Raw genomic sequence first — 106,340 nt, forward strand, 5'->3', positions numbered from 1 at the left:
CGATGATCAAGCGCCTCGCGGAATGCCAGCCGGTTGGTCAGCCCGGTCAGCGCGTCGGTATAGGCCATGCGCCGCACTTCGCGGTCATGGCGTGCGATCGCATCGCGCATCCGGGCGAAACCGCGGACCAGTTCGCCGACCTCGTCGTCGCGGGTGTTCTCGGCCAAGGGTGTCTGGTAGTCACCGGCCTCGATGCGGCGGGCGGCGACGGCAAGATCACGGATCGGCGCGACCAGGGTGCGCTGCACGTACAGGATCACCACCACGCCGATCACCACCAGCAGGCCCAGCATCAGCAGCAGCCAGCCCAGGTGACGGCTGCCAACCTGCTGCAGGCGCTCGCCCAGGGTGGCGTTGGCCGCCTGCTCGCGCTGCTGCACCTCATCCAGCGCCATGCCGACCCGGACGCCGCCAATGCGCTGGTTGCCGATCATGATCGGCATGGCGTTGTCGAGCACCTTCGGCGATTCCTGCACGACCAGCATCTGCGCGGCCGCGGCCTTGGGTGCCAGTGGATCGGCCATCGGCTGACCGAATCCAGACACCTCGACCGAGCCATCGTGTACCAGCCGGCCGCGTTCATCGAACACCAGTACATAGCGCACCACGGGCTGGCGCGCGGTACTGCGCACCAGTACGCCCACCTGGTCCAGGTCACGGTAGTACAACGGGTTGGCCAGCGCGTCGGACAGCTCACGCGCCATCGCCTCGCCGCGACTGCGCACGCTGCGGTCGAACAATTCATGGATGACGCCGCCGCTGAGGTTGCGCACCTCGCCCTGCATCGCGGCCTGCCGCCCCAACAACACCGCAAGGATCGCGATCACCACGACCATCGCCCCGCCCATCGCGAGCAGGAACCGGGCCTGCATCCCCGAGCCAAGCCACTTCATTCCACTTCCATCCGCACGCGCGTCAATCCTTGTTTCAATTCATCCAACCGCTGCTGCGCATGCGCATCGACGCGGTGGAACCCGGAAGTGCCAAAAAATCGATGCAGCGCCCCCTGTGCCTGCGGGTCGCTGGCTGCCTGCAGCAGTACTTCCTGCAGGCGATCGCGCACGCGTGGATCAAGGTCGGCGCGGACCATCTCCACCGCACGCGGGTAGGGCTCGGTGCGCAGCAGCTCGCGGAAGTCGCGCCGGAACGCTGCCGGCATCCGCCGCTCGTCGTTCCAGTCCACGCTGCTCACCGCCCCCACGTCAACCACCCCCTTGTGCACGAACGTCGCGATGTTCAGCTCGCTGCGTGCAAATACGTAACCCACACTGTCCCGGCCCGGCATGTCCCATGCTCCGGCCAGGATCTGGGGCGACAGGCCCTCCTGCAGCAACGTCATCACCGGCACCAGATAGGCACTGGTGGACGCCGTGTTCTGCAGGGCCAGGCGATGGCCCCGCAGATCCTGCACGCGCTGGATCGGGCTGTCGCGGCGCACGAAGAACACCGTCTGGTAATCCCGCACGCCGTTGCGCTCGGTCAGCAGCAGTGGACGGGCGCCACTGCGCTGGCCCAGCGCCACCGCCGTACCGGAGGTTTCCGTGACCCAGTCGACCCTGCCCCGCCGCAGATAGCTGGCCATCTGCTGCGGGTCGCGTGCCATCAGGATCCTCCCCTCCTTGATGCCAACGTCGTGCATGCGCGCCACCACGTAGTCCAGCAATGGTTGCAGCTGCTCGTAATGGGCCTTGGGATCATCGCTGATCCGGCCCAACACCAGCACCGGGTCCGGTGCTGCACGCACCGTCCCGGCCAGCAGGACCATGGCCAGGCTCAGCAGTCCCCCCTGCATTGCCTTTCGCAGACCCGACACAGGCTTCATCCCCCCTGGGTATCCGGACAGACTACCCGAAAAAATGAGAACGTCGTCAGCTGTCCTTGCCGCCTGCCTGGGCCAGTCGCGCCATGCGCTGGGTGTCGGCGAGGATGCCGCGCAGCAGGCGCACTTCCTGCTCGCTCGGCTCACTGCGCAGGAACAGGCGGCGCAGCTTGCGCATCGCCGATTCCGGGGCGCGGCCCTTGTGGAAATCGATCTCGTCCAGTGTGTCAGCCAGCTGGGCGAAGAAGCTCTCCATCTGCTCGTGGCTGGCCGCCTGTTCGCGGAAGCCGGGCTCGGCATCGGTGGCCGGCTGCGCGCCCAGCAGCTGCATGCGCGTTTCATAGGCCAGCACCTGCACGGCGGCAGCCAGGTTGAGCGAGCTGAACTCAGGGTCGGACGGGATGTGCACCGCTGCATGGCAGAGCTGCAGTTCCTCGTTGGTCAGGCCGGTGCGCTCACGGCCGAACACCAGCGCCACCTCGGCGCCCTCGCCGGCCTTGGCCACCGCGCGGGCAGCGGCATCGGCGGGCAGGTATTCCTCCAGCTGGACGCGGCGGGCACGTGCAGTGCAGCCCAGCACCAAGCGGCAGTCGGCCACGGCTTCGGCCAGGGTGGCCACCACCGGGGCGTCACCGAGTACGTCTTCGGCACCGGCCGAGCGGCGGAAGGCCTCCTCGTCCAGTGGCTTTTCGGGGGCAACCAGCACCAGGCGGGCCAGGCCCATGGTCTTCAGGGCGCGGGCGGCGGCGCCCATGTTGCCGGGGTGCTGGGTACCGACCAGGACGAATCGGAGGCGGGTGGCGGCAGGAAACTGGGACATGAACAGGGAAAAGGTCGAGCTGGACGATGACCAATGGTAAACTGTGCGGCCGGCCACTGCGCCGGACCCGCTCTTTTCCCCCGCCAGTCCATCTCTTCTGCCTTTCCGGGAGCCCACGCCATGCAGAAACCCGCCGTAACCGTCATGGTCAAGGCCGCCCGCCTCGCCGGCAACGTCCTGTTGCGCAACATCAACAAGCTCGAGGCACTGAACGTGGTGCAGAAGGGCCGGATGGACTACGCCAGCGAAGTGGATGCGGACGCGGAAAAGGTCATCGTCAAGGAACTCAAGCGCGCCTACCCCGAATACGGTGTATTCGGCGAGGAAGGCGGCGTGCAGGGCGAGCGTCGCCACATGTGGGTCATCGACCCGCTGGACGGCACCAGCAACTACCTGCGCGGCGTGCCGCACTACTGCGTGTCGATCGCCCTGGTCGAGAATGGCGAGCCGACCGATGCGGTCATCTTCGACCCGCTGCGCAATGAACTGTTCACCGCCAGCCGTGGCGCCGGCGCCGTGCTGAACGACCGCCGCATCCGCGTGGCCGAACGCAAGGATCTGGAAGGCACCATGATCCACACCGGCTTCGCGCCGCGTGAGCGCAACCGCGCCAGCGCCCAGCTGAAGGCGGTCGACGCCCTGCTGGTACACGGCGAAGACATCCGCCGCACCGGCTCGGCGGCACTGGACCTGGCCTACGTGGCCTGCGGCCGCGCCGACGCCTACTTCGAAGCTGGCGTGAAGGCGTGGGACATCGCTGCCGGCCTGCTGCTGGTCCGCGAGGCCGGTGGCAAGGTCTGCGACTTCAAGGGCGCCACCTTGGGCCGCATGGACAACCGCGGTCCGGAGACCCACCAGATCGTGGCCGGCAACCTGAAGGTGGCCGAGTCGCTGCAGAAGGTACTGGTCAACACCGGTTACGCGGCGGAGTTCGACGCGAAGTTCTGATCTGCGCGTAGACGCGGTTCATGGAGACGGCACCTGCGAAGGTGCCGTTTTCGTATCCGCGGTGATCGTGCTTGTCACTTTCTTTGCTCGTGCACCACGCTGCAGGAGCAGCGTGGAACGGCGTAGCCGGCCCGTAGGGTGGCGCACACGGATGTGCGCCATCAAGAAAGTAACCAAAGAAACGCGCCGCCAGGTCGCGAGCCGATGCTGTGCATCGGTACCCTGCGCTCCTCGGTCCGTCGAGGGACGGTGCGGGAACTCGCTGCGCTCAGACACCCGCACCTCTTCGCCCTCGCCGGACCTGCGGTGCTCGGCTCGCTCAAGGCGGACCCAAGGTCAAATGCCACAGCTGCACCCAGTAGATCCACGCCATGCGTGGATGCTGTTGCCGTTGATCTTGACTTTCCAGTCCGCCTTGAGCGAGCCGAGCATCGCAGGGGAATCAGGGGCGAAGAGGTGCCGATGTCTGAGCGCAGCGAGTTCGGCACCGCCCCCTGATTCACCGAGAAGCGCAGGGGACCGGCGCGTAGCGACGGCTCGCGGCTAGCGGAGCGTTTCTTTGGTTACTTTCTTTGCGCGCAAAGAAAGTGACACCTCCCCGCAGGCGCGGAAACGATCCGGTGCCACCCATGCGTGCGCGCGCAAACAAAAACGCCCGGCGCGAGGCCAGGCGTTCCTGCACTGCCTTGGAAGCGGAGGCTTACGCCACCGTCGACGCCCGCAGCGCGGCGATGCGCTCTTCCAGCGGCGGGTGGCTCATGAACAGCTTCTTCGCGGTCGAACCGGCAATACCGAACGCCGCGATCTGCGTCGGCAGCGTGCTCTGGCCGTGGTTGAGCTGCAGGCGCTCCAGCGCGGCGATCATCTTCTGGCGGCCGGCCAGCGAGGCACCGCCTGCGTCGGCGCGGAACTCGCGATGGCGCGAGAACCACATCGAGATCATGGTGGCGAACAGGCCGAACACCATCTCCAGCACGAACACGATGATGTAGTAGGCGAAGCCGCGGCCGCCACCTTCGCGGTTGCCCGACAGTGCGCTGTCGATGATGCCGCCGACCACGCGGGCCAGCACGATCACGAAGGTGTTCAGCACACCCTGCAGCAGGGCCATGGTGATCATGTCACCGTTAGCGACGTGGGCGATCTCGTGGCCCAGCACCGCTTCGGCCTCGTCTTCGCTCATGTTGTGCAGCAGGCCGGTGGACACCGCGACCAGCGCGTTGTTGCGGTTGGCACCGGTGGCGAAGGCATTGATCTCCGGACCTTCATACACGGCCACTTCGGGCATGCCGATGCCGGCCGCCTTGGCCTGGCGCTCGACGGTAGCCAGCAGCCAGCGCTCGGTCTGGTTGCGCGGCTCGGTGATGACCACCGCACCGGTGGAGCGCTTGGCCATCCACTTGGACAGCAGCAGCGAGATGAAGGAGCCACCGAAACCGAAGATGCCGGCCATGATCAGCAGGCCGCTCATCTTGCTGGGGTCGGTTCCCAACAGCGACATCACGATGCTGGCCAGGATCAGCACGGCAAAGTTCGTGGCCAGGAAGAGGGCAATACGGGTGAACATGGGAAATTCCGGCTCGGAAGGGGTCGATATCGATCAATTTGCGGTGCGGTCAGCTTGAATTCAAGCGCCAACCTGACCGACGATTCAGCCAGCATGACCTCCCACATTCCCTGCGGCCGTTTCGCCCCTTCGCCGACCGGCCTGCTCCACCCCGGATCCCTGCTCGCCGCCTTCGGCAGCTGGCTGCTCGCCCGCCATCACGGCGGCCTGTGGCGGCTGCGCGTCGAAGACGTCGACCCGCCGCGCACCGTGCCCGGTGCGGCGGAATCACAGCTGCAGGCGCTGGCCGCGTTCGGCCTGGTCCACGATGGCCCGGTACTCTGGCAGAGCACGCGCGGCGAGGCCTACCAGGCCGCGCTGGATGAACTGCTCGCCAGCGACCAGGCCTTTGTCTGCCACTGCAGCCGCAGCGACCTTGCCGCCGGCGGCGGCATCCATCATCGCTGCGTCGCCCGGCAACCACGACCGGACCCGGCCGTCCGCTTCCGCGTGCCGCCCGGCAGCCTTGTGCACTTCGACGATGGCCTGCGCGGCCCGCAGCAGCAGGACGTGCATGCCGAGGTCGGCGACTTCGTGCTGCGCCGCGCCGATGGCTGCTGGGCCTACCAGCTGGCGGTGGTGGTCGATGACGCCGCGCAGGGGGTGACCGAAGTGGCGCGCGGGGCCGACCTGCTCGACTCCACCGCACGGCAGATCCTGCTGCAGCAGGCGTTGGGCCTGGCGGTGCCGCGCTACTGGCACCTGCCGCTGCTGCTGGATACACCGGGCCACAAGCTGTCCAAGTCACTGGCGGCGCTGCCGGTGGACAGCGCACGTCCGCTGCCGGTGCTGCGCCAGCTCTGGCAGCTGCTCGGCCAAGCCCCTGAGGCGCTGGCGCAGGCACACGATCTGGACGCGCTGCTGGCCACCGCTCGACAGGCCTTCGACCCGGCGCGGTTGCCGCGTAGCGACATCCTGTTGCCGGCCGGCGCACTTTCCGCGCCGATGTTGCAGAATCACCCTTCCCCCACCTGATACCCGGACAGCATTCCATGACATCTCGCGTCGCACTGGTCACCGGCGGAACCGGCGGCATCGGTACCGCCATCTGCCAACGCCTGGCCGACCAGGGCCACCGGGTCGCCACCAATTACCGCGACGAAGCCAAGGCCCGGGCCTGGCTGCAGGCGATGACCGAACGCGGCTACAACGTGTCGATCTTCCCGGGTGATGTCTCCGATCCGGACAGCGCCGAGGCAATGGTGCGCGCGGTCGAGGCCGAGCTCGGCCCGGTCGAGATCCTGGTCAACAACGCCGGCATCACCCGCGACACCACCTTCCACCGAATGCGCGCGGACCAGTGGCACGATGTGATCAACACCAATCTCAATTCGGTGTTCAACGTCACCCGTCCGGTCATCGAGGGCATGCGCCGCCGCGGCTGGGGCCGGGTCATCCAGATCAGCTCGATCAACGGCCTGAAGGGCCAGTACGGTCAGGCCAACTACGCGGCGGCCAAGGCCGGCATGCACGGCTTCACCATCTCGCTGGCCCGCGAGAACGCCGGTTTTGGCATCACCGTCAACACGATTTCGCCCGGCTACGTCGCTACCGACATGGTGATGGCGGTGCCGGAGGAGGTGCGTGCCAAGATCATCGCCGACATCCCCACCGGACGCCTGGGCAAGCCGGAGGAAATCGCCTACGGCGTCTCGTTCCTGGTCGCCGATGAAGCCTCGTGGATCACCGGTAGCAACCTGGACATCAACGGCGGCCACCATATGGGTTGGTAAGCCGCGCAGCGGGCCATCGCGGCGAACGCCGCCGGCCCCTGCCAAGAGTCATGCTGCGCAGCACGCAAACCCTTGTTGCGCAACATGATCGCCGCCGAAAGCCAAGCCTGGCGGGGGCTGAGGCGGTTGCAACGGCTGCTGCACTGCGCCATGCTGCGCGTCTACTGTGACGAGTACCGCTTCATGGCTGCGACCCGCATCATCAAGAAGTATCCGAACCGCCGTCTCTACGACACCGAGATCTCCAGCTACATCACCATCGAGGACGTGCGCCAGCTGATCCTGGACGGTGAAGACTTCGAAGTCCGCGACGCCAAGAGCGGCGACGACCTCACGCGATCGGTCCTGCTGCAGATCATCGCCGACCAGGAACAGGACGGCGAACCGATGCTGTCCACCCAGCTGCTGAGCCAGCTGATCCGCTTCTACGGCGACTCCCTGCAGGGCTTCATGGGCAACTACCTGGAGCGCAGCATGCAGGTCTTCCTCGACCAGCAGCAGCAGTTCCGCCAGCAGATGGGCAACCTGCTGGGGCAGACCCCGTGGGCGATGATGAACCAGCTGACCGAGCGCAACCTGGAGCTGTGGCAGGAATTCCAGCGCAACATGGGCACGGGCTTCGGTGGCCCGCGTCCGGGCGGCACCGGAACGGGAACCGGCGCAGGTACCGGCAACAAGCCGAACGAACCGGGCACCGGCACCGGCGGCAAGACCCGCCGCTGAGCTGCTGCAACGGCTGATACGAAAACGGCGCGCCCCTGGCGCGCCGTTTTGTTTGGCATCGCGCCAACGATACGTCAGCGTTTCGCCTTGCACCCCGTGCATACGCGCTCGACCTTGTAACCCTTCGCCTTCAGCTTCTCGACCACGCCGTCGTTGCCCAGCAGGTGCAGCGTGCCCACCACCACCAGCGTACCGCCCTGCCCGGCCTGCAGGTACGGCAGCAGCTTCGGCACCCAGGCGTCATTGCGGCCGGTATTGATGCGCTGATACAGCTGCGGATACTGCTGGCGCATTTCCGCCGCCATCCGGGTCCACAGCACGCGCTCGTCACCGCGGCGCCAGGCGTCGTGCAGCTGGCGTGCCTGCTCGTCGGCCTTGCCGGCCTGGTCCAGCGCTTCGGCCAGCATCTGCCGCTGTTCCTGCAGCGTCATTCCGTCGAGCATGCCGATCTGGGTGTCGATGTCTTCCAGTCCCGCAGTCTTGCGCCCGGTCTTCTGCGCACGCTCCATGAAGTGACGGTCCAGGCCCAGTGCCGGGTCCAGGCCCAGCTTCTGCATCTGCCCGACCGAAATGCTCAGGCCGACAAACCACGGCTTCATCCCCTGCATCTGCGCCAGCGGCAGCTTGTTTTCGGTGGCGAACACCTGCAGCTTCTGCCAGGTCGCAGCATCCAGATCGCGCTTGAGCTCGCTGCCATCGGTGCGCACCGCCGCCTGCACCATGCGGCTGGCCAGCTGTGGTGACTGCATGTCTTCCGGCGACAGTTCGAACACGACCCGCTGCGAGGCCTCGAACGCCTGTTCAACATCGGGCGACAACGGGTAATCCTGCGGCTTCAGCAGATGGAAGGAACCGAGCAGGTAGAGGCGCGAGTCACCCGGGCCGGTCACTTTCCACAGCAACGGCACCGGCGGCTTGGCCGCCGCTGCGCCAGCGGTATCGGCTTGCACGGTACGCGCGGCAACCAGCGGTGCCAGCGCACAGGCCGCCAACAGAACGGTGGCACGCAACAGGGATCTGATCGGCATATCAGCCTTCTCCTTCAGGCAGGTGGTAGGCCTTCTCGCCCGCTTCCACGCGCAGGTCCAACCGGTTTTCCGGCGGCGCCAGCGGACAGGTCGCATAGGCGGTGAATGCACACGGCGGGTTGTAGGCATGGTTGAAATCGATGCGCACGGTGCCATCGGCAGCGGGTGCATCGGTATCCAGATAGCGACCGGCCGGATAGCTGCCGCGGCCGCTGGTGCGATCGGCAAAGATCAGGAACAGCGGCTGCCCCGGCGCACCGATCGCCTCCAACCGCCAGCTGCGGCCATCGCGCTGGAACTCGACCGCGCCGGCATTGGGCATTTCGGTGGTCAGGCCGGTGATGTCGACGATGGGCAGGGTCTTGCCCGGCGGGTGCGCGATGAAGCGCGCCTGCACCTGCCAGTCCGGGCCGCCCGGCCAGTACTCCAGGCCACCGAAATCGCGACGTGCCGGCGCATCGGCGTGCTTGACCCGCAGCGCATCGCGCGGACCGCGGCGGATGATGCTGAGCTGGCCTTTGCCGCCATCGAAAGCCAGCAGCGTCGGCTGCGCATCCTTGTCGGTGTCGATGCGGATGCGGCCGCGCACCGGCTGGCCATCATGGCTGACATCCACACCGGCTTCGGGCGTGAACCACCATTGGCTGCCTTCACGGCGCAGCAGGCCCAGCTTGTCCGGCCCAACCGCCAGGCGGATGCCATTGGTCGCGCCGCTGCCGACGAAGTGGGATTTGTTCTGCAGCCAGTGCAGGCCGACCAGCGCGGTCCAGCCATCGGGCCGGGTCAGGCCCTGATAGCGTGCCACCCGCCACTGCTGCTGCTCGGCGGCATAGGACGGATCCTCCGCGGCCGAGGCCGGTGCCGGCGGCGTCGCCGGGCTGCAGGCGGCCAACACCAAAGCGGCCAGCAGGCCGCCCATTCCCCGATAACGCATCGATGCTCCCCTCAACGTCCGCGCAGGAACCAGCGGTCGATCTCCGCCAGCGAAAAACGGGCCCAGGTCGGTCGGCCGTGGTTGCACTGGCCGGACCGCTCGGTGATTTCCATGTCGCGCAGCAGCGCGTTCATTTCCGGCACGGTCAGGCGCCGGTTGGCGCGCACCGCCCCATGGCAGGCCATGGTCGACAGCAGTTCGTCGCGTGCACTGGCCACGCGCCGGCTCTGGCCGTGTTCGCGCAGGTCGGTCAGCACATCGCGCAGCAGGCCTTCCGGTTCGGCATGCGCCAGCAGCGCCGGAATGCTGCGCACGTGCAGCGCACCGGGACCGGCACGGGTCACTTCGAAGCCGAGTGCGGCCAGGGTTTCACTTTCATTCTCGGCGGTGTCGGCTTCGCGCTCGCCCACTGCGAGCGTGATCGGCACCAGCAGCGGCTGCGACTGCAGGCCGATGCCATCGTGCGCGTTCTTCAGCCGCTCGTAACCGATGCGTTCGTGTGCCGCATGCATGTCGACCACGATCAGGCCTTCGGCGTTCTCGGCCAGGATGTAGATGCCATGCAGCTGCGCGATCGCGTAGCCCAGCGGTGGCACGCCAGCGTCGGCACTGGTGACCGGCAGCCCGTTCTCGGTCGGCATCGGCGGCAGCGCAGCACCGCGTTCGGCGCCGGCCGGTGCGGCATACAGCGCGGCATAGGCCGCCGGTGCATCGGCCACCTGCAATCCCAGCGGTTGCTGCGGGCGCCAACCCGAGAATCCACCACCGCCACCACTCGAACCGGCACCCGGTGCGGCACCGCGTACCAGACCGAAACCGGAGGCACCTGCACTGGAGAGCATCGGTGCCGCGCCTGCATCCACCGGATGCGCGGAGCCGGCGCCGATGTCCTGCACCGACATGCCGGCGCGGGTATCGGCCAGCGCATCCTTCAGCGTGCGGTAGACAAAATCATGCACCAGCCGCGAGTCGCGGAAGCGCACCTCGTGCTTGGCCGGGTGCACGTTGACGTCGACGCGGGTCGGGTCAAGCTCCAGGAACAGCACGTAGGCCGGTTGGCGGCCGTGATACAGCACATCACCATAGGCCATCTTCACCGCATGGGCGACGCTGCGGTCGCGCACCGAGCGGCCGTTGACGTACAGGTACTGCTGGTCGGCGCTGGCGCGCGAATAATGCGGCTGCGCGATCCAGCCGTGCAGGCGCAGGCCGGCACCGCTGTGGTCGACGCGAACGGCCTGGTTGGCGAAATCCTCGCCCAGCGTTTCGGCCAATCGCGCATCGGAATACAGATCGCCCGGCTTGTAGCGACGCGAGGCCTTGCCGTTGTGCGAGACGCGCAGTTCGACATCCGGCCGCGCCAGCGCCAGCGAACGCAGCCATTCTTCGATATGGCCCAGCTCGGTGCGCTCGGCGCGCAGGAACTTGCGCCGCGCCGGTACGTTGTAGAACAGCTCGCGCACTTCCACCGTGGTGCCCGGCGCATGCGCGCGCGGCGTCACTTCGCCGATCTTGCCGCCTTCGATCTGCAGCGCCGAACCGTGTTCGTCATGTGCGCGACGCGAGGACAGGGTGAAGCGGCTGACCGAGGCGATCGACGGCAGCGCTTCACCCCGGAAACCGAGCGTGGCCACCGATTCAAGATCGTCCAGATCGGCGATCTTGCTGGTGGCGTGGCGCGATACCGCCAGCGGCAGCTGTTCCGGCGCGATGCCACTGCCGTTGTCGCGGATGCGGATCAGGCGGACACCGCCCTCCTCAAGATCGATATCAACGCGGCTGGCGCCGGCATCGATCGCGTTCTCGACCAGCTCCTTGACCACCGACGCGGGACGTTCGACCACTTCGCCAGCGGCGATCTGGTTGATGAGGATCTCCGGCAACGGCCGGATCGGGCGCGGATGGGTAGCAGACGTCATGCGGGGATGATAACGGAGCGGCCGAGGGTAGAGTCGAGCCATGCTCGACTGACGGGCTACCGGGAAGGCCCAGTCGAGCGCCGCTCGACTCTACAGAAAGCAGTAACCCGCCTTCGGCGGGTTACTTGCTGCCGCCGGCCATGGTGCCGGCGGCGTCGATCTCGGCCTGGGCCCGGGCGGCATACAACGTGCCCGGCGGCGGCTGACGGCTGAAGAACGTGTGCACACCGTCCAGTACCGCACCGGCGATCTTGCGCTGGTAGGCTGGGTCGATCAGGCGGCGTTCTTCATCCGGATTGGAAATGAACGCGGTTTCCACCAGCATCGCCGGCATGTCCGAAGTACGCAGCACCGCGAAGTTGGCGCGCTCGATGTTCGGCTTGTGGTTGTTGCCGATCCGCTTCAGGCCGCCCAGCACATGGCCGGCCGCGTCCTCGGACGCCTTCATGTAGCCGCTCTGGGCCAGATCCAGCAGCACGTTGGCGAGCGTGCCTTCGGTCTGCTGCAGGCGCACGCCACCGACCAGGTCGGCCGCGTTTTCCTTGTCCGCCAGCCAGCGGGCGCGCTGCGAAGAGGCTCCCTTGGTCGACAGCACGTACACCGACGAGCCCGTGGCCGAACGGTTTTCCGCCGCGTCGGCATGGATCGAAATGAAGATGTCGGCCTTGTTCGCACGCGCCTTCTGCGCGCGCATCGGCAGCGGAATGAACACGTCGCTGTCGCGGGTCAGGTAGGCCTTCAGGCCCGGCGTCGCGTTGACCTGGCGGGCCAGCTCACGCGCTACGGCCAGGGTCACATCCTTCTCGCGCTTGCCGGTCGGGCCGATCGCACCGGGGTCCTGGCCGCCGTGGCCCGGATCGATGGCCACCACCAGGTGGCGCATGCCAGCCTGCATGCGGATGCGCGAGGCATCGCTGGGCATGGCCGGACGCGGTGGCACCACCGTGGTCGGAACCGGTGCAGGCGCTGTGGCCGGCGGCGTGGTTACCACGGCGGCGGTACGCTGGCCGGCAAGGATCGCAGCCGGCGATGCGGACGGCGTACTGCTGGCAGCCGTGCCCGCTGCCGCGACCTGGGCCGGTGCAGTGGACGGGGCCGGGGTCGGAGTAGCCGGTGTGGCAGCGGCGGCGCTGGCCTGCTGCTGTACCTGCGCGGTCAACAGCGCGGTGGCGCGCGCGGCGTCGTTGCGCGACTGCGCGCTCTCGGCCGGCGTCGGTGCGGGCGTGTTGACCGGTGCCTGCGGCTGCACCGCCGGCGTCGCTGGCGGGCGGCTGGCGGCCACGGCCGGGCCATCGCCCGGCCATTCGATCACCAGCTTGGATTCATTGCCTTCGCGCTGCATCTGTGGGCGGAACGGCGCCACCGATTCAGCAAGGTCGAAAACGACACGGAAGGTCCCCGGCACCGGCTGTCCGGTACGCACCGCCGTGACCACGCCCTGCGCGGCCGGCATTTTCAGGTTGCGTATGGCGCTGGAGTCCGGGAAATCGACCACCAGGCGGTTCGGTCCGGCCAGCGACAAGGTCTTGTAACCGCCACTGCCGACCAGCGAGATCTCGGCACGGGTGCCGGTGGCGCCGGTATTCAGCAGGACCTGACGGACTTCACCGGCCCACGCACTGACGCTCGCCAGACTCAGTCCGACGGCGGCACAGATGGCAATGAGACGGTTCCCCGGGCGCATGGCTCAGGATTCAATCACCGCGCTGAACGGAATGCAACACCTTTTTCCTTAATAATCCGTAACCTGCCGGTGTTTGTTCTCGTCAGCCGACAGAAATGGCCTGCAAGTCGCCCCCTTGGGGGAGCCGTTCCAGCCATTCATGTCCGACGTCGCTGGCTCCAGTGAGACGGACGCGACGCCCCTGCCCCTCGATCTCCAGCGCCACCACCAGGTCGGTCGGCGGCAGCGCGCCAGCGCCGCGTTCCGGCCATTCCACCAGCCACAACACCGCGCTGCCCTCGTCCAGCCCGAGAAAATCGAGCTCGCCGGCCTGGCCGATCCGGTACAGATCCAGATGCCAGGCCTCGCCACCGCTGGCCAGCGGATAGCGCTCGACCAGGGTGTAGGTCGGGCTGCGGATCGCCCCCTGCACGCCCAGTGCGCGCAGCAGTGCGCGGGCGGTGGTGGATTTGCCGGCGCCCAGGTCGCCGCGCAGTTCGACCAGCGCCTGCGGCGGTCGGGTGGCGGCCAGCCACTGCCCGAGCAGTTCAGTGGCAGCGCTGTCGGCAAGGAAGAAATCGATCATCGGGAAAGTTCCGGGTTGGCCAGTCGCCGCAGCGGCGACAGCAGATCAGTTGGAAGCAGGCCGCGCGCGCCGTCGGCGGCAGCGACGTCGCCGGCAAGCGCATGCAGCAGCGCACCAGCGGCGGCGGCATCGAAGGCGGCCAGGCCTTGCCCACGCAGGCTGGCGATGATGCCTGTCAGCAGGTCTCCCATGCCACCCACGGCCATGCCGGGATTGCCAGCCGCGATCAGTCGTGGCCGTTGCCCCGGCGCTGCGACGATGCTGCCGGCGCCCTTTAGCACCACCACGGCGTGGAAGCGCTCGGCCAGTGCCTGCGCGCAGGTGAAGCGATCGGCCTGGATGTCAGACGTGCTGCAACCCAGCAGGCGCGCGGCCTCGCCCGGGTGTGGCGTAAGGATGGCGTCGGGCAGCGCGCGCGGATCCTGCGCCAGCAGGTTCAGTGCATCGGCATCGACCACCAGTGGCCTGGCGCTGGCCAGCACCCGCGCAAACAGTGCGCGCGCCCATTCGTCCTGGCCCAGACCGGGGCCGATCGCCACCACCCTGGCCTTGTCCAGCAGTGCCGGCAGCGCGTCACCATCTTCCAGTGCATGGGTCATGGCCTCGGGCAGCCGAGCCAGCAACGGGCCAACGTGGTCGCGGCGGGTGCCCAGGCTCAGCAATCCAGCACCCGCGCGCAACGCCGCTTCAGCCGCCATGGCGATGGCGCCGCCGCTGCCATGGTTGCCGCCGACGCACAGCACGTGCCCGGATTCGCCCTTGTGGGTATTGGTGCGGCGCGGCGGCAGCAGGGCTGGCAGGCGCACCTGCGTCCAGAGCTGCGCAGCGGGTGACACGCCCTGCCATGCGGCCGCGGGTAGCTGCAGCGGCGCCAGCGCCTTCCGCCCGCAATGGTCCAGCGCATCGCCGGTGTACAGCCCGCGATGCGGCACGATGAACTGCACGGTCAGCGCCGCCCTCACCGCCTCGCCCGGTACGGCGCCGCGGTCGGCATCCACGCCACTGGGGACGTCCAGCGCCAGAACCGGTGCCGCCTGCGCGTTGAGCGCGGCAATCAGCGTCCGCGCCACGCCCTCCGGCACGCGATCGAAGCCCAGCCCGAACAGGGCATCGACCCAGATATCGGCCTCGGGAAGCGCGCCGTCGAAATCGGTGATGGTGCCGCCGTCGGATGTGAATTCCGATGCTGCACGCTGTGCCAGCGCGGTTGACGGTGGCTTACCCGGCAAGGCGATCACCGTCACCTCACGTCCGGCCTGCAGCGCATGGCGGGCCAGCACATGGCCGTCGCCGCCGTTGTTGCCCGCACCAACCACCACGCCGATCCGCTGCGCCTGCGGCCAATGCTGCAGCAGGCACTGCCAGGCGGCTTGGCCGGCCTGCTCCATCAGGCCCCAACCACCCTCGGCGGCCAGCGCCGAGGCCTGCGCATCAAGCGCACGCGCGGCAGCGGAATCGAAAAGATCGGCAAGGTTGGCCATGCAGGGATTTTATACTGGTGCACATGTCCCCCGCCCCCATCCCTGTCGATCCGGCCCAGGCCGTGCAGCGCATCCGTGAACTCGCCCGTGCGCATGGCTTCCAGCGCTGCGGTATCGCCGGCATCGAGCTGGGCGAGGATGAGGCGCACCTGGCCGACTGGCTGGGCCAGGGCCTGTACGGCACGATGGACTGGATGGCGCGCCACGGCACCCTGCGCGCGCGCCCGGCCGAGCTGCTGCCCGGCACCGTACGGGTGATCTCGGTAGGCATGGACTACAGCCACAAGGACGACACCGAAGCCTGGGCAACCTTGGCCGACCCGGGCCGCGCCTACGTGGCCCGTTACGCCTTGGGCCGCGACTACCACAAGCTGATGCGCAACCGCCTGCAGAAGCTGGCCACGCAGATCAACGATGAAGTGGCACCGCTGGGCTACCGCGTGTTCGTCGATTCGGCGCCCGTGCTGGAACGCGCACTGGCGCGCAATGCCGGCCTGGGCTGGATCGGCAAGCACACCTGCCTGATCGATCGCCATGGCGGCTCCTGGTTCTTCATCGGCGAGATCTACATCGATATCCCGCTGCCGATCGATGCACCGGCCACGGCACACTGTGGCACCTGCACGCGCTGCATCGATGTCTGCCCGACCCAGGCCATCACCGGCCCGCAGCGGCTGGACGCGCGGCGCTGTATCTCCTACCTGACCATCGAGCACGACGGCGCCATTCCCGAAGAGATGCGGCCGTTGATCGGCAACCGCATCTACGGCTGTGATGACTGCCAGCTGGTCTGCCCCTGGAACAAGTTCGCCAAGCGTACCGACGAAGCCGATTTCCGCGCGCGCAACAACCTCGATACCGCGCGGCTGGACCAGCTGTTCGCCTGGGATGAAGCCGAGTTCCTGCGCCGTACCGAAGGCAGCCCGATCCGGCGCAGTGGCCATGAACGCTGGCTGCGCAACATCGCCGTGGCCCTGGGCAACGCACCGTCCTCTGCCGAAGCGCTCGCCGCATTGCATACCCGCATCGATGATCCCTCGCCGCTGGTGCGTGAACACGTGCAGTGGGCGCTGGGCCAGCACACGGTGCGCTGACGTGCGATCCTGAGCCCCCGTTCCGCCCGCAGCACGCCGTTCCCATGCAGCCACGCAACAACGACATCCTCACCCCCAGCCAGCTCAACACCCTGGCCCGCGACCTGCTGGAAGGCAGCTTCCCGGCGATCTGGGTCGAGGCCGAACTGGGCAGCGTTGCACGGCCGGCTTCCGGGCACCTCTACTTCACCCTGAAGGACGCTCGTGCGCAGCTGCGCGCGGCGATGTTCCGGATGAAGGCGCAGTACCTGAAGTTCGTGCCGCGCGAAGGCATGCGCGTGCTGGTGCGCGGCAAGGTGACGCTGTACGACGCCCGTGGCGAGTACCAGATGGTGCTGGACCACATGGAAGAAGCCGGCGAAGGCGCACTGCGCCGCGCCTTCGAGGAGTTGAAGGCACGCCTGGAGGCCGAGGGCCTGTTCGACCCCGCACGCAAGCGGCCGCTGCCGGCGCACGTGCAGCGCCTGGCAGTGATCACCTCGCCCACCGGTGCCGCCGTACGCGACGTGCTGAGCGTGCTCGGCCGCCGCTTCCCGCTGCTGGAAGTGGACCTGCTGCCGACCCTGGTCCAGGGCAGCAGCGCCGCCGCGCAGATCACCCGCCTGCTGCAGGCCGCCGACGCCAGTGGCCGCTACGACGTGATCCTGCTGACCCGCGGCGGCGGCTCGCTGGAAGACCTGTGGGCCTTCAACGATGAAGCGCTGGCCCGAGCGATCGCCGCCAGCCGCACCCCGGTGGTGTCGGCGGTGGGACACGAAACCGACTTCAGCCTCAGCGATTTTGCCGCCGACCTGCGCGCACCGACGCCGTCGGTGGCGGCCGAGCTGCTGGTACCCGACCAGCGCGAACTGGCCCTGCGCCTGCGCCGCACGGCCGCCCGCATGGTGCAGTTGCAACGGCATGCGATGCAGCAGGCGATGCAGCGCGCCGATCGTGCCCTGCTGCGCCTGAACGCACAGAGCCCGCAGGCGCGGCTGGACCTGCTGCGCCGCCGCCAACTGGATCTGGGTCGGCGCCTGCATGCCGCCTTCAACCAGCAACAGGAACGCCGTGCCGCGCGCCTGCGCCATGCGGCGGCAGTGCTGCGCGGGCACCATCCGCAACGCCAGCTCGACGCGATGCAGCGCCGCCTGGCAGCCCTGCGCGGGCGCCCGCAGATTGCGATGCAGCGTCTGCTGGAACGCGATGCACTGCGCCTGCGCGGGCTGGCGCGTTCGCTGGAAGCCGTCAGCCCGCTGGCGACCGTGGCGCGTGGCTACAGCATCCTGACCCGCAGTGACGATGGTGCCCTGGTGCGGCACGTCGACCAGGTGCAGCCGGGTGACGCCCTGCAGGCCCGCGTTGGCGACGGCGTGATCGAGGTGCAGGTCAAGTAAAGGGGTGTTCGGCAGGGCTGCGCCCTGCACCCACGGTAGTGCCGGCCGCTGGCCGGCAACCTCAACAGCAACAGCAAAAGCGGCTCTGGATTGCTGATGGCTTGGCGGGGCGGTGTGGCTGTGCAGGACACGCCGTAAACCCATCCATGGGGGCTCGATGGCGACATCCATGGCGCCAACGGTCCTGCACAACCACACCGCCCCGCCTCTGACAGATTCCGGAGGCTGTTGGTAGTTGTCGACCTTGGTCGACACGGTAGATCCACGCATACGTGGATGAATCTCCATCGGAATCGAATATTTCGATATCGGAACGATTTGAGCCGAGCATGGCTCGGCTCTACAGAAGAGCGAACAGATTGCGAGAATCTGTCGAAGGCGGGGTAGGTCCGGTTGCGGGGGCGTGAGCCGCATGGATGCGGCGACCGAGCTTACATGGACGTACTTGCAGCGGCCCCCGCAACCGGACCCACCCCGCCATCCCACGGAATGCACGCTGTTGCTGTTGCTTCGGCAGGTGCAGGGCGCAGCCCTGCCGAACACCCCTCTACTTTGCCTGCTCGCAGAACTTCTGCCGGTACTCGAGTGCCTTCGGCATCAGCGCCTGCAGGTTCTGGATGCGGGTACCCGGGTTGGGATGGGTCGAGGAGAACTCCGGTGGTGCCTGGCCACCGCTGGCCTGGCCCATGCGCTGCCACAGCGGCACCGCCTCGCGTGGATCGAAGCACGCCGCTGCGGCCAGCATCAGCCCCACTTCATCGGCCTGCGTCTCGTGGCTGCGCGCATACGGCAGCAGATACCCATAACCCATCGCCGACATCATCATCTGTTGCTGCTGCGCATCCATGCCGCTGGCAGCGCCAGCCACCTGCCCGATCTGGGTCAGCTTCTGCTGGGCCATCCGCTGTGCACCGTGGCGCAGCAGCGCATGGGCAATCTCATGGCCCATCACCACCGCCATCGCATCACGGGTGCGCGCCACCGGCACCAGCCCGGTGTAGACCGCCATCTTGCCGCCCGGCAGGCAGAACGCGTTGGCCTGCTCGGATGGGATCACATTCACTTCCCACTGGAAATCCCGCGCGAAATGCGCCGGCTGCACGCCGTGCTCCTGGGCCAGCGCGGTCTCCACCACATCGACCTTGGCAATCAACCGCTGGGCGATGTCGCGCACATCGCGCGCGATCGGCGCATTGGGATCCATCGGCCGTTCCTGCGACAGGATCTGCTGGTAGGCCTGCAGCCCCAAAGCGGTCTCCTGCCGCGCATCCAGGCTGCTGTCGATCATCACCTTCTCGCCGGTATACGGATCCACCGTGCGGTTGGAAAACCAGTAGAAGACCGCATAGCCAGCGGCCAGCAACAGCACCCACCAGCGGATGTTGCCGAACAGGCCGCGCCGTTGTGGGCCTTGCGGCGAGCGGGAGAAGGGATCATTGCGCATCGGGTCGGCTTCCAGCGGGCCCCGCCGGCCGGCGGGCACGGCGCAATCTTAGTGCGCCGATGCCAGCAACGGGTGAAGCCGGCCGCCGATCAGATGCCGCGTACCAGGCGGAAGCCGATGCGCGCGTTGGTGGTATCCGAGTCCTGGGATTGTCGCCAGGCGGCACGGGTCTGCTCCGGCGCATTGGCCCAGTTGCCGCCCCGGATCACCCGTGCGCGGCAGCCCGGGTTGAACCAGGCGGCGCCATCGGAGGGCGCGCGCCGGTAGCTGGCATGCCAGCAATCGGCCACCCATTCGCTGAGATTGCCGCCCATGTCGTGCAGGCCGAAGGCATTGGCCTGGAAACTCCCTACCGGTGCCGGCCCCCACCAGCCATCGCCATAGCCGATGAAGGCGTTGTGCCAATGCCGCCCGGACGGCGACACGTCCTTGCTGCCGGTGAAATTGCCGCTGCCCGGCGGCGGCGTGCCGGCATCGCCCCAGGGGTAGCGACCACTGCTGCCACCGCGCAGCGCGTACTCGAACTCTGCTTCACTGGGCAACCGGTAGCTGCGCCCGGTCTGCTCGGACAACCATGCCGCATAGTTTTCGGCATCGCGGATGCTGACGTGCATCACCGGCGAATTGGCCATCGCGCGGCCACCGTCGTAATCCGAGCGCCAGTCCACGCCGCTGCGGCGGATGAAGTTGCCGCTGCGTTCGTCATAGACCACCGAATGGCCGCGCCGCGTCGCCCGTGGGCGCGCATTGGTCGCCTTCACGTAGCGCTGGAAATCGCTGACCGTGACCTCGGTGATCGCCATCGCAAAGCCTCGATCAAAGCGCACATAGTGCGATGGTCGCTCGGCATCGCTCGAGCCCGGCTCGGCATCGCCGGCGCCCATCTGGAAACCGCCATGCGGCACCACCACCATCTGCGGCCCGCGTCCGCCATCGCGCATGGCGTCGCTGAACACCTGGCCCGGGCGGAAGCTGCCGTAGTGGGTGGCCAGGTCGATACGCTCACGCAGCTGGGCCACCACCGCGTCTCCCGGCAGGGCGATGCGCAGGGCCTCGGCCAGTTTCTCGCGCGCCGGCTTCAGGCCCTGCGGCGTGGACAGGTCGCGCAGGCCGTCATCGCGCAGCTGCAGCAATGCCGCCGCACGGATCTGCTCGATGCGCTCGAACGCGTCGGCGATGGTGGGCGACGAGTCGCGCACCTTGCTCGCTTCGGCCAGCCAGGTGCCGGCGCTGGCGAAATCACGCGTGCGTGCCGCGTCTTCGGCGCGGCGGATCAGTCCACTTTCGGCCGCGGCCAGTCCCTGCCGTGCGCGGCTGTTGTCCTCATCCAGTGCCAGTGCCTCACGGAAGTTGCCGATGGCCCCGTCCCCGTCCTCGCCGATCCGGTCCGAGCGCAGGTCCTCTTCGCCGGCGCGGTTGTAAGCCACCACACGCTGGGCAAGCTCCACCCGTCCCTGCAGCGCACGCACCTTCTCGTCCTTCGGCGCCAGCGTCAGCAGCACCAGCGCCTGGCGGCTGGCCTCGGCCAGCGCCTCGCGCTGCTTCAGCGGCCGCACCAGCAACGCATCCGCCTGCTGCTGCAGGCGCTGGCGGGCGCGCTGCAGGCCTTGGCGGGCCTGGCGGTCATCCGGATCCTCTTCCTGTACCGCCAGCCACAGCGGGATGGCGGCATCGGCATCCTCATAGAGCCGTCCTTCGGCGAACGCCTGCTCGGCGGCGCGGCGCAACTGGGCCAGGCTGCGGCCCTGGCGGTCCACCCGCGGCGGCGTCCACTGCTGTACATCCTCGGCGGCATCCTCACCGGCGATGGTCACGCTGCCCTGCCCGGCCTGCGGGCGCTCGTCGCTGTCTGCGTCCGCGGACGGGCGCGCCTGTTCCCCGGCACTCCGGTCCGTTGCCGTGGGGGGCGACGGCGTGCAGCCGGCCAGGGCCAAGGCCAGGGCGGTGCACAGCACGGGCGACAACGAAAAACGCAAGCAGAGCCTCCTTCGGCACGGACGCGCACCGACGTTAGGCTATTCTCCCCTGCCTGAGCAAACCCGAGTAGTAGGCCCTGACCCGTGGCAACCTGGATCACCACCCCCGCCGAGCTGGATGCGTACTTCCAGCAGCGCCCGACCCGCATCGGCCTGGATACCGAATTCATCCGTGAGCGCACCTTCTGGCCGCAGCTGGCCCTGGTGCAGATGGCGGTCGGGCAGGACATCCTGCTGATCGACCCGCTGATTCCCGGCATGACCGAGGCGCTGGCGCCGTGGCTGGCCGATGAATCCATCACCAAGGTGATGCACAGCGCCAGCGAAGACCTGGTCGCCTTCAAGTGGGCGTGCGGCGTGCTGCCGCGACCACTGTTCGACACCCAGATCGGTGCTGCGCTGGCCGGCATCGGTGGCGGCATGGGTTACCAGAAGCTGGTGGCGGAAATCACCGGCGTCGCCCTGGCCAAGGGCGAAACCCGTTCGGACTGGATGCGCCGCCCGCTTTCGGAGTCGCAGCTGCAGTATGCCGCCGACGACGTCGAGCACCTGTTCGCGCTGCATGACGCCATTGATGCCAAGCTGCAGGCACTCGGCCGCCAGCAGTGGCTGCATGACGATGGCGAGCGCCTGCTGGCCAGCGTCGCCAATGACGAAGACCGCTGGCCGCATCTGGCGATGCGCTCGGCGCAGTTCCTCGACGCGGCCGCACAGCACCGCCTGCTGCGCCTGCTGCGCTGGCGTGATGTGCAGGCACGCAACAGCGACCGCCCGCGAAGCTGGATCCTGGACAACGAACTGGCCGCCACCCTGGCGCGCACGCCACCGGCCGACGAGGCTGCATTGGGCAAGCTGTTCGAGCAGTTCCCGAAGGCACCGCGCAAGCTGGCCGGCGCGGTCTGGCAGGCGCTGTCCACACCGCTGGCCGATGAGGCCGGGGCACCGCTGGCGCTACCCGCCAACGACAGCAACAAGCAGGCGGTGAAGAAGCTTCAAGACGCGGTGGCCGAGCGCAGCCGCGAGCTGGGCCTGCCGGATGGCGTGCTGGCCTCCCGCAAGCATCTGGAAAGCTATCTGGAACGCCGCCAATGGCCGGCAGCACTGGCCGGCTGGCGCCAGCAGGAACTGGAGTCGCGGCTGCAGGCACTGCTGCCGGCACGTTGATGGCACAAGGCGCCGGACCACGCCGGCGCCGTGCACCTCAGGCCTGCAGGGGCCGTGCTAGGGTTTGCCGGTACTGACAAGGAGACGTCGATGCAGACCCTCAAGATCGCGACCGCCTGCGCACTGCTGCTAACCCCGTTGGTCCTGGCATGCGCTGGGCAGGCCGCACCGCTTTCCTATGCACAGGAAAAGGAGAACACAGCCAAGCTGGTGGACATCATTGACGGTGCCACCCGCGATGGTCTGGTTGCCGTGCTGGTGCCGGCCCCGTATGTCGTGCACAACGGCGGGCCAGGCGTCGGCTCTCCGGTCCCCGGCTTTCATCTGGGCAACCGCTCGACCGACCTGCCCGGGTTCTCGACGCGGGTGTCCTTCCAGCACAAGGACATTCCCTCCCAGGGCTATGTGCAGCTGTTCAACACCAACGAACTGGAAACCGGCCCGCAGCGGACGGTGTTGATGGACGTGTTCGAGGTGCATCTGATTCCGCCGGGCACCTATCTGCTGAACGGTGCGGAGAACTACCGCCTGAACACCCGCGTGGCCAAGCTGAAGCCGCTGGGGACCATGGACGAAGTATCGAAGGACATCGGCGCCACCCGCCTTGCCGACGTCGACTACCGTTTCTATTCCTGGAAGAAGGTCTGGGTACCACCGGGCGTCCTGACCGATCAGCACTCCCAGCAGGTCTGCATCTCGGTGCACGTGGCTTCCGGCAACTGCGTGGCATGGGGCACCCAGAACTATGAAACCTCGCGCCCCACCGAAGGCTACTGGGATGACAGGATCGTCCCTGAAGACATCCCTGCCGTACGCATCCAGGCGGTCATCGCCAAGGCCCACGCGCCACTGGCCTTCACTGCCCACGAAGGGCAGATCCTGCTCAGCCCCTTCATTGTTGCCGCCGACGGCGATATCGATTTCAACGCGAACGACTGCGCACCGGTCGACAAGCTGACGGGCTGCGCCCTGCGCCGCTTCAGGGTGCACTACCAACCCGCGCCGTTGGACGCTGCACGCAAGCACATCGCAATCACCTCGCGCGGCCTCAACGGCAAGCAGCGCAAGGTACTGGAGCGGATGGAGGCGATGCAGCTGCAGGTGCTGGGCCCCAGTGCGCCGTCCGATGCAGCGCTGGGCAAGGGCGTCAGCGCCACGCCTTGAGCACGGATGATGCCTGGCCAGCAACGAAAAACGGCGCTCGATGAGCGCCGTTTCCGTTACACGACGGGGTGGGCTTACCAGTTCATGTTCAGCGAGACACCGACGGTGCGCGGCTCGTTGTAGACCGCGGCCATGTAGTTCTCGATCACACCCTTGAGGTTCTTCTCGTTGGTGATGTTGCGCGCGAACAGCGCCACTTCGTAGGCACCGTAGTTACCCGAGTAGCCGATCTTCAGGCCACCCTCGAAGTCACCCTTGGAGTTGAACTCCTTGCTGTCGTACAGCACGAAGCTGGTGTAACCCTGCTTGTTCCAGTCGGTGGAGACGAACATGGTGCCGGCGTCGCTCACCGGGAAGTCGTAGCGGGCCGCCAGGTTGACGTTGTACTTCGGCGCGTTCGGCAGCGGGTTGCCGTCGATCTGCGCGAAGGTGTTGGCACCGACCTTGATGGTCGGGTCGCCGACGGTGCAGACCACCTGGCCATTGAGGCCGCAGACCTGCGCGTACACGCGCTTGTCCTTGATCTCGCTGTGCAGCAGGCTCAGGCCGGCGCTCAGGGTCAGGTTCGGGATCGGACGCAGCTCCATGTCCGCTTCGAAACCGTAGGCCTTGGCCTTGTCGGCGTTGAACAGCACGCCGTTGCCGTCCGAATCGTTGCCGTTGAGCTGGATGTCGTTGACGGTGTAGGTGAACGCGGTGGCGTTCAGGCGCAGGCGGTTGTCCCACAGGCTGCTCTTCACGCCCGCTTCCCAGGACAGGATGGTCTCGGAATCAGCGGTGGTGAAGTCGGCATTGAACACCGCCGAACGGCCCTGGATGGTCGGGCCGCGGAAGCCGCGTGCGACCTTGGCGTAGACGCTCACGTCCGGCGTGATCTGATACATCGCGCTCAGATCCCAGCTCGGGGTGGTGTCGGACATCTTGACGTCGGTGCGGCCCTTGTAGGTGACCACGCCAGCGGCAGTGTCAGCCGTCTTCAGCAGGCGGGTGTGCTTCTCGTCCTTGGTCTGGCGCAGGCCGGCAGTGACGGTGAACTTGTCGGTGAAGGCGTAGCTGATCTGGCCGAACCCGGCCCACGAGGTGTTCTTGTTGCGCAGGCGCACCCAGTTGTTCGGGTTGCGGGCCGCGCCCTGCAGGAACCATGCACGCTGGTAGAAGTCGGTGGTGTCGCTGCCGTTGAAGTAGAACGCACCGGCCTGCCACTGCAGGGCGCTGTCGTCATGGCTGGCCAGGCGGAATTCCTGGGTCCACTGGTCCAGGTCACGGATGCGGCCCATCGACTGGCCGTAGCCGTTCGGCACGCCGTTGACCGGGAAGTTCACCGCGGCACCGCCGTCGGTGTCGCCACGGCTGTAACCGGAGGTGGTTTCGTAGGCGGTGATCGAAGTGAAGTCGATCGCGCCGAAGTCATAACGCGCCTTCACCGAACCGCCATAGGTCTTGTACGCCTGCGGGTTGTTGCCGGCTTCGTCGTAGGCGACCTTGTCGCGCGGCACGTCGGTCTTGTTCGAGCCCTTGGTCAGCGCACCGCGCAGGAACAGGGTTGAGGTGCCTTCGTAATCACGGGCGTGGGCCGAGGCCAGGATCGAGAACTGGTCGCTCGGGGTCAGCAGCAGCTGGGCGCGCACGTTGCGGTCATCGAAGCCGCCCATGGCGTTCTTCTTCGGGCTGACCGTGCCGTCGGCGCTCGGGCCCTTGTAGGTGTTGTCGACGTAATCGTCGCGGTGCTGGTACAGGGCCGACACACGGAACGAGGCGATGTCGTTGATCGGGCCACCGAAGCCGCCGTCGATCGACACGCTGTTGTAGGACGCGTAGCTGGCGCTGACACGGCCGGTGTAGTCCTGGGTCGGCTTCAGGGTGTCGAACTTGATGATGCCGGCGGTGGTGTTGCGGCCGAACAGCGAGCCCTGCGGGCCGCGCAGCACTTCCACCTGGTCCACGTCATAGACCGGGTTGGACTTCAGCACCACGTGTTCCAGCACCACGTCGTCCTGGATGATCGACACCGGCTGCGAGGCACCGAGGTAGAAGTCGATGTTGCCCAGGCCACGGATGTAGAAGCGCGGGAAGATGCGGCCGGTGGTGGTTTCCGCATACAGGCTCGGCACGCGGCCGGACAGCGCCAGCAGGGTGTCGTCGCCGCCGGCGGTGAAGTCGCGCATGCGCTCGCCCTGCACCACGCCCACCGAGACCGGCACTTCCTGCAGGTTCTGCTCACGGTGTTCGGCGGTCACGGTGATCGTGTCCAGGCCGGTCGGGGTCGGCGCGCTGTCCTGTGCGGCGGCGCCGAAGCTGCCGACCAGGGCCAGGCCGGCACAGGCCAGGGCCAGCGGATGGCGGCGGAAGGAAACAAAGGAAGACGACATACCCGACAGGCGGCGGGAATCGGAATGGGAGGGCATGAAATGCTCTGAGGAGGCGTCCGTGCGGCCTGCGCGAGCCGGGCGGCAAAAAGGAGGATAACTGCGCAAGCCGCCATTATCCCCCAAATTGTTACGATTTCGTTGCGCAGCACCCAAACCCGGCGAAACAAGCGGTTTCGGCACAGTCACCGGGCATTCCGCACGCCCCGAAGGCTTGACTCAGGGCAGCGGGGTCAACGCCACATCGACCATCGCCAGCAGCCGCTCGCGGCTGATGCCGTCACGGGCCTGCACCGAAATGCCGTGCAGCACCGTGGCGAAGTGATCGCCCAGTGCCTGCACCGCCACATCGCCGGCCAGCTGCCCTTCGGCCTGCGCCTGCTGCAGCCGCGCAATGATCGCCGCCGTACGCTGGCGACGATGGCTGGCCAGCCAGTCCCGTACGCCCTCGCCATCGGGCGACACGCTGCTGGCCGAGGACACCACCAGGCAACCGTGTGGCCGCCCGCGCCGGGTGTAGGTCAACACGGCGTCACGCAGCATGGACCCGATCGCCTCGCGCAGCGTGGCCTGCTCCAGCGCGCGCGGCGCGAAGCCGCCCTCGCCTTCCTCATACAGCGCAACGGCTTCGCGGAACAACTGCTCCTTGCTGCCGAACGCGGCATAGATGCGTGCAGAGGCGATGCCCAGTGCCTCGACCAGTGCCGACATCGACGTGCCCTCATAACCGTGCTGCCAGAACAGCAGCATCGCCTTGCGCAACGCCTGGTCCCTGTCGAATTCGCGCGGTCGCCCTGCCATCTGCCTGCCTGCTCCAGTGAGGCGCGCAGTGTAACGCGGGTGTTGACCACCGCGAGGGTCGCGCCTATTCTTTGTTGATCGACAAACAATTGGAGCAACACATGCAGACCCTCAAGGGCCCCAGCCTGCACCTGGCGCAGTTCGCCGGCGACCAGGCCCCGTTCAACAGCCTCGCCAGCATTGCCGCGTGGGCCGCCGGCCACGGCTTCAAGGCGCTGCAGATTCCCGCGTGGGATGCACGCCTGTTCGACCTGGCTACGGCTGCCGACAGCCAGGACTACTGCGACGACCTCCGCGGCACCCTGGCCGAGCACGGCCTGCAGGTCAGCGAACTGACCACCCACATCCTCGGCCAGCTGGTGGCCGTGCATCCGGCCTACGACGAGCTCTGCGATGGCTTCGCCCCCGAAGCACTGCGCGGCAACCCGAAGGCCCGCAGCGAATGGGCGCAGCAGCAGCTGCACCTGGCCGCCCGTGCCTCGCGACGGCTGGGCCTGCAGGACATGGGCACCTTCTCCGGCTCGTTCGCCTGGCCGTATCTGTTCCCGTTCCCGCAGCGCCCGCCGGGCCTGATCGACGCGGCGTTCGACGAACTGGCACGACGCTGGCGGCCGATCCTCGATGCCTGCGAGGACAACGGCGTCAACCTCTGTTACGAGATCCATCCCAGCGAAGACCTGCATGACGGCACCAGCTTCGAGCGCTTCTTCGAACGCGTCGACCAGCACCCGCGCTGCCGCATCCTGTTCGATCCCAGCCACTTCGTGCTGCAGCAGCTGGACTACCTGGAGTACCTGGACATCTACCACCCGCTGATCCGCATGTTCCACGTCAAGGATGCGGAGTTCCGCCCGAGCGGCCGCCAGGGCATCTATGGCGGGTATGCCGACTGGACCGAGCGCGCCGGCCGCTTCCGCTCGCTGGGCGACGGCCAGGTCGACTTCAAGTCGATCTTCTCCAAGCTGGCCCAGTACGACTACGCGGGCTGGGCGACGCTGGAATGGGAGTGCTGCCTGAAGGACCAGGAAGCCGGCGCGCGCGAAGGTGCCGCGTTCATCCGCGACCACATCATTCCGGTCACCGACAAGATCTTCGACGACTTCGCCGGTGCACCGATCAGCACCGCACAGATGCAGCAGATGCTCGGCATCGCCTGAACCCCAACGGAGCACTTCCCAATGACCACTTCCCTTTCCGCTGGCGCTGCCGGCGACGCTTCGCTGCGCCACCACTACCTGCGCGTCGATGGCCAGCGCGTGCATTGCGTGTCTGCTGGCCACGGTGAACCGGTGCTGCTGATTCCCGGCTGGCCGCAGACCTGGTACGCCTGGCGCCACGTGCTGCACGCCCTGGCCGAAGCCGGCTTCGAAGCGATTGCCGTGGATCCGCCGGGCATCGGCGAATCCGATCGCCCGACCCACGGCTACGACACCGGCAGCGCCGCCGCCGTACTGCACCGGACCATGCAGGCGCTGGGCCATGACCGTTACCAGGTAGTCGGCCATGACATCGGCATGTGGATCGCCTATGCACTGGCCAGCGACCAGCCGCAGGCGGTGCGCCAGCTGGCCGTCACCGAAGCGGTGATTCCCGGCCTGGCCCCGGAACCGGGCATCTTTGCTGCACCGGCCGACAACATCTTCCTCTGGCACTTCATGTTCAACCAGGTGGCCGACCTGCCCGAGGCGCTCATCACCGGTCGCGAGCGCGCCTACCTGGAATTCATGTTCGACCGCTGGTCGTACCGCCGTGATGCGGTGGCCGCCGATACCTACATTGCCGCCTACAGCCGCCCCGGCGCCCTGAGGGCGGGCTTCGCCTGGTACCGCGCGATTCCGGAAACGATCCGCCAGAACAAGCTGCGTGCGCAGCACCGTTTGCCGATGCCGGTGCTGGCGATCGGCGCCGAATACGCCACCGGCGATGCGCCGATGCTGACCCTGCAACCGCATGCCGATGATGTGCGCGGCAGCATCGTGCCGGGCTGCGGCCACTTCATCATGGAAGAAGCGCCGCAGGCGTTCCTTGCACAGCTGCTGCCGTTCCTGCAGGAGGCACGCCATGCTGCTTGAACCGGCGCTGCAGCAGTTCGTCGACGCCGTCGCCGCCCATGCGCTGCCGGAAGACCTGCGCGAACTGCGGGCGATCAGCGAGAGCGCGTTGCCACAGTTGCAGGGAGCACCACAGCCGGTTGCGCATGTGATCGAACACACGGTAATCGCGCGCGACGGGCATGCGCTGGAGCTGCGTTTCTACACGCCGGAAGGGCTTCCCGATGGACCGGTACCGGCTCTGCTGTTCGCCCACGGCGGCGGTTGGTTCCAATGCTCGCTGGCGGTCTATGACGGCCCCTGCCGCGCGCTGGCCAATGCCAGCGGTTGCGTGATTGTCGCCGTGGGTTACCGGCTGGCGCCGGAGCACCCGTTCCCGGTTCCACTGCATGACGTCGCCGACGCCTGGCGGTGGTTGCAGGACAACGCCGAGCGCCTCGGCCTGGACCCACGGCGGCTGGCAATCGGTGGCGACAGCGCCGGCGGCAACCTCGCCGCCGCCTGCTGCCTGCTGCTGCGCGAACGGGGCCTGCCGCAACCGTGCCACCAACTGCTGCTGTACCCGGCGCTGGATGCCGGCATGGGCAGCGGTTCCTACCGCGACTACGCCACAGGCTATTACCTCAGCGCCGAACTGATGCAGCGCTGCTGGCAGGCCTATCTGGGTGATCTGGCCCAACCGTCGGCGCTGGCCTCGCCCGCCCACGCAACCGACCTGCAGGGGCTGGCGCCAGCCTCCGTGCTCAGCTGCGAGCACGACCCGCTGCGCGACGAGGCCGAGCAGTACGCGCACCGCCTGCAGGCTGCGGGTGTCGACTGCACGCTGGAGCGGCTGCCGGGGATGATCCAGGCCTGCATCCACCTGCAGGACGTGGCCGCTTCCACCGGCATGGCGGTACAGCGCGCGGGCGATCTGCTGCGCCAGGCGCTGGCCTGAACCGGCTGGGGACGGCGGCAGATCCACGCCTGCCGCCGTTCCGGTCCGGCGCTTGGCAAGCCCGGCAGGCGGCGCTACACTGAAAGCCTGCCGTGGGGCCATAGCTCAGCTGGGAGAGCGCGTCGTTCGCAATGACGAGGTCAGGAGTTCGATCCTCCTTGGCTCCACCACTATTCAGAAGAACCCGTAGATCTCCGTGATCTGCGGGTTTTTTCTTTTCAGCCCCCCCGGCTCAGGCCGGCTCCTCGCCGCCGTCCTTGCGCTGCGGGCTGCGCGAGTGCGTATCGCGCACCTGTTGATCGCGCTGCCCCGGCCGCTGCTTGGCCACGTCGTCCTGCTTCCTGTCCTGGCGGCTTTCCTGGATGCCCTGCTTCGGGTCCTGATCCTTGCCTCGCTCGTTCATTGAAATCTCCCTCGCCGGCGGAACGCCAACGTTGCCCATCACGCTAGAGGTTGCCGGGTAAGCCACAGGTCAGTCCTGTGCCAACGTCATGTGCAGGCACTGGCTTGCCGCTGCGGCCCCCGTGCAGCCAGAATCCGACGCACCACGCCCACCGGTATGCCATGCCCTCTTCTGTCCAGCACGCAGCACACGCCGTGCCGATGCGCCTCGATGCGACCGACGGCAGCATCCAGCTCGGCAATCTGCCGGCCTTGATCTGCCCCACGCTCTCACTGGATGAAGCGCGCATCGCCTTTACCGCCTTGGTAAATGGGGAGCGTGATGTCGGCACCGGCTATCACTGGCTCAGCCTGCACCGGCTCAGCCTGGGCGGTGCGCCCGCTGGCATCAGCCTGTGCTTCCACGGGCAACAGCTCGACATGGTGACGATGGGCGTCGATCTACCCGGTGCAACACTGGAAGACGGCTGGCCAACCCAGGCAGCGATCGATGCCGAAGTCGCGTTCATGCGCCGCACCTTGGCCACGGCATTGGGGCGAAAACTGGCCGGCGGCTGCGCCCGGTTCAACTGGGGCGAAGCCTGGGCCCGTTTCGATCCGAAAGGCTTCATGGCCAGCAGCGGCATTCGCTACTCACCACGCACGTGACCGCGCTCAGGTACGGGTGATCGACACCCCACCCTCCACGCGCATCGCGGTACCCGTAACGAAACTGCTCTCATCGCTGGCCAGGAACAGCGCCGCATTGGCGATCTCCTCCGGCTCGGCGAGGCGCTTGAGTGCGTGCAACGAGCGCACGAAGTCGCGGGCATCGCCGGTCGGTGCGGCCTGCCGGCCCATCTCCGTATCGGTGCCACCGGGCAGCAGTACGTTGCTGCGCACGCCGCGCGCACCGTATTCGGCAGCGATCACCTGGCTCAGGCCGATCAGCCCGGCCTTGCTTGACGCATAGGCCGCCATGCCCGGAAATCCCACGGTGTGGCCGACGAAGGTACCGACGAACACCAGCGAGCCGCCGCCGCGCGCCAGCAGTGCCGGCAGCTGCGCGCGTGCCGCATGGAAGGCGGCGTCGAGATTGGTGGCCATCACCTCGCGCCAGGCATCCACCGGAAACTCCGCCGCCGGCACGCCCGGGCCGAGCATGCCGGCATTGTTGAGCGCGATGTCCAGGCCGCCGAATGACTGCTGGGCCAGATCGACCAGCGCCTGCGCCGTGCCCGGGTTGGCCGCGTCGGCGGCATGCACCACGGCTTCGCCACCGGCAGCGCGAATCTGCTCGGCCAGCGCCTGCAGCGGCTCCGGCCGCCGTGCGTTGAGCACCAGCTTTGCTCCTTCGGCGGCGAAGCGCAGCGCGCTGGCGCGGCCGATACCGGCGCTGGCACCGGTGATGAGAGCGATCTTGTTGTTCAGGCGCATGGTCGTGGTACCGGTTGTGAAGTGGCCGCCACGATGCCGTGCCTTCGGCCCGCCAACACTCCGTTTCCGGGCCTCACAGGTGAGTGCAGGAAACGGAGTTTCCGCAGCACCGGCACGTGCCAGAATCCGGCCATGGACAGTACCGCCACCATCGCCCTCGATGACCGCATCGAACGGGTCTGCCGCCACCTGCAGACCAGCCTCGACGAACCCTCGCTGCAGGAACTGGCCGATATCGCTGGCTGCAGCCCGACGCGCTTGCATCGCCTGTTCAAGCAGTCCACCGGGCTGACCCCCAAGCAGTACGCTGCCGCGCTGCGCGCCGACCGCCTGCGCACCGGGCTGGAACAACAGGAACGCATCACCGACGCCTTCCACGATGCTGGCTTCGGTTCCAGTGGACGCTTCTACGAGAACGCACCGAAGTTGCTGGGCATGACGCCCAAGCAATGGCGCGCAGGGGGGCGCGGCGAAGTCATCCACTTCGCGCTTGCCGAAAGCTCACTGGGCAGCGTGCTGGTGGCCAGCAGCGGGACCGGCGTGGTCGCGATCCTGCTCGGCGACGATCCGGAGACACTGCTGCAGTCGTTGCAGCAACGCTTCCGCCAAGCCGAACTGGTCGGCGCCGACCAGGGCTACGAGCAACTGGTGGCACAGGTCGTAGGCCTGGTCGAGGATCCTTCGCGAGGCGCCACGCTGCCGCTGGATATCCGTGGCACCGCGTTCCAGCAACGGGTGTGGCAGGCACTGCAGCAGATTCCGCGCGGGCAGACTGCCTCGTATGCGGATATCGCCGCGCGTATCGGCGCGCCGCGCTCAAGCCGTGCCGTCGCACGCGCATGCGCAAGCAATCCGTTGGCGGTGGCCGTGCCCTGCCACCGCGTGGTGCGCCGCGATGGCGACCTGTCCGGCTATGCCTGGGGCGTAGCGCGCAAGCGCGAACTGCTGCGCCGGGAAAAGGCCTCGACTGCCTGACGTGGGTGCCGACCTTGGTCGGCACACCCAGCTTCCCGTAGGTGCCGACCTTGGTCGGCACACCCAGCTTCCCGTAGGTGCCTACCTTGGTCGGCACACCGCCAAGGCCTCAATCCAGCTTCACCACCAGCTTGCCGAAGTTGCGCCCCTGCAACAGCCCGAAGAACGCCTCCGGTGCATTCTCCAGCCCTTCCACCACATCCTCGCGGTACTGGATGCGGCCGTCGCGCAGCCACTGCGGCATCTCGCGTTCGAACTCCGGCCACAGGTGGTTGAAGTCGTGCACGATGAAACCGCGCACGGTCAGGCGCTGGCGCAGGATCTGGCTGAACAGTGCGGGCAACCGGTCCGGGCCGGGCTGCTCGACGCCCCGCTCGTTGTAGGTGGCGATGGTGCCGCACACCGGAATGCGGGCGAAGTCGTTGAGCAGCGGCAGCACTGCATCCAGCACGTGTCCGCCCACGTTCTCGAAATACACGTCGATACCCCTGGGCACTGCCGCGCGCAGCGTCGCGGCGAAATCAGCGGCGCGATGATCCAGCGCCACGTCCACGCCCAGCGTCTGCAGATAGGCACGCTTGGCTTCGCCACCGGCGATGGCGACCACGCGCGCGCCCTGCAGCTTCGCCAGCTGGGCCACGGTCGCGCCCACCGGCCCGGTCGCGGCGGCCACCACCAGCGTCTCGCCCGGCTTCAAACGGGCGATTTCATGCAGGCTGGAATAGGCGGTGAAACCGGGCATGCCATACACGCCCAGCGCGGTACTCAGCGGCAGTCCGGCCGGGTCCAGGCGGCGCCCCAGTGCCCTGGCCGGCAGCACCGCGTGGGTCTGCCAGCCACCCGGCGCCAGCACCAGCTCACCTGCGGCTACGCCCTCGGCGTTGGACTGCAGCACCTCGGCCACGGTCTGCCCTTCCATCACCGCGCCCACCGCCACCGGCGCGGCATACGAGGGGCCCTCGTCCATGCGCCCACGCATGTACGGGTCCAGCGACAGGTAGCGGTTGCGCAGCAGCACCTCGCCATCGGCCAATGACGGCAACGCAACCTGTTCCAGGCGGAAGTTGGCTGCACTTGGCGCCCCCTGCGGACGCGACGCAAGCACGATGCGGGAGGTGGTCGAGGGATCGGACATGGCCAGGTCTCTGCTGTTGCCAGCATCAGGAAAGGAGTGCCGACACTACGCCGCAGCCATCCCCGATGGCGGCCACGAAAACAGCGTTCCATCACCCGGACCGGCGCGGGTCCGGCGCAGCCCTTGCCCTTGCAGCTTTGGCGATCGCGGCGATCTGCTGATTTCCACCGCAGACGATGATCGACTGGCCACGCCCCGCCCCAGGACGGAGGATCAAGCACTTGCGAGCGCGCAGACGGCAATGTGAAGAAATCTTGGCAAAACGCTTGCCGAAGGCAGCCGACCTCCGTAATATACGCGTCCTTGGCAGCGACCTCGCTGCAACGAAACATGTGGCCGAGTAGCTCAGTTGGTAGAGCAGGGGATTGAAAATCCCCGTGTCGGCGGTTCGATTCCGTCTTCGGCCACCACTTTCGAAGGCCTGCAGAAATGCGGGTCTTTTTTTTTCCGGAAACCGGGCTTGATCACGGTTGCCACACAATTTGGCCGAGTAGCTCAGTTGGTAGAGCAGGGGATTGAAAATCCCCGTGTCGGCGGTTCGATTCCGTCTTCGGCCACCATCTTCAGAGACCTGCAGAAATGCAGGTCTTTTTTTTTGCGCGACCGTGCCTGCCGTCTCTGTAGTACCGTCCTTGGTTCACTGCATGGAGCACTGATGACATGGATGACACCCCTTCCCTGTCCCGACTACGGCAATCGCTGCGTCGCCTGCAATGGCTGGTTGCCGGGCTGTCCGTATTGTTGCTTGGCTTGGCCGCAGTCACGGCCTGGCTGCTTTCGCAGCGCGATGCCCCATTACACGTCGATCATTTGAGCACGCGGCAGCTGCAGGTGCTCGACGAGCACGGCGTGGTACGGGTGGAGATTGGCCAGGACAGCCTAGAAGAAGGGCGACGAAGCCGCGCTGCCGGCATCCTGATTTTCGACGCTTCCGGCGCCGAGCGAGGCGGCCTGAGCACGTTCGAGGACAACAGCGTCGCTCTTGCTCTGGACGCCCCGAAGGGACAGGGCGAGGACCGGTGGCGGGACCGGGCCGGACTCCGTGTGGACGCCGACGGCTCCGCGCAACTGCTGCTGACCGACAATCTGACCCGCGGCGCAGTACGCCTGCATTCCAAGGGAACTGGCGGCGGAGGGCTGGACACCTTCAAATGGGATATGGGCAGCGGCACGTTGCATACGCGGACACTTACCTTTGACGGCGACGAGCGCAGTCAACGTCCGTTCGAGCAGTAGCCGCAACTGACGACGGCAATGGTGCCGGCGCATGGAACCTTTACACGCGCCCGTGGCCGCTCGCCTAAGCTCAGGACTCCTGCCTGGAGCCTGCCGATGCCTCTGCGTCCCGCCCTGCTCGCCTGCCTGCTGCTGGCCGCCTCCCCGGTGATCGCCGCCGAACCGGTGCGCGCAGTCGACACGCTGGACATCGACCGCTACGCAGGCCAGTGGCACGAGATCGCGCATCTTCCGGTGTCGTTCCAGAAGCAGTGCGTCGGCGAGATCACCGCCAACTACGGGCTGCGCCGCGATGGCCGCATCAGTGTCACCAATGCCTGCCGCAACGGCGACGGAGAACGCGTGGTTGCTGAAGGCGTGGCACGCCCGGTTGCCGGCCATCCCGGCCAGTTGCAGGTGCGCTTCGTGCCGGACTGGCTGAGCTGGGTGCCACTGGTCTGGGCGGACTACTGGGTCCTGGCACTGGACCCGGACTATCAGTGGGCGTTGGTCGGTGAACCGGACCGTAAGTACCTGTGGATCCTCTCGCGCCTGCCGGAAATGGATCGCGCCCGGTTCGAACAGTTGAAAGAGAAAGCCGAGACGATGGGCTACGACCTCGGCCCACTGCGCCTGATGGCTCCGATTCGCGATACGCCCGCCGACTGAACCGCGCCGCATCCGGCGCACCACGCGCGTGCCATCCGGCGCCGCGCACGCCCGGCCGCCATCTTCACGCGCTACCCTCTGCGACGGGTCGCCACAGGCGATCCAAACGACCATACGCCGTAGTATGCTTATCCAACGCACCCCTCCAGAGGACCTGCGCCCATGCTCCACCGCTTCCGTATCGCCTTGATCGTCCTGTGCACCCTCGCCCTTGTTGCCTGCAACAACGGCATCGTCAAGCGTGTTTCGGAACCGGCGGCCAGCCTGCAGCAGCTGACCGTGCGCGCCGACGGCAACTGGACCGTAGCCCTGCGCCTGCAGAACTACAGCTCCATGCCCATGACCTTCGATGACGTCGCGCTGGCGCTGACCGTCGGCGACAGCGACGCCGGCACCCTGCAGGCCAAGCCGGGCATTTCCATCGGCGGCACCTCGGCCGACGTCATCCAGGTCAATCTGGTGCCCAGCTCGGCCGCACGCCTGGTAGTGGCCGATGCGCTGGCCAGCAACCGCACCCTGGCCTATGGCCTGAAGGGAACGGTGGCAGCCACGCCGCAGGAAAAGAAGCAGCGCAGCTTCGACATCAGCAGCCGCAGCACCCTCAACCAGGCCCCGGGCCTGCCGGGCGTGCTGCGCTGACTCCCGCTTTCCGCCGCGGCGCCCGGCGCCGCTCCCCCTGTCCCTGATCAAATCGAGACGTACCGATGAGCAGCTACACCGCCCCGCTTTCCGACCTCCGTTTCGCCCTGCACGATGTGCTCAAGGTCGAACCCCTGTTCGCCCGCCTGGGCTTCACCGACGCCACCGCCGACGTGGTCGATGCCGTGCTGGAAGAAGCCGGCCGCTTCAGCGCCACCGTGCTGGCCCCGCTCAACAGCGTCGGCGACGAGATCGGCTGCGTGCTCGACCAGGCCACCGGTGAAGTGACCACCCCGCCCGGCTTCAAGCAGGCCTACGACCAGTTCGTCGATGGCGGCTGGACCGGCCTGACCGCCTCGCCGGAGCTGGGCGGCCAGGGCCTGCCGCACACCCTGGGCGTGCCGCTCAACGAGATGATCAACGCCGCCAACCTGGCCTGGGGCAACTTCCCGCTGCTCTCGCACGGCGCCATCGAAGCGCTGAAGCAGCACGGCGAGGCCTGGCAGCACGAGGCCTTCCTGAAGCCGCTGATCGAGGGCCGTTGGACCGGCACCATGTGCCTGACCGAGCCGCACTGCGGCACCGACCTGGGCCTGCTCAAGACCAAGGCCGAGCCGAATGCCGATGGCAGCTACTCGATCACCGGCACCAAGATCTTCATCACTGCCGGCGAGCACGACCTGACCGGCAACATCGTGCACCTGGTGCTGGCCAAGCTGCCCGACGCCCCTCCGGGTGCCAAGGGCATCTCGCTGTTCGTCACCCCGAAGTTCAAGGTCGACCGCGAAGGCAACGTCGGCGAGCGCAACGCACTGCGCTGCGGCTCGATCGAGCACAAGATGGGCATCAAGGGGTCGGTCACCTGCGTGATGAACTTCGATGGTGCGCAGGGCTACCTGGTCGGCCAGCCGCACAAGGGCCTGCAGGCCATGTTCACCATGATGAACACCGCGCGCCTGGGCGTCGGCCTGCAGGGCATCGGCCTGTCCGAGCGCGCCTACCAGAACGCACTGAAGTACAGCCGTGAGCGCCTGCAGTCGCGCGCCCTGAGCGGCGCCAAGTTCCCGGACAAGCCGGCCGACCCGATCCTGGTCCATCCGGATGTGCGCCGCATGCTGCTGACGGTGAAGTCACTGGTCGAGGGCAGCCGCCTGCTGGCCCTGCACGCCGCCACCCTGATCGACGTCGCCCACCACGCCGAGGATGCCGCCGAGCGCGAGCGCGCCGACACCCTGGTGAGCTTCCTGACCCCGATCTCCAAGGCCTGCCAGACCGAATGGGGCATCGAGAACACCTACAACGCCCTGCAGTGCTTCGGTGGCCACGGCTACATCCGCGAACACGGCATGGAGCAGCTGGCCCGCGATGCACGCATCACCACGCTGTATGAAGGCACCACCGGCATCCAGGCGCTGGACCTGATCGGCCGCAAGACCGCGTCCAGCCAGGGCGCCGGCCTGAAGCTGATGCTGGCCGAGATCGAAGCCTTCGCCAAGGCCAACGAGGGCAACGAAGCGCTGGCCGAGTTCATCGGCCCGCTGCGCGCCAAGGCCGCCGAATGGGGCAAGCTGACCATGGATGTGCTGCAGCGTTCGGCTTCCAATCCGGACGAACTCGGCGCGGCCAGCTACGACTACCTGTTCTATTCGGGTTACGTGGTGCTGGCTTACTGGTGGGCCCGCAGCGTGGCCGCCGCCGATGCCAGCGCGCACGGCGCCGCTTTCGCTCAGGGCAAGCGCGAGACCGCACGGTTCTACTTCGCCCGCGTACTGCCGCGCACCCTCGCCCACGCCGCCGCGATCCAGGCCGGCGCCGCCCCGCTGATGGCGATGGACGACGAGCGCTTCGGCGCCTGAGCCGGGCTGCGCCCGGCACCCGCGGTAGTGCCGGCCGCTGGCCGGCACCCGCAACAGCAACATCAACGGCAAGAGCTGGCTTCCTGCGGGGTGGCGAGGTGGGTCCAATTGCGGGGGACGCTGCAAGTACGTCCATGTAAGCTCGGTCGCCGCATCCATGCGGCTCACGCCCCCGCAACCGGACCCACCCCGCCCTCGACAGATTTCTGCTGCTGGTAGGTGTCGACCTTGGTCGACACCGTAGATCCACGCCATGCGTGGATGGAAACCACCGAAATCCATCTGGAGAAAAGCCCCCTTTTGTTAAAGGGGGCGCGCCGACAGGCGCGGGGATTAGGAAGAATGCGCGGGCAACCCAGCGCGCCAACGGCGGGCTGGGTTGCTAAAGGGGGCGCACCGACAGGTGCGGGGGATAGGAGGAATGCGTGGACCTGAATCTTGCGATTTGGGCATCGCCCTCGGGGCGATACCCAAATCGCAATGATTCAGGTATAAGCTGTTCTCCCGATGGAGACAGACACTACACGCTTGGGTCTGATCGAAGCCGGAGCCCCGATTTCTGCTCCGGGCGCCGAAGCATCGCCCAACGCCACGACGCTGCATCGCCCCGGTTCGGTCCGGCTGCTCTCGCTTGATGCCCACGGACGCGTACTGGACTGGATCACCTGGCAGGATGCGGCGTGCCTCTACGCCCGCGAAGCCGTGGCCTGGACACTCGGCGATCCCTGCCTGCACATCCACGGCGGTACCAACCGCTTCAGCGGACTGCAGAGCGGCATGGACCTGCACCCGATCATCGCCGCCCGCGGCCACGCCCGCTCCCGCGCGATCGACCCCACGCCGAACCTGACCAACCCGGCCCTGTTCGCCCGCGACGCACACCTGTGCATGTACTGCGGCCAGCAGTTCAACCGCCCCACGCTCACCCGCGACCACGTCATGCCGCTGTCCAAGGGTGGCCTGGACTGCTGGGAAAACGTGGTCACCGCCTGCTTCCACTGCAACTCGCGCAAGAGCGACCGCACCCCCCAGCAGGCCGGAATGCCGTTGCTGGCGGTGCCTTACCGGCCCAGCTGGATCGAGCATCTGATCCTGTCCAACCGCAACATCCTGGCCGACCAGATGGCCTTCCTGAAGGCGCAATTGCCCAAGCGGTCAAAACTGAGCACCTGAATCGCTGAAAATGCAACCCTCACCGTCCTGTCACGGGCGGCGGCGTTTGCTTGCCCCACCCCCGTTTGAGGGCGAAAATGGGCGTTCAGAACAAGTGCGAACATGATGATCGACTCTGCCCGCTATCCCCGCCTCGCGCGCATCCAGACACCGGATGACCTGCGCACGTTCGACGAATCCGAATTGACGGCGGTCGCCGATGAACTGCGCGCCTACCTGATCGAATCGGTGGGCAAGAGCGGCGGCCACTTCGCCGCCGGCCTGGGCGTGATCGAACTCACCGTGGCCCTGCACTACCTGTACCAGACCCCGGTCGATCAGCTGGTCTGGGACGTCGGTCACCAGACCTATCCGCACAAGATCCTGACCGGTCGCCGCGACGAGATCCATACCGTCAAGCAGAAGGACGGCGTCGCGCCGTTCCCGAAGCGCGAGGAAAGCGAATACGACACCTTCGGCGTTGGCCACTCTTCGACCTCGATCTCGGCCGCGCTCGGCATGGCCATCGCCCGCCAGTCCGAAGGCGACGACCGCAAGGTCGTGGCGGTGATCGGTGACGGCGCGATGACCGCCGGCATGGCGTTCGAGGCGCTGATGCACGCCGGTGGCATGGAGCCCGAGCCGAACCTGCTGGTGATCCTCAACGACAACAACATGTCGATCTCCGAGGCGGTCGGCGGTCTGACCAAGATGCTCGGCCGCGCCACCGGCAGCCGCACGCTCAATGCGCTGCGCGAAGGCGGCAAGAAGATCCTCGGCGACAAGAAGAACAACCCGGCGCGCTTCGTGAAGCGCTGGGAAGAACACTGGAAGGGCATGTTCGTGCCGTCCACGATGTTCGAGGAAATGGGCTTCCACTACACCGGCCCGATCGACGGCCACGACATGCCCGCCTTGCTGTCCACGCTGAAGACGTTGCGCGCCTCCAAGGGCCCGAAGCTGCTGCACGTGATGACCACCAAGGGCAAGGGCTACGAGCCGGCCGAAGGCGACCAGATCGGTTACCACGCCGTCGGCCCGTTCGATCCGGACAAGGGCTTGGTGGCCAAGGCCGGTGCCAAGAAGCCGACCTACACCGATGTGTTCAGCGACTGGCTGTGCGATGCCGCCGCTGCCGAGCCACGCCTGTACGGCATCACCCCGGCGATGCGCGAAGGCTCCGGCCTGGTGCGTTTCAGCAAGGAATACCCGCAACGCTATTTCGACGTGGCAATTGCCGAGCAGCACGCGGTCACCCTCGCCGCCGGCATGGCCACCCAGGGTGGCAAGCCGGTGGTGGCGATCTACTCGACCTTCCTGCAGCGTGCGTACGACCAGCTGGTGCATGACGTGGCCATCCAGGACCTGGACGTGCTGTTCGCGATCGACCGCGCCGGCGTGGTCGGTCCGGACGGCGCCACCCATGCCGGCAACCTCGACCTGAGCTTCCTGCGCTGCGTGCCGAACCTGGTGGTGATGGCTCCGTCCAATGAAGCCGAGTGCCGGCAGATGCTCAGCACTGGCCTGCAGCACCCGGGCCCGGCCGCCGTGCGCTATCCGCGCGGCACCGGCACCGGCGTCGCCGCCGGTACCGACCTGTCGCCCCTGCCGATCGGCAAGGGCGAGCTTCGCCTGCAGGGCAGCCGCGTCGCGCTGCTCGCCTTTGGCAGCACCGTGGCCGCCGCCGAACAGGTCGGCCGCGAACTGGGCCTGAGCGTGGTCAACATGCGCTTCATCAAGCCGCTGGACCGCGAGCTGGTGCTGGCCGTGGCCGCCCAGCACGAGGGCCTGGTCACAATCGAAGACAATGTGGTGGCCGGCGGCGCCGGCTCCGGCGTCGGCGAACTGCTCAACGCCGAAGGCGTATTGCGCCCGATCCTGCACCTGGGCCTGCCAGACAGTTACCAGCACCACGCAAGCCGTGAGGACCTGCTGGCCGAAGCCGGTATCGATGCGGCGGGCATCCGCGCGGCGGTGCTCAAGCGCTGGCCGCAGCTGGCTGCCGGGACCCCGCCGCTCAGCGCGGCAGGCTGAGGCCGGTCACCACCAGTAGATCCACGCATGGCGTGGATCTACTGCGGAACAGGGGTCGATCCACGCCATGCGTGGAGACAGATGCAAAGTAGATCCACGCCGTGCGTGGCTAGCGGGCTCCGGAACGATGATCTGGCCGGAAACCCCAACCCTCAGCCGTAGCTGACCGCTTCCACGAACGCACCGCTGGCCTCCACCCGCACCGCAGCGCGCTGCCCGGTGTCGACGAAGTGGAGGCGTGCAAGGGTTTCAGCGAAATCGTAGGCCCGGGCACCATCGCGGAACTCGATCGGTTCCGGCCGGTCCGGGTGCAGCACGCGCCATTGGCGTTGCTCGCATTGCAGGCGGATCAACATGCAGCTCACTCCTTGAGGCAGCGTATCGACGGTGGCGGGACGGGCGTGCCGGTTACGGCAGACTTCATCGCGACGGATCAGGGGCACGCAGGGTGCCCTGATCACAGAAGATACGACGTTCAAAATGTGAGCTGTATCAGATTATTCTGATTTTCGATGGGCGAGCTCAATTCACCTGGAACTGCGCCCGGCAGCCGTCGCTGACCCAGATGCCACGACGGTTCCAGCCCCAGGTCTGGCCCTCGATGCAGGCGCTGCGTGAATCCTGACGCACCAGGCGCACACCACGACGGATGCGGGCATCACAGTACTCCTGGCGGTGGCCGTTGGAATGGCAGGTGATCACCTCACCCCCGCCCCAGCCATTGCCACCGTTGCCCCAGCCGTTGCCATGGCCACCACCCCAGCCACCGCCACGGCGGTACTCGCCAACGAACTCGGCACGGCAGCCCTGGGTGACCCACACACCGTAGCGCGATTGCCCCCAGGTCTCGCCTTCCACGCACGGCGAACCGGACAACTGGCGGATCATCCGGGCACGGCCTTCCAGGCGGCATTCATTGCTGCGGTTCTTGATCGATTCGCAGCGGACGATGCCGCCGCCATCACGACCGCCATAGCGATCGTCGTCATAACCGTAGCCATAGCTCTGCGCCTGCGCGCCGCCCGCGGCCGCCAGCATCGGCAGCAGCGTGCAGGCCAGGGTTCGCCAGGTGAGTGCCTTGCCCATCGGAATCTCCGGATGAATACGATGGCGCAAGCATCCGGGATTCGTGGCGCGGCGCACAGGGGGCGCCCCACGGCGGTTTTTTCCCCATTCAAACAACTCAACCGTGGCTGACTGCGCCTCGGCCGGTGGCGTCACTCCCCGATATGGAGCGCATCCACGGTGCTGCCGAGCGCCTCGACCCGGACCGTGCTGCGCTGGCCGGTGCGACGATGGTGCTCGAGGGCCAGCGCAGCGGCCGCGTCGAAGGCATCGGCACCGCGGGCGTAACGGGTGGCGTCACCCGCCTTCGGATGCAACACGGACCAGTGCCGGGCAGTGCATTGGACAGTAAAGACCATGAGAAGCTCCTGCGGAAGGAAAGAGGCGGTGACAGGCGGCAGGGCCACGTGCCAGTACACCCTCAGGCTATCGATCGCGTCGGAGATGGCCCATCAGATTTGTACGAAAATGCCTCAGGATTCGGTCGGGCGCTTCCCAACCCTCACATCCCTGAGGCTGTTTAGTGAAGGCGTTCCGTGACCCTTGTCACGGAGTTGACGGAGCTTCACACTACCGTCACCAACAGGGGCCCCTTCCACATGCGCACCTTCTTCTCGCAGCAGCGCTGGACGCTGCTGAAGTTCTATTTCGTCGCCAGCTATCTGGTGCTGATTGAAGAGCTGATCCGCGCCGCCATGCACTGAGCGCTTGCTGGAGGGCTATTTGCGACAGACACTGTCGCTTTAGGCTCGGAGCCCGCCCGATGAAAGCGCTTCTTCTGATTCCAGCCCTGCTGGTGCTGACCGCGTGCGCCAACCAGCACGACGCCGCCGCACGTGCCGATGCGGCGACCACCTCGTCTGCGATACCGAAGGTGGGCGGCGATCGCGATGCCCACGGATGCATTGGTTCGGCCGGCTACCAGTGGTGCGAGCACAGCCAGCGTTGCGAACGCCCGTGGGAACTGGCACAGGCACAGGGCCTGGCCAATACCGCCGAGGCCATCGATGCCTACTGCGCGAAGCCGGCCAGCCCGGCACGCAAGTGAGGCGCGCACCCCATGGCTGAGCTGAGCCCGCTACCCACCCTGGCCCCGGGTCGCTACCGCCACTTCAAGGGCGGCGAGTACGACGTGCTCGATATCGTCCGCAGCAGCGAGACGCTGGAGCCACTGGTGCTGTATCGCGCGCTCTATGGCGAAGGCGGCCTGTGGGTGCGCCCGTATGCCATGTTCGTCGAACAGGTACCGGGCGAACACGGACCGCAGCCGCGTTTCGCCCGCATCGACGCATGACGGTTCCGCTGCCGGCCCTGGCCGGCAGCGCGGTGACACCACGGGCCTGCGTTACAATCGTACCGTCCAGTCGGTTTCTTCCCGCCATGTCCGCATCCCCCTCCCGTTCGCGCCGCAAGGCGCCCGACAGCGTGCGCCAGTCACTGCTGCAGGCCACCATTGAAGTGATCGGCCGTAATGGCCTGGCCGCGCTGACCGTGCAGGACGTCGCACAGGCCGCCGGTGTCAGCAAGGGTGCGCTGTTCCATCATTTCAGCAGCAAGCAGGCACTGGTGGATGAAGCCATCGGAGCGCTCATCGGCGAATTCGAAGCGCGGGTGCGTGCCCTGCTGCAGGAAAACCCCGAAGGGCATGGCCGTTTCAGCCGCGCCTATGTGCAGGCCAATTTCGAGCATCTGCTGCAGCAGGAACAGGACAACGACATCGGCCTGACCCTGGGCAACCTGATGGAACCAGCCCTGCTCGCGCATTGGCGCACCTGGAAGCGTGCGATGCTGGCCGAGTTCGCCGGCGAAGCCAACGATCCCCGACTGTATGCGGCGCGCTGCGCTGCCGATGGCTACTGGGCCACGGCCTATGGGCGTCCGCTGGACGAGGAAGAACGCGCCAACGCATTGGCGATGGCCGAACAGGCCCTGAAACTATGCGACCCGCAGTGAGCAGGAGCGCTTAATGAATCCCTATCTCTACCTTGCCGCTGCCATCGTGCTGGAAGTAATTGCCACGTCGCTGCTGAAGGCATCCGACGGCATGAGCCGGCTGGCGCCGACACTGGGCGCGCTGGTCGGCTATGGACTGTGCTTCTACCTGCTGTCGATGACCATGAAGTCGATCCCGACCGGCATCGCCTACGCGATCTGGTCCGGCGTCGGCATCGTGCTGATCTCGCTGATCGGGCTGGTGGTGTTCAAGCAGCGCCTGGATGCACCGGCGTTGATCGGCATCGGCCTGATCTGTGCTGGCGTACTGGTGATCAATCTGTTCTCGCGCAGCAGCGCACACTGAGTACGCTGCTGCGCGATCAACGCTAGCTGACCTTCTTCGCTACGGTCATGCCGAGCAGGAACAGCACCACGGCGATGATGATGCCGGCCCAGAACAGGAACTTGGCGATGCCGACCGCGGCGCCGGCAATGCCGCCGAAGCCGAGCACGCCCGCAATGACGCCGATGATGGCGAAGATGATGGCCCACTTGATCATGTCAAACCTTTCCCCGTGGGGACTGCGTACTGGATGATCAGGCTAGGCCGTAGCCGATGCGGCAGTCGTGAACAGGCCGCGTGCGCGGCGTGAATCAGCGCGGGCGGAAACGCAGCAGGGCCACTGCAAAGGCCAGGAAAACGCTGCCCACCAGCCGCTCGAACCAGCGCCGCGCGAAGGGTTTGGCCAACCATCGGCGCAGGCCATGGCCACCGGCGGCATACATCACGTACCAGAACAGTTCGCAGCCGGCGAAGGTGGCAACCAGCACGCTGTACTGCAGCGCCTGGCCACGCGACGGGTCGACGAACTGCGGCAGGAACGCCGCAGCGAACAGCAGCAGCTTGGGATTGCTCAGGCCCACCAGAAGGCCACCACGGAACACCTTCCACGCGCCCAGCGACGCCGCAACCGGCAGCGCGGCATCGACCGTCACCGGTGGTGCCGGACGGCAACTGTCACGCCATGCCTTCAGGCCCAGCCAGGCCAGATAGGCCACGCCCAGATAGCGCAACACCTCAAACAGCATCGGCGAGGAATGCAGCAACGCACTCAGGCCTGCTGCGGAGGCCGCCAGCACCAGCAGCATCGCCAGCAGGCAGCCAGCCATCGCCGGCACGCTACCGCGAAAGCCGAGCCCGACGCTGCGACCGAGGATATGCAGCATGTTCGGCCCCGGCGTACCACACAGAACGAACACCGTGGCGAGGAACCACCACCAGGTATGCAGGGCCATATCGGACATCCACTTCAGAAGATCCCACCAGCATAGAGTGCGCCGGCCTGGCGCGGCACACACAGCGCAGCATGGATGCGGTGGTTACAGAGGCAGGCTCAGGCCGCGAGCGCGTCGCGCCGTACCAGTACCTGGTCGATCAAGCCCCATTCGCATGCCTGCTCGGCACTCATGAAACGATCGCGGTCCAGGGTCTGCTCGACCTCCTCGACACTGCGTCCGCAATGCTGCGCATACAGCCGGGTGATGCGCTGCTTGGTGCGCTGCATTTCCTCGGCATGGATGAAGATGTCCGACGCCTGGCCCTGCACCCCGCCCAGCGGCTGATGCACATGCAGGCTGGCATTGGCCAACGCCGCACGGTGACCGGGCTCGCCGGCCATCAGCAGGAACGAACCCATCGACCGCGCGGTGCCCATGCACAGCGTATGCACCGGGGCCGAGATGTATTGCATGGTGTCGTACATCGCCAGGCCGCTGGAGATCACTCCACCCGGCGAGTTGATGTACAGATGGATCGGCTTCTCCGGGTTTTCCGATTCCAGGAACAGCAGCTGCGCGCAGACCAGCGCCGACACAGTGTCATCGACTTCACCGTTGAGAAAGATGATGCGCTCGCGCAGGAGCCGCGAGTAGATGTCATGGGAGCGCTCACCGCGCTCGCTGCGTTCCACCACCATCGGTATCAGCTGCATTCTGTCCCGCATGTGCCTGCTCCCTGTAGCGTTCGATCCAGGCGCCGGCTCAGGCCGCGCGCATCATGGTGCGATGATCGTCGTTGGCGGCCAACGGCAGCTGCGCGCGCAGGTCGGTGAGCCGATGCACGATGGTCAGCACCGTCCCCTCACCGTCATCCGCGCGCAGCTGGAAACACACCAGGCTGTGCAGATGCGGAGGCTGCGCATCGCGCAGGCGGAACCCCAGCTCCCGCCCCTCCTCGCACAGGCAGGGCTGCAGATCGGCAAGATCGGCCGCCGGCAACCAGCGCTCACGAAGTGCCGGATCGAACAGTGCGCGCCAGACCCTTTCCGGTGGCGCTGGCAGCCACTGCTCCATCACCAACGCGGGAGCCGCTTCGTTCAGAACATCGTCCATCAGTCCATCTCCTTCAGCAGATCCTGCAAGGCATCCATCCGCGCGGGCCAGTAGGCCCGGTAGCGCTGCAGCCAGTTGCCGATGTGCGCCAGCCCGCGCGGATCGACCTCGTAGTGGACGAAACGGCCTTGGCGCTGTTCGCTCACCAGCCCGGCATCGCGCAGCACCGCCAGGTGCTGGGACATCGCAGACTGGCTGATCGCCATGCCCTCGCGCAGCGCGCTGGCATGCTGCCCGCCCTCGGCCAGCTTTTCGAAGATGTGGCGGCGGGTGGGGTCGGCCAGCGCTTTGAAGAGGGCGTTCTCGATCATGACAAACACATTAGCAACCACTAATGTGTAGTGCAACTCCCGCATCGGCTGTGCTGCAATGACGGCTCCCCGGCATGGAGCTGTGCATGAAGACCCTTGGCCTGATCGGCGGCATGAGCTGGGAAAGCTCGGCGCAGTATTACCGGCTCATCAACGAGGACGTGCGGCAGCGCCTCGGTGGCGCACATTCGGCGCAGCTACTGCTGTGGTCGGTGGACTTCGCCCCGATCAAGCAGCTGCAGCATGACGGCGACTGGGATGCGCTGGGCGACCACATGGCCGACGCTGCACGGCGCCTGCAGGCCGGTGGCGCCGATCTGCTGTTGATCTGCACCAACACCATGCACAAGCTGGCCGACCGCATCGAGGCGGTCTGCCCACTGCCGCTGCTGCATATCGCCGACCCCACCGCCCAGGCCATCGTGCAGGCAGGCGCACGCAAGGTGGGCCTGCTCGGTACCGCCTTCACCATGGAACAGGACTTCTACCGCGGCCGGCTGCAGGATCGCTTCGGATTGGAGGTGCTGGTTCCCGAAGCCGATGATCGTCGCAGCGTGCACGACATCATCTACCAGGAACTGATCGCCGGTGTGGTCAGCGAGCACTCACGACAGGTCTACGCCGGCGTGATCGCGAGACTGGTGGCGCGCGGTGCCGAAGCCATCATCCTGGGCTGTACCGAGATCATGCTGCTGGTACGACCGGAAGACAGCGCAGTGCCGCTGTTCGATACCACTGCACTGCACGCACGGGCTGCGGTGGACGCGGCGCTGGCGTGAATCGATGCGCGCCGGAGCGCGGAATCAGTCCGCGCCCTGCACTTCCAGCGCGGTGATGAGCCACTCGACCACCGCCTGTGAATCGCACAGGAAGAAGATGGCATCGCCGGAGCGCGCCTCGGTAAGCAGGCGATAGACCGTGATCGCCACCGCCGACTGGTTGGCGATGAACACTTCCGGGCTGCGCGGCCCCTCGCTGTGGCCGGCAACCGCGTGCAGCGCCTTGCGTGCGGCCACGGTGGCAGCCGGGTCCGCGCTGCGGGTCAGTTCCGGCCCGCGCAGGCCCCAGGCAATGAACACATGCTTGCCCTTGAACGTGGTGTCCAGGACCCGCACCTCGGCGCCACCTGCGTCGGCCGAGCGATGAATGACGGTACTGCTGATCAACGCAACCCCCTGTGGTCGTCGTGGTCCGCGCATCCTCCTCCACGCGCCGGCCGCATGCCAGTGACAACAGCCACAGGCTGTGCCGACCGGCGTGGGAGACATGTAAGAGGGTGTAAACCGATGCGATCGGATGTGCAGCGATGATACGGGATGTAAGCCTCTGCATGGGCCCGCGCGTACTACTAAACCGCCACTGAGCCATCTTCGGAACGAAGCGTTCCGGCAGCCCCGGACTGGGCCATTCTTGCCGCCCCATCCCCACCGAGCCTGCACATGTCCCATCGCCTGCTGCTGACGATCACCGGCACCTCCCTTGCCCTGCTGCTGGCCGCCACCACCGTGGCCGCACAGGACTACGACACCGATCACATTCCGGCGCTGCGCTGCGAATCGCAGTTCAACAAGACCGCGCAATGCCCGATCGAAGGCCCGATGCGCCTGGCCAGGCAGCTGTCGGTGACCCGGTGCGTGGAGAACCAGAACTGGGGCCAGAGCCGCCGCACGTTGTGGGTGACCGACGGCTGCCGCGCCGAGTTCGTCGCCGACGGCTATGGGCGCGGACGCTGGCCGGGCCGCGGCAGGGACCGTGACGATGATGGCGAGCGCCTGGTCTGCGAGTCCTACGAAAAGAAGGACAAGGAATGCCGTATCCGTGTTCGCCACGAGGTGCGCCTGGTCAAGCAGAAGTCGGTGACGGCCTGCATCGAGGACCAGAACTGGGGCTGGGACCGACGCGGCGTGTGGGTCAGCGACGGCTGCCGGGCCGAGTTCCGCGTGTATTGACTGCCGAGCACGCGCTGGCTGCGGCGGGTGCGGCTGCGCCTGCGGCAGAGCCGATAGACTGGGCCCTCCTGTCAGGAGCCCGACCATGCCCGCTGCGACTGCGCTGCGCCTCCGCGACGCGACGCCCGCCGATGCCTCCGCGCTGATCGCACTCGACAGCGTGGCGGCAAGCGACCCTCGACGGGCGGAGCAGATTGGCGAGTGGCTGGCGCGGGGCAACGTGCATGTTGCCGAGCAGGAGCGCGGGATCGTCGGCTACATGACCCTCCATGAGCACTTCTTCGGCGAAGCCTTCATCGAAATGCTGATGGTCACGCGCGAGCGGCGCAGCCAGGGCGTCGGCGCCGCACTGCTGCGGCACGCGATCGCACAGCGTGGACAGCGCAAGCTGTTCACCTCGACCAATGCCTCCAACATCGCCATGCAGCGCCTGCTCGTTGCATCGGGCTTCATCGACAGCGGCATCGTGCATGGACTGGATGACGGTGACCCGGAGCTGATCTACCGCTTTGCCGGCAGCTGATCGAGATACGCGGTCACCTTGGTGTCCAGCAGATCCATCAGCACGGGATCCATGCAGCGATAGTCGTCCGGTATATCCAGGCAATGCAGGCGCTTGTGTTCCAGCAGGCGCGCGTACGCGGCCTGCAGGCGATGCTGGTGCTTGGCCTCCATCACGAAGATGACATCGGCCCAGCGGATGTCCGCCGGGCCGATGGGGCGTCGTGCATGCGGGCTGGTGCCGGCCGACAGCGCAGTGAAGCCGGGCCGCCGTCGCCACATGGCTTCGGCGGTTGGGCTGCGCAGCTGGTTGCGGCTGCAGACGAACAGCAGGTTGATCATTCCTGTTCCTGCAGTTGGCGGGCGCTGAGCACTGGATAGGTGAAGCCCAGCTGGCGTGCGCGCGCAAGCTTGGCATCGCGCGTGTACAGCAGCTTCCAGTTCTTCTCGGGCTTGTAGCTGTAGGCGGTCGTGGCGCGGTCGCCACCACGATTGCGCGCCTGGCTGCGACGCCAGGCACGGTTTCTTGCAGATTCCATGATGTGTTCTCGTGAGTACCGGGTTCAGCAGCCGCGGTAGTACGAGTGGCGCGCAGCATACACCGCGCGCACAAAAAAGCCCACGCATCGCTGCGCAGGCTTCTTGATTCATCACAGTGGTCGGGACGGCCGGATTCGAACCGACGACCCTCTGCCCCCCAGGCAGATGCGCTACCAGGCTGCGCTACGCCCCGACTGATGCTGCGATGTGCCCGCCAGTGCGGCGGGCCGTGAAGTATAGCGGATTACGATGGAAATGGGATCAGCGGCGCAACAACTGCAGCACTTCTTCCAGCTCCATGCGCACCTGCTTGATGATCTGGTTGCTCAGCGCCGATTCCTCGCGGGCATCGGGGCCATCCAGACGCAGGCGTGCACCACCGATGGTGTAGCCCTGTTCGTACAGCAGGCTGCGGATCTGCCGCACCATCAGCACGTCGTGGCGCTGGTAGTAGCGGCGGTTGCCTCGGCGCTTGGCCGGCTCAAGGCTGGGAAACTCGGTTTCCCAGTAGCGCAGCACGTGCGGCTTGACGTCGCACAGCTCGCTGACCTCACCGATGGTGAAGTAGCGCTTGGCCGGGATCGGCGGTAGTTCGCGGTTACTGCCCGGATCCAGCATAAGCTTCCACCCTCTCCTTGAGCTTCTGGCCCGGACGGAAGGTGACCACCGTACGGGCGGAAATCGGAATTTCCTCGCCGGTCTTGGGGTTGCGACCCGGGCGCTGGTTCTTGCGCCGCAGATCGAAATTACCGAAGCCCGACAGCTTCACCTGACGTCCCTGTTCCAATGCTTCACGCAGCACATCGAAAAACGCGTCGACGAATTCCTTGGCTTCCCGCTTGTTCAGACCGACTTCGTCGAACAGCTTTTCCGCCATCTCCGCCTTGGTCAATGCCATTGCCTGCTACCCCCGAGTGCTGCCCGCTCAGCCGCGGATCCGGGCGTGATGTTCACGCTCGATGGCAGTGACCGCCTCGGCCACCACCGCATCCACGTCGCGGTCCGTCAGAGTGCGCGACTTGTCCTGCAAAATCAAGCCCATAGCGAGACTCTTGAATCCCGGCTCGACGCCCTGGCCGACGTAGCGGTCGAACAGGTTCAGGTCGCGCAGCAGCGGGCCAGCAGCCTGGCGGAGGGTGGCCGCGAGATCGGCCCAGGCCACCTGTTCAGGCACCAGGAATGCCAGGTCGCGGCGCACTGCCGGGAAGCGCGACAGCTCGCCGGCACGCGGCAGGCGGCGGGCGGTCAGCGGCTCCAGGTCCAGTTCGAAGGCGTAGACGTCGGCTTCAATGTCCATTGCCTTTGCCAGACGCGGGTGGATCTGCCCGATCCAGCCGATCGCCACGCCATCGCGGAACACCTCGGCCGAACGGGCCGGGTGGCCGTAGGGGCGGGCCGACGGGCGGAACTCCAGTACCGCACCACTGGCAGCGGCCAGCGATTCCAGATCGCCCTTCAGGTCATGGAAATCGACCTTGCGGGCCGGCAGGCCCCACTGCAGTGCCTGTGCATCGCCACAGACCGCAGCGGCCACGCGCAGGGTTTCCAGCGGCGCCGGCCGGCCGTCGCCGGCCTGCTGGGCGAACACGCGGCCCAGTTCGAACAGGCGCACGCGGCCGATCTGGCGGGCGGCGTTGCGGCCCAACGTGGCGACCAGGCCTGGCAGCAGCGACGGGCGCATCACCGCCAGTTCGGCCGACAGCGGGTTGGCCAGCGGTACCAGGCCGTCGCGCAGCTGCCACTGGCTCAGCAGCGCATCGTCGACGAAAGCGAAATTGACGGTTTCCTGCTGGTCACGGGCGATCAGCTGGCGGCGCACGCTCAGTGCGTCCAGCTGGGTCTCGCTCGGCATCGCCACGCGCGAGGCGCCGCCCGGCAGCGTGGTCGGGATCTGCTCGTAACCGTGGATGCGCGCCAGCTCTTCGATCAGGTCTTCTTCGATGGCGATGTCGAAGCGGCGGCTCGGCGCCGTGACCTGCCAGCCGTCGGCGGTGGCAACCACGTCCATGCCCAGCGCGCGCAGGATGCGCTCCACTTCCGCATCGTCGATGGTGATGCCGAGCACGCGGGTGATGCGGGCGCGGCGCAGCACGATGGTTGCCGGCTGCGGCAGATCGGCCTCACGCACGGCCTCGGTGACCGGCGCCGGGGTGCCGCCGGCCAGGTCCAGCACCAGGCGGGTGGCGTACTCGATGGCGGTACGCGGCAGTGCCGGGTCGACACCGCGCTCGAAGCGGTGGCCGGCATCGGTGTGCAGGCCCAGCTTGCGACCACGGCCCATGATCGCGGCCGGCGCGAAGTGTGCGGCTTCCAGGAATACGGCGGTGGTCGCGTCGGTGACGCGGGTGTCGAAGCCGCCCATCAGGCCGGCCAGGCCGACCGCACGATCGGCGTCGGTCACGACCAGGAAGCTGTCGTCCAGCGCGGCGTCGCGGCCGTCCAGCAGCTTCAGGCTCTCGCCGGCACGCGAACGGCGCACGGCGATGCTGCCCTGCAGGGTGCCCAGGTCGTAGGCATGCATCGGCTGGCCGAGCTCGAGCATCACGTACTGGGTGATGTCGACCAGCAGCGAGACCGGGCGCACGCCGCTGCGGCGCAGGCGCTCGGCCATCCACAGCGGGGTCTTGGCGGCGGCGTTGACACCTTCGATGACGCGGCCCAGGTAACGCGGTGCTTCGGCGCCGGCGTCGAGCTGAATGGCCAGCTCACGGCTGCCGATGGCGGGAATCGCCTCGGCGGTGAAATCCAGCACGTCGCTGCGGGTGGCCGCGGCGACGTCGTAGGCGATGCCGCGCAGGCTGAAGCAGTCGGCGCGGTTCGGGGTCAGCTTGATCTCGATGCTGGCGTCCGGCAGGCCCAGGTAATCGACCAGAGCCTGGCCGACCGGTGCGTCATCCGGCAGTTCCAGCAGGCCGGAGGCATCGTTGTCCAGGCCCAGCTCCTTGGCCGAGCACAGCATGCCGTTGGACTCGACACCGCGCAGCTTGGCCGGCTTGATCTTCAGCTCGCCGATCTGCGCGCCGACCATCGCCAGCGGCGCGACCAGGCCCGGACGTGCGTTCGGTGCGCCGCAGACGATCTGCAGCAGCTCGCCCTGCCCGGCTTCGACCCTGCACACCTGCAGGCGGTCGGCTTCCGGATGGCGTACGGCGTCGATGATGCGTGCCACGACCACGTGCTCGAGGCCCTCGCCCAGCGCGGTCACTTCTTCCACTTCCAGGCCGATGGCGGTCAGCACCGCACTCAGTTCATCGCGCGAAGCGCGGGTCGGGACGTGGCTGCGCAGCCAGTTTTCGGAGAATTTCATGGTGTCACCCTGGTGGGAGGCGTGCCTCCCGTTGCGGTTTTTGTGGTCGCCCAGCGCATGCGCAAGGAGGCGTCCATCCAGAAAAGCAGCCGAGCATGGCTCGGCGCTACACGGTTGCGACTTACGCGAACTGCTTCAGGAAGCGCACGTCGTTCTCGAAGAACGCGCGCAGATCGTTGACGCCGTAACGCAGCATCGCGAAGCGCTCCACGCCCATGCCGAAGGCAAAGCCGGTGTAGCGCTCCGGATCGATGCCGACGTTTCGCAGCACGTTCGGATGGACCATGCCGCAGCCGAGCACTTCCAGCCAGCGGGTGCTGCCATCGGGCTGCTGCCAGGCGATGTCCACTTCCGCGCCCGGTTCAACGAACGGGAAGTAGCTGGGGCGGAAGCGCATCTCGAAGTCGCGCTCGAAGAAGGCGCGCACGAACTCGGCCAGCGTGCCCTTCAGGTCGGCGAAGGTCGAATGCTCGTCCACCAGCAGGCCTTCCACCTGGTGGAACATCGGCGAATGGGTCTGGTCGCTGTCGCTGCGGTACACCTTGCCGGCGGCGATCATGCGCAGTGGCGGCGCGTGGTCGCCCATGTAGCGCACCTGCACACCGGAGGTATGCGTGCGCAGCAGGCGGCCGTCACCGAAGTAGAAGGTGTCGTGCATGGCGCGCGCCGGGTGGTGCGGCGGGAAGTTCAGCGCCTCGAAGTTGTGCCAGTCATCCTCGATCTCCGGCCCTTCCGACAGCTCGTAGCCCAGCCGGCCGAAGATGCCGGTGATGCGCTCCAGGGTGCGGGTGATCGGATGCAGGCCGGCGCGGTCGCCATTGCGGCCCGGCAGGGTGATGTCGATGGCTTCGGCGGCCAGGCGCGCATCCAGTGCCGCGTCTTCCAGCAGCGCCTTGCGCTCGCCCAGCGCGCGGGTCAGCGCGTCGCGGGCCTGGTTGATCGCTTCACCGGCGGCCTTGCGCTCGTCGGCCGGCAGGGCGCCGAGCTGCTTGAGCTGCGAGGTGATGCTGCCACTCTTGCCAAGCAGGGCCACGCGCAGCTGTTCCAGCACGTCGGGGCTCTGTGCGGCGGCCACATCGGCCAGCGCCTGGGTGGTGAGGGATTGGATGTCGCTCATGGGGGGCCGGAACTCCAGTCGATCTGCCATCGCGATGCGCGAAGGGCCGACCCCTGTCGCCACCGCCGTCCCCGCGCTGCCGTCATGGCCTCACCGGGACCCAAAAAAGAATGGGGAAGGACTTGCGCCCTTCCCCATGCATTGCCTTGACCTGACACCGTTCCGAGTGAACGGTTACGGCATCGGGAAGGACTTATGCCGCCAGCGCGCCCTTGGCCTTTTCGGCCAGCGCGGCAAAACCGGCTGCGTCGTGCACGGCGATGTCAGCCAGGACCTTGCGATCCAGGGTGATGCCGGCCTTCAGCAGACCGTTCATGAAGCGGCTGTAGCTCAGGCCGTTGATGCGGGCAGCCGCATTGATACGGGTGATCCACAGCGAACGGAAGTTGCGCTTCTTCTGCTTACGGCCGATGTAGGCGTACTGCTGTGCCTTGATGACCGCCTGCTTGGCGACGCGGAAGACCTTGCGACGGGCGTTGTAATAGCCCTTGGCGAGATCCAGAATCTTCTTGTGGCGGCGACGCGCCTGTACGCCACGCTTAACTCGTGCCATTTTTCAGTTCCTCAGAGGTAAGGGAGCATGCGGTCCAGACGGCCTGCGTCTTCTGCACGGACATGGCCCGTCTGACGCAGATTACGCTTACGCTTGGTCGCTTTCTTCGTGAGGATGTGGCTACGGTTGGCGTGGCCGCACTTGTACTTGCCCGAGGCGGTTTTGCGGAAACGCTTGGCCGCTGCCCGGTTGGTCTTGATCTTGGGCATTGCAATGTCCTTGATGGGATATGACCCTGGTTTCTGACTGATCTGGCGGCGGCCTGGGCCGCTCTTTCCGTCCTGCCATGATCGGCGTACGACCCGTCCTGGGTGGGTCGAGCCGGGCATGATACAGGCAAAACCGCCCTGCCACCAGCCCCTGCAACCCTTTCGCCGGCAATTCACCGGCTTCCTGCAAAAGCAAAGGGACGCCCATGGCGTCCCTCTACCCTGAACCATTCAGCCAGGCGCCCCGGAAGGCGGCCCGTCAGGCCTCAGGTCTTCTTCTTCGGCGCGATCATCATGACCATCTGACGCCCTTCCAGGCGCGGACGGGATTCAATGACGATGTCCTCGCCCAGATCGGTCTCGATCCGGTTGGCCATTTCGCGGCCCAGTTCCTGGTGGCTCATTTCACGGCCACGGAAACGGATGTTGACCTTGATCTTGTCACCATCCTCGAGGAACCCGCGCATCTTGCGCAGCTTGATCTGGTAGTCGCCCTCGTCCGTGACCGGACGGAACTTCACTTCCTTGATCTCGACCTGCTTGGTCTTCTTCTTGGCCTCGCTGGCCTTCTTCTGCGCTTCGAACTTGAACTTGCCGAAGTCCATGATCTTGCAGACCGGCGGATCGGCCTGCGGCTGGATTTCGACCAGGTCCAGGCCTTCATCTTCGGCCATGGACAGCGCTTCGTCGCGCGACAACACGCCGATCATTTCTCCGTCACTGCCGATCACGCGGACGCGCGGCACACGGATTTCCTGATTCTTGCGGTTCTGTTTGTTGTCAGGGGTGCTGATATTACGTTCTCCCAAGGGTATCGAACCGGTCCGGGTGCCTGTGCCCCCGGACCGGACCTTTGCTTACGCGCCCTCGGCCTGGAGCCGCTCGATGAAGGCCTGCAGGCTCATGCTGCCCAGGTCTTCGCCAGAACGCGTACGCACCGCCACAGCCCCATTTTCCTTCTCGCGGTCACCAATGACCAGCAGGTAGGGCACGCGCTGCAACGTATGCTCGCGGATTTTATAGCCGATCTTCTCGTTACGCAAATCCGAGCTGACGCGGAAGCCTTGCTCCGCAAGGGTTTTGGTCACGCCCGAGACGTACTCGGCCTGAGCGTCGGTGATGTTGGCCACCACCACCTGGGTCGGCGCCAGCCAGGCCGGGAACTGGCCGGCATGGTGCTCGATCAGGATGCCCAGGAAGCGCTCCATCGAGCCCACGATGGCGCGATGCAGCATGACCGGGTGCTTCTTCTGGCTGTTCTCGTCCACGTACTCGGCGCCCAGACGGCCCGGCATCATGAAGTCGACCTGCATCGTGCCCAGCTGCCAGGTACGGCCGATCGCGTCCTTGAGGTGGTACTCGATCTTCGGGCCGTAGAAGGCGCCCTCGCCCGGCAGCTCCTGCCACTCCACCCCATTGCTGGACAGTGCCGAGCGCAGCGCGCCCTCGGCCTTGTCCCAGGTGGCGTCATCGCCCAGGCGCGATTCCGGACGCAGCGCGATCTTGACCTGGATCTCATCGAAGCCGAAGTGCTGGTAGACCGCCAGCGCCTGCTGGTGGAACGCGGTCACTTCCGCCTCGACCTGGTTTTCCGTGCAGAACACGTGGCCGTCGTCCTGGGTGAAACCACGCACGCGCAGGATGCCGTGCAGCGCGCCGGACGGCTCGTTGCGGTGGCAGGCACCGAACTCACCATAGCGGATCGGCAGGTCGCGGTAGCTGTGCAGGCCCTGGTTGAACACCTGCACGTGGCCCGGGCAGTTCATCGGCTTGAGCGCGTAGGTGCGCTTCTCCGATTCGGTGAAGAACATCGCGTCCTGGTAGTTGTCCCAGTGGCCGGACTTCTGCCACAGGCTCACGTCCAGGATCTGCGGGCAGCGCACTTCGCCGTAGCCGGTCTTGCGGTACACCTTGCGCATGTACTGCTCGACCACCTGCCACAGTGCCCAGCCCTTCGGGTGCCAGAACACCAGGCCCGGCGCTTCTTCCTGCAGGTGGAACAGGTCCTGCTGCTTGCCGATGCGGCGGTGGTCGCGCATCTCGGCTTCTTCGATGCGCTTGATGTACGCCTCGAGCTGCTTCTTGTCGGCCCAGGCGGTGCCGTAGATGCGCTGCAGCTGCTCGTTCTGCGCGTCACCGCGCCAGTAGGCACCGGAGATGCGGGTCAGCTTGAAGGCCTTCAGGAAGCGCGTGTTCGGCACGTGCGGGCCGCGGCACATGTCCACGTATTCCTGGTGGTAATACATGCCCATCGCCTGGATGTCGTCGGACATGTCCTCGATCAGGCGCAGCTTGTAGTCCTCGCCACGGGCCTTGAAGATCTCGATCACTTCGGCGCGCGGCGTCACCTTCTTGATGACGTCGTAGTCCTGGGCGATCAGTTCACCCATGCGCTTCTCGATCGCGGCCATGTCGTCCGGGGTGAACGGGCGCTCGGAGTAGATGTCGTAGTAGAAGCCCTCGGCGATCACCGGGCCGATCACCATCTTCACGTCCGGGTACAGCTGCTTGACGGCGTGGCCGACCAGGTGGGCGCAGGAGTGGCGGATGATCTCCACGCCCTCCTCGTCCTTGGCGGTGATGATGCGCAGGCTGGCATCGTGGTCGATGACGTCGCTGGCATCGACCAGCACGCCATCCACGGCACCGGCGATGGTGGCCTTGGCCAGGCCGGCGCCGATCGACTGGGCGACCTCCATGACGCTGACGGGATTTTCGAATTCGCGGCGGCTGCCGTCGGGAAGAGTAATGTTGATCATCGCAGTGGCTTCGTGCGGGGCCCGCTGGGCGGGCTGGAAAGCGTTCCCGGGGCGGCGCCCGGGCAATAAAAAAGCGCCGCGAGGGCGCCTGGAACACAGGGCCTTCGGGGGCAGGTCAACAGTGGGCGGTGGTAGTGCTCATGTCGCACGCTCGGCCGGCGCTGGGCGCGGGCCACCTTGTTCCAGTCAGGGTTCTACGCTGATCTTAAACCAGCGCAGGGGAAAGCCCAAGGCCTACCGTACGGTCCGCTGAATGGGTCTCGCTGGCGGCGTGAAATTGCAATGATTACCATGTCGGCGCAGGCCGCCCTGTGCCAGCCTGCCCGCTTTCCCCCAGGACCCCGTGATGCGCCACCCGCTCCGACCGGCTCCCGCCGGCCCCGCCCGTGCCCCGCGTTCGCCGGCCCGCTGCCACGCTGGCCGCCCGCGATGATCACCGTCGGCCTTTCCACGCTCGGCTTCTGCAGCCTGGGCATGCTGGCGGCGATGTTCTCGGCGCTGGCGTTCTATGCCGCCTCGCCGCACTGCCGCTGGCCGCGCCTGCGCCGTGCCGGCCGCCTCGGGCGGCAGATCGGCCTGGTCGCCGCCGCTGCCGCGCTGTGGCTGTGGATGGCCGAGCTCGGTTTTGCCGCCGGCCTGGTGGCGATGCTGTGCACCTGGATGCTGGCGGCGATGCTGCTGCCGGCGCTGGCGGCCTGGCACCGCCCCGGTACGGAGTCGCCGTGATGTGGCCGCGCGCCTTCGCCGGCATCGTGGCCGGCTTCCTCCTGGCCGCCGCCGTCACCGGCCTGCTGGCGTGGCTGCCGCCCGGCCCGTGGCAACGGGCGCTGGTGCCGACCCTCATCGCCTTCATCCCGCTATGGATGCTGGCCGCCCTGTGGGCGTTCAGTTTCCGCAGCGCGCTGCGCGCCTGGCTGGTGCTGGCCGGCAGCGCCGCCGCCGGCTTTGCCGTGCTCGGGCTGCTGCGCCTGACCGGCGCGGTGCAATGAGACCTTTCCCATGAAGTTCAGTTCGCAGACGCTGCGCACGTTCACCACCCTGCACACCTGGGTCGGCCTGGTTGCCGGCTTCGGCCTGTTCGTGGCCTTCTACGCGGGTGCGCTGACCCTGTTCCACCACGACCTGCCGCTGTGGCAGACGCCCGGTGCAGCCACCGCACTCCCCGCCGGCCTGGACGACGCGCAGTACCTGCTGGAAGACGTGCTTGCCGCGCATCCGGAAGCGCGCCGCCACGTCGGCATGACCTTCCCCGGCACCGAACACCCGCAGCCACTGGCCTACTGGCAGGCCGATGACGGCAGCTGGCGCTACGCCTGGCCGGGACAGATCGCCGGCAGCACCACGCCGCCACAGACCGGGCTGGCCGAACTGGTCAACGAGCTGCATTACAGCCTCGGACTGCCGGTGGCCGGCATCTACGTGATGGGCATCGTCAGCCTGCTGTATGGCATGGCCCTGCTCAGCGGCCTGGTGATCCACCTGCCGAAGCTGTTCGGCGATCTGTTCGCGCTGCGCCCGGGCCGCAACCTGAAGCAGCTGTGGCAGGACGCGCACAACGTGATCGGCGTGCTCAGCCTGCCCTTCCACCTGATGTTCGCGGTCACTGGCGCCCTGCTCTGCCTGGTGTTCGTGCAGATGGCCCTGCTCAACCCGCTGATCTACGACGGCAAGGCCCTGCAGGCGGTACCGACCGCAATGGACACCGCGCCTGTGCGCGACGCCAGCGGCATCCCGGCACCGCCGGGCAGCCTGCGCGTGCTGCATGCACGCGCGCTTGAAGTCGCCCGTGCACAAGGCGTGGCCAACTTCGAGCCGACCTACCTGAAGCTGGCCAACGCCGGCGATGCCAATGCCACCATCGAGATCACCGGCGAATCCACCGGCACGCTCGGCCCGCTCGGCGCGGTGGCACTGGACGTGGCCACCGGCAACGTCCTGGCCTCGCAGCTGCCCGGCCAGCGCGACGCCAACCACGCCACGCTAAGCGCGGCCTATGCCCTGCACTTCGGCGAGTTCGGCAACGGTGTGGTGGTCTGGCTGTACTTCCTGCTCGGCCTTGGCGGTGCCTTCCTGTTCTACTCCGGCAACCTGTTGTGGATCGAATCGCGGCGCAAGCGTCGCCAGCCACAGCAACCGCGTGCCGGGGTGAACATGGCACGGGCCACGGTCGGCGTCTGCATCGGGCTGTGCGTTGCGATTTCGGTGGCGTTCGTCACCGCACTGGTGCTGGAGCGGCTGGCACCGTCCGCGGTCGACCACGGCATCCGCTGGGCCTGCTTCGGCAGCTGGGCGGCCTGTGCGCTGTGGGCCGCGCTGCGACGCCCGGCGCAGGCGGCACGCGAACTGCTGTGGGCGGCGGCGATCAGTACCGCGCTGGTGCCGATCCTGCACGGTGCACTCAGTGGCGACTGGCTGTGGCGTGCGGCCGCGCATGGGCACTGGCCGCTGTTCTGGGTCGATGCCATTGCGCTGGCCATGGCCTTCGGCTTCGCCCGCCTGGCAGTGGCCAGCCAACGCCGCGCCCGCAACGGCGATCCCAACAGCGTCTGGGCAAACTGAGCCGTCGCCGGGCATGGCCCGGCGCTACCGACCGTTACGCGCAACGCCCCCTGTAGCGTCGAGCTTGCCCGACAGCTGTTGATTTCGCGCCAAGCACCGTCGAGCAAGCTCGACGCTACCCAAGCAGGATCATGCCTCGCCGGGGTAACGACTCACTTCGATCAGGTTGCCATCCGGGTCGCGGAAGTACACCGATTCGATCGGCCCCAGCGCGCCGGTACGTGCGACCGGCCCCTCCTCCACTGCAACGGACTGCGCCTGCAGGTGGGCCAGCACATCGGTCGTCGCCGTGCGCGTGACCAGGCACAGATCGGCGCTGCCCGGCGTGGGCCGCAACGCATGCGGTTGCAGCGGGGCGCTGGCCGGATGCAGGTTGATCTTCTGCTGGCCGAACTGCAGTGCGGTGCGGCCCGCGCCGAAGTGCACGACCTGCATGCCGAGCACGCGCTGGTAGAAATCACAGCTGCGTTCGATGTCGGCGACGGTGAGGACCAGGTGGTCCAGGCGTTCGAGATGGATCATGCCCGCAGCGTAACGCTGCGGGCATGGACATGCTGTGCGGGGTCGGGCCGATGGCGTTGCGGCGTTGCGCCGGACATCGCCTGATGCAGCTCAATCGCCGATGCGTGCCTTCTGCCAGGGGCCCAGCATGGCGTTGAGCAGGCTGGCCTGTTCGTCGTCGCCGGTCAGCTCCCACATGAAGACGCCGGCCAGGCCCTGCTCGCGGGCGAACTGCGCACGCAGGCCGATCGAGCGCGGGTCTTCATAGCTGATGAAAACCTTCTGCTCGGCGTTGTACAGCCACGGGCTCTGCGCCTGTGGTTGCCAGTGCTTCGTCCAGCCCGGCTGGTCGAGATAGCGCGCCTTGATCACGCGCCAGTCGCCGGCATCGGCCGGTGCACTGTAGGACTGGTACAGCCCATCCGGCGCATCGCCGGTGACCTTGAAGCCGCGCCCGTAGAACGGCACACCCAGCACCAGCTTGTGGGCTGGCACCCCGCGCTCGCGGTAGTACTGCACCGCGCCGGCAACGTTGTTCCAGCGCCGCAGTTCCGGCGCCAGCGGATCGGTCGGCACTTCATGCAGGGGCGCATTGAACGTCGACACCGCCGAGAAGCCGGTGCCCATGTCGTAGCTCATCAGGTTGATGAAATCGAACACCTTGGCCAGCGCCGGCAGGTCATAGCTTGCGGCTGGATCGTAGGGGCCATCGGTCTGCAGGCGACCGGCGGCCAGTGCGGCGGTCAACAGCATCGGCTGCCCCGCCTTGCGGCCATGCGCATCAAGGGCCACGCGGAACGCCTGCGCGAGCCGGGTCAGATTGGCGCGGTCCTGCGGGCGGTGTGCCAGCTCCTTCGGTCCGCCACTGACCGGGAACTCCCAGTCGATGTCCACGCCATCGAAACTGCCAGCATGACGATCGAAGAACAGCGCCATGCATGAGTCGACCAGGCGCTTGCGGCTGCCCTCGGTCAGCGCTGCATCGGAGAATCCACCTGCCCCCCAGCCACCGATCGAGATCAGCGTGCGCAGATGCGGGTGCGCCTTCTTCAGCTCGGCCAGCGCCGCGAAATTCTTCGGCGCTTCCGCACCGATCGTGCAGCGCCCGTCCTCGATGGTGGAGAACGCGTAGAACAGGTGGGTGAGGCGCTCGGCCGGAATGCTCGACACCGGGTAGCGCTCGGCCGAACCACCGGGGTAGTAGGCACCGAAGATCGGCGGCTGCGCGGGTGCCGCATGCACGGCTATGGGCAAAGCACCGGCAATCAGCACGGCAAGGGCAGCCACGGTCTGGCGGAACATGGGATCTCCCGGTTCGAAGGCGCAGCCACGTTAGCAAACGGATGGGGCTGTGGGACGGTTGTCGTGGCATGTCGTCCAGTGGACAAGTGCATCCCGCCGGATGACGACAACGCGCCAGTCATGCAACGACCCTCATGCACTGCAGCAGGACACACGCCGACGCTGCGTTCGCGGGCTCGCGCATCGGCTAAGGTAGCCGCGGACCTTCAACCGCGCATGGACATGAGCACCGACCACGACAACCTCGACGACGGCGACCTGCTGGACGACGAAACCCTCGACGAATGCCAGGCCCTGGAGGCACGCGCCTACGCCGCCTTCCGAGAGGGCGACCTGCAGCAGGCGGTGGCGCTGTTCGGCGAGCTGATCGCACTCGCCCCCGAAGTGCCGTACCTGCATTACATGCGCGGATTGGCGCACAAGTACCTGCGCGACTGGGCTGCCTCACTGCAGGACAACCTGCAATCGGAGCAGCTGCGTGGGGAATTCGATGTCGCCACTGCCTGGAATGCCGGCATCGCCGCCACCGGCATGGCGGACTGGGCCGAAGCACGACGCCAGTGGACCCGCTGTGGCATCACCCTGCCCGAAGGCGAGGGCCCGATCGAGGGCCACTTCGGCGTGGCCTGCGTGCGCCTGGCGCCATGGTCCGACGCCGAGGTGGTGTACATGAGCCGCATTGATCCGGTGCGTGCACGCATCGACAACGTACCGCTGCCCGAAAGCGGCTTCCGCTTCGGCGACATCGTGCTGCACGACGGCGCATCAACCGGCCATCGCACCTACGGCGAGCGCCAGGTGCCGGTGTTCAATGCCATGCAGCGCCTGCAGGCATCGGACATGGCGACCTTCACCGTGTTCGTGCAGTGCGATTCGGCCGATGACATCGCTGCGCTGGAGGCAATCACCCTGCCCGGCATCGGCATGGTCGAGGACTGGACGGCTACCGTGCGCCGGCTGTGCCGCCGCTGCAGCTACGGCACGCCGCACCAGCATGGTGATGAGGCGCCAGATGAAGACCAATGGAGACGCGAACGTGACCTCGGCGTGGCCGCACAGGGCCGGGCTGCGGTGGAAAAGCTCATGGCGGTGTGGGTCGCTGCAGCCCCCGGCCGGGTGCTGGAGGCCATCGAACAGCGCGAGCACCTGATGAGCGACCCGGAGCCAGGCCAGGTCTGGTGGCTGGGGGAGGACGAAGAAGACGCGTAAGTGCAAGGACCAACGGTCCTCATCCACAGGATTCCAGGCAAAGAAAAAGCGGGCCGAAGCCCGCTTTTTCATTTCAGCGATTCCAGGAGCGTGTCAACCAAGGTTGACACCTACCGTAATCGACCGGAGGTCGATTACTCGGCGCTGACGGCGTCGCCTTCTTCCACGGCCTTCATCGACAGGCGGATACGGCCCTGCTTGTCGACTTCCAGCACCTTGACCTTGACCACATCGCCTTCCTTCAGCACGTCGCCGACCTTCTCGACGCGATCGCTGGAGATCTGCGACACGTGGACCAGACCGTCCTTGCCCGGCAGGATCGTGACGAACGCACCGAAGTCCATGATCTTGGCGACCTTGCCTTCGTAGATGCGGCCCGGCTCGACGTCCGAGGTGATCTGCTCGATGCGGGCCTTGGCGGCCTGGGCAGCGATGGCATTGACCGAAGCGATGACGATGGTGCCGTCGTCCTGGATGTCGATCTGGGTGCCGGTTTCCTTGGTGATGGCCTGGATGGTCGAGCCACCCTTGCCGATCACTTCGCGGATCTTGTCCGGGTGGATCTTGATGGTCAGCAGGCGCGGCGCGTAGTCCGACAGCTCTTCACGCGGAGCGGTCAGGCCGTGGGCCATTTCGCCCAGGATGTGCAGACGGCCAGCCTTGGCCTGCTGCAGGGCCTGCTTCATGATCTCTTCGGTGATGCCTTCGATCTTGATGTCCATCTGCAGGGCGGAGATGCCCTCAGCGGTACCGGCCACCTTGAAGTCCATGTCGCCCAGGTGATCTTCGTCACCCAGGATGTCGGACAGGACGACGAAACGCTCGCCTTCCTTGACCAGGCCCATGGCGATACCGGCAACCGGCGCCTTCACCGGCACGCCGGCGTCCATCAGGGCCAGCGACGAACCGCAGACCGATGCCATCGACGAGGAACCGTTCGACTCGGTGATTTCCGAGACGACGCGGATGGTGTACGGGAAGGCTTCCAGCGACGGCATGACAGCCAGCACGCCGCGCTTGGCCAGGCGACCGTGGCCGATTTCGCGGCGCTTCGGGCCCATCATGCGGCCGCACTCACCCACCGAGAACGGAGGGAAGTTGTAGTGGAACAGGAAGTTTTCCTTGTACTCACCGGCAACGGCATCGATGACCTGGCCATCACGGGCGGTGCCCAGGGTGATGGTCACGATGGCCTGGGTTTCGCCGCGGGTGAACAGCGAGGAACCGTGGGTACGCGGCAGCACGCCGGTCTTCACGGCGATCGGGCGGACGGTGTCCAGCGCACGGCCGTCGATGCGGACCTTGGTGTCCAGCACCGAGTCACGCATGGTGCGGTATTCCAGCTCGCCGAATTCCTTCGACAGCTCGGCCGGGTTCCAGCCTTCGGCGGCCACGCGGCCAGCCAGGGTTTCGACCACGTCCTTCTTGATCGCCGAGATGGCGTCACGGCGCTGCAGTTTGTCACGCACCTGGAAGGCTTCGCCCAGGCGCGGGCCGATGGCTTCCTTCAGGGCGGAGATCAGCGCGTCGTTCTTGGCCGGGGCTTCCCAGGTCGACGGCTTGGTGCCGGCTTCGACGGTCAGCTCGTTGATCGCGTTGATGACCTTCTGCATTTCGCGGTGACCGAAGGTCACGGCGCCCAGCATCACTTCTTCGGACAGCAGCGCGGCTTCGGATTCAACCATCAGCACGGCGTTGGAGGTACCGGCGACGACCAGTTCCAGCTGCGAGTCAGCCAGTTCGCTGACGGTCGGGTTCAGGATGTACTCGCCGTTCTTGTAACCGACCTTGGCAGCGCCGATCGGGCCCATGAACGGGGTGCCGGCCAGGGCCAGGGCAGCCGAGGCGCCGATCAGGGCCGGGATGTCGCCGTCCACGTCCGGGTTCAACGACATGACCGTGGCGATGATCTGCACTTCGTTCTTGTAGTCTTCCGGGAACAGCGGACGGATCGGACGGTCGATCAGACGCGAGATCAGGGTTTCCTTCTCGGTCGCACGGCCCTCACGCTTGAAGAAACCACCCGGGATACGGCCGCCGGCGTAGAACTTTTCCTGATAATCGACGGTCAGCGGGAAGAAGTCCTGGCCTTCGCGCGCGCTCTTGGCGGCGACGGCGGTGACCAGCAGTACGGTGTCGTCCATCTTGACGATGACGGCACCGCTGGCCTGACGGGCGACTTCGCCGGTCTCGAGCGTGACGGTGTGCTTGCCGTACTGGAAGGTTTTGGTGATTTTTGCCACGGAGGGTGTCCTTGGGGATGCTGTCTGCGAATTTGGACCGTCGGCGACCCTTGCCGCCAGCGGGTGGCCGGATCGTTCCGGCCTGAATCGGGGATTGCGGTGCTACAAAACAAAACCGCGGCGCATCGCTGCGCCGCGGGGGATTCGTTGCTTAGCGACGCAGGCCAAGCTTCTCGATCAGGGCCTTGTAACGCTCGACGTCCTTCTTCTTCAGGTAGTCGAGCAGGCTGCGACGGCGGTTGACCATCTGCAGCAGGCCGCGGCGGCTGTGGTGGTCCTTCTTGTGGGTCTTGAAGTGGCCGGTCAGCAGTTCGATGCGGGCGGTCAGCAGTGCAACCTGGACTTCCGGGGAGCCGGTGTCAGCCGAGCTGCGCTTGTTGTCTTCAATGACCTTCTGGGTGTCGATCGACATTTCTTTTTTCTCTGTGATGCGTGGCCGGCAGGAACGCGCTTCGCGCACCGCCAGGCTCGCCGTGGACTACGAGGATGAAACCTGCGCGAGGCAGGCTGCCGGAAAACGGCCGCGAAATTGTAACGGTCGGGGGCTTCCGGGACAAGGACCGGGGCTGAACCGCCCGGCCCAGGTCAGAGGTTGAAACGACGCTGCGGGGCCAGCAGGCCACTGTCATCGACCTGGCCCAGGCCCTGGACAGCATCGTCCGGGCCAAACACGGCCACCAGGCCATGCGGCCAGGACAGGTCGCGCTGGCGCTGGCCGACGCAGAAGCGGTGGGCCTGGTCGGCATCCAGGTCGACCCGCGGGTATTCAGCCAGGCCGGCCGCCAGCGGCAGCAGCAGCGCGTCCATCCCGGCCTCGTCGCCTGCCTCGACCATCGCCCGCAGCTGGTCCAGGGTGACCATCGCCGGTTCACGGAACGGCTCGACCCACAGCCGGCGCAACGCGCTGATGTGGGCACCGCAGCCCAGCGCCTCGCCCAGGTCGCGGGCCAGGCTGCGGATGTAGGTGCCGGAGCCGCAGGTCACGCGCAGCCGCAACCGCTCGGGCTGCTGCTCCAGCACCTCGATGGCATGCACCTGCACCTCACGCTCCGGCGCTTCGATGACGTCACCACGGCGGGCCTTCACATACAGCGGCTCCCCACCCTGCTTCAGTGCCGAATAGATCGGAGCACGCTGGCGGATGCTGCCGGTCAGCGGCGCCAGCGCCGCCTGCAGGGCCTCGGCACTGATCGAAGGCACCGGGCGCTGCAGCAGCACCTGGCCTTCGGAATCGTCAGTGTCGGTGGTCTGACCCAGCATGATCTCGGCGTCGTAGGCCTTGGCCGAGCCGAGCAGCAGACCGGCAATCTTGGTCGCCTCGCCGAAGCACAGCGGCAACAGGCCGGTGGCCAGCGGATCGAGGCTGCCGGTATGGCCACCCTTTTCGGCACGGAACAGGCGACGGGCCACCTGCAGGGCGGCGTTGGAGCTCATGCCGGTCGACTTGTCGAGCAGCAGGATGCCATCCAGGCGGCGGAACTGAATTCGGGTCATGACACGATTTTGTAGAGTCGAGCCATGCTCGACTGCTGCAGCGCGGTCTGCATCAGACATCGCGCAGCCGGAATGCAACAACGCCGGGCATGCCCGGCGTCGCGCGGTTATTCTTCGTCGCTCTCGCGACGCTTCTCGGCGGCCAGCGTATCAGGCAGGTCGCGCAGGATGTTGTCGATGTGCTCACCACGGTCGACCGAGTCGTCGTAGTGGAAATGCAGCTCCGGCACGTGGCGCAGCTTCATCGCACGGGCCAGGTCCATGCGCAGGCGATAGCCCAGCTCCTTCAGGCCGGCCACGGCTTCGGCCGAACGTTCCGGCATCAGCGCGGTGACGAACACCTTGGCATGGGCCATGTCGCGGGTGATTTCCACGTCGGACACGCTCACCGAGGGCAACCCGTGCTCGCGCACAGCGTTGTGCACCAGGGTGCCGAGTTCACGGCGCAGCTGGGCGGAGACACGGTCGGTTCGATGGAAAGTCTTGGGCACGAGGAGCTCTTGGTTCAGTTGTCGCCCGGCCAACGGTCGGGCGCTACTCTTGATTCAATGGTCGCCCGACCAACGGTCGGGCGCTACTACATGGTACCCGACCGTTGGTCGGGTTCTACATCATGGTAGGGCCCGACCGTTGGTCGGGCCACATCACATTACAGGGTGCGCGGCACTTCGATACGCTCGAAGCACTCGATCTGGTCACCCGGCTTGACGTCGTTGTAGGCCTTCACCGCGATACCGCATTCGGTACCGTTGCGGACTTCCTCGACGTTCTCCTTGAAGCGACGCAGCGATTCCAGCTCGCCCTCGAAGATCACCACGCTGTCGCGCAGCACGCGGATCGGCTTGTTGCGCTTGACCACGCCCTCGATGACCATCGAGCCGGCCACGGCGCCCAGCTTGGAGCTGCGGAAGACGTCGCGGACCTCGGCGATACCGATGATCTCTTCGCGGATCTCCACGCCCAGCAGACCGGAAGCCACCTGCTTCACCTGATCGATCACGTCATAGATGATCGAGAAGTAACGCAGATCGACGCCGTTGGATTCGATGATGCGACGGGCCGAAGCGTCCGCACGCACATTGAAGCCGATGACGGTGGCCTTCGAAGCGGCCGCCGAGTTGGCGTCCGATTCGGTGATGCCGCCCACGCCGGAGTGGATCACGTTGATGCGGATGTCTTCGTTGGACAGCGCGACCAGTGCCTGGCTCAGGGCCTGCACCGAACCCTGCACGTCGGCCTTGATGACCAGGTTGAGGACCTGCTGGCCCTCGCCCTTGCCCAGGGTCGCCATGATGTCTTCCATGCGGCTGCCGGCGGTGGCGACCAGGCGCGATTCACGGCGCTTGGTCTCACGCTGCTGGGCAACGTCCTTGGCCAGGCGCTCGTCCTCGACGACCACGAAGTCATCACCCGCTTCCGGCACGCCGGACAGGCCCAGGACCTGCACCGGGATGGACGGGCCGGCGAACTCCGGCTGCTTGCCGGTTTCGTCGAACAGCGCACGCACGCGGCCGTACTGGATGCCGCACACCAGGTAGTCGCCCTTCTTCAGGCGGCCCTGCTGCACCAGCACGGTGGCGACCGGGCCACGGCCCTTGTCCAGCGACGATTCGATCACCACGCCCGAAGCGCGGCCTTCGTCGACGGCCTTCAGTTCCAGCAGTTCGGCCTGGATCGAGATGGCGTCCAGCAGGTCGTCAATGCCCAGGCCGGTCTTGGCCGAGATCTCCACCATCTGGGTGTCACCACCGAAGTCTTCGGCCACGACCTGCTCGGACAGCAGTTCGTTCTTGACCCGCATCGGGTCGGCGTCGGACTTGTCGATCTTGTTGATCGCCACGATCAGCGGCACACCCGCCGAACGGGCGTGCTGGATCGCTTCCTTGGTCTGCGGCATGACGCCGTCATCGGCCGCCACGACCAGCACCACGATGTCGGTCAGCTTGGCGCCGCGCGCACGCATCGAGGTGAATGCCGCGTGGCCCGGGGTATCCAGGAAGCTGATCACGCCCTTCGGCGTATCCACGTGGTAGGCACCGATGTGCTGGGTGATGCCGCCGGCTTCGCCGGTGGCGACCTTGGTGCGGCGGATGTAATCCAGCAGCGAGGTCTTGCCGTGGTCGACGTGGCCCATGATGGTGACCACCGGCGGACGCTGGGTGGCTTCGCCCTGGTTTTCACCGGTCGAGGCCAGCAGTGCGTCTTCGGCGTCGTTGTCGTTGGCACGGATCGCCTTGTGGCCGAGTTCTTCGGTCACCAGCGCGGCGGTGTCATGGTCGATGGACTGGGTGATGGTGGCCATCACGCCCATCTTGAACAGCGCCTTGACCACCTCACCGCCCTTCAGCGCGAGCTTCTGCGCCAGGTCGGCCACGGTGATCGTGTCGCCGATCGCCACTTCACGCACCACCGGCGCGGTCGGACGCTCGAAGGCGTGCGGACCTGCATTGTTGCCACCGCGCGACATGTCGCGACGGCCACCGGCCTGGTTACGCCCGCCCGGACGACCACGGGTGTTGCTGTTGTTGCTGTTGCCACGGCGCGCGCGGTCGGCAGCCGACAGGTGCATCTGGCCGGCGAAACGGTCGCCCGGGCCACGCTCGTTGCGCGGCGCGCTGCGGTTGTTGCGGTCGTCGTTGCGCGGCGGCGGCGGAGCGCTGCGCGGCGCAGCCGGAGCGGCGGCCGGAGCACGCGGCGGGCGCGGCGCGGTTTCATCGATCGGAGCGCGCTTGGGCTTGCTGGCAGCCAGCGCCTCGGCAGCCTTGGCGGCGGCCGCAGCTTCCTCGGCGGCCTTCTTCTCGGCCTCTGCGCGTTCCTTGGCCGCAACCTCTTCCTCACGGGCACGGACGATGGCTTCGTCGCGCAGACGATCCTTCTCGGCCAGGGCCTGCTGTTCAGCAAGGTTGCGCGCACGCGACTCTTCCAGCTTGCGCAGGATGTCGGCGCGCTCTTCGTCCGGGGTCATGGCGCGAGCACCATCCTTGACGTAGGTACGCTTCTGGCGCACCTCGACATTCACGGTCGTCTTGCTGCGACCGGAACTGACCGTCACTTCCTGCTGTTTCCGGCGGTTGAGCGTGATCTTCTTTGCAGACTGATCAGTTTCTTCCGGGGCCTGCTCGGGCTTGCCGTGCGAACGACGAAGGAAGCCCAGGAGCTTCACCTTCTCGGTGCTGGTCACGACCTGGTCGGGACCGCTGAACTTCATGCCGGCACCGGCCAGCTGTTCCAGCAGTTTTTCGACCGGCGTGTTGACCAGTTCGGCAAGCTTGCGGATGGTGGTTTGCTGCGACATTCGGATCCTATGATCTTGTGGGCGCCCCCCCGCATCTGGAGGTGGCGCGGATTCTACGCCCTGAGCGGCTCAGGGCCCTGTTCATTGCCGGCTCATTCGCCGCGTTCCAGTCGGGCGATCTCCTCGGCACGTGCGGCCAGGATCAGCGCAGCGGCGCGCGCCTGATCCAGCCCTTCGATGCCGAAGTCCATGACCTCGTCGGCGGCCAGGTCGGACAGATCCTCACTGGTACGCACGCCGTGGCCGGCCAGCGCATACGCGGTGGCTTCGTCCATGCCCTTCAGGGACAGCAGGTCCTGCGCCGGCTGGCCGTCTTCAAGGCCTTCCTCGACTGCCAGGGCCTCATTGAGCAGCGCATCGCGGGCACGAGCGCGCAGCTCTTCGACGATGTCTTCGTCGAAACCTTCCACGGCCAGCAGTTCGCCGACCGGGACATATGCGATTTCCTCGACGGTGCCGAAGCCTTCGCTGACCAGGATGCCGGCGATTTCCTCGTCCACTTCCAGCTTGTCCATGAACAGCTGGCGGGCCGAAGCCTGCTCGGCCTCCGACTTGGCGGTGACCTGGTCCTGGGTCATCACGTTGAGCTGCCAGCCGGTCAGGCGGCTGGCCAGGCGCACGTTCTGGCCGCCCTTGCCGATCGCCTGGGCCAGGCGGTCTTCAGCGACAGCCAGGTCCATCGAGTGCTTGTCTTCATCGACGATGATCGACTGCACTTCAGCCGGCGCCATCGCGTTGATGACGAAGTTGGCCGGGTTGTCGTTCCACAGCACGATGTCCACGCGCTCGCCATTGAGCTCGTTGGACACGGCCTGCACGCGCGAACCGCGCATGCCGATGCAGGCACCGATCGGATCGGTGCGCTGGTCGTGGGCGAGCACGGCGATCTTGGCGCGGTCGCCCGGATCGCGGGCGCAGGCCTTGATTTCCACCAGGCCCTGGCCGACTTCCGGCACTTCCAGCTTGAACAGCTCGATCATGAATTCCGGGGCGGCGCGGCTGATGAACAGCTGCGGGCCACGCGGTTCCGAACGGACTTCGGCCAGGTAGCCGCGCACGCGGTCACCGGCGCGCAGCACGTCGCGCGGAATGCCCTTGTCCTTCGGGATGAAGCCTTCGGCGTTGCCACCGAGGTCGACATAGATGTTGCCGCGCTCGGCGCGCTTGACCACGCCGGTGATCAGCTCACCCACGCGATCCTTCCATGCATCCACGACCTGCTGGCGCTCGGCTTCGCGCACGCGCTGGACGATGACCTGCTTGGCGGCCTGGGCAGCAATGCGGCCGAAGTCCGGGTTCTCGATCTGCTCTTCGATGTAGTCGCCGACGTCCACGCCTTCGGCTTCATCGACGGCGTCCATCAGGCGGATCTGGCGGTCCGGCGATTCCATGACCACGTCATCGGCCACCACTTCCCAGCGGCGGAAGGTTTCGTAGCTGCCATCCTTGTGGTCGATGACCACGCGGGTCAGCACTTCCTCGTCGGGATAGCGCTTCTTCGCTGCCGAGGCCAGGGCGGCCTCGATGGCATCGAAGATCACTTCACGCGGCACGCCCTTCTCGTTGGCGACCGCGTCGACTACCAGCAACAGTTCCTTGCTCATTGGCTCACTCCGCGCGCGGCTTCTTTGCCGCCGGCTCGTTGGAAGAAGAATTCGTGTTCGGCTTCGGACGCTTCGGTGCCGGACCGGTCGGCTTGCTCGGGGCCAGCCCCAGCGCCACCCAGTCGGGCATGATCCGTGCCTTGTCGATGTTGTCGGCCGATACGACCACTTCGGCCTTGTCGACGATGAAGGTGATGGCACCTGCGGTCTCGTCGATGGCTTCGATGCGGCCCTGCAGGCGGCGACGGTTGTCCTGCGGCAGCTTCAGCGTGACCTTGGCCATTTCGCCGAGGTGACGGCCGAACTGCTCCAGGTTGAACAGCGGACGATCGACGCCCGGCGAAGACACTTCCAGCGTGTAGTTGCCGCTGATCGGGTCTTCGACGTCCATCTGTGCCGACACTTCGCGGCTGACCCGCTCGCAGTCGTCGACATTGATGATGCGCTCGGGCTGTTCAGCCAGCGGCACGTCGATGTAAAGGCGCAGGGTCGCACCGCCGGGGGCCGGCAGATACTCAACGCCCAGCAGCTCCAGGCCCAGCGACACAACGGTCGGGGCGAGCAGATTCGCGATGTCGGTTGCCTTGTCGCTCACAGCCTGCCTTGATCTCTTGGTTGGGTGCCGGCCTTGGCCGGCATGGAAACATGACGCCCCGGAAACGACAAAGGGCCCGCTGGGCCCCTTTTCCGGAAAGACTCCGGTGACTGGATTCCGGTTGCAACCTGCAGTGCCTGCCGGTTGCGGCCCTCCTTCCGGGTCCGGACTCCCGCTGGGAGGCCGCCTTCAGGGGTATTGCTAGGCCGCTGATGATAGCGACTGCACCGCGCTGGTGCAAGGCTTGGACCCGCCTGAAACCGGCCGCTTCGCTCGCCGGGCATGCCCCGGCGGATCAACCAGAGCCGCAAAGAAAAACGCCCTCGAAGCAGGACTTCGAAGGCGATCTCTTTACTTGGTAGCGGGGGCAGGATTTGAACCTGCGACCTTCGGGTTATGAGCCCGACGAGCTGCCAGACTGCTCCACCCCGCATCAGGAGCGGAATTATGAGGCATAACTTCAAAACCTGCAAGCTTTTCCTCATTCATCGAACTGGTTGGCGCCGATTCGATGTGTTGGTAGCGGGGGCAGGATTTGAACCTGCGACCTTCGGGTTATGAGCCCGACGAGCTGCCAGACTGCTCCACCCCGCACCGGAAGTGTTTGAACTGCTGCCCTGCTCTTTCGAGGAGGGCTACCGCAACGATGTTCTGGCTGAACCGCTGCAGTGACAACTCAGGCTGCGCATATTACACGAATCGCGCAGCTTTGTGTCAACTTTTATGCAAGATGCGCAAATGCCTGCTGGCACCAGACCATGATCGGGTTCCATGCCAGGCCCAGCGCCAGCAGCGCCAGCGCGTTCACGCCCAGGACCAGGCCCAGCACGCGGTCGTTGCTGCGCGGCATGGCCTCGCCCACCGGCTCATCGAAGTACATGACCTTGATGACGCGCAGGTAGTAGAAGCAGCCGACCACGGCACACAGCACGCCGAGAATGGCCAGCCACAGCAGGCCACCGTTGACGGCCGCGCCCAGCACCGCCAGCTTGGTCCAGAAGCCCAGGAACGGCGGAATGCCAGCCAGCGACGCCATGATGCACAGCACCAGGCCGGCCATCCACGGGTTGCGGGCATTGAGGCCCTTGAAGTCTTCGATGTTCTCGGCTTCGAAGCCGGCACGCGACAGCGCGATGATCGCGCCGAAGGCGGCGGTCGACATGATGGCGTAGGCCAGTGCGTAGAACAGTGCGGCGGCATAGCCCTGCGAGCCGCCACCGGCAATGCCCATCAGCAGGAAGCCGATGTGCGAGACGGTGGAAAACGCCAGCATGCGCTTGAGGTTGCTCTGCGCGATGGCCATCAGGTTGCCGATGACCAGCGAGACCGCCGCCAGGCCGGCGATCAGCAGCTGCAGTTCGGTCGACAGCGGGCCCACGCCCATTTCCAGCAGGCGGTAGGCCATGCCGAAGGCGGCCAGCTTCGGCGCCGAGCTGATGAACAGTGCGATCGGTGCCGGGGCACCCTGGTACACGTCCGGCAGCCACATGTGGAACGGCGCGGCACCCAGCTTGAAGGCGACGCCGGCGATCATGAAGACCGCACCGGTGATCAGCAGCACGCGCTCTTCCGAGTGCGGGATGGCCTCGCGGATGACGTCCAGGTGGAGGCTGCCGGTGGCGCCGTAGATCAGCGACATGCCGTACAGCAGCAGGCCAGAAGCCAGCGAACCCAGCACGATGTACTTCATCGCCGCTTCCGAGGCCAGGCCGTTCTCACGGTTGCTGGCAACCAGCGCGTAGGAGCACAGCGCCAGCAGTTCCAGGCCCAGGTAGACCATCAGCAGGCTGCCGGCCGAGACCAGGATCATCATGCCGGCGGTGCCGAACAGGATCAGCACCGGGATCTCGCCCTGGAACAGGTTGCGGTCGCGCAGGTAGCGCCAGCCGTAGACCAGGGTCAGGCCGCTGAGCAGCACGATCCCGGTCTTCATCACGTCCGCGGCGGTATCACGCACGAACATGCCATGGAAGACCTCCCCCTGCCCGCCCACGCCGGTGGCCAGCATGAACAGCACCACGGCCAGCGCAGCGAGCGAGAACAGGTGGGTGACGATCTTGTTCCGGTTGCTGACGAACAGGTCGAGAATCATCAGGGCGAAGGCGCTGCCGATCAGCACCAGCTCGGGAGCGAGCGGTGGCAGGTCAGCGGCGGTCAATGGCAGCAGCGGCGAGGTGGTCATCATCAAATCCTGGAATTACAGCAGCTTGCTGGATGCGATCTGCATCGCCAGCTTCGCGATCGAGGGCTCCATCAGGTCGGTCAGCGGCTTGGGGTAGATGCCCAGGGCCAGCACGCCGATGGCGAACACGCCCAGCACCAGCCACTCGCGGCCGTTGATGTCCTTCAGTTCGGCAACATGGCTGTTGGCCACTTCACCGAAGAAGATGCGCTTGTACAGCCACAGGGTGTAGGCGGCGCCGATGATCAGGGTGGTGGCCGCGCCCAGCGCGATCCACGGATTACGCTGGAAGGCCGCGAGGATGACCATGAATTCGCCGACGAAACCGCTGGTGCCCGGCAGGCCTGCATTGGCCATGAAGAACAGCATGGCGAAGGTCGCAAACCAGGGCATCACGTTGACCACGCCGCCGTAATCGGCGATGCGGCGGCTGTGCATGCGGTCGTACAGCACGCCGACGCTGGAGAACATCGCACCGGACACGAAGCCGTGCGAGATCATCTGCACCATGGCGCCCTGCAGGCCCAGGCGGGCGGCATCGGCGTTGCCGGCTTCACGCACCAGCCACAGGGCAATGAATGTGCCCAGGGTGACGAAGCCCATGTGCGCGATCGACGAATAGGCGATCAGCTTCTTCATGTCGTCCTGCACCAGGGCGACGAGGCCGACGTAGATCACCGCGATCAGCGACAGCGCGATCACCAGCCACGCCCATTCCTGCGACGCGTCCGGGACGATCGGCAGGTTGAAGCGCAGGAAGCCGTAGCCACCGATCTTCAGGGCGATGGCGGCCAGGATCACCGAACCGGCGGTCGGCGCTTCCACGTGGGCATCCGGCAGCCAGGTGTGGACCGGGAACATCGGCACCTTGACCGCGAAGGCGATCAGGAAGGCGAAGAAGATCCAGGTCTGTTCCTTGGCCGACAGCGGCAGCGCGTACAGGTCGGCCAGCTGGAAGCTGCCGCCCTTCATGTACAGGTAGATCAGCGCCACCAGCATCAGCACCGAGCCGAGGAAGGTGTACAGGAAGAACTTCAGCGCGGCGTAGATGCGACGCGGGCCACCCCAGACACCGATGATCAGGAACATCGGGATCAGCATCGCCTCGAAGAACACGTAGAACAGCATCGCGTCCGTGGCCGAGAAGATACCGACCGTGACGCCTTCCAGGATCAGGAAGGCGGCCACGTACTGGTTGACGCGCTTGTCGATGGCGCTCCAGGCGCCGATCAGGGCAAGCACGCTGACCAGGGTGGTCAGCAGGATCAGCGCCACGGCGATGCCGTCCACGCCCAGGTTGTAGCCGATCTTGTACGCCGGGATCCAGGCATGGGTCTCGACGAACTGCAGACCGTCGATGCCCGCGTTGTAGCCGCTCAGCAGCGAGAGGCTCGCCACGAACGTCAGCACCGCTACGCCCAGCGACGCCCAGCGGGCGGTCTGCGCATCACGGATCGCAAGGATCAGGGCGCCACCGATGATCGGCAGCCAGATGAGGACACTGAGTAGAGGCCAGTTCGACACGTCTTCTTATTCCGTACAGGTCATCAACGCAGGTAATGCATCAGCACGCCCAGAAGGGCAATCAGGCCGATGATCATCGCGAAGGCGTAGTGATAGAGGAAACCGGATTGGGTACGACGCAGCACGCCGGCTGCGACGTCCACAACACGTGCCGAAAGATTGACCACGCCGTCGACGATGTTGCTGTCGATCCAGCGTGCGACCTTGCCCAGCTTGACGCTGCCACCGGCAAAGCCATCGATCCACAGCTTGTCGAAGCCGTACTTGTTTTCCAGCACCGACACCAGCGGAGCGAAGGTCTTGCGCGCCTTGCCCGACAGGTCCGGCTTCCACAGGTAGAACAGCGCAGCCAGCAGGAAGCCCGCCAGGGTCAGCCAGAACGGCGGCAGCATCATGCCGTGCAGCGCGAACGCCACCGGCCCGTGGAACTCTTCGCCCAGGAAGGCAACGGTGTTCTTGGCCGGATCGTAGAAATCGACGATGCCGGTGAAGAACGTGTTGACCTGGCCCTTGATTGCGTCGTGTGCATGGTGGCCGGCCCAGTCGGTGCCGTGCAGCATCGGACCGATGCTGAAGAAACCGATGGCGATCGACGGGATGGCCAGCAGGATCAGCGGCAGGGTCACCACCCACGGGGTTTCGTGCGGCTCATGCGGACCGTGGCCATGGCCGTGGTCGTCATGGTGCGCGTCCCCATGATGGGCATCAGCAGGGTGCGCATCTGCGGCGTGGTGATCGTCATGGGCATGGCCGTGATCATCATGCACGTCGCGGAAGCGCTCCTTGCCGTGGAAGGTCAGGAACAGCAGGCGGAAGCTGTAGAAGCTGGTCACCAGCACGCCACCCAGCACTGCCCAGTAGCCATAGGTGGCCACCCAGCTGTTCTGCATGTGGGCGTGGATCTCGGCCGCCTCGATGATGGTGTCCTTCGAGTAGAAGCCGGAGAAGAACGGCGTACCGACCAGGGCCAGGGTACCGATCCACATGGTGACGAAGGTGATCGGCATGTACTTGCGCAGGCCGCCCATCTTGCGCATGTCCTGCTCGTGGTGCATCGCGATGATGACCGAGCCGGCACCCAGGAACAGCAGCGCCTTGAAGAAGGCGTGGGTCATCAGGTGGAACACGGCGGCCGAGTACGCCGACACGCCCAGTGCAACCGTCATGTAGCCCAGCTGCGACAGCGTGGAGTACGCGACGACGCGCTTGATGTCGTTCTGCACGATGCCGATCAGGCCGGTGAAGAACGCGGTGGTGGCACCGATGAACAGGATGAAGTTCAGCGCGGTCTGCGACAGCTCGAACAGCGGCGACATGCGGGTGACCATGAAGATACCGGCGGTCACCATCGTCGCGGCGTGGATCAGTGCCGAGATCGGGGTCGGGCCTTCCATCGAGTCCGGCAGCCACACGTGCAGCGGGACCTGGGCCGACTTGCCCATGGCACCGATGAACAGGCAGATGCAGATGACGGTGGCGATCGACCAGATCACCGGCTCGTTCAGCAGCTGCATGCCGAACATGGTGCCGTCCCAGATCTGCAGCTGGGCGCGCGGGTCAGCCAGCATGCCGGCCTGCGAGAACACCTGCGAGTAGTCCAGTGTGCCGAACACCCACAGCACGCCGGCGATACCGAGCAGGAAGCCGAAGTCACCAACGCGATTGACCAGGAACGCCTTCATGTTGGCGAAGATCGCAGTCGGGCGCTTGAACCAGAAGCCGATCAGCAGGTACGACACCAGGCCCACCGCTTCCCAGCCGAAGAACAGCTGCAGGAAGTTGTTGCTCATCACCAGGGTGAGCATCGAGAAGGTGAACAGCGAGATGTAGCTGAAGAACCGCTGGTAGCCCGGATCGTCCTGCATGTAGCCGATCGTGTAGATGTGGACCAGCAGCGACACGAAGGTCACCACCACCATCATCATCGCGGTCAGCTTGTCGACCATGAAACCGACGTGGGCCGAGTACTGGCCGACTTCGAAGAACGTGTAGATGTTCTGGTTGAACGGCTGCGCGCCGCCCCACAGCAACTGGTAGAGCGTGTACATCGACAGGCCGCAGGCAACCGCGACGCCGAGGATGGTGATGGTCTGCGCGCCGAAGCGCTTGACCTGGCGACCGAACAGGCCGGCGATGATGCTGCCGAACAGCGGTGCAAGCACCACTGCGATCAACAGACTCTTGGAGAGAGTGATTTCCATCTGTGGATCAGCCCTTCAACGAATCGACTTCGCCGACATTGATCGTGCGGCGGGTACGGAACAGGGTCACCAGGATCGCCAGGCCGATGGCGGCTTCCGCGGCGGCGACGGTCAGGATGAAGAACACGAACAGCTGGCCGGACGGATCGCCCAGCTGACGCGAGAAGCCGACGAAGTTGATGTTCACCGACAGCAGCATCAATTCGATCGACATCAGCAGGACGATGACGTTCTTCCGGTTGAGGAAGATGCCGGCCAGGCTGATGGCAAACAGCACCGCGCCCAGCGCAAGGATGTGGCCAAGGGTAATCACGGCTGGGTCTCCTCGCCGGCGGCCGGCTTGCTGTTGCTGTGCACGACCGGCGCTTCGGCGCCCATCTTGACCATGCGCAGGCGCTGGCCGGCCTTGACCATGGTCTGCTCACCCGGGTTCTGGCTCTTCACGCCGGTACGGCGGCGCAAGGTCAGCATCACGGCGGCAACCACGGCCACGGTCAGGATGACGGCGGCGAACTCGAACGGCAGCAGGTACTCAGTGAACAGCGTACGCGCCAGCCAGGTGACGTTGGAGCTGTCGGCAGCGACCGCGGCGGCGTTGTCGGCCGGGAACGGGTTGACCGCCCTGCCCTTCACGCCGATCAGGATCAGCATCTGCACCAGCATCGCCACGGCAACAATGAGACCGACCGGCAGGTAGCGGACCCAGCCCTCACGCAGCTTGGTGGGGTCGATGTCGAGCATCATCACCACGAACAGGAACAGCACCATCACCGCGCCGACGTAGACCAGCACCAGCGCCACGCCGAGGAACTCGGCGCCGACCAGCAGCCACACGCAGGCAATGGAGAAGAAGGTCAGCACCAGGCAGAGCACGGCGTGAACCGGGTTGCGCACGCTGATCACCGCACCGGCCGAAACCGTTGCCGCGATGGCGAACACCCAGAAAGCGATATTTACCCAATCCATCTCTCGACCTCAGCGGTAAGCGGCATCGGCGGCGCGACGCTCGGCGATCTCGGACTCGAGACGGTCGCCCAGGGCCAGCAGCTGCGGCTTGGTAACGATGTTTTCGCCACGATTCTCGAAGTGATACTCGAGGATGTGGGTTTCGACGATCGAGTCCACCGGGCAGCTTTCTTCGCAGAAGCCGCAGAAGATGCACTTGAACAGATCGATGTCATAGCGCGTGGTACGGCGGGTGCCGTCTTCGCGCTTGGCCGAGTCGATGGTGATGGCCAATGCAGGGCACACCGCTTCGCACAGCTTGCAGGCGATGCAGCGCTCTTCACCGTTGGGGTAACGGCGCAGGGCGTGCAGTCCACGGAAGCGCGGCGACTGCGGGAACTTCTCCATCGGGTACATCATCGTGTACTTGGGCTTGAAGCTGTACTTCAGCGTCAGCCAAAGGCCGCCCAGCAGTTCGAGCAGCAGCAGGCTCTTGAAGTAATGGGTAATCCTGTTCATCACTTAGACGCCCTTTTGAATCACGCCGAAGAACACCATGACGGCGGTAACCGCGATCCACAGAATGGCCAGCGGGATGAAGACCTTCCAGCCCAGGCGCATGATCTGGTCATAGCGGAAGCGCGGGAAGCTGGCACGGAACCAGATGTAGGCACTGGCGAAGAAGAACACCTTGACGAACAGCCACGGTGCACCGCCCTTCCAGATCCAGTCGACCAGCGGCGAGACGTCGCCGAAGTTGACCCAGCCCTGGATGGGGCTCAGCCAGCCGCCGAGGAAGAAGATCGAGATCAGGAAGCTGATCAGGATCATGTTGGCGTATTCGGCCAGGAAGAACAGCGCGAACGCACCGCCCGAGTACTCGACCATGTGGCCAGCGACGATTTCCGATTCACCTTCCACCACGTCGAACGGCGCGCGGTTGGTTTCGGCAACGCCCGACACCCAGTAGATGACGAACAGCGGGAACAGCGGCAGCAGGAACCAGTCGAAGAAACCGGAATTGCCGGCCTGCGCCATCACGATGTTGCTCAGGTTCAGGCTGCCCGACGCGATCATCACGCCGACCAGGGCGAAGCCCATGGCGATTTCGTAGCTGATCATCTGCGCCGAGGCGCGCATCGCACCCAGGAACGCATACTTCGAGTTGGATGCCCAACCGGCCAGGATGATGCCGTAGATGCCCAGCGAGGTCATCGCCAGCAGGTACAGCAGGCCGGCGTTGGCGTTGGACAGCACGATCTGCGAATCGAAGGGGACCACCGACCAGGCCGCGAAGGCCGGGGCCAGGGTGATCAGCGGGGCCAGCAGGTAGATCGCCTTGTTGGCGCTGCTCGGCTGGACCACTTCCTTGAACAGCAGCTTGAAGACGTCGGCGAAGGCCTGGAAGATGCCCATGCCCACGTACATCGGGCCATGGCGGACGTGCATCCAGCCGATCAGCTTGCGTTCCCAGACCACGTAGAAGGCCACCGAGATGATCACCGGAACGGTGATCACCAGGATCTTCAGGATGATCCAGATCAGCGCGCCGATGTCACCAAGGCCAAGCAGCCACTGGTGCAGCGGATCGACCGCGTTCAACAGCAATTCGTTCATGCAGCCACCACCGTTACGCGAGCGGCACCCAGCGGCGCGGTCGCGCCGTGGCCCGATTCAATCCAGACCGAACCCGCAGCGACGCGGGCGTCGATCACCACCGGCAGGGTGGCCTTGCCGGCATCGGTGCCGACCTTGGCCATCTGCCCTTCCTGCAGCTGCAGGCGAGCGGCATCTTCAGCGTTCAGCACGATGCGCGGGGCGTTGTTGAGCGGATGCGACTGCAGCGCCGGGGCGCGACGGACCACCGCATCGGTGCGGTAGATCGCGGCGGTCGAAGCCACTTCCAGGCCTTCGCCGGCAACCACCGGCTGTGCCGAGGCGGCAACGGCGACCGACACCGGGGCCAGGCTGGCGCGCAGGCCGGCCAGGTCGGTGAAGTCGAAACCGGCTACCGCCAGCTCACCGCCCAGGGCGCGCAGCACGCGCCAGCCCTCACGGGCCTCGCCCGGCAGCTTGCCGCCGGCACGCGCCGACTGCTCGCGACCATCGAGGTTGGTCAGGGTGGCGTCGATTTCCGGCAGCGCACCGATCGGCAGGATCACGTCGGCAACGTCGCGGGTGGAGACGCAGGCGAACTGGCTGAAGGCCACCACCTTGGCGCCGACCAGCGCCTTGCGCGCGGCGGGGGCGTCGGCGAAGTCCAGACCCGGCTCCAGGCCGTAGACCACGTACGCCTGGCGCGGCTGCGCCAGCATCGCGGCGACGTCCTTGCCGGCCGGCAGCACGCCTGCGCGGGTCAGGCCAACGGCGTTGGCACCCTGCGGGATGCGGCACAGCTTGGCACCGGTCGCAGCAGCGAAGTCACGCGCGGCGGCGCGGATCGCGGCAGCCTGCGGATGGTTTTCGGCGATGCCACCGACGATCAGCACGGTGTTGTTGCCGCCCTGCACCGCCGAACGCAGCTCGGCGTTGGCCAGCGCGTCGACGAACTTCGACGGCGCGACGATCTGCTTGCCGGCGATGCTGAAGGCGAAGTCGAAGTCCACCGGGTTGACGACGTGGATCTTCGCGCCGTTGGTGGTCTGCGCCTTGCGCAGGCGGGCGTGCAGCAGCGGCAGTTCGTGGCGGATGTTGCTGCCCAGAACGACGATGCGGTCGGCGCCTTCGATCTCGGCGAGCGGCAGGCCGAACACTTCGGCGGTTGCGGCGTCGGAGAAATCGCGGTTGTTGATGCGGTGGTCGATGTTGCTCGAGCCCAGGCCCTTGGCCAGGCGGGCCAGCAGCGCACCTTCCTCGTTCGAGGTGGACGGGTGCACCAGCACGCCCAGGTTGTCGCCCTGGTTGGCCTTGAGGATCTCGGCGGCCGCGGCCAGGCCTTCGGCCCAGCTCACTTCCTTCCACTCGCCATTGACCTTGCGCAGCGGCTTGACCGCACGGTCTTCGCTGTACAGGCCCTGGTGCGAGTAACGGTCACGATCGGACAGCCAGCACTCGTTCACCGCTTCGTTGTCGCGCGGCACGGTGCGCAGTACTTCGCCGCGACGCACGTGCAGGAACAGGTTCGAACCCATCGCGTCGTGGTAACCCAGCGATTCGCGCGCGGTCAGTTCCCACGGGCGGGCGCGGAACTGGAACACCTTGTTGGTCAGCGCGCCGACCGGGCAGACGTCGACGACGTTGCCGGACAGCTCGGTGGTCAGCGGCTTGCCGTCGAAGGTACCGATCTGCAGGTTCTCACCGCGGTACATGCCACCCAGTTCATAGGTACCGGCAACGTCGGCGGTGAAGCGGACGCAGCGGGTGCACTGGATGCAGCGGGTCATCTCGGTGGCGACCAGCGGGCCCATGTCCTCGTCCGGCACCACGCGCTTGCGCTCGTTGAAGCGGCTGACCGAACGGCCATAGCCCAGCGACACGTCCTGCAGCTCGCACTCGCCGCCCTGATCGCAGATCGGGCAGTCCAGCGGGTGGTTGATGAGCAGGAACTCCATCACCGAGCGCTGGAACTTCAGTGCCTTCTCGCTGCGGGTGGCGACCTTCATGCCATCCATCACCGGGGTGGCACAGGCCGGCGCCGGCTTCGGCGACTTTTCCACGTCCACCAGGCACATGCGGCAGTTGGCGGCGATCGGCAGCTTCTCGTGGTAGCAGAAGCGCGGAATCGAAATGCCGGCCTTGTCGGCCGCCTGGATGATCATCGAACCCTTGGGCACGACCAGCGACTTGCCATCGATTTCGATGGTCACGTGATCCGGTGGCACGTTCGGGTTTACGGGTTGCGCGCTCATGCGGCGGCTGCCTCCACCTTCTTGCCGTCAACCATCGAATGACCGTTGACGATGTAGTACTCGAATTCGTCCCAGAACTGGCGCAGGAAGCCCTGGATGGGCCATGCAGCCGCTTCACCGAACGCACAGATGGTGTGGCCTTCGATCTGGCCGGCCACCGCCTTCAGCTGGTGCAGGTCTTCCATCGTGGCCTTGCCGGCGACGATGCGCTCCAGCACGCGGTGCATCCAGCCGGTGCCTTCACGGCACGGGGTGCACTGGCCGCACGATTCCTTGTGGAAGAACTGGCTGATGCGGCAGGCGAACTTGACGCAGCAGACGCTGTCGTCGAGCACCACGATCGCACCCGAACCCAGGCCGGAGCCCAGCGCACGGATGGTGTCGTAGTCCATCGGCAGATCCTGCAGCTCGGCCGCGGTCAGTACCGGCATCGACACGCCGCCCGGGATCGCGCCCTTGAGGGTGCGGCCCGGACGCAGGCCACCGGCCATTTCCAGCAGGTCGTGGAACTTGGTGCCCAGCGGCACTTCGAAGTTGCCGCCGTTCTGCACGCAGCCGGACACCGAGAAGCACTTCGGACCGCCGTTGGCGGTCAGGCTCAGGCCCTTGAACCACTCCGGACCGTTGCGGATGATCGCCGGCACCGAACCATAGGTTTCGGTGTTGTTGATCGTCGACGGCTTGCCGTACAGGCCGAAGTTGGCCGGGAACGGCGGCTTGTAGCGCGGCTGGCCCTTCTTGCCTTCCAGCGATTCCATCAGCGCGGTTTCTTCGCCGCAGATGTACGCGCCGGCGCCCAGCGCACCGTAGATGTCGATGTCCACGCCCGAGCCCATCACGTTCTTGCCCAGCCAGCCATTTGCATAGGCGTCGGCCAGGGCCTGTTCGAAGTGCTCGAACGGCTCGTGGTGGAACTCACCGCGCAGGTAGTTGTAACCCACGGTCGAACCGGTGGCGTAGCAGGCGATCGCCATGCCTTCCACCACCGAATGCGGGTTGTAGCGCAGGATGTCGCGATCCTTGCAGGTGCCCGGCTCGGATTCGTCCGAGTTGCAGAGGATGTACTTCTGCATGTTGCCCTTGGGCATGAAGGACCACTTCAGGCCGGTCGGGAAGCCTGCGCCACCGCGGCCACGCAGGCCCGAGGCCTTGACCATCTCGATGACCTGCTCCGGCGGGATCTTCTCTTCGAGGATCTTGCGCAGGGCGGCGTAGCCACCGGTCTTCAGGTAGCTTTCGTACGACCACGGGGTGTCGTAATGCAGGGTGGTGTAGACCACCTGGTGCGGCAGCGGCGCGGGGCCGACCGGACCCTTGGATTCGTGGTGATGTGCCATGCCCTTACTCCAGCCCGTCCAGCAGCTCGTCGACCTTTTCCAGGGTCAGACGCTCATGGTAGTGACCGTTGATGACCATCATCGGCGCGCCGCCACAACCGGCCAGGCACTCTTCCTCGCGCTTGAGGTAGACGCGGCCGTCCGGGGTCGATTCACCGTGCTTGATGCCCAGCTTCTTCTCGCAATGGCGGACGATGTCCTCGGCGCCATTGAGCCAGCAGCTGATGTTGGTGCAGATGGCCACGTTGTTGCGGCCCACCTTCTCGGTCTCGAACATCGAGTAGAAGCTGGCGACCTCGTAGGCCCACACCGGCGGCAGGTCCAGGTACTTGGCCACGCCGGCGATCAGTTCGTCGGTCAGCCAGCCCTCGTTCTGCTCCTGGGCCGCATGCAGGCCCTGCAGCACGGCAGAGCGCTTGCGGTCCGGCGGGAACTTGGACAGCCAGTGATCGATGTGAGCGCGGGTCTTGTCGCTCAGCACCACCATCGGGTCGACGTCGCGCGCCGCCTCGAAATTACCTGTCGCCTTCATCGGCCGACCTCAGCGAAATGCATAACGTGAAATTCCAGAAACTGCGGCGCCGGCTTGCGCCGGCTGCCTGCAGCGGGCGTTGGCGTGGCGGACGGCATTACCGGTCAACCTCGCCGAACACCAGGTCGTAGGTACCGATCATCGCCACCACGTCGGCCAGCATGTGGCCGCGCACGATCGAATCGATCGAGGACAGGTGGGCGAAGCCCGGTGCACGCAGGTGCACGCGGAACGGCTTGTTGGCGCCATCGGAGACCAGGTAGCAGCCGAACTCGCCCTTGGGCGCTTCCACTGCCGCGTAGGTTTCCCCGGCCGGCACGCAATAGCCTTCGCTGAACAGCTTGAAGTGGTGGATCAGCGCTTCCATGTCGTCCTTCATGTCCTCGCGCTTGGGCGGAGCGACCTTGAAGTTCTTGACCATGACCGGGCCGGGGTTGGCCTTCAGCCACGCCACGCACTGCTTGATGATGCGGTTGGACTCGCGCATTTCGGCAACGCGGACCAGGTAGCGGTCGTAGCAGTCGCCTTCCTTGCCCAGCGGGATGTCGAAATCGACGGCATCGTACTTGGCATACGGACGCTTCTTGCGAAGGTCCCAGGCAATGCCCGAGCCACGCAGCATCACGCCGGTCATGCCCCACTGGTGGGCCAGTTCCGGAGTGACCACGCCGATGCCGACGGTACGCTGCTTCCAGATACGGTTGTCGGTCAGCAGGGTTTCGTATTCGTCGATGCGCTTGGGGAACTCGACGGTGAAGTTCTCCAGGAAGTCCAGCAGCGAGCCTTCGCGCGAAGCATTGAGCTGCTTCAGCGCCTTGCCCTTGTGCCAGCGCGATTCCTTGTACTTCGGCATGTGGTCCGGCAGGTCGCGGTAGACACCGCCCGGACGGTAGTACGCCGCGTGCATGCGCGCGCCGGAGACCGCTTCATAGCAGTCCATCAGCTCTTCGCGCTCGCGGAAGGCATACAGCATCACCGCCATCGCACCCAGGTCGAGCGCGTTGGAGCCCAGCCACATCAGGTGGTTGAGGATGCGGGTGATTTCGTCGTACATGGTGCGGATGTACTGCGCACGCTCCGGCGCTTCGATGCCCATCAGGGTCTCGATCGCGCGCACGTAGGCGTGCTCGTTGCACATCATCGACACGTAATCCAGGCGATCCATGTAGCCGATCGACTGGTTGAACGGCTTGGACTCGGCCAGCTTTTCGGTACCACGGTGCAGCAGACCCACGTGCGGGTCGGCGCGCATGATGGTTTCGCCGTCCATTTCCAGGATCAGGCGCAGCACACCGTGCGCGGCCGGATGCTGCGGGCCGAAGTTCATGGTGTAGTTGCGGATTTCCTGCCGGCTTTCGGCGGCGTTGCTGGCGAATGCTTCGCCGGCCTGGTGTACGTGGCTCACTTCACTGCCTCCTGCGCGCGCTCACCTTCTGCGGTCTGCAGACGGGCGTCGTCGCGGATCACGCGCGGCACGCCGACACGCGGCTCCACCGAGGTGACCGGTTCGTAGATCACGCGCTTCTTTTCTTCGTCGTAGCGGACTTCGACATTGCCGATCAGCGGGAAGTCCTTGCGGAACGGATGGCCGACGAAACCGTAGTCGGTCAGGATCCGGCGCAGGTCCGGGTGGCCTTCGAAGATCACGCCGTACAGGTCGAACGCTTCGCGCTCGAACCAGTTCAGGCCCGGCCAGATGCCGGTCAGCGAGGACACCACCGGCAGCGCTTCGTCAGGGGCGAAGCAGCGCAGGTGCATCATCAGGTTGTGCTGGTACGAACGCAGCTGGGCGACCACGGCGAAGCGCTGGGTCGGCATGTGCTGCGGGCGGGCACCGTCGGCACCGTTTTCCTCGGAGGGGAACTCGCCCCACGCGAAACGGCCCTGGGCCTTGCCTTCGACGCCACGACTGAAGCCCTGCGAGGACACGTCGGCGGTGTCCCATTCGTCGGAGCCATAACCGAGGTAGTCGACGCCGCAGAGATCTACGGCCTGCTCGAAACCAAACTCGTCACGCAGCGCCAGGGCGGTGGCGTGCCACTCGGCGGCAGGCACTTCCAGCGTCACTTCGCCGCGGGGTTCGACCACGATGACCTTCGCACCTGCGAAACGTGCGGAGAGTCGGTCGATGAAGGATGCTTGCTCTGCCATGGGGGCTTGGCGCGCTCTTGTCAGGTGAAGGGGTCAGCGGGCGATGGTCTGTGTACGCCAGATCTTCTTCTGCAGCTGCAGGATCCCGTACACCAGCGCCTCGGCGGTCGGCGGGCAGCCCGGGACGTAGACGTCCACCGGCACCACGCGATCACAGCCGCGCACCACAGAATAGGAGTAGTGGTAATAGCCGCCACCATTGGCGCAGCTACCCATCGAGATGACCCACTTCGGGTCCGGCATCTGGTCGTAGACCTTGCGCAGCGCCGGGGCCATCTTGTTGACCAGGGTACCGGCCACGATCATCACGTCGGACTGACGCGGCGACGGGCGGAACACCACGCCGTAGCGGTCAAGGTCCAGACGCGCGGCGCCGGCATGCATCATCTCGACCGCGCAGCAGGCCAGACCGAAGGTCATCGGCCACATCGAGCCGGTGCGCGCCCAGTTCAGCAGTGCATCGACGCTGGTGGTGACGAAGCCCTTTTCCAGCAGCGGGTTGTCGCCTTCCGGCCGCAGGATGTCATCAACCCGGCCTTCCGGCGTGGGGTTGTTCATGAGGCCATCGAGAGTCTGAATCACTCCCATTCCAGCGCTCCCTTCTTCCAGACGTAAATGAAACCGAGGAACAGCATGCCGACGAACAGGCCCATGGTGATGAGCGAACGGGCACCCAGCTCCATGAAGACCTGGGTCCACGGCACGATGAAGATGATTTCCAGGTCGAAGACGATGAACTGGATCGCGATCAGGTAATAGCGCACGTCGAACTTCATGCGCGCGTCTTCGAAGGCCTCGAAGCCGCACTCGTACGGCGACAGCTTTTCCAGATCGGGGCGGCGGGGACCGAGGAATCGACCAACCAGCATCAGCGTAATGCCGATACCGGTGGCAACGATCAGAAACAGCAGAGACGGCAAATATTCGGCCAGCACAGCGATTCTCTCTTGCCTCTGCCGCCGCGCCTGCAGGCGCTTTGGCATGGGGGAGTGGACGGGAATCTGCCTGGCGCCTTGCGCGCCAGACGAACCCGCTTTACTTACAAATGGTGCCCAAGAGGGGACTCGAACCCCTACGACTTGCGTCGCTACCACCTCAAGGTAGTGCGTCTACCAATTCCGCCACCTGGGCAAACGATCACATCAGACTATCTTCCCGATGCGCCGCGTATTGTAACCGGCTTCAGTCTTTCTGGGAGCCTTCCGAAGGCTTTTCTTCACCAGAAACCGAAGATTCCGCCTGAGCCGGCACATTCGCGGCCGGAACCGGGGCGACCGGGACCGCATCGGCCTTCGGAACGGCCGGCAATTCGCCCGCCGGAGCCGCCGGAGCGACTGCCGCCGGTGCGGACATCAGGCCCAGATCCTGGTCGGCCGCCGGGCGGCTGCCATGACCGGCATACCAGGCCATGAAGAGGCTGATGCCGAAGAACACGACAGCCAGCCACTTGGTCGACTTGGACAGGAAGTTCGAGGCGCCGCGCGCACCGAACACCGTACCCGAGGCACCGGCACCAAAGCCCGAACCCGCCGCCGCACCCGAGCCACGCTGCATCAGGATCAGCGCGATCATGGCCACAGCGACCAGCACGTAGACGACATTGAGGATCAACATCAGCATTGGAAACCGCCCTCGGACAAAACTTCTAGGATTAGTTCGCGGCCGCCGCCCGTGCGATGGCCAGGAAGTCCGCGGCCACCAGGGAGGCGCCGCCGACCAGCCCACCATCGACATCCGGCTGCGCGAACAGTTCCCCGGCATTGTCGGGCTTCACGCTACCGCCGTAAACAATGGGCAGTGAATCAGCGATTCTAGCATCGATACGCGCGACTTCGCCACGGATGAACGCGTGCACCTGTTGCGCCTGCTCCTTGGTAGCGGTACGGCCGGTACCGATGGCCCAGACCGGCTCGTAGGCGACCACGGCCTTGGCGAAACCGGCCGCGCCGACCAGCTCCAGCACCGGCGCCAGCTGGCCGGCGATGACCGCTTCGGTCTGCCCGGCCTCGCGCTGCTCCAAGGTCTCGCCCACGCACAGCACCGGCACCAGGCCGGCGTGCTGGGCGGCGGCGAACTTGCGTGCGACCAGCTCGCTGCTTTCGTGGTGGTACTGGCGGCGCTCGGAATGGCCGACCAAGCCATAGCGGGCGCCGACCTCGACCAGCATGGCGGCGCAGACCTCGCCGGTGTAGGCGCCCTTCTCGTTGCTGCTCACGTCCTGCGCGCCAAAGGCCAGGCCGGTATCACCAAAGTCCTCGACCAGCTCCCCGAGGTAGGGCAGCGGCGGCAGGATCACCACGTCCACCCCCTCCAGCGGCAGCCCGGCGGCGACCTGCCCCAGCAGTTCATTGGCGAATTGACGGCTGCCATGCAGCTTCCAGTTTCCGGCGACGATCTTGCGGCGCATGAGCGGGTGGCTCCTGTGTGAAGTCAGCCGGTCATGATACCCGTTACGGCAAAAATCCGTTTCCGTGTAAGCGGTTACATGGATTTTCAGCCAACGGCGCAGCCCCTCGTGGCGGGCCGGCTGGGTTGGGTGGGTCGCGGTGAGCCCGGTTGGATTTGGGGCTTGGCCGCGGCATCCATGCCGCGGACACCCCCGCCATCCCCACCCGCCCGGCCTCTGACACATTGCGGCGGTTCCGCCCGCCACGGAAAGAAAAAAGAAGATCAAGAGCAAAAGCGGCATTCCAGGTACCCCTGCCCCGCTTCGATCCAACAGATCTCATCCACGCATGGCGTGGATCTACCGTGTCGACCAAGGTCGACACCTACCGGGAATCGCGATTTACCCACCGTCACCGGGAAACTGTCGGGGGTGGGGCGGTGTGGGTTGGCAGGACCGTTGGCGCCATGGATGGCGCCATCGAGCCCCCAGGGACGGGTTTACGGCGTGTCCTGCCAATCCACACCGCCCCGCCCAACCAGCAGAAACCCAGAGCCGCATTGGCTTTGGCTTTGGCTTTGGCCTCTGCGGGTGCAGGGCGCAGCCCTGCAAAGAAAAAGGCCGCCTTTCGGCGGCCTCACTTCTCATTACTTCAGCTTGATCTCGCGCAGGCGTTCCTCGAGGAAGCCGTGGGCGGTGATCGCCTCCGGGTACCGGCTCGGGTTCTCCGGGGTGATGCAGGACGGCAGCACGTCGATCAGATAGTCCGGGTTCGGATGCAGGAAGAACGGCACCGAGTAGCGCGGCTGGCGCGCCAGCTCACCCGGGGGGTTGACCACGCGGTGGATGGTCGACGGGTACACGTGGTTGGTCAGGCGCTGCAGCATGTCGCCGATGTTGACCACGATGGTGTCCGCGTCCGAGGTGAACGGCACCCACTCGCCCTCGTGCGACTGCACTTCCAGGCCCGCGGCGCTGGCGCCGACCAGCAGGGTGATGAAGTTGATGTCGCCATGCGCGCCGGCGCGCACGTTCGGGATGTCGTCGGTGGTGATCGGCGGGTAGTGGATCGGGCGCAGGATCGAGTTGCCGAAGTTGGTCTTGTCGGCGAAGAAGTCTTCCGGCAGGCCGATGTGCAGGGCCAGCGCCGACAGTACGCGCGAACCCAGGTTGTCCAGCGCCTGGTACAGGCCGTAACCGCGCTCGCGGAAGCCCTCGACCTCGGTCGGCCACAGGTTCGGCGCCATCACATCACGGTACTTGGAGTCGTCGGCGATCTCGCGACCGATGTGCCAGAACTCCTTCAGGTCGAAATGCTTGGAGCCCTTGGCGGTCTCCACGCCGAACGGGGTGTAGCCGCGGGCGCCGCCACTGCCGGCCACGTGGTACTTGCGCTTGACCTCCTCCGGCAGGGCGAAGAAGGCCTTGAAGGCATCGTAGGCCGCGTCGATGTCGGCCTGCGGGATGCCGTGGTTGCGGATGCCCGCGAATCCCCATTGGCGGTAGGCCGCGCCCAGCTCGGCCACGAAGGCCTCGCGGTCGCTGTCGAAACGGGTGATGTCGAGGGTGGGGATCTGGCTCACAGCGGTTCCTGGCTTGTCGTTGGGTCTGGAAGGGCCAGCGCATTCATGGCCCACCTGAACATTGTGACAGATCGCCCGGGGGACGCCACTCGATACGAAGAAACAAACCGATACAATGCGCAACCCGCGCGCGGATTAACGATTCCGTCACAACCGGGACTCCCGCCCCTGCTCCATCTGCCGCCTCCGTCCTTCATGCGCCCTGCTGCTCCTTCTGCCAACACCTCCCTGCCCTCCGGCCCGGCACGTCACTGGCGCCGATTGGCCTGGTGGTCGCTGTTCGTGGCCGGCAACGCGCTGCTGGCGATGGCGATCACGCTCGGCAACGTACCGCTGGCCGACAACCCCGGTGGCGCAATCGGCCTGGTTTACCTGTCCGTCGCTCTGCCGGGACATCTGCTCGCCTTCGGTGCCCTCGCAGGCCTGCTGCCGCTGCTGCTGGGCCTGTGGCCGCGCAGCGCGCGCACGCTGAGCATCAGCGCCGTGCTGCTGCAGGGCCTGTGGCTGTGCCTGCTGCTGGTTGATGCGAAGGTTTTCACTCTGTATCGGTTCCACCTCAATGCCATGGTGGTGAACATGGTGTTCGGCGGCGCGCTGCAGGACCAGGTCGCGTTGTCCTGGAAAACCTGGCTGCAGGCCGGACTGCTGGTCGCCGCCATCTTCGCCGCCGAAGGCCTGCTGGCCTGGGCATGCTGGAAGCTGTTGCCCGCCCTGCCCCGCCGCCGCCGGGTCCTGCAGGCCTGGGCGGTGGTCGCTCTGCTGATGGGGGGGGGGCAGGTCGCCACCGCCTACTACGATGCCCGCGGCTGTTCAGGGGTGAGATATATCAGGGGTGTTGGCGAGATATATGCCGGACAACCCCGGACAACGCGGGATTACCGCTCACCTTCATTCAACACTCATTGCGCGTGGCGCAATCACTCGCCGGCCTGTTCCAGGTTAGCGAGTTGCGTGAGGATCTGATGCTCTCGAACTCTAAGCTGCCCCAATTCGATCAGTAGCCCGATCTTGCTGCTGCTCAAGGCCCCAGACTTCCGACGACGCTGCATCATCGTGGCGATGATATCTCCATCTTCAGCGTCCAAAGTGCGGAGTTGCTGTGAGTAGTCGTTGACCGTCGTCTTGCTGATGGAAAAGCCGAGCTCAGCCAGCCATTGGGAGATTTCGACAGACTGCGAATACCCGTTGTTCCGCAGTCTCTCCTGTACCTCGGCCAGGACTGCAGGTGGCAGCGTGGTCATTTTGGGCGGTCTGGGCATGGCTTCTCTCGAAAGTTGCAGTCAGGGCGATGAGCGAAACAGATCCAGTTGATCAAGCCCGCCGGCACGATCCTGAGCCCGACGGATCAGCCGGCGAATGCTTCTTTCGTGCATCCCGGTCTCGTGGGCCAGTTTAGCGGTCGAAGCGCCGGCCAGGTAGGCGCGCAAGATCTCGATCTCCCGCTGCGTAGCTTTGAAGTGCGCATCCTTCGGGTACGTGATGGTCTGCCCGCCCCAGTGTTCAGCCAGGCTATCGGCCACCGCTGCTCCCACCAGGTCAGCAACCTCGGCTGGAAGCGCATGCTCACGACTCAGCAGACCTGCCACCACTTCGGCAATCTCGCTGAGAAGCTCATGACGGCGGGCCTCCATCGACCTCATGCCGAAGGGGCCTCCCGCCGGGCGCGGCGATTGGCATCGATCTGAAGAGCGGCAATCACTTTGGACAACTGATCCGGGTTGCACCATTCCAGGCGTCCTACCTTGAACATGTGGCGGGCCACCGAATGGGCATATTCCCACTCACGCCCCGAATCAGCCAGCAGGGCTTCGATCTTGGACAGCTGAGGGGACAGGTCGCCCTTGGGGCGGCCTGCCCAACGTTTGGCTGCGTACGCCGCCTTGGCGGGAATTCCACCCAGGCGACGCAGCTCGTTGGCGATCGCATCGAGCTGCCGGCGATCGCATTTGCCGGCGCTTCGCTGGGAGGCCCCGTGCTCCTTGGAGACGCGCTCAACCAAGTCACGGTAGACGTCCTCGGAGAGACCGAGCTTCTTGGCGCCGGCGTGGATCGCGGCCAGCACCCGGTTACGGCCGTCGCCGGCCTTGCGAATGCGCGTCATGCCTTGCTCCTTGCGCCCTGAGCGGCCCGGAGGGCGGTCTGCCATGCCGGCACTTCCTGACCGGCATGATCCAAGAGCCGCCGCAGTCCTTCGCGCGCACCAGGCACGATACGGCCGCCGTCCTTCAGGACGGCGGCCACCTGGGACTTCTTCGTCAGCGGATTGCGGCGGATCAGCGGCCCCTCGCTCGCGGCCAGCTCTGGCGGGAGCCAGAAAAGCGGGACGGTGTAGGTTGCCCGCATGGCCGGCCAGTGGCCGCGCTGGCTCTCACTGCCCATCTCCATGAGGTCCGCCGGCACTGCCCGCCGCAGTTTGCGGTCGGCGAAGAACGCTGGCGTCGAACCAGGCGGCATCAGGTAGCCAAGAACCGCATCCACCGCCGCTCGAACGGCTGAGCGTGACGGGCCGTTGGCCACGGCGCGAGGCGCGGCCTTGTAGGCCCGCCATGCCGCGTCGTACACGGTCTCATCCATGAGACACCTCCACTTCCTCGACCTGCATGAGGCAGGAATCGAGATCGGGCCGGTCGTCCCAATCGACCAAGCGGATGCCGTGGGGCGACGGCCAGCCCTCCAGCTGATCGAACTCACGCTGCATACCCTCGGTCGAGTAGCTGGAGTTCACGTCCAGCACCCACCCCATGAACTCGGCACCCGCCATCTTGATGACGGCCAGTACCGCGTCGCCGTCGGCTTCTCCAAGGCGCTCATCGGCACCGGTCCAGAACTTGTTGATTTCCGTCGCCAGCTTCGGCGTCAAGATGCTGTGGTCGATCTCAAGCTGTACCTGGCCTTCGCCCCAGTCACGTTCAATCTTGTAGCGCTTGATGGTCATGCCGGGCCTCACGGGTTCGTTGAAAGGTGGAAGGCCTGTTCCAGCAGCACGAACAGGTAGCGAATCTCACCGCTCTGGAGGGCGAAGCGGGCATCGAACTCGGCGCGATGGCTATCGGCGTCGGCTTGCTCCAACTGCGAGAGCGCACCGTCCAGGAACTTCAGCTTTCGCACCACCAGGTCATCGCCCAGCTCGAAGGACAGCGCGTCCTCCAGCACCAGGGCCAACTTGGTGACCTGCTTGCCGGCATCCAGGTGCTTGTCGATCTCGTCGCTGCGCAGTTCCTGGTCGCTGCAGCGCACCTTGGCGCCACCCTCGACCGGATCGCGCAGCTCGGCGGACTCTCCAAGGGATAGCCCGTCCGGCAGCGGCTCGCCAGCGATCCAGCCGGTCAGGATCGAGCGCGGCGCGACCTGGGCATTCAGCGGGATTGCCGGGAAGCTGCCCAGCAGGCCACGGATATCGGACACGAAGGCCTCGCCCACCTTGCGGCTGGAGGTATCCACGGCCACATAGCCGTGGGTGAGGTCCAGGATCGCGTCGTGGCGAGTGTTCTTGACGAAGGCCTTGGGCAGCAGCTCGTGCAGGATGTCGTCCTTCATGCGCTTGCGCTCGCGGCCACCGGGTCGGCGCCCCTGTTCCTGCTCCATGACCTGAAGACGGCTCTCCAGCGCACGGTTGACCACCGCTCCGGGCAGAATCTTGTCCTCGCCACCCACCGTCAGCCAGAGGAAGTTGCCCTGCCGGCACGACAGGTGCTCCTGCTCCTCGCGACCGAAGGGGGAAATGAAGCCGCGCGAGTTCATTTCCAGCGGACCGACCGGCTTCAGAACGCCATACGGCAGCACGGATTCGACTTCGGAGAAGTCGGTGCTGGTCGGAAAGCGGAACAGCACCAGGTTACGCATGAACATGGCGGTTCTCCTTTGAGTCGGTGTTGCGGTTGCTGGCGCGCAGTGCGCCCCAGCGCAGCCGACGCGGATGCTGGGAACACCACGCAAGCCAAGCCCCAAGCGCGTCACCCTTTGCCCGCTGCGTCTGCGCCTCTGGCACACCCGGTACAAGCAGCATCCCCTGCATCATTCCCTTTCCGTGCCTGGCTGCGACGCTGATCACCTTGCGCAGCTGCGCGCTGCTCCCTTCGGCAATGAAGATTGCGCCGTCCGGCACGTTTGTTCCGAAGCCGATCTGGCCATTGGCCCAGCAGTACGCGATCACAATTGCACCTCGCAGATGGATTTCTGAACCTCGTGGATCAGATCCAAACGTTGGTTGGCGGCAGCCAGCGCGGCGGCCATCGCGCCCACCGCCTGCTGAGCGCAGGGGCCGCACATGGGCGACTCGGGCGCACCGGTGGGCATGTCGCAGTTGACGCAGGCATGACGCGGCCCGGTGGTGGCCACCTCGGGGTCGGTGCGATCTTCGAAGTGCAGCAGCGCCGGCTGGGAGATGTGGCGCTTCAGGCGCCAGGGCAACGCGTCTCCGCGCGCCTCGATGTACCGCACTGCCTGACGGACGGCATAGCGAGCAGCGGTCGCGTCTTCGCCTTGGACGTTGCCGCAGGTGGCGTCGAAAAAGCGCAACCCGTCCAGCTCGACGGCCAGAGCGTGGATCTCGACGTCGGCCCGCGCCGCTCGGTCGGCGATCTCCACCGCCAGGGCCAAGGTGCTGGCATTGAGTGCACCGCGAACACCGTCGAAGCGGAAGGTGCAGGTGTCTCGGATCTTCGGCATGTCAGACTCCGGCCACGTCGAGGGAAATCGGCTGGTACTGACCCCGTGCATCGCGCTCGTAGAAGCGCACGTAGGTCTTGCTGCCCACCACCGTCACCGCATCACTGATCGCGGTCATTGCCCGCTGCCAGCGGGCGTCATCGAACTGCAGCCGGCGCAGTGACAGCACCTCTGCCGTCTTGATGCTGCCGTCCTGGCCCACCTTGAAGGCGCTGTTGACCAGGGTGCGCAGCTCGGCGCGTGAGCCTTCGGTCCAGTCGTTCAGGCACTCATCGATGAGGGCCTTGGCGGCCTGCAGGCGCTCATCGAACTGGATGGTGTCCTGGCAGGCGCGCAGGATCTTGAAGCGGCCATCGTAGGAATACAGGCTGACGTTGCCCTTGTCGCCGCCGATCTTGGCGCCGTACTGCTCGCCGCTGAGCTGCACGAACGCGCCGATATCGGCGAACGTATCCGCCTTGAACGTGCGCAGTGCTTCGCGCAGTTCCAGGGCGCGCTGGATCTTCTCCTGCACCAGCTGGTCACGCGCCAGATCGATCGGCTTGATCTGTGCCTCGGGCACCAGCCGACCGTTACGGTCCTCGCGGTAGCCTTCGGGAATGGATGGGGTCATTGGGCGCCTCCTTGGGCGGCGGGGGTGACAAACGGTTGAGTGGGCCGAAGGACATCGGGGACTCCTTCGACATGGATAGGGCTGGTGGCGGTGAACCAGTCGGCGCGCCAGCGGCGGGCGGCATCCAGCGAGATGCCGAGCAGGCCGGAAATGCGCTGTGGTGTGAGCTGGCGCGGGTTCTGCGTACGCGCCCACAGCGCAAAGCGCATCGCGCGCAGGTGGTCGTAGCGCTGGCGGCCGGTGCGTGCCATCACTCCACCCCACCGAAGATGCGATCGAAGTGGCTATGCAGCGAATCGACCAAGCGACCACCGAGGTAAGGCGGCAGCTCGCCTTCCAGATCCTCCTGGGACTGACACACGGTGCCGATGGAGGGCATCAGCGGGCCTTTGTCGAAGGCGGGACCTTCGTAACCGCCAGCAGCAGATCGGGCCTTCTGCGCCCCTGTCATACCCGGCCGGGTACCACGCACACGCTGCGCCTGCGCGGCCGCCAACGCCGCTTGGTCGATCTTCCAGTCGGGGTTGAGGCGATAGTCGCGGGTCAGCCCCTCGCCAACGCGCAGGATCATCCCGCATCCCAAGGCCGCGTAGACTGCGTTGGACACATGCCAGCGGGATCGGAAGCCGTGCTCCATCACCCGGTCGATCAGATCCGCAGAACGGACCACGCTGGTGCCCAGTGACAGGGCGATGGCGTGCTGCATTGCGACGCTGGGGATGGCGCTCATGGCTGAACGACCTGCGGTTGAGTGATGCCGGCTTCCGTACGCGTCAGCACGATGACCGGTGCAGGGCTGGGCGTGGTGCGAGCGACCACGCAAACCACCGCGCGATGCTTGCCGTCGACCTTGCTGCGGGCCTGGGCGTCTTCGATCGCCTTGGCCGAGTCGGTGAAGGTGTCGCCACCCACCCACTCAGCAGGGACCACCAGGAACTGGCCGCGCTCAGCCATGAGCCACCTCCCGCAGCACCGGAGGACGCTGGGTCCACTCCAGCTGCACGCCCTGGTACTCGGCGGCCATCACGCGGTCCTGGCCGCCGCTGCCGTTGGGCTGGCGGCGCTTGAGGTGGCCACCCACCATCGTGGGAGGGCGGTCCAGAATCAGCACCGCGCGACGGCCGTTGCTGTGCAGGCCCAAGATCTCGATGCCGCTGTTCTCCAGCTCGCGGGCAGTGTTCGCGGCGGCATACAGCACATCGGAGTTACGTTCATGGTTCATGGTTGGATTCCTCGTCGGTAGCGGGCTTGTCCAGCCCGAGTTGTCCGTACAGATCCGGGAGCGCAACGCGCTTCATCGCGCTGACCTGCTCCAGGGAGGTCATGGCGCGCCCGACCAGGAAGGTGCAGGCGCGGTCCAGTTCGGCCGCACTGGCGGCAAGGTGGTAACCGTGAGCCGGGTGGGCGCAGATCGGGTGTCCCTCGCGCCGCAGCTGCTCGATGATCTGGCGCAGGCGGCGCTCGTCGGCGGTGCTGGTACGTGAGGTGATCTGCTGCACCAGGTCGCGGGCGGTGATGCCGTTGACGGCGCCGCGACGGCCCTGCAACTGCAAAAGCACCGTCTGTGGGGACAGCTCTTGCGGCAGCAGGGCCAGCTGCATGTCAGATGGCCCCCCGATCAATGCCGGCGGCAATCGCCAGGTCCAGAATCTCGTCCAGTTCCAGCAGCCAGCGCTTGTTGGTGCTCTGCGAGATCACCAGCACGCCGGTGTGGATCCACACCTCGATCAGGTACTCACGCCTGGAGTCAGGGTCCTGTACCTGGATAGCCCCCACTCGCGACGCTGTGGGGAACATGTGGCAGTCCTGCACCAGCACCCCGATGGACTTCTTTCGCTGTGGGTGCTGGGCGCTGTGGCGCTTGCGGTTGTGCACCTGGCCAAGGCAACGCTGGAGGGTCGGAACGGCCATCATTCCTCCTCGTCTTCATCGCCGTCGCGCAGCTGGTCGACCAGTGCACGCAGCTGCTGCAGGTTGAGGCTGTCCAGCAGCGAGGCCATGTTCTGGCCATCCTGCCAGTCGATGTGCGCTCGGCGGAACAGATCCCGGTGCATCACCGTTACCTGGCGATCGGGGAGTTCTGCCTCGCGCAGCAGCTGATGCGCGAAGCTGCGCAGGTACGGCAGCCCGTCGGTGGGGGCGCGGTCAGCCATGAGCCACCCCTTCACGCTGCAGCACCTCGGCCGGCACATGGGCAGTGATGCGCTCCCAGTTAGCGCGCGGCACGATCACTACCTGCAGGATGTCCACGTTTACCGGTGCAGGACGGTCTTGCATCTCGAAGGGAACCGCCACAACGCGCGTTGCAAGCGGCCACTGCGCCGTCATCGGCTCAACCACCATGCCTTCTACGGCCGGCCAGCCTTCAGTTCGAATGGCCATCTCACACCCCCCGCACGACGTCGGCGGTGACGGTCGGCACGCCCAGGTCAGCGGCGCGGTTCATCGCGGCGGTGAGCGCGTTCTGGACGGCCAGCGGGTAGAGCAGCGAGCCCGCACCGCGCGAGGGAACCAGCTTGGCGCGCAGCGCGTCGATGGCGCTCTGTTCCACCACCTTGTCCAGCGGCACCTGGGCGCGCTTGAAGCGGTGGGCCAGGTAGGCGCCCAGCTCATTGTCCAGCGGCGGCAGCGTGATGATTTCAATGCGCTGTACTACTTCGCGCACCTCCGGGTTGTGTTCGGAGAGCTTCACGCCCAGCTCGGGCTGGCCGATCAGGATCACCGACAGCAGTGGGCGCAGGCCGTCCTTCAGCTCGCGGAAGCGCTTGAGGTGCTTCAGGGTTGGCAGCGGCAGGCTGTGGGCCTCTTCAATCACCAGAACGTGGCTGTGACCGGCGCGGGCGCTGTCACGCAGCGATTCGTGCAGTTGGCGGAAGCGGGCTTCGGGGCTGCTCTTCGGCTTGGCCAGCGGCGCGACGGCGGCCATGATCGCCTCAGCGATGTGGTGGCTGCGCAGGGTCTTGCCCACCGCATCGCTGCCTTCGCTGGCCAGCACGTAGGGCTTGATCACAATGACGGCCTGTTCCTCGCGCTGGATGCGATCGACCAGGTCTTCGCACAGCGTGCTCTTGCCGGCACCGCTCTCGCCGATCACCGCAGCGAAGCCGCCGTGGCGGGCAACCTGGTACATGCTCTCGCGGACATAGCGGATATCCGGAGAGAGGAACACGTCTTCGGCGCTGGCTGGATCGGCGAAGGGATTGGTGGTCAGGCCGAAGTGGCGCTTGGCCTGTGGGGTCAATGCCTGAAAACGCAGTAGCATGGGATCTTCCTCGTCGTGAATGTCGTTGTCGTTATCGGTGTCTTGCGTTGGGGAAACCGGGGCCGGCGTGTTGGAGCACGTCGGCCCCTCCTTTTCATGCCAGTGGGCGTCGGTCACGCCGTGCTGGGTCAGGCAGGAACTGATGGCAGCGCGCACCGCTGCTGGATCGCAGCTGGTGGGCAGCTGGCCGTGATTGATCAGGGCATTGAGGGCCGGTCGGCTCAGGCCGGCGGCTGTGGCCAGCACGCCCTGCTTGATGCCGGCATCGGTGAGCAGGCGCTTCAGGCGCAGCGTCATGCCGCACCTCCTTCCACCAGGCGCAGGCCGCCGCGCTCCGGCGTCGCCAAGGTTTGTGCCCAGGACTCGACCTGATCCACCGGCAGGCCTTCAGGCCAGCGCTGGGCGGTGCGTGCGTAGTGGTCGGGCAACCAGGCCGAACCGGCTGCCTCCACCAGTGGCTTCAGGCGCATTGCCGCTTCCACGTGGTTCAGTGGCGGCAGTTCGGCGCGGATCGGCGTAATGGAATCGACGTTGAAGCGAGGCGCTTCCACCACATCGGGGACGGCAACATCGACTCGGTGTCCGCGGCGCGGCAGGTGCTGGATCTCCGGTGCCTGCTGCACCGATTTGTACGGATCGATCCTTCCCCCGAACGGCATTGCCTTGCCCTTACGCTGCGCCTTGGCCTGCTCGTCGGTCTGCGCATCCATCGCCAGACGTTCGACCCGCTTGCGGTTGGTATCGGCCGGCGTATCGGACTGCGCACGGTAGGTACCGACCGCCACTGCGCCGGTAAAGCCGTAGGCGTCGGCCTCCAGCGGCTCCATCGTGTACCAGGTATCGCGCCCAGCGTCGTCGGTGAACAGGGCCTGCGCTCCGAATTCACTGCCGAAGGCATTGCGGGCCACAGTCAGCTTCTGGCCCACGATCACACCCGGGACGCCGGATACATCAAAGCTCTTGCCCAGGAAGCTGATCCGCAGCAGCGGGCTGACCTTGCGCAGTTCCGGTGCTCGGGTAGCAAGCTTCATGCAATCCTCGACAGCCGGTACCAACCGCAGCTGATCCGGTTTGATCGTCATCCACGCCTGATAGCGCGAGGACTTGTGCCGGGTGTGCTGAGCGGTGGCATTGAAGTTGCGCATCCAGCGCCATGCCGAGTCATTGAGCTGCTCCAGGCTCTGTACGTTGTCAAAGCGCAGGCGATGCTCGAACTTGCGCTCGATCAGGTCGTTGGTCTTCTCGACCTGGCCCTTGGCCCACGGCTGGCCGGGCTGGTTGATCCAGATACGGATGCCCAGCGCGGCACACAGGTTCTTGAACATCGCGCCGGTATTGGCGCTGCCCGGATCCACCATCACCATCATCGGCGCACCGCACAGCGGGTCAGCCGCGCCGCGATACTGCATGGCATTGATGAACGTACGGCACAGGTTCTCGCCGCTCTCCGCGCCCAGCACGTACTCCACGTAGAAGGCACCGCTGGTGTGGTCGGTGAACACGTAGCGCCAGACGCGCTCGTTCTCTACGCGCGCCAGGTTCTTCGGCTTGTTCTTGTAGAACTCGCTGGCAGGCATCGCGTGCAGGCCATCCTGCCGCTTGAGGTAATACAGCACGCACAGGCTGGGATCGGCCTGCCACACCTGGTTGGGGTGTTCGCTGGCCAGCTGCACCTTCGGGGCCGGCGCTGACAGCTGATCCGGGTGTAGGCGATTGACGCGCAGAGCCTTGGCCGCCGAGCTCTCGCTCAGCTGACGGATCTCACCCGTTTCACCATCGATCACCTCGCCGCGCACCATGTCGTTGGCGCGAAGCATGTCGATGGCCTCGCCGATGCTGGCCAGGCGCTTGCCGGTGCCGCGGCGTGATTCGAGCAGCACTGCCGAAATCAGCTCCAGTTCCTCAAGGGTCCATCCCGAATTGCCGCGATCGCTGCGGCGCTTGCGAGGCTTCAGCGAACAGGTCAGCTTCGAGACCTGTCGATACAGTGTCTGCACGCTGCAGCCCCATTCGGCGGCGTATCGCTCGGCAATGGCGCGCTTCTGGCCGTGGCCGGCGCAGAGCAGGTCAGCAGCGGCCTGCTCGATCAAGCTGGCGCTGAGGGCCATATCAGCCCTCCCGCTTCCAGTCGGCCAGGCGGCGGTCATGGATCACCGTCACGCCGACCTCCTGGTGGTCGCGGACAAGGCGCAGGTCGTTGATCAGGCTGGCGATCAGGCCGGCAACCTGCTCTTCGACATTGAGGTCGTGCTGTTCGGCGTGCTGCATCAGCGCAATCACCGCACCACTGAAGCCAGCTTCTTCACTGCCGCTGGCAATGGCGATGCGCACCTGGGCGGCCGCCTGCTCCAGCTGGGTCAGCAATTCCTGCGATTGCTCGTCGGGCGTGGCCTTCTTCCACTTCCGCTGTGCTTTTGCTGTCTTCTCCTCCGCCTTGTTGAGATCGTCGCTCAACTTGGTGATGCGCTGGTCCTTTGCCTCGCCGTCAGCCTTTGCTTCACGCAATGCGGTGCGGAGCTGGCTGGCGCTCATGCGCTCTACGTCGTCCAAGGTGATGCCGGCAACTGAGTCACCGGAGTCCAGTGCCTGAATCTCTTCATCGTCCAGGACGGCGAGCTCGATCACTTTGGTTTGGGTGCCTGCGGCAGCCAAAAGGGACTTAGAGTCCCATTTGGAAAATTTAAGGGCGACACCCATGAAGCGTGACGCCATGCGTCGATGTAGGCCTCGCTGAGTGCATTGATCAATGAACTCTCCGTGCCCGACTTGCTCTTTGATGAGCAGCAGGCCCCGGCCCATTTCGAGGATGTCCTCGACGGAGCGGCGTTGGCGGTACTCGACCATGCTCCAGAGCGAGTCGGTGTCCAAGGCACCTGCGTAGCCCAGCGTGGTGGCCAGGCTCTTCACCTGCGCCTCGGCCTGCGCCATCACCTGCAGTTCCTGGCTGCGCTCGACCAGCTTGCTCGTGTCCAGTTCCGTGCCCACCGGCTCGGCCTGGGCGAGCGGCTTGGCGCCGCGCTTGTTGGGTTGCTTCTCTGCCATTTCGATCCTCGTCATCAGTTGGGGCTACGGCTGTAGCGGTTCTTGAAGTCGTCCAGCTGGCGCTCTTCGCGGGCTACCTCGGCCTGATGGGCCAAGGCGATCTGGACAATTCGGGGGGACAGGCGCCAGTTGTCCTGGTCGAAGGGGGAGCGCTCGACCAGGCCGTCCTCGGCCATGCGCTGCAGGTTGCGCAACGTGGTACTGGGCGATTCGCCAATGCCGTCGGCAATGGGCTTCAGGCGCAGGCCGGAGTGGCTGTGCCCGGCCAAGGCGAACAGCAGGCGGGCGAAGATGCTTTGCTCGCTCATGCTGCAGCTCCCTGCTGGCGGCGGGCCAGCTCTTTCAGGATGCGAACGGCCCGGCGATCGGCCGCGTCCACGGCGCCAGCCAGCGGCAGGGTGCTGGCCAGCGGCTCGTCCGATTCGACGGCGCACTGCCAGTTGTTCACGGCCGTGGCGTACTGGTCGCGGGCCGAGGCGAGCAACAGCTCCAGTTCGCGGGTGGGCACCTCATCCAGGGGGCGGCCGGAAGTGTTCATGCCACGTCCCTCACGCCGGCTGCCTTGAGCAGTTGGGCGCGCAGCGCCTGGCCCTTCGGGCCCGCCCAAGTGCCGTAGATAGCCTGACGGGCTGCGCTGGGGTTCACGCCGTGCTGGCGGCACCAGGCGCTGACGGTAGTGTTCTGGAGGGTCATGCCGGCGCGGACCTTGTTCATCAGATCGCGTCCGGGAGGTAGGTGCTGAACCATGTCGTATCCTTGCGGTGTTGTTTAAACCGGGCAGGACAAGAATGGTGCAGATATCTGCACCTGTCAACACTTATGAGTGAATTAATCTGCACCATCGGGTCGCGCCTTCGCGACGAGCGATCACGTCTTGGGCTAAGCCAGACCGCCCTTGGCGAAATCGTTGGCGCTTCGAAGCGGACCGTGATCGATTGGGAGAAGGGTGCTACGTCCCCCACTTCAGCCCAGCTCGCTGATTTGGCGGAGATCGGGCTGGACCCTCTCTACGTTCTAGTCGGCCAGCGCAGCGTAGCCAGGCCTGGTTTGGCCCAGGAACAGATCGCGATGTTCAACGAGGTCATTGACACGTTCTGGGCACTTTCCGACGACAGTCGCGCGATAGCTCTGACGATGCTCGGGGGCCTGTTGCGAAAAGACGTCCAAGCTGAAGCATCTCGAAGTGTCCGTAAGCGGACGCCTAACTAAGGAGAGTGGAATGATTCGATTGAAAAAGAAGGTGGTACTCGGTTTCTGTTTAGCGATCTCGGCGTATGCGTATGCGCATGCGAGTGGGGGCGTGCGAGAGGCTACTCCGAAGGAGCTTGCCGCTATTAAGGCGGGACTTGAAACTCAGCTTAAGGATGCCTCTAGTGCTCGGTTCAGTAATGTCCGGGTCAATGGAGAAGGCTCATTCTGTGGTCTGGTGAATTCCAAGAACGGCTTCGGCGCCTATGGCGGCTACACCCCAATGACTGGGTTGCTGTTCGATCTAAATGGAAAGTTGACTGCTCATGTAATGGGCCTCGACTCTCCGGAGGCAGTCCAAATGGTATGTGAGGACAAGGGGCTAAGCCTCCCGCCGGCTTGACTTCCATTGTGTCGAGCGTCGATGTCCCGAGCATTGATCTTTCAAAGCTCCCAATTACCTGTCGGCTGCCGCAAGCGCTCACTCTTCCACGCAGGCCGCAGTGGCTCATGCGGACCGCGGTCCCAAGACTACCTCCCAATAGAAATTGACACTCTGCCCATCGGTTTGGTGCGCACTGGCGCACCTGGCCGACGGGCATCCTCGTCTGCCCGTCGGCCATCTTTCCCTGGAGATGGCGCATGGCAGCAGAGCAACCCGGTAACAAAGCACTGCCCATCGCGGGTGGAATGCTGGCGACCATGCTGGCGTTGCTGCTCGGGCTGGTACAGCCCTTTGAGGGCTACTCGGCCCAGCCCTACCGCGATGTAGTCGGCAAACTGACGGTTTGCTACGGCCATACGGCAAACGTCGAACAGCGCACCTACACCCGCGCCGAATGCGAGCACCTGCTCCAGTCGGACCTTGGTGTTGCCTGGAACACCGTACAGAGCTGCATCAAGGCGCCGATGACGGACTATCAGGCGGCTGCCCTGACGTCCTTCACCTTCAACGTGGGCCCTGGCGGCGCCGGGGTGAAGGACGGCCTGTGTACCCTGCGCAACGGCCAGCAGCCGCGCATCCGCGTCTACGCCAACCAAGGTCGCTGGGATCTTGCATGTGCCCAGCTAAGCAACTGGGCCAACGCCGGCGGCCGGCCATACAAAGGACTTGAACGCCGCCGCACGGCTGAGCGCGCGATGTGCGAGGGCCGGTACTGATGATTCGCGCACTGATCGTAACGATCGCCCTGCTGCTGGTGCTCCTGCTGGTGGCCATTGCCGCGGCCCTTCTCTACCGCGGCAATGCCTTGGATGCCCAGGCTCGCGACGCCACGTCCCAGCAGCGCGTGACCACCCTTCAATCGCAGCTGGAAGACGAGCGCAGCGCTCGTGACATCGAGCACACCCAGGCCAAGGCGATGGCCCAGATCGGAGACGAACATGAAAATGATCGGGAGGCGTCCGCGTACGTCCCTGCTGCTGTTGTGGCTGACGTGCGTACTGGCGATCTCAGGCTGCGCAACGACCTCGCCACCTGCCACACCGCTCGCCTGTCCCAAGCCGTCTCTGGCGCCGTCGAACGTGATGCGAGCGCCCAACTACGAGCAGAGGTCGCGGGCGATCTTGTTCGAGTCGGACGCGACGCCGACAACCACGTCCGGGCCTGCCAGCGCGTCATCGGTGTCCTCACCGGACAGCACCCTTCCGTCGAGGCCAACCCATGATCGTTGAAGTGCAGCCGCTCTACCTGGTGTGGTTCGCCGGCATCGGCATCACCCTGCTCGGCGGCCTGATCGCCGGCGGTCGCTGGCTGGTCAACCAGCTGCAGCAACGCACTGATCAGCAGTTGGCCATCCTGATTAACGACAGCAAGCGCTGGCGCGAGGTTGAGAGCCACCTCACCGACTTCCGCCTGGAAGTTGCGAAGGAATACGTCCGCCGCGAGGACTATGCCCGCGGGCAGAGCGTCATCGAGGCAAAGCTCGATGCAGTGGCCTCGAAGATCACGAACATGCAAAGCAAGGGGAACACGCCGTGAGTCACGGAAATCAGGGCCCGGATCTGGGCAAGTTGCGCCGGGAGCAGCTGCGCTGGCTGATGCTGCTGGTGCTGGATCGCTCTCGCCCCTATCCGATCGGCGAAGCCGTCCTGGCCGGCGCCGCCCAGGACATGTATCCGGATGCCACCGCTTTGGAAGTGCGCAGGGAGCTGGATTACCTGGACACCCGCCGCCTGATCGACATCACCAAATCCCCTTCGGGGCCGTGGTCGGCTGAGCTGACGCGCCACGGTGTGGATATTGTCGAGTACAGCATCGACTGCGGGCCGGGCATCGCGCGCCCACCGAAGTACTGGTGATCCCATGCCTCC

The 106,340-nt window shown here is 66.0% G+C and carries 122 protein-coding genes, 7 tRNA genes and 1 pseudogene (2 of these 130 running past the window's edge); 41 read left to right on the plus strand and 89 right to left on the minus strand.

Annotated elements, in window-relative coordinates; translation table 11 throughout:
* The 3 genes from ACZK2R_RS15480 to ACZK2R_RS15490 form a co-directional block, all read right to left on the minus strand.
* A protein-coding gene (locus tag ACZK2R_RS15480; protein ID WP_049460742.1) for a putative bifunctional diguanylate cyclase/phosphodiesterase crosses the window boundary here: on the minus strand, positions 1–893 show its start. The gene continues 1,234 nt to the left of window position 1, outside the view; only the first 893 of its 2,127 coding nucleotides appear in the window; the start codon lies at positions 891–893; its stop codon lies off the left edge, out of view.
* Complete coding sequence (locus ACZK2R_RS15485) at positions 890–1,792, minus strand: phosphate/phosphite/phosphonate ABC transporter substrate-binding protein (RefSeq protein WP_032952775.1); 903 nt, start codon at positions 1,790–1,792, stop codon at positions 890–892. Before ACZK2R_RS15485 ends, ACZK2R_RS15480 begins: the two co-directional genes overlap by 4 nt.
* A 76-nt stretch (positions 1,793–1,868) precedes the next feature.
* Positions 1,869–2,639, minus strand: coding sequence for an RNA methyltransferase (locus ACZK2R_RS15490; protein WP_049401245.1), 771 nt, complete (start codon positions 2,637–2,639; stop codon positions 1,869–1,871).
* A 120-nt stretch (positions 2,640–2,759) separates the two neighbouring features.
* Between ACZK2R_RS15490 and ACZK2R_RS15495 the strand changes: the two genes are divergently transcribed.
* The gene (locus tag ACZK2R_RS15495) at positions 2,760–3,587 is read left to right on the plus strand and encodes an inositol monophosphatase family protein (protein ID WP_049401244.1); all 828 of its coding nucleotides are present in this window, start codon (positions 2,760–2,762) and stop codon (positions 3,585–3,587) included.
* A gap of 700 nt (positions 3,588–4,287) precedes the next feature.
* On the opposite strand, the gene htpX is transcribed toward ACZK2R_RS15495, so the two are convergent.
* The gene (htpX, locus tag ACZK2R_RS15500; RefSeq protein WP_049457138.1) at positions 4,288–5,154 is read right to left on the minus strand and encodes a protease HtpX; all 867 of its coding nucleotides are present in this window, start codon (positions 5,152–5,154) and stop codon (positions 4,288–4,290) included.
* Positions 5,155–5,247: 93 nt separating this feature from the next.
* On the opposite strand from htpX, the gene gluQRS reads away from it, so the two are divergent.
* The 3 genes from gluQRS to phaR all read left to right on the plus strand — a co-directional run bounded on the left by gluQRS (position 5,248) and on the right by phaR (position 7,649).
* Positions 5,248–6,168 (plus strand): tRNA glutamyl-Q(34) synthetase GluQRS, encoded by a 921-nt coding sequence (gene gluQRS / locus ACZK2R_RS15505; RefSeq protein ID WP_180836675.1) that lies wholly within the window; start codon positions 5,248–5,250, stop codon positions 6,166–6,168.
* Between the two features lie 17 nt (positions 6,169–6,185).
* The gene (phbB, locus tag ACZK2R_RS15510; RefSeq protein WP_180836674.1) at positions 6,186–6,926 is read left to right on the plus strand and encodes a beta-ketoacyl-ACP reductase; all 741 of its coding nucleotides are present in this window, start codon (positions 6,186–6,188) and stop codon (positions 6,924–6,926) included.
* Between the two features lie 183 nt (positions 6,927–7,109).
* A complete protein-coding gene (gene phaR, locus ACZK2R_RS15515) occupies positions 7,110–7,649 on the plus strand; it encodes a polyhydroxyalkanoate synthesis repressor PhaR (RefSeq protein ID WP_032130258.1) in 540 nt (179 codons plus the stop codon).
* A gap of 74 nt (positions 7,650–7,723) precedes the next feature.
* On the opposite strand, the gene ACZK2R_RS15520 is transcribed toward phaR, so the two are convergent.
* The 6 genes from ACZK2R_RS15520 to ACZK2R_RS15545 all read right to left on the minus strand — a co-directional run bounded on the left by ACZK2R_RS15520 (position 7,724) and on the right by ACZK2R_RS15545 (position 15,260).
* Positions 7,724–8,677 carry a TraB/GumN family protein gene (locus tag ACZK2R_RS15520; protein ID WP_032130255.1) on the minus strand — a complete coding sequence of 318 codons (954 nt, stop codon included), beginning with the start codon at positions 8,675–8,677 and terminating at the stop codon, positions 7,724–7,726.
* A 1-nt stretch (position 8,678) separates the two neighbouring features.
* Positions 8,679–9,611: a DUF1684 domain-containing protein gene (locus ACZK2R_RS15525; RefSeq protein ID WP_125895515.1), complete on the minus strand. Its 933-nt coding sequence runs from the start codon at positions 9,609–9,611 to the stop codon at positions 8,679–8,681.
* An 11-nt stretch (positions 9,612–9,622) separates the two neighbouring features.
* Entirely contained in the window at positions 9,623–11,530 is a 1,908-nt protein-coding gene (gene mutL, locus ACZK2R_RS15530) for a DNA mismatch repair endonuclease MutL (protein ID WP_121505054.1), read from the minus strand.
* Positions 11,531–11,651: 121 nt separating this feature from the next.
* Positions 11,652–13,214, minus strand: coding sequence for an N-acetylmuramoyl-L-alanine amidase (locus ACZK2R_RS15535; RefSeq protein ID WP_032130507.1), 1,563 nt, complete (start codon positions 13,212–13,214; stop codon positions 11,652–11,654).
* 82 nt (positions 13,215–13,296) lie between these two features.
* Positions 13,297–13,779 carry a tRNA (adenosine(37)-N6)-threonylcarbamoyltransferase complex ATPase subunit type 1 TsaE gene (gene tsaE, locus ACZK2R_RS15540; protein WP_049401237.1) on the minus strand — a complete coding sequence of 161 codons (483 nt, stop codon included), beginning with the start codon at positions 13,777–13,779 and terminating at the stop codon, positions 13,297–13,299.
* Positions 13,776–15,260 carry an NAD(P)H-hydrate dehydratase gene (locus ACZK2R_RS15545; protein ID WP_180836673.1) on the minus strand — a complete coding sequence of 495 codons (1,485 nt, stop codon included), beginning with the start codon at positions 15,258–15,260 and terminating at the stop codon, positions 13,776–13,778. Before ACZK2R_RS15545 ends, tsaE begins: the two co-directional genes overlap by 4 nt.
* Before the next feature lie 23 nt (positions 15,261–15,283).
* Between ACZK2R_RS15545 and queG the strand changes: the two genes are divergently transcribed.
* Both queG and xseA read left to right on the plus strand, forming a co-directional pair.
* Positions 15,284–16,354, plus strand: coding sequence for a tRNA epoxyqueuosine(34) reductase QueG (gene queG, locus ACZK2R_RS15550; RefSeq protein WP_180836672.1), 1,071 nt, complete (start codon positions 15,284–15,286; stop codon positions 16,352–16,354).
* Between the two features lie 44 nt (positions 16,355–16,398).
* Complete coding sequence (xseA, locus tag ACZK2R_RS15555; RefSeq protein ID WP_049463075.1) at positions 16,399–17,730, plus strand: exodeoxyribonuclease VII large subunit; 1,332 nt, start codon at positions 16,399–16,401, stop codon at positions 17,728–17,730.
* A gap of 547 nt (positions 17,731–18,277) precedes the next feature.
* Here xseA and ACZK2R_RS15560 read toward each other — a convergent pair.
* Positions 18,278–19,174: a M48 family metallopeptidase gene (locus tag ACZK2R_RS15560; protein ID WP_032130290.1), complete on the minus strand. Its 897-nt coding sequence runs from the start codon at positions 19,172–19,174 to the stop codon at positions 18,278–18,280.
* Positions 19,175–19,263: 89 nt separating this feature from the next.
* Positions 19,264–21,150: a formylglycine-generating enzyme family protein gene (locus ACZK2R_RS15565; RefSeq protein ID WP_049423890.1), complete on the minus strand. Its 1,887-nt coding sequence runs from the start codon at positions 21,148–21,150 to the stop codon at positions 19,264–19,266.
* 84 nt (positions 21,151–21,234) lie between these two features.
* Here ACZK2R_RS15565 and rnd point away from each other — a divergent pair, with 84 nt between their 5' ends.
* Both rnd and ACZK2R_RS15575 read left to right on the plus strand, forming a co-directional pair.
* Positions 21,235–22,314, plus strand: a complete 1,080-nt coding sequence (gene rnd, locus ACZK2R_RS15570; protein ID WP_032130292.1) for a ribonuclease D — start codon at positions 21,235–21,237, stop codon at positions 22,312–22,314.
* A 90-nt stretch (positions 22,315–22,404) separates the two neighbouring features.
* Positions 22,405–23,478, plus strand: coding sequence for a hypothetical protein (locus ACZK2R_RS15575; protein ID WP_032130293.1), 1,074 nt, complete (start codon positions 22,405–22,407; stop codon positions 23,476–23,478).
* A gap of 74 nt (positions 23,479–23,552) precedes the next feature.
* Here ACZK2R_RS15575 and ACZK2R_RS15580 read toward each other — a convergent pair whose 3' ends face one another.
* Both ACZK2R_RS15580 and ACZK2R_RS15585 read right to left on the minus strand, forming a co-directional pair.
* Complete coding sequence (locus ACZK2R_RS15580) at positions 23,553–25,883, minus strand: TonB-dependent receptor (protein WP_032130294.1); 2,331 nt, start codon at positions 25,881–25,883, stop codon at positions 23,553–23,555.
* A 180-nt stretch (positions 25,884–26,063) separates the two neighbouring features.
* A complete protein-coding gene (locus ACZK2R_RS15585) occupies positions 26,064–26,645 on the minus strand; it encodes a TetR/AcrR family transcriptional regulator (protein ID WP_049461862.1) in 582 nt (193 codons plus the stop codon).
* Between the two features lie 101 nt (positions 26,646–26,746).
* Here ACZK2R_RS15585 and ACZK2R_RS15590 point away from each other — a divergent pair, with 101 nt between their 5' ends.
* The 4 genes from ACZK2R_RS15590 (at position 26,747) to ACZK2R_RS15605 (ending at position 29,803) form a co-directional block, all read left to right on the plus strand.
* Positions 26,747–27,802 carry a sugar phosphate isomerase/epimerase family protein gene (locus ACZK2R_RS15590; protein WP_125894296.1) on the plus strand — a complete coding sequence of 352 codons (1,056 nt, stop codon included), beginning with the start codon at positions 26,747–26,749 and terminating at the stop codon, positions 27,800–27,802.
* 21 nt (positions 27,803–27,823) lie between these two features.
* A complete protein-coding gene (locus ACZK2R_RS15595) occupies positions 27,824–28,717 on the plus strand; it encodes an alpha/beta fold hydrolase (RefSeq protein WP_125894298.1) in 894 nt (297 codons plus the stop codon).
* On the plus strand, positions 28,707–29,633 hold the full coding sequence (locus ACZK2R_RS15600) for an alpha/beta hydrolase (RefSeq protein WP_180836671.1): 927 nt from the start codon (positions 28,707–28,709) through the stop codon (positions 29,631–29,633). Before ACZK2R_RS15595 ends, ACZK2R_RS15600 begins: the two co-directional genes overlap by 11 nt.
* A 94-nt stretch (positions 29,634–29,727) precedes the next feature.
* Positions 29,728–29,803: transfer RNA gene (locus tag ACZK2R_RS15605), tRNA-Ala, on the plus strand.
* Between the two features lie 62 nt (positions 29,804–29,865).
* Here ACZK2R_RS15605 and ACZK2R_RS15610 read toward each other — a convergent pair.
* Complete coding sequence (locus ACZK2R_RS15610; protein ID WP_165929940.1) at positions 29,866–30,036, minus strand: hypothetical protein; 171 nt, start codon at positions 30,034–30,036, stop codon at positions 29,866–29,868.
* Positions 30,037–30,197: 161 nt separating this feature from the next.
* Between ACZK2R_RS15610 and ACZK2R_RS15615 the strand changes: the two genes are divergently transcribed.
* Entirely contained in the window at positions 30,198–30,683 is a 486-nt protein-coding gene (locus ACZK2R_RS15615; RefSeq protein ID WP_180836680.1) for a hypothetical protein, read from the plus strand.
* Between the two features lie 6 nt (positions 30,684–30,689).
* Here the strand turns inward: ACZK2R_RS15615 and ACZK2R_RS15620 are convergent, their stop codons facing one another.
* Positions 30,690–31,451 (minus strand): SDR family oxidoreductase, encoded by a 762-nt coding sequence (locus ACZK2R_RS15620; RefSeq protein WP_121504549.1) that lies wholly within the window; start codon positions 31,449–31,451, stop codon positions 30,690–30,692.
* 132 nt (positions 31,452–31,583) lie between these two features.
* Between ACZK2R_RS15620 and ACZK2R_RS15625 the strand changes: the two genes are divergently transcribed.
* Complete coding sequence (locus ACZK2R_RS15625) at positions 31,584–32,426, plus strand: bifunctional transcriptional activator/DNA repair enzyme AdaA (protein ID WP_125894306.1); 843 nt, start codon at positions 31,584–31,586, stop codon at positions 32,424–32,426.
* 109 nt (positions 32,427–32,535) lie between these two features.
* On the opposite strand, the gene ACZK2R_RS15630 is transcribed toward ACZK2R_RS15625, so the two are convergent.
* A complete protein-coding gene (locus ACZK2R_RS15630; RefSeq protein WP_125894308.1) occupies positions 32,536–33,561 on the minus strand; it encodes an NADP-dependent oxidoreductase in 1,026 nt (341 codons plus the stop codon).
* Positions 33,562–33,895: 334 nt separating this feature from the next.
* Between ACZK2R_RS15630 and ACZK2R_RS15635 the strand changes: the two genes are divergently transcribed.
* The 8 genes from ACZK2R_RS15635 (at position 33,896) to dxs (ending at position 41,126) form a co-directional block, all read left to right on the plus strand.
* Positions 33,896–33,971: transfer RNA gene (locus ACZK2R_RS15635), tRNA-Phe, on the plus strand.
* Positions 33,972–34,045: 74 nt separating this feature from the next.
* Positions 34,046–34,121: transfer RNA gene (locus ACZK2R_RS15640), tRNA-Phe, on the plus strand.
* Positions 34,122–34,221: 100 nt separating this feature from the next.
* Positions 34,222–34,797, plus strand: a complete 576-nt coding sequence (locus ACZK2R_RS15645) for a hypothetical protein (protein ID WP_125894310.1) — start codon at positions 34,222–34,224, stop codon at positions 34,795–34,797.
* 96 nt (positions 34,798–34,893) lie between these two features.
* Positions 34,894–35,445 carry a lipocalin family protein gene (locus tag ACZK2R_RS15650; RefSeq protein ID WP_125894312.1) on the plus strand — a complete coding sequence of 184 codons (552 nt, stop codon included), beginning with the start codon at positions 34,894–34,896 and terminating at the stop codon, positions 35,443–35,445.
* Between the two features lie 162 nt (positions 35,446–35,607).
* A complete protein-coding gene (locus ACZK2R_RS15655) occupies positions 35,608–36,084 on the plus strand; it encodes an LEA/WHy family protein (RefSeq protein ID WP_032130304.1) in 477 nt (158 codons plus the stop codon).
* Between the two features lie 65 nt (positions 36,085–36,149).
* The gene (locus ACZK2R_RS15660; protein WP_049401710.1) at positions 36,150–37,940 is read left to right on the plus strand and encodes an acyl-CoA dehydrogenase C-terminal domain-containing protein; all 1,791 of its coding nucleotides are present in this window, start codon (positions 36,150–36,152) and stop codon (positions 37,938–37,940) included.
* 507 nt (positions 37,941–38,447) lie between these two features.
* Entirely contained in the window at positions 38,448–39,113 is a 666-nt protein-coding gene (locus tag ACZK2R_RS15665; protein WP_125894316.1) for an HNH endonuclease, read from the plus strand.
* Between the two features lie 105 nt (positions 39,114–39,218).
* On the plus strand, positions 39,219–41,126 hold the full coding sequence (dxs, locus tag ACZK2R_RS15670) for a 1-deoxy-D-xylulose-5-phosphate synthase (protein ID WP_125894348.1): 1,908 nt from the start codon (positions 39,219–39,221) through the stop codon (positions 41,124–41,126).
* 152 nt (positions 41,127–41,278) lie between these two features.
* Here the strand turns inward: dxs and ACZK2R_RS15675 are convergent, their stop codons facing one another.
* The 3 genes from ACZK2R_RS15675 to ACZK2R_RS15685 all read right to left on the minus strand — a co-directional run bounded on the left by ACZK2R_RS15675 (position 41,279) and on the right by ACZK2R_RS15685 (position 42,550).
* A complete protein-coding gene (locus ACZK2R_RS15675; RefSeq protein WP_005417823.1) occupies positions 41,279–41,482 on the minus strand; it encodes a hypothetical protein in 204 nt (67 codons plus the stop codon).
* A gap of 166 nt (positions 41,483–41,648) precedes the next feature.
* The gene (locus ACZK2R_RS15680; RefSeq protein WP_049401711.1) at positions 41,649–42,212 is read right to left on the minus strand and encodes a DUF3011 domain-containing protein; all 564 of its coding nucleotides are present in this window, start codon (positions 42,210–42,212) and stop codon (positions 41,649–41,651) included.
* A 131-nt stretch (positions 42,213–42,343) separates the two neighbouring features.
* On the minus strand, positions 42,344–42,550 hold the full coding sequence (locus tag ACZK2R_RS15685; protein ID WP_049423877.1) for a hypothetical protein: 207 nt from the start codon (positions 42,548–42,550) through the stop codon (positions 42,344–42,346).
* Positions 42,551–42,954: 404 nt separating this feature from the next.
* Between ACZK2R_RS15685 and ACZK2R_RS15690 the strand changes: the two genes are divergently transcribed.
* From ACZK2R_RS15690 to ACZK2R_RS15705, 4 genes are all read left to right on the plus strand, one after another.
* Positions 42,955–43,239 carry a hypothetical protein gene (locus tag ACZK2R_RS15690; protein WP_125894318.1) on the plus strand — a complete coding sequence of 95 codons (285 nt, stop codon included), beginning with the start codon at positions 42,955–42,957 and terminating at the stop codon, positions 43,237–43,239.
* A gap of 12 nt (positions 43,240–43,251) precedes the next feature.
* Positions 43,252–43,485, plus strand: a complete 234-nt coding sequence (locus ACZK2R_RS15695) for a DUF1653 domain-containing protein (RefSeq protein ID WP_032128669.1) — start codon at positions 43,252–43,254, stop codon at positions 43,483–43,485.
* Between the two features lie 86 nt (positions 43,486–43,571).
* The gene (locus ACZK2R_RS15700; protein WP_049401207.1) at positions 43,572–44,144 is read left to right on the plus strand and encodes a TetR/AcrR family transcriptional regulator; all 573 of its coding nucleotides are present in this window, start codon (positions 43,572–43,574) and stop codon (positions 44,142–44,144) included.
* Between the two features lie 13 nt (positions 44,145–44,157).
* Positions 44,158–44,490, plus strand: coding sequence for an SMR family transporter (locus ACZK2R_RS15705; RefSeq protein ID WP_005410423.1), 333 nt, complete (start codon positions 44,158–44,160; stop codon positions 44,488–44,490).
* Between the two features lie 22 nt (positions 44,491–44,512).
* On the opposite strand, the gene ACZK2R_RS15710 is transcribed toward ACZK2R_RS15705, so the two are convergent.
* From ACZK2R_RS15710 to ACZK2R_RS15730, 5 genes are all read right to left on the minus strand, one after another.
* Positions 44,513–44,686: a DUF1328 domain-containing protein gene (locus ACZK2R_RS15710; protein ID WP_006380555.1), complete on the minus strand. Its 174-nt coding sequence runs from the start codon at positions 44,684–44,686 to the stop codon at positions 44,513–44,515.
* A gap of 94 nt (positions 44,687–44,780) precedes the next feature.
* Complete coding sequence (locus tag ACZK2R_RS15715) at positions 44,781–45,422, minus strand: LysE family translocator (RefSeq protein ID WP_032128667.1); 642 nt, start codon at positions 45,420–45,422, stop codon at positions 44,781–44,783.
* A 98-nt stretch (positions 45,423–45,520) separates the two neighbouring features.
* Positions 45,521–46,129 carry an ATP-dependent Clp protease proteolytic subunit gene (locus ACZK2R_RS15720; RefSeq protein ID WP_032128666.1) on the minus strand — a complete coding sequence of 203 codons (609 nt, stop codon included), beginning with the start codon at positions 46,127–46,129 and terminating at the stop codon, positions 45,521–45,523.
* 37 nt (positions 46,130–46,166) lie between these two features.
* Positions 46,167–46,517 carry an SRPBCC family protein gene (locus ACZK2R_RS15725; protein ID WP_125894322.1) on the minus strand — a complete coding sequence of 117 codons (351 nt, stop codon included), beginning with the start codon at positions 46,515–46,517 and terminating at the stop codon, positions 46,167–46,169.
* Positions 46,517–46,828: an ArsR/SmtB family transcription factor gene (locus tag ACZK2R_RS15730; protein WP_042358872.1), complete on the minus strand. Its 312-nt coding sequence runs from the start codon at positions 46,826–46,828 to the stop codon at positions 46,517–46,519. The genes ACZK2R_RS15725 and ACZK2R_RS15730 overlap by 1 nt, the downstream gene beginning before the upstream one ends.
* Positions 46,829–46,914: 86 nt before the next feature.
* Between ACZK2R_RS15730 and ACZK2R_RS15735 the strand changes: the two genes are divergently transcribed.
* Positions 46,915–47,607: an aspartate/glutamate racemase family protein gene (locus ACZK2R_RS15735; protein WP_125894325.1), complete on the plus strand. Its 693-nt coding sequence runs from the start codon at positions 46,915–46,917 to the stop codon at positions 47,605–47,607.
* Between the two features lie 24 nt (positions 47,608–47,631).
* Here the strand turns inward: ACZK2R_RS15735 and ACZK2R_RS15740 are convergent, their stop codons facing one another.
* Complete coding sequence (locus ACZK2R_RS15740; protein WP_012511691.1) at positions 47,632–48,027, minus strand: hypothetical protein; 396 nt, start codon at positions 48,025–48,027, stop codon at positions 47,632–47,634.
* 240 nt (positions 48,028–48,267) lie between these two features.
* Between ACZK2R_RS15740 and ACZK2R_RS15745 the strand changes: the two genes are divergently transcribed.
* Together ACZK2R_RS15745 and ACZK2R_RS15750 are read left to right on the plus strand one after the other, a co-directional pair.
* Entirely contained in the window at positions 48,268–48,777 is a 510-nt protein-coding gene (locus ACZK2R_RS15745) for a DUF3011 domain-containing protein (RefSeq protein ID WP_125894326.1), read from the plus strand.
* An 85-nt stretch (positions 48,778–48,862) separates the two neighbouring features.
* Positions 48,863–49,300 (plus strand): GNAT family N-acetyltransferase, encoded by a 438-nt coding sequence (locus ACZK2R_RS15750; RefSeq protein ID WP_125894328.1) that lies wholly within the window; start codon positions 48,863–48,865, stop codon positions 49,298–49,300.
* Here the strand turns inward: ACZK2R_RS15750 and ACZK2R_RS15755 are convergent.
* From ACZK2R_RS15755 to thrS, 11 genes are all read right to left on the minus strand, one after another.
* Positions 49,279–49,620 (minus strand): low molecular weight protein tyrosine phosphatase family protein, encoded by a 342-nt coding sequence (locus ACZK2R_RS15755; RefSeq protein WP_032128660.1) that lies wholly within the window; start codon positions 49,618–49,620, stop codon positions 49,279–49,281. The two genes, ACZK2R_RS15750 and ACZK2R_RS15755, sit on opposite strands and share 22 nt — an antisense overlap.
* Positions 49,617–49,817 carry a hypothetical protein gene (locus tag ACZK2R_RS15760; RefSeq protein ID WP_014037933.1) on the minus strand — a complete coding sequence of 67 codons (201 nt, stop codon included), beginning with the start codon at positions 49,815–49,817 and terminating at the stop codon, positions 49,617–49,619. The genes ACZK2R_RS15755 and ACZK2R_RS15760 overlap by 4 nt, the downstream gene beginning before the upstream one ends.
* Positions 49,818–49,934: 117 nt before the next feature.
* Positions 49,935–50,011, minus strand: a tRNA-Pro gene (locus tag ACZK2R_RS15765).
* Positions 50,012–50,079: 68 nt separating this feature from the next.
* On the minus strand, positions 50,080–50,436 hold the full coding sequence (locus ACZK2R_RS15770) for a MerR family transcriptional regulator (protein ID WP_005410431.1): 357 nt from the start codon (positions 50,434–50,436) through the stop codon (positions 50,080–50,082).
* On the minus strand, positions 50,417–50,716 hold the full coding sequence (locus ACZK2R_RS15775) for an integration host factor subunit alpha (RefSeq protein ID WP_005410432.1): 300 nt from the start codon (positions 50,714–50,716) through the stop codon (positions 50,417–50,419). Before ACZK2R_RS15775 ends, ACZK2R_RS15770 begins: the two co-directional genes overlap by 20 nt.
* Positions 50,717–50,743: 27 nt before the next feature.
* Positions 50,744–53,125 carry a phenylalanine--tRNA ligase subunit beta gene (gene pheT, locus ACZK2R_RS15780; RefSeq protein ID WP_125894330.1) on the minus strand — a complete coding sequence of 794 codons (2,382 nt, stop codon included), beginning with the start codon at positions 53,123–53,125 and terminating at the stop codon, positions 50,744–50,746.
* A gap of 121 nt (positions 53,126–53,246) precedes the next feature.
* Positions 53,247–54,242, minus strand: a complete 996-nt coding sequence (locus ACZK2R_RS15785) for a phenylalanine--tRNA ligase subunit alpha (protein ID WP_005417865.1) — start codon at positions 54,240–54,242, stop codon at positions 53,247–53,249.
* Between the two features lie 193 nt (positions 54,243–54,435).
* Positions 54,436–54,795, minus strand: coding sequence for a 50S ribosomal protein L20 (rplT, locus tag ACZK2R_RS15790; protein ID WP_005410435.1), 360 nt, complete (start codon positions 54,793–54,795; stop codon positions 54,436–54,438).
* Between the two features lie 11 nt (positions 54,796–54,806).
* Positions 54,807–55,004 carry a 50S ribosomal protein L35 gene (rpmI, locus tag ACZK2R_RS15795; RefSeq protein WP_005410436.1) on the minus strand — a complete coding sequence of 66 codons (198 nt, stop codon included), beginning with the start codon at positions 55,002–55,004 and terminating at the stop codon, positions 54,807–54,809.
* Between the two features lie 266 nt (positions 55,005–55,270).
* Complete coding sequence (gene infC / locus ACZK2R_RS15800; protein WP_005410437.1) at positions 55,271–55,813, minus strand: translation initiation factor IF-3; 543 nt, start codon at positions 55,811–55,813, stop codon at positions 55,271–55,273.
* A gap of 48 nt (positions 55,814–55,861) precedes the next feature.
* On the minus strand, positions 55,862–57,763 hold the full coding sequence (gene thrS / locus ACZK2R_RS15805; protein WP_032128659.1) for a threonine--tRNA ligase: 1,902 nt from the start codon (positions 57,761–57,763) through the stop codon (positions 55,862–55,864).
* A gap of 429 nt (positions 57,764–58,192) precedes the next feature.
* Between thrS and ACZK2R_RS15810 the strand changes: the two genes are divergently transcribed.
* From ACZK2R_RS15810 to ACZK2R_RS15820, 3 genes are read left to right on the plus strand one after another with little or no spacing between them, the layout of a single operon-like run.
* On the plus strand, positions 58,193–58,489 hold the full coding sequence (locus ACZK2R_RS15810; RefSeq protein WP_005410439.1) for a hypothetical protein: 297 nt from the start codon (positions 58,193–58,195) through the stop codon (positions 58,487–58,489).
* Positions 58,489–58,752, plus strand: a complete 264-nt coding sequence (locus ACZK2R_RS15815; protein WP_049401219.1) for a hypothetical protein — start codon at positions 58,489–58,491, stop codon at positions 58,750–58,752. The genes ACZK2R_RS15810 and ACZK2R_RS15815 overlap by 1 nt, the downstream gene beginning before the upstream one ends.
* A gap of 10 nt (positions 58,753–58,762) precedes the next feature.
* A complete protein-coding gene (locus ACZK2R_RS15820) occupies positions 58,763–60,322 on the plus strand; it encodes a PepSY-associated TM helix domain-containing protein (protein ID WP_180836633.1) in 1,560 nt (519 codons plus the stop codon).
* A gap of 129 nt (positions 60,323–60,451) precedes the next feature.
* Here ACZK2R_RS15820 and ACZK2R_RS15825 read toward each other — a convergent pair whose 3' ends face one another.
* Positions 60,452–60,844 (minus strand): VOC family protein, encoded by a 393-nt coding sequence (locus ACZK2R_RS15825; RefSeq protein ID WP_180836632.1) that lies wholly within the window; start codon positions 60,842–60,844, stop codon positions 60,452–60,454.
* Positions 60,845–60,934: 90 nt separating this feature from the next.
* The gene (locus ACZK2R_RS15830) at positions 60,935–62,125 is read right to left on the minus strand and encodes a glycoside hydrolase family 18 protein (RefSeq protein WP_164080650.1); all 1,191 of its coding nucleotides are present in this window, start codon (positions 62,123–62,125) and stop codon (positions 60,935–60,937) included.
* A 222-nt stretch (positions 62,126–62,347) separates the two neighbouring features.
* Between ACZK2R_RS15830 and ACZK2R_RS15835 the strand changes: the two genes are divergently transcribed.
* Complete coding sequence (locus ACZK2R_RS15835) at positions 62,348–63,334, plus strand: tetratricopeptide repeat protein (protein ID WP_258015700.1); 987 nt, start codon at positions 62,348–62,350, stop codon at positions 63,332–63,334.
* A 134-nt stretch (positions 63,335–63,468) separates the two neighbouring features.
* On the opposite strand, the gene pnp is transcribed toward ACZK2R_RS15835, so the two are convergent.
* The 27 genes from pnp to ACZK2R_RS15970 all read right to left on the minus strand — a co-directional run bounded on the left by pnp (position 63,469) and on the right by ACZK2R_RS15970 (position 91,254).
* Positions 63,469–65,577, minus strand: a complete 2,109-nt coding sequence (gene pnp, locus ACZK2R_RS15840) for a polyribonucleotide nucleotidyltransferase (protein ID WP_032128652.1) — start codon at positions 65,575–65,577, stop codon at positions 63,469–63,471.
* 151 nt (positions 65,578–65,728) lie between these two features.
* A complete protein-coding gene (rpsO, locus tag ACZK2R_RS15845; protein WP_005410445.1) occupies positions 65,729–65,989 on the minus strand; it encodes a 30S ribosomal protein S15 in 261 nt (86 codons plus the stop codon).
* A 173-nt stretch (positions 65,990–66,162) separates the two neighbouring features.
* Positions 66,163–67,071, minus strand: a complete 909-nt coding sequence (gene truB, locus ACZK2R_RS15850) for a tRNA pseudouridine(55) synthase TruB (RefSeq protein ID WP_032128651.1) — start codon at positions 67,069–67,071, stop codon at positions 66,163–66,165.
* Positions 67,072–67,178: 107 nt separating this feature from the next.
* Positions 67,179–67,562 carry a 30S ribosome-binding factor RbfA gene (gene rbfA / locus ACZK2R_RS15855; protein ID WP_005410447.1) on the minus strand — a complete coding sequence of 128 codons (384 nt, stop codon included), beginning with the start codon at positions 67,560–67,562 and terminating at the stop codon, positions 67,179–67,181.
* A 158-nt stretch (positions 67,563–67,720) separates the two neighbouring features.
* A complete protein-coding gene (gene infB, locus ACZK2R_RS15860; protein WP_032128650.1) occupies positions 67,721–70,366 on the minus strand; it encodes a translation initiation factor IF-2 in 2,646 nt (881 codons plus the stop codon).
* 92 nt (positions 70,367–70,458) lie between these two features.
* Complete coding sequence (nusA, locus tag ACZK2R_RS15865; RefSeq protein WP_005410449.1) at positions 70,459–71,970, minus strand: transcription termination factor NusA; 1,512 nt, start codon at positions 71,968–71,970, stop codon at positions 70,459–70,461.
* Positions 71,971–71,974: 4 nt separating this feature from the next.
* On the minus strand, positions 71,975–72,565 hold the full coding sequence (gene rimP / locus ACZK2R_RS15870) for a ribosome maturation factor RimP (protein WP_032128649.1): 591 nt from the start codon (positions 72,563–72,565) through the stop codon (positions 71,975–71,977).
* 356 nt (positions 72,566–72,921) lie between these two features.
* Positions 72,922–72,998: transfer RNA gene (locus tag ACZK2R_RS15875), tRNA-Met, on the minus strand.
* 84 nt (positions 72,999–73,082) lie between these two features.
* A tRNA-Met gene (locus tag ACZK2R_RS15880) sits at positions 73,083–73,159 on the minus strand.
* A 127-nt stretch (positions 73,160–73,286) separates the two neighbouring features.
* Positions 73,287–74,747, minus strand: a complete 1,461-nt coding sequence (nuoN, locus tag ACZK2R_RS15885; RefSeq protein ID WP_032128648.1) for an NADH-quinone oxidoreductase subunit NuoN — start codon at positions 74,745–74,747, stop codon at positions 73,287–73,289.
* Positions 74,748–74,762: 15 nt separating this feature from the next.
* Positions 74,763–76,271: an NADH-quinone oxidoreductase subunit M gene (locus tag ACZK2R_RS15890; protein ID WP_032128647.1), complete on the minus strand. Its 1,509-nt coding sequence runs from the start codon at positions 76,269–76,271 to the stop codon at positions 74,763–74,765.
* A gap of 23 nt (positions 76,272–76,294) precedes the next feature.
* The gene (gene nuoL, locus ACZK2R_RS15895; RefSeq protein ID WP_121504565.1) at positions 76,295–78,472 is read right to left on the minus strand and encodes an NADH-quinone oxidoreductase subunit L; all 2,178 of its coding nucleotides are present in this window, start codon (positions 78,470–78,472) and stop codon (positions 76,295–76,297) included.
* Positions 78,473–78,479: 7 nt separating this feature from the next.
* The gene (nuoK, locus tag ACZK2R_RS15900; RefSeq protein ID WP_005417921.1) at positions 78,480–78,785 is read right to left on the minus strand and encodes an NADH-quinone oxidoreductase subunit NuoK; all 306 of its coding nucleotides are present in this window, start codon (positions 78,783–78,785) and stop codon (positions 78,480–78,482) included.
* The gene (locus ACZK2R_RS15905) at positions 78,782–79,438 is read right to left on the minus strand and encodes an NADH-quinone oxidoreductase subunit J (protein WP_032128645.1); all 657 of its coding nucleotides are present in this window, start codon (positions 79,436–79,438) and stop codon (positions 78,782–78,784) included. The genes nuoK and ACZK2R_RS15905 overlap by 4 nt, the downstream gene beginning before the upstream one ends.
* Positions 79,439–79,447: 9 nt before the next feature.
* Positions 79,448–79,936: an NADH-quinone oxidoreductase subunit NuoI gene (gene nuoI, locus ACZK2R_RS15910; RefSeq protein WP_006381128.1), complete on the minus strand. Its 489-nt coding sequence runs from the start codon at positions 79,934–79,936 to the stop codon at positions 79,448–79,450.
* 3 nt (positions 79,937–79,939) lie between these two features.
* On the minus strand, positions 79,940–81,034 hold the full coding sequence (gene nuoH / locus ACZK2R_RS15915) for an NADH-quinone oxidoreductase subunit NuoH (RefSeq protein WP_006381129.1): 1,095 nt from the start codon (positions 81,032–81,034) through the stop codon (positions 79,940–79,942).
* Positions 81,031–83,265, minus strand: a complete 2,235-nt coding sequence (nuoG, locus tag ACZK2R_RS15920; protein WP_006381130.1) for an NADH-quinone oxidoreductase subunit NuoG — start codon at positions 83,263–83,265, stop codon at positions 81,031–81,033. The genes nuoH and nuoG overlap by 4 nt, the downstream gene beginning before the upstream one ends.
* Complete coding sequence (gene nuoF, locus ACZK2R_RS15925) at positions 83,262–84,602, minus strand: NADH-quinone oxidoreductase subunit NuoF (RefSeq protein WP_006381131.1); 1,341 nt, start codon at positions 84,600–84,602, stop codon at positions 83,262–83,264. Before nuoF ends, nuoG begins: the two co-directional genes overlap by 4 nt.
* A 4-nt stretch (positions 84,603–84,606) precedes the next feature.
* Positions 84,607–85,134, minus strand: a complete 528-nt coding sequence (gene nuoE, locus ACZK2R_RS15930) for an NADH-quinone oxidoreductase subunit NuoE (RefSeq protein ID WP_006381132.1) — start codon at positions 85,132–85,134, stop codon at positions 84,607–84,609.
* Positions 85,135–85,231: 97 nt separating this feature from the next.
* Entirely contained in the window at positions 85,232–86,539 is a 1,308-nt protein-coding gene (locus ACZK2R_RS15935) for an NADH-quinone oxidoreductase subunit D (RefSeq protein ID WP_006458796.1), read from the minus strand.
* A complete protein-coding gene (locus ACZK2R_RS15940) occupies positions 86,536–87,285 on the minus strand; it encodes an NADH-quinone oxidoreductase subunit C (RefSeq protein ID WP_125894344.1) in 750 nt (249 codons plus the stop codon). Before ACZK2R_RS15940 ends, ACZK2R_RS15935 begins: the two co-directional genes overlap by 4 nt.
* A gap of 33 nt (positions 87,286–87,318) precedes the next feature.
* Positions 87,319–87,873: a NuoB/complex I 20 kDa subunit family protein gene (locus ACZK2R_RS15945; protein WP_005410463.1), complete on the minus strand. Its 555-nt coding sequence runs from the start codon at positions 87,871–87,873 to the stop codon at positions 87,319–87,321.
* Entirely contained in the window at positions 87,864–88,220 is a 357-nt protein-coding gene (locus ACZK2R_RS15950) for an NADH-quinone oxidoreductase subunit A (RefSeq protein ID WP_008265012.1), read from the minus strand. The genes ACZK2R_RS15945 and ACZK2R_RS15950 overlap by 10 nt, the downstream gene beginning before the upstream one ends.
* 111 nt (positions 88,221–88,331) lie before the next feature.
* Positions 88,332–88,416, minus strand: a tRNA-Leu gene (locus tag ACZK2R_RS15955).
* Positions 88,417–88,467: 51 nt separating this feature from the next.
* On the minus strand, positions 88,468–88,905 hold the full coding sequence (gene secG, locus ACZK2R_RS15960; RefSeq protein ID WP_180836630.1) for a preprotein translocase subunit SecG: 438 nt from the start codon (positions 88,903–88,905) through the stop codon (positions 88,468–88,470).
* A gap of 31 nt (positions 88,906–88,936) precedes the next feature.
* Complete coding sequence (gene tpiA, locus ACZK2R_RS15965; protein ID WP_125894346.1) at positions 88,937–89,692, minus strand: triose-phosphate isomerase; 756 nt, start codon at positions 89,690–89,692, stop codon at positions 88,937–88,939.
* 626 nt (positions 89,693–90,318) lie between these two features.
* Positions 90,319–91,254, minus strand: coding sequence for an isopenicillin N synthase family dioxygenase (locus ACZK2R_RS15970; protein ID WP_032128257.1), 936 nt, complete (start codon positions 91,252–91,254; stop codon positions 90,319–90,321).
* A gap of 195 nt (positions 91,255–91,449) precedes the next feature.
* Here ACZK2R_RS15970 and ACZK2R_RS15975 point away from each other — a divergent pair.
* A pseudogene (locus ACZK2R_RS15975) lies at positions 91,450–92,061 on the plus strand (DUF3413 domain-containing protein); the annotation flags it as partial.
* A gap of 110 nt (positions 92,062–92,171) precedes the next feature.
* Here the strand turns inward: ACZK2R_RS15975 and ACZK2R_RS15980 are convergent.
* Genes ACZK2R_RS15980 through ACZK2R_RS16090 form a run of 23 tightly spaced genes read right to left on the minus strand, consistent with a single transcriptional unit; the run spans position 92,172 to position 103,553 of the window.
* Positions 92,172–92,495, minus strand: a complete 324-nt coding sequence (locus tag ACZK2R_RS15980) for a phage protein Gp27 family protein (RefSeq protein WP_049440568.1) — start codon at positions 92,493–92,495, stop codon at positions 92,172–92,174.
* A 39-nt stretch (positions 92,496–92,534) separates the two neighbouring features.
* Complete coding sequence (locus ACZK2R_RS15985; RefSeq protein WP_049440566.1) at positions 92,535–92,885, minus strand: Mor transcription activator family protein; 351 nt, start codon at positions 92,883–92,885, stop codon at positions 92,535–92,537.
* A gap of 5 nt (positions 92,886–92,890) precedes the next feature.
* Positions 92,891–93,355 (minus strand): regulatory protein GemA, encoded by a 465-nt coding sequence (locus ACZK2R_RS15990; RefSeq protein ID WP_049440564.1) that lies wholly within the window; start codon positions 93,353–93,355, stop codon positions 92,891–92,893.
* Complete coding sequence (locus tag ACZK2R_RS15995) at positions 93,352–93,828, minus strand: hypothetical protein (protein ID WP_053092056.1); 477 nt, start codon at positions 93,826–93,828, stop codon at positions 93,352–93,354. The genes ACZK2R_RS15990 and ACZK2R_RS15995 overlap by 4 nt, the downstream gene beginning before the upstream one ends.
* Entirely contained in the window at positions 93,821–94,189 is a 369-nt protein-coding gene (locus ACZK2R_RS16000) for a DUF2528 family protein (protein ID WP_049403075.1), read from the minus strand. Before ACZK2R_RS16000 ends, ACZK2R_RS15995 begins: the two co-directional genes overlap by 8 nt.
* A gap of 8 nt (positions 94,190–94,197) precedes the next feature.
* Positions 94,198–95,103, minus strand: coding sequence for a recombination-associated protein RdgC (locus ACZK2R_RS16005; protein ID WP_049440562.1), 906 nt, complete (start codon positions 95,101–95,103; stop codon positions 94,198–94,200).
* Positions 95,090–95,407 (minus strand): hypothetical protein, encoded by a 318-nt coding sequence (locus ACZK2R_RS16010; protein ID WP_065428103.1) that lies wholly within the window; start codon positions 95,405–95,407, stop codon positions 95,090–95,092. Before ACZK2R_RS16010 ends, ACZK2R_RS16005 begins: the two co-directional genes overlap by 14 nt.
* A complete protein-coding gene (locus ACZK2R_RS16015; protein WP_049440560.1) occupies positions 95,404–95,922 on the minus strand; it encodes a hypothetical protein in 519 nt (172 codons plus the stop codon). Before ACZK2R_RS16015 ends, ACZK2R_RS16010 begins: the two co-directional genes overlap by 4 nt.
* 1 nt (position 95,923) lies before the next feature.
* Positions 95,924–96,535: a DUF3164 family protein gene (locus tag ACZK2R_RS16020; protein WP_049403072.1), complete on the minus strand. Its 612-nt coding sequence runs from the start codon at positions 96,533–96,535 to the stop codon at positions 95,924–95,926.
* Positions 96,532–96,786, minus strand: coding sequence for a hypothetical protein (locus ACZK2R_RS16025; protein ID WP_049397737.1), 255 nt, complete (start codon positions 96,784–96,786; stop codon positions 96,532–96,534). Before ACZK2R_RS16025 ends, ACZK2R_RS16020 begins: the two co-directional genes overlap by 4 nt.
* Entirely contained in the window at positions 96,786–97,265 is a 480-nt protein-coding gene (locus ACZK2R_RS16030; protein ID WP_049440558.1) for a hypothetical protein, read from the minus strand. Before ACZK2R_RS16030 ends, ACZK2R_RS16025 begins: the two co-directional genes overlap by 1 nt.
* Positions 97,262–97,489, minus strand: coding sequence for a hypothetical protein (locus ACZK2R_RS16035; RefSeq protein WP_049397735.1), 228 nt, complete (start codon positions 97,487–97,489; stop codon positions 97,262–97,264). Before ACZK2R_RS16035 ends, ACZK2R_RS16030 begins: the two co-directional genes overlap by 4 nt.
* Positions 97,482–97,757, minus strand: a complete 276-nt coding sequence (locus ACZK2R_RS16040; RefSeq protein WP_024957595.1) for a hypothetical protein — start codon at positions 97,755–97,757, stop codon at positions 97,482–97,484. The genes ACZK2R_RS16035 and ACZK2R_RS16040 overlap by 8 nt, the downstream gene beginning before the upstream one ends.
* Positions 97,747–98,136, minus strand: a complete 390-nt coding sequence (locus ACZK2R_RS16045) for a hypothetical protein (RefSeq protein WP_024957596.1) — start codon at positions 98,134–98,136, stop codon at positions 97,747–97,749. Before ACZK2R_RS16045 ends, ACZK2R_RS16040 begins: the two co-directional genes overlap by 11 nt.
* A gap of 1 nt (position 98,137) precedes the next feature.
* The gene (locus ACZK2R_RS16050) at positions 98,138–98,446 is read right to left on the minus strand and encodes a hypothetical protein (protein WP_049440555.1); all 309 of its coding nucleotides are present in this window, start codon (positions 98,444–98,446) and stop codon (positions 98,138–98,140) included.
* Positions 98,446–98,688, minus strand: a complete 243-nt coding sequence (locus ACZK2R_RS16055) for a hypothetical protein (protein WP_049440554.1) — start codon at positions 98,686–98,688, stop codon at positions 98,446–98,448. Before ACZK2R_RS16055 ends, ACZK2R_RS16050 begins: the two co-directional genes overlap by 1 nt.
* Positions 98,681–98,917: a hypothetical protein gene (locus ACZK2R_RS16060; protein ID WP_152906962.1), complete on the minus strand. Its 237-nt coding sequence runs from the start codon at positions 98,915–98,917 to the stop codon at positions 98,681–98,683. Before ACZK2R_RS16060 ends, ACZK2R_RS16055 begins: the two co-directional genes overlap by 8 nt.
* A 1-nt stretch (position 98,918) precedes the next feature.
* Positions 98,919–100,094 (minus strand): ExeA family protein, encoded by a 1,176-nt coding sequence (locus ACZK2R_RS16065; RefSeq protein WP_049440550.1) that lies wholly within the window; start codon positions 100,092–100,094, stop codon positions 98,919–98,921.
* Positions 100,091–101,905, minus strand: coding sequence for a DDE-type integrase/transposase/recombinase (locus ACZK2R_RS16070; protein ID WP_049440548.1), 1,815 nt, complete (start codon positions 101,903–101,905; stop codon positions 100,091–100,093). Before ACZK2R_RS16070 ends, ACZK2R_RS16065 begins: the two co-directional genes overlap by 4 nt.
* Before the next feature lies 1 nt (position 101,906).
* Positions 101,907–102,854: a hypothetical protein gene (locus tag ACZK2R_RS16075; protein WP_236253130.1), complete on the minus strand. Its 948-nt coding sequence runs from the start codon at positions 102,852–102,854 to the stop codon at positions 101,907–101,909.
* Positions 102,854–103,147: a helix-turn-helix domain-containing protein gene (locus ACZK2R_RS16080; protein ID WP_049440546.1), complete on the minus strand. Its 294-nt coding sequence runs from the start codon at positions 103,145–103,147 to the stop codon at positions 102,854–102,856. The genes ACZK2R_RS16075 and ACZK2R_RS16080 overlap by 1 nt, the downstream gene beginning before the upstream one ends.
* A complete protein-coding gene (locus tag ACZK2R_RS16085) occupies positions 103,144–103,377 on the minus strand; it encodes a hypothetical protein (RefSeq protein ID WP_049440544.1) in 234 nt (77 codons plus the stop codon). The genes ACZK2R_RS16080 and ACZK2R_RS16085 overlap by 4 nt, the downstream gene beginning before the upstream one ends.
* On the minus strand, positions 103,374–103,553 hold the full coding sequence (locus ACZK2R_RS16090) for a hypothetical protein (protein ID WP_152906961.1): 180 nt from the start codon (positions 103,551–103,553) through the stop codon (positions 103,374–103,376). The genes ACZK2R_RS16085 and ACZK2R_RS16090 overlap by 4 nt, the downstream gene beginning before the upstream one ends.
* A 105-nt stretch (positions 103,554–103,658) precedes the next feature.
* Between ACZK2R_RS16090 and ACZK2R_RS16095 the strand changes: the two genes are divergently transcribed.
* The 7 genes from ACZK2R_RS16095 to ACZK2R_RS16125 form a co-directional block, all read left to right on the plus strand.
* On the plus strand, positions 103,659–104,048 hold the full coding sequence (locus tag ACZK2R_RS16095; protein ID WP_053092055.1) for a helix-turn-helix domain-containing protein: 390 nt from the start codon (positions 103,659–103,661) through the stop codon (positions 104,046–104,048).
* A 10-nt stretch (positions 104,049–104,058) separates the two neighbouring features.
* Positions 104,059–104,430: a hypothetical protein gene (locus ACZK2R_RS16100; RefSeq protein WP_152906960.1), complete on the plus strand. Its 372-nt coding sequence runs from the start codon at positions 104,059–104,061 to the stop codon at positions 104,428–104,430.
* A gap of 239 nt (positions 104,431–104,669) precedes the next feature.
* Positions 104,670–105,188: a lysozyme gene (locus tag ACZK2R_RS16105; RefSeq protein WP_478487408.1), complete on the plus strand. Its 519-nt coding sequence runs from the start codon at positions 104,670–104,672 to the stop codon at positions 105,186–105,188.
* On the plus strand, positions 105,188–105,694 hold the full coding sequence (locus ACZK2R_RS16110; protein WP_057503444.1) for a lysis system spanin subunit: 507 nt from the start codon (positions 105,188–105,190) through the stop codon (positions 105,692–105,694). Before ACZK2R_RS16105 ends, ACZK2R_RS16110 begins: the two co-directional genes overlap by 1 nt.
* Positions 105,691–106,008, plus strand: a complete 318-nt coding sequence (locus ACZK2R_RS16115) for a hypothetical protein (RefSeq protein WP_049397725.1) — start codon at positions 105,691–105,693, stop codon at positions 106,006–106,008. Before ACZK2R_RS16110 ends, ACZK2R_RS16115 begins: the two co-directional genes overlap by 4 nt.
* Positions 106,005–106,328 carry a hypothetical protein gene (locus ACZK2R_RS16120; RefSeq protein WP_024957611.1) on the plus strand — a complete coding sequence of 108 codons (324 nt, stop codon included), beginning with the start codon at positions 106,005–106,007 and terminating at the stop codon, positions 106,326–106,328. Before ACZK2R_RS16115 ends, ACZK2R_RS16120 begins: the two co-directional genes overlap by 4 nt.
* Positions 106,329–106,332: 4 nt before the next feature.
* On the plus strand, positions 106,333–106,340 hold the 5' end (the start) of the coding sequence (locus ACZK2R_RS16125; RefSeq protein ID WP_064968339.1) for a DUF3486 family protein. Its footprint extends 550 nt past the window's final position; 8 of the gene's 558 nt are visible here — the first part of the coding sequence; it begins with the start codon at positions 106,333–106,335; the stop codon falls past the right edge of the window.

This window comes from Stenotrophomonas sp. 96582_Sma, from assembly GCF_056480905.1.

What these genes read in the sequence shown, in the direction of transcription:
- nuoN (WP_032128648.1), bottom strand. Translation starts at nt 74,747, where the DNA reads ATGACCACCTCGCCGCTGCTGCCATTGACCGCCGCTGACCTGCCACCG.
- ACZK2R_RS16030 (WP_049440558.1), bottom strand. Translation starts at nt 97,265, where the DNA reads ATGAGCGCCATCCCCAGCGTCGCAATGCAGCACGCCATCGCCCTGTCA.
- truB (WP_032128651.1), bottom strand. Translation starts at nt 67,071, where the DNA reads ATGACCCGAATTCAGTTCCGCCGCCTGGATGGCATCCTGCTGCTCGAC.
- nuoL (WP_121504565.1), bottom strand. Translation starts at nt 78,472, where the DNA reads ATGGAAATCACTCTCTCCAAGAGTCTGTTGATCGCAGTGGTGCTTGCA.
- phbB (WP_180836674.1), top strand. Translation starts at nt 6,186, where the DNA reads ATGACATCTCGCGTCGCACTGGTCACCGGCGGAACCGGCGGCATCGGT.
- ACZK2R_RS15720 (WP_032128666.1), bottom strand. Translation starts at nt 46,129, where the DNA reads ATGCGGGACAGAATGCAGCTGATACCGATGGTGGTGGAACGCAGCGAG.
- ACZK2R_RS15660 (WP_049401710.1), top strand. Translation starts at nt 36,150, where the DNA reads ATGAGCAGCTACACCGCCCCGCTTTCCGACCTCCGTTTCGCCCTGCAC.
- ACZK2R_RS16005 (WP_049440562.1), bottom strand. Translation starts at nt 95,103, where the DNA reads ATGTTCATGCGTAACCTGGTGCTGTTCCGCTTTCCGACCAGCACCGAC.
- ACZK2R_RS15610 (WP_165929940.1), bottom strand. Translation starts at nt 30,036, where the DNA reads ATGAACGAGCGAGGCAAGGATCAGGACCCGAAGCAGGGCATCCAGGAA.
- ACZK2R_RS16020 (WP_049403072.1), bottom strand. Translation starts at nt 96,535, where the DNA reads ATGACCCCATCCATTCCCGAAGGCTACCGCGAGGACCGTAACGGTCGG.
- infB (WP_032128650.1), bottom strand. Translation starts at nt 70,366, where the DNA reads ATGTCGCAGCAAACCACCATCCGCAAGCTTGCCGAACTGGTCAACACG.
- ACZK2R_RS15625 (WP_125894306.1), top strand. Translation starts at nt 31,584, where the DNA reads ATGGACAGTACCGCCACCATCGCCCTCGATGACCGCATCGAACGGGTC.
- ACZK2R_RS16055 (WP_049440554.1), bottom strand. Translation starts at nt 98,688, where the DNA reads ATGGCTGACCGCGCCCCCACCGACGGGCTGCCGTACCTGCGCAGCTTC.
- ACZK2R_RS15545 (WP_180836673.1), bottom strand. Translation starts at nt 15,260, where the DNA reads ATGGCCAACCTTGCCGATCTTTTCGATTCCGCTGCCGCGCGTGCGCTT.
- ACZK2R_RS15755 (WP_032128660.1), bottom strand. Translation starts at nt 49,620, where the DNA reads ATGATCAACCTGCTGTTCGTCTGCAGCCGCAACCAGCTGCGCAGCCCA.
- ACZK2R_RS15595 (WP_125894298.1), top strand. Translation starts at nt 27,824, where the DNA reads ATGACCACTTCCCTTTCCGCTGGCGCTGCCGGCGACGCTTCGCTGCGC.
- ACZK2R_RS15535 (WP_032130507.1), bottom strand. Translation starts at nt 13,214, where the DNA reads ATGCGCCCGGGGAACCGTCTCATTGCCATCTGTGCCGCCGTCGGACTG.
- ACZK2R_RS15525 (WP_125895515.1), bottom strand. Translation starts at nt 9,611, where the DNA reads ATGCGTTATCGGGGAATGGGCGGCCTGCTGGCCGCTTTGGTGTTGGCC.
- nuoG (WP_006381130.1), bottom strand. Translation starts at nt 83,265, where the DNA reads ATGAGCGCGCAACCCGTAAACCCGAACGTGCCACCGGATCACGTGACC.
- ACZK2R_RS15990 (WP_049440564.1), bottom strand. Translation starts at nt 93,355, where the DNA reads ATGACGCGCATTCGCAAGGCCGGCGACGGCCGTAACCGGGTGCTGGCC.
- ACZK2R_RS15810 (WP_005410439.1), top strand. Translation starts at nt 58,193, where the DNA reads ATGATCACCGTCGGCCTTTCCACGCTCGGCTTCTGCAGCCTGGGCATG.
- ACZK2R_RS16095 (WP_053092055.1), top strand. Translation starts at nt 103,659, where the DNA reads ATGAGTGAATTAATCTGCACCATCGGGTCGCGCCTTCGCGACGAGCGA.
- ACZK2R_RS15680 (WP_049401711.1), bottom strand. Translation starts at nt 42,212, where the DNA reads ATGGGCAAGGCACTCACCTGGCGAACCCTGGCCTGCACGCTGCTGCCG.
- ACZK2R_RS16025 (WP_049397737.1), bottom strand. Translation starts at nt 96,786, where the DNA reads ATGGCACGCACCGGCCGCCAGCGCTACGACCACCTGCGCGCGATGCGC.
- mutL (WP_121505054.1), bottom strand. Translation starts at nt 11,530, where the DNA reads ATGACGTCTGCTACCCATCCGCGCCCGATCCGGCCGTTGCCGGAGATC.
- ACZK2R_RS16065 (WP_049440550.1), bottom strand. Translation starts at nt 100,094, where the DNA reads ATGACGCTGCGCCTGAAGCGCCTGCTCACCGATGCCGGCATCAAGCAG.
- ACZK2R_RS16105 (WP_478487408.1), top strand. Translation starts at nt 104,670, where the DNA reads ATGGCAGCAGAGCAACCCGGTAACAAAGCACTGCCCATCGCGGGTGGA.
- ACZK2R_RS16070 (WP_049440548.1), bottom strand. Translation starts at nt 101,905, where the DNA reads ATGGCCCTCAGCGCCAGCTTGATCGAGCAGGCCGCTGCTGACCTGCTC.
- ACZK2R_RS15940 (WP_125894344.1), bottom strand. Translation starts at nt 87,285, where the DNA reads ATGGCAGAGCAAGCATCCTTCATCGACCGACTCTCCGCACGTTTCGCA.
- ACZK2R_RS16040 (WP_024957595.1), bottom strand. Translation starts at nt 97,757, where the DNA reads ATGAACCATGAACGTAACTCCGATGTGCTGTATGCCGCCGCGAACACT.
- ACZK2R_RS15495 (WP_049401244.1), top strand. Translation starts at nt 2,760, where the DNA reads ATGCAGAAACCCGCCGTAACCGTCATGGTCAAGGCCGCCCGCCTCGCC.
- ACZK2R_RS15705 (WP_005410423.1), top strand. Translation starts at nt 44,158, where the DNA reads ATGAATCCCTATCTCTACCTTGCCGCTGCCATCGTGCTGGAAGTAATT.
- dxs (WP_125894348.1), top strand. Translation starts at nt 39,219, where the DNA reads ATGATCGACTCTGCCCGCTATCCCCGCCTCGCGCGCATCCAGACACCG.
- nuoE (WP_006381132.1), bottom strand. Translation starts at nt 85,134, where the DNA reads ATGAAGGCGACAGGTAATTTCGAGGCGGCGCGCGACGTCGACCCGATG.
- ACZK2R_RS16060 (WP_152906962.1), bottom strand. Translation starts at nt 98,917, where the DNA reads ATGGCCATTCGAACTGAAGGCTGGCCGGCCGTAGAAGGCATGGTGGTT.
- ACZK2R_RS15770 (WP_005410431.1), bottom strand. Translation starts at nt 50,436, where the DNA reads ATGCTGGATCCGGGCAGTAACCGCGAACTACCGCCGATCCCGGCCAAG.
- ACZK2R_RS15490 (WP_049401245.1), bottom strand. Translation starts at nt 2,639, where the DNA reads ATGTCCCAGTTTCCTGCCGCCACCCGCCTCCGATTCGTCCTGGTCGGT.
- rpsO (WP_005410445.1), bottom strand. Translation starts at nt 65,989, where the DNA reads ATGTCGATCGACACCCAGAAGGTCATTGAAGACAACAAGCGCAGCTCG.
- pheT (WP_125894330.1), bottom strand. Translation starts at nt 53,125, where the DNA reads ATGAAATTCTCCGAAAACTGGCTGCGCAGCCACGTCCCGACCCGCGCT.
- ACZK2R_RS16100 (WP_152906960.1), top strand. Translation starts at nt 104,059, where the DNA reads ATGATTCGATTGAAAAAGAAGGTGGTACTCGGTTTCTGTTTAGCGATC.
- ACZK2R_RS15590 (WP_125894296.1), top strand. Translation starts at nt 26,747, where the DNA reads ATGCAGACCCTCAAGGGCCCCAGCCTGCACCTGGCGCAGTTCGCCGGC.
- ACZK2R_RS16080 (WP_049440546.1), bottom strand. Translation starts at nt 103,147, where the DNA reads ATGAGCGAGCAAAGCATCTTCGCCCGCCTGCTGTTCGCCTTGGCCGGG.
- ACZK2R_RS15760 (WP_014037933.1), bottom strand. Translation starts at nt 49,817, where the DNA reads ATGGAATCTGCAAGAAACCGTGCCTGGCGTCGCAGCCAGGCGCGCAAT.
- ACZK2R_RS15620 (WP_121504549.1), bottom strand. Translation starts at nt 31,451, where the DNA reads ATGCGCCTGAACAACAAGATCGCTCTCATCACCGGTGCCAGCGCCGGT.
- ACZK2R_RS15675 (WP_005417823.1), bottom strand. Translation starts at nt 41,482, where the DNA reads ATGTTGATCCGCCTGCAATGCGAGCAACGCCAATGGCGCGTGCTGCAC.
- ACZK2R_RS16085 (WP_049440544.1), bottom strand. Translation starts at nt 103,377, where the DNA reads ATGAACACTTCCGGCCGCCCCCTGGATGAGGTGCCCACCCGCGAACTG.
- xseA (WP_049463075.1), top strand. Translation starts at nt 16,399, where the DNA reads ATGCAGCCACGCAACAACGACATCCTCACCCCCAGCCAGCTCAACACC.
- ACZK2R_RS15835 (WP_258015700.1), top strand. Translation starts at nt 62,348, where the DNA reads ATGAGCACCGACCACGACAACCTCGACGACGGCGACCTGCTGGACGAC.
- ACZK2R_RS15785 (WP_005417865.1), bottom strand. Translation starts at nt 54,242, where the DNA reads ATGAGCGACATCCAATCCCTCACCACCCAGGCGCTGGCCGATGTGGCC.
- ACZK2R_RS15725 (WP_125894322.1), bottom strand. Translation starts at nt 46,517, where the DNA reads ATGGACGATGTTCTGAACGAAGCGGCTCCCGCGTTGGTGATGGAGCAG.
- ACZK2R_RS15615 (WP_180836680.1), top strand. Translation starts at nt 30,198, where the DNA reads ATGCCCTCTTCTGTCCAGCACGCAGCACACGCCGTGCCGATGCGCCTC.
- ACZK2R_RS16045 (WP_024957596.1), bottom strand. Translation starts at nt 98,136, where the DNA reads ATGCAGCTGGCCCTGCTGCCGCAAGAGCTGTCCCCACAGACGGTGCTT.
- ACZK2R_RS16015 (WP_049440560.1), bottom strand. Translation starts at nt 95,922, where the DNA reads ATGCCGAAGATCCGAGACACCTGCACCTTCCGCTTCGACGGTGTTCGC.
- nuoF (WP_006381131.1), bottom strand. Translation starts at nt 84,602, where the DNA reads ATGGCACATCACCACGAATCCAAGGGTCCGGTCGGCCCCGCGCCGCTG.
- ACZK2R_RS16075 (WP_236253130.1), bottom strand. Translation starts at nt 102,854, where the DNA reads ATGACGAGGATCGAAATGGCAGAGAAGCAACCCAACAAGCGCGGCGCC.
- ACZK2R_RS15650 (WP_125894312.1), top strand. Translation starts at nt 34,894, where the DNA reads ATGCCTCTGCGTCCCGCCCTGCTCGCCTGCCTGCTGCTGGCCGCCTCC.
- nusA (WP_005410449.1), bottom strand. Translation starts at nt 71,970, where the DNA reads ATGAGCAAGGAACTGTTGCTGGTAGTCGACGCGGTCGCCAACGAGAAG.
- ACZK2R_RS15820 (WP_180836633.1), top strand. Translation starts at nt 58,763, where the DNA reads ATGAAGTTCAGTTCGCAGACGCTGCGCACGTTCACCACCCTGCACACC.
- rplT (WP_005410435.1), bottom strand. Translation starts at nt 54,795, where the DNA reads ATGGCACGAGTTAAGCGTGGCGTACAGGCGCGTCGCCGCCACAAGAAG.
- ACZK2R_RS15560 (WP_032130290.1), bottom strand. Translation starts at nt 19,174, where the DNA reads ATGCGCAATGATCCCTTCTCCCGCTCGCCGCAAGGCCCACAACGGCGC.
- ACZK2R_RS15645 (WP_125894310.1), top strand. Translation starts at nt 34,222, where the DNA reads ATGGATGACACCCCTTCCCTGTCCCGACTACGGCAATCGCTGCGTCGC.
- ACZK2R_RS15830 (WP_164080650.1), bottom strand. Translation starts at nt 62,125, where the DNA reads ATGTTCCGCCAGACCGTGGCTGCCCTTGCCGTGCTGATTGCCGGTGCT.
- ACZK2R_RS16035 (WP_049397735.1), bottom strand. Translation starts at nt 97,489, where the DNA reads ATGGCTGAGCGCGGCCAGTTCCTGGTGGTCCCTGCTGAGTGGGTGGGT.
- nuoI (WP_006381128.1), bottom strand. Translation starts at nt 79,936, where the DNA reads ATGAACAGGATTACCCATTACTTCAAGAGCCTGCTGCTGCTCGAACTG.
- tpiA (WP_125894346.1), bottom strand. Translation starts at nt 89,692, where the DNA reads ATGCGCCGCAAGATCGTCGCCGGAAACTGGAAGCTGCATGGCAGCCGT.
- ACZK2R_RS15655 (WP_032130304.1), top strand. Translation starts at nt 35,608, where the DNA reads ATGCTCCACCGCTTCCGTATCGCCTTGATCGTCCTGTGCACCCTCGCC.
- ACZK2R_RS15985 (WP_049440566.1), bottom strand. Translation starts at nt 92,885, where the DNA reads ATGGAGGCCCGCCGTCATGAGCTTCTCAGCGAGATTGCCGAAGTGGTG.
- queG (WP_180836672.1), top strand. Translation starts at nt 15,284, where the DNA reads ATGTCCCCCGCCCCCATCCCTGTCGATCCGGCCCAGGCCGTGCAGCGC.
- ACZK2R_RS15575 (WP_032130293.1), top strand. Translation starts at nt 22,405, where the DNA reads ATGCAGACCCTCAAGATCGCGACCGCCTGCGCACTGCTGCTAACCCCG.
- ACZK2R_RS15995 (WP_053092056.1), bottom strand. Translation starts at nt 93,828, where the DNA reads ATGGATGAGACCGTGTACGACGCGGCATGGCGGGCCTACAAGGCCGCG.
- ACZK2R_RS16050 (WP_049440555.1), bottom strand. Translation starts at nt 98,446, where the DNA reads ATGGCCGTTCCGACCCTCCAGCGTTGCCTTGGCCAGGTGCACAACCGC.
- ACZK2R_RS15520 (WP_032130255.1), bottom strand. Translation starts at nt 8,677, where the DNA reads ATGCCGATCAGATCCCTGTTGCGTGCCACCGTTCTGTTGGCGGCCTGT.
- ACZK2R_RS16110 (WP_057503444.1), top strand. Translation starts at nt 105,188, where the DNA reads ATGATTCGCGCACTGATCGTAACGATCGCCCTGCTGCTGGTGCTCCTG.
- ACZK2R_RS15905 (WP_032128645.1), bottom strand. Translation starts at nt 79,438, where the DNA reads ATGGATTGGGTAAATATCGCTTTCTGGGTGTTCGCCATCGCGGCAACG.
- ACZK2R_RS15745 (WP_125894326.1), top strand. Translation starts at nt 48,268, where the DNA reads ATGTCCCATCGCCTGCTGCTGACGATCACCGGCACCTCCCTTGCCCTG.
- ACZK2R_RS16115 (WP_049397725.1), top strand. Translation starts at nt 105,691, where the DNA reads ATGATCGTTGAAGTGCAGCCGCTCTACCTGGTGTGGTTCGCCGGCATC.
- gluQRS (WP_180836675.1), top strand. Translation starts at nt 5,248, where the DNA reads ATGACCTCCCACATTCCCTGCGGCCGTTTCGCCCCTTCGCCGACCGGC.
- ACZK2R_RS15740 (WP_012511691.1), bottom strand. Translation starts at nt 48,027, where the DNA reads ATGCGCGGACCACGACGACCACAGGGGGTTGCGTTGATCAGCAGTACC.
- rpmI (WP_005410436.1), bottom strand. Translation starts at nt 55,004, where the DNA reads ATGCCCAAGATCAAGACCAACCGGGCAGCGGCCAAGCGTTTCCGCAAA.
- secG (WP_180836630.1), bottom strand. Translation starts at nt 88,905, where the DNA reads ATGCTGATGTTGATCCTCAATGTCGTCTACGTGCTGGTCGCTGTGGCC.
- ACZK2R_RS16090 (WP_152906961.1), bottom strand. Translation starts at nt 103,553, where the DNA reads ATGAACAAGGTCCGCGCCGGCATGACCCTCCAGAACACTACCGTCAGC.
- tsaE (WP_049401237.1), bottom strand. Translation starts at nt 13,779, where the DNA reads ATGATCGATTTCTTCCTTGCCGACAGCGCTGCCACTGAACTGCTCGGG.
- ACZK2R_RS15775 (WP_005410432.1), bottom strand. Translation starts at nt 50,716, where the DNA reads ATGGCATTGACCAAGGCGGAGATGGCGGAAAAGCTGTTCGACGAAGTC.
- ACZK2R_RS15665 (WP_125894316.1), top strand. Translation starts at nt 38,448, where the DNA reads ATGGAGACAGACACTACACGCTTGGGTCTGATCGAAGCCGGAGCCCCG.
- ACZK2R_RS15695 (WP_032128669.1), top strand. Translation starts at nt 43,252, where the DNA reads ATGGCTGAGCTGAGCCCGCTACCCACCCTGGCCCCGGGTCGCTACCGC.
- ACZK2R_RS15685 (WP_049423877.1), bottom strand. Translation starts at nt 42,550, where the DNA reads ATGGTCTTTACTGTCCAATGCACTGCCCGGCACTGGTCCGTGTTGCAT.
- phaR (WP_032130258.1), top strand. Translation starts at nt 7,110, where the DNA reads ATGGCTGCGACCCGCATCATCAAGAAGTATCCGAACCGCCGTCTCTAC.
- ACZK2R_RS16000 (WP_049403075.1), bottom strand. Translation starts at nt 94,189, where the DNA reads ATGACCATCAAGCGCTACAAGATTGAACGTGACTGGGGCGAAGGCCAG.
- htpX (WP_049457138.1), bottom strand. Translation starts at nt 5,154, where the DNA reads ATGTTCACCCGTATTGCCCTCTTCCTGGCCACGAACTTTGCCGTGCTG.
- ACZK2R_RS15580 (WP_032130294.1), bottom strand. Translation starts at nt 25,883, where the DNA reads ATGCCCTCCCATTCCGATTCCCGCCGCCTGTCGGGTATGTCGTCTTCC.
- nuoH (WP_006381129.1), bottom strand. Translation starts at nt 81,034, where the DNA reads ATGAACGAATTGCTGTTGAACGCGGTCGATCCGCTGCACCAGTGGCTG.
- ACZK2R_RS15730 (WP_042358872.1), bottom strand. Translation starts at nt 46,828, where the DNA reads ATGATCGAGAACGCCCTCTTCAAAGCGCTGGCCGACCCCACCCGCCGC.
- ACZK2R_RS15710 (WP_006380555.1), bottom strand. Translation starts at nt 44,686, where the DNA reads ATGATCAAGTGGGCCATCATCTTCGCCATCATCGGCGTCATTGCGGGC.
- ACZK2R_RS15630 (WP_125894308.1), bottom strand. Translation starts at nt 33,561, where the DNA reads ATGTCCGATCCCTCGACCACCTCCCGCATCGTGCTTGCGTCGCGTCCG.
- ACZK2R_RS15825 (WP_180836632.1), bottom strand. Translation starts at nt 60,844, where the DNA reads ATGATCCATCTCGAACGCCTGGACCACCTGGTCCTCACCGTCGCCGAC.
- ACZK2R_RS15945 (WP_005410463.1), bottom strand. Translation starts at nt 87,873, where the DNA reads ATGGGAGTGATTCAGACTCTCGATGGCCTCATGAACAACCCCACGCCG.
- ACZK2R_RS15700 (WP_049401207.1), top strand. Translation starts at nt 43,572, where the DNA reads ATGTCCGCATCCCCCTCCCGTTCGCGCCGCAAGGCGCCCGACAGCGTG.
- ACZK2R_RS15485 (WP_032952775.1), bottom strand. Translation starts at nt 1,792, where the DNA reads ATGCAGGGGGGACTGCTGAGCCTGGCCATGGTCCTGCTGGCCGGGACG.
- ACZK2R_RS15585 (WP_049461862.1), bottom strand. Translation starts at nt 26,645, where the DNA reads ATGGCAGGGCGACCGCGCGAATTCGACAGGGACCAGGCGTTGCGCAAG.
- ACZK2R_RS15600 (WP_180836671.1), top strand. Translation starts at nt 28,707, where the DNA reads ATGCTGCTTGAACCGGCGCTGCAGCAGTTCGTCGACGCCGTCGCCGCC.
- ACZK2R_RS15750 (WP_125894328.1), top strand. Translation starts at nt 48,863, where the DNA reads ATGCCCGCTGCGACTGCGCTGCGCCTCCGCGACGCGACGCCCGCCGAT.
- ACZK2R_RS15715 (WP_032128667.1), bottom strand. Translation starts at nt 45,422, where the DNA reads ATGGCCCTGCATACCTGGTGGTGGTTCCTCGCCACGGTGTTCGTTCTG.
- ACZK2R_RS15815 (WP_049401219.1), top strand. Translation starts at nt 58,489, where the DNA reads ATGTGGCCGCGCGCCTTCGCCGGCATCGTGGCCGGCTTCCTCCTGGCC.
- ACZK2R_RS15735 (WP_125894325.1), top strand. Translation starts at nt 46,915, where the DNA reads ATGAAGACCCTTGGCCTGATCGGCGGCATGAGCTGGGAAAGCTCGGCG.
- ACZK2R_RS15980 (WP_049440568.1), bottom strand. Translation starts at nt 92,495, where the DNA reads ATGACCACGCTGCCACCTGCAGTCCTGGCCGAGGTACAGGAGAGACTG.
- thrS (WP_032128659.1), bottom strand. Translation starts at nt 57,763, where the DNA reads ATGATCAACATTACTCTTCCCGACGGCAGCCGCCGCGAATTCGAAAAT.
- ACZK2R_RS15690 (WP_125894318.1), top strand. Translation starts at nt 42,955, where the DNA reads ATGAAAGCGCTTCTTCTGATTCCAGCCCTGCTGGTGCTGACCGCGTGC.